A 109918-nucleotide genomic window follows, 5' to 3' on the forward strand; every position below is an offset into this window, starting at 1 on the left:
CGTCTCGGCGGCGGGCTCGCTCGCGGTGACCGCCGGCGCGCCCTCGGGCTCGGTGGCCCGGAACGTCTGCGTCTCGTCGGCCCGCTCGAACCACGGGCTGCCCGACGACGCGGTGCCGGCCTCGCGACGCGGCGCCGGCTCGGCGCCCTCGGTGCCGTGACGCGCGTCGAGTGCGTCGAGCTCGGCGGCGAGGGCGGCGTAGTCGGGAGCGGGCCGCGCGGCCGGCTCGGCGTCGGTCGGCTCGGCCGCCGCCGGCTCGGCGGCACCGGCACGCGCGGGCGCGGGCTCGACGGGGTCGGACGGCGCGTCCGGCTCGCCGGCGGAACGGCGCGCGGAGCGCGTGGGCGCCTCGGCGGCCGGCTCCGAGGGCGCCTCGGCCGCCGGCCCCTGCTCGGCGACGGGCTCGGCCTGCGACGCGGCGGGCTCCGCCTGCTCGGCGGCCGCGGGCCGCGCGCCCTCGCCCGTCACGTCGGGGTCCTCGCCGATCGCGTCCGCGAGGGCGGAGGGGCGCTCGTCCACCGGCGCCTCCGCGACCGGCGCCTCGGCGGCCCGGGTCTCGGTGACCGGCGCCTCGGGGGCCTGGGTCTCGGGGGCCTGGGTCTCGGCGGGGGCCTCGGCGGCGCGCTCCTCGATGGGCTCGCCGGTGGCCGGGTCGTTCTTCCCCTGGGCGTCACTCATCCGTTGCACTCCTCACGGCGGGGCGGATCCCCTCCGCGCGAGCGTACCGCGGCACATCCGCGCCGCCGGGGAGCCTCGCCGTCGCCGGCGCACGGCCCGGGCGTGTCGCCGCTCCGCCGGGGTACCGGCGCGGTCGGGGAGGAGCTCGACCGGTGCGCGACTCAGTCGAGGAAGAGACTGCGCAGCCGCCGCGTCGTGAACACGAGCCCGACCGCGATCATCACGAGGTAGTACGCGACGTGCCACAGCATGCCCGCGCTCAGCATGCCCGTCGTGAGCCCGCGCACCAGCTCGACGCCGTGCCACAGGGGGAAGGCCATGATGATGCCCTGGATCGCCTCGGGGTAGATGTCGATCGGGTACAGGGTGGCGCTGAAGAGGAACATCGGCAGCAGCACGAAGTTGATCCAGTCCATGTGCTGGAACGTCTTCATGTAGCTCGTGATCGCCATGCCGAGGCTCGCGAAGCCGAAGGCCACGAGCAGCACGGCGGGCAGGGCCAGGATCGCGGTGGGGGCCAGGTTGAGCCCGAGCAGCTGCATGATCACCATGAAGCCGGTGGCGTAGAGCAGGCCGCGCAGCAGCGCGTACAGGATCTCGCCGAGCGCCACGTCGAGCGGGCCGAGCGAGGTCGCGAGCATGCCCTCGTAGAGGCGGCCGTAGTTGAGCTTGAAGAAGACGTTCCACGTGGAGTCGTAGATCGCGCCGTTCATCGCCGACACGGTCAGCAGCGCGGGCGCGATGAACGCCGCGTACGGCACCTCGCCGCCCTGCGAGGTCTGCACGTCGCCGATCAGCGCGCCCAGCCCGATCCCCATCGACGCGAGGTAGAACACGGGCTCGAAGAAGCCCGACAGCACGATCGCCCAGCTCGACGAGCGGGCCGCGATGAGGCCGCGCTGCACGACCGCGAGCGGGTTGCCCGCCCACAGCGCCCGCACGCCGCCGCCGGTGCGCCGGCGCTCCTCGGTCTGCACCGCCGCGCTCACGAGGCGAGCCTCCGACGGAACATGCGCCACGCCAGCGCGGCGCCGAGCCCGGCGAGCAGCACGAGGAAGCCCGCGTGCAGCGCGACGCCCGCCGCGTCCATCGGCTTGCCGTACGCCACGACCCGCCCCAGCTCGGACGCGTGCCACAGCGGCGAGATCCAGCCGATCCACTGCAGCCACACCGGCAGCGTCGCGAGCGGATAGAACGTGCCGGAGAAGAGGAACATCGGCATGAAGACGAAGCGCTGCACGAGCTGCAGCTGCCCGCGGTCGTCCTCGAGCGAAGCGGCGAAGGCGAGCATCGGGCCGCCGTACGCGAGCCCGGCGAGCACGCCGATCGGCGCCATCAGCCATGCCGTCGCCATGCGCGTGGCATCGGGGTGCAGCCACGCGAAGAAGACGAGCACGAAGAGCAGGTAGAACGCCACCGTCACGGCCATGCGCGCGACGGCCGCTACGATGACGCCGTTCGCGATCTGCCGCGGCGACAGGGGCGCCGCGCTGAAGCCGTAGAAGAACCGGCGCCACTTGAAGCCCGCCAGCACGGGGTAGGTGAACTCCTCGGCCGCCACGTTGAGCGCGGCCGTCATGAGGAGCGCCGGCGCGACGAACAGCAGGTACGGCACGGGCTCGCCGCCGTCGTCGATCGGCACCTGGATGAGCGCCGCGAGCCCCACGGCCAGGCCCAGCAGGTACAGGATCGGCTGGCCGACCGATCCGACGAGGATCGTCCAGCCGTACGCGCGCATCGCGCGGATCATGTGCTCGGCGACGTACCAGGTGCCGCGGGTGCGCGGTGCCCTGCCCCACGCCATCGCCTCGGCGCGGAGCTCGTCGATGTCGGCCGCGGCGGGCGCGGCGGAAGGGGCGGTCATTCGATCAGCGACCTTCCCGTGAGACGCAGGAAGACGTCCTCCAGGCTCGAGCGGCGCACGAGGCTCGTGATCGGCTCCAGTCCGCGCGCCGTCACCTGCTCGAGCGCGGCCTCGCCGTCGGCGGCGTAGACGAGCACGCGGTCGGGCAGCACCTCCACCCGCTCGCCGATGCCCTCGATCCGCTCCGCCGCTGCCGCGTTCTGCGCGGAGCCGAAGCGCACCTCGAGTACCTCGCGGCTGGAGTGCGTGCGGATGAGCGAGGCGGGCGTGCCCTCGGCCATGATCCGTCCCTTGTCGACGACGACGAGCCGGTCGCACAGCTGCTCGGCCTCGTCCATGTAGTGCGTCGTGAGCACGAGGGTGGTGCCGCGCTCCTTGAGCCGGAACAGGCGATCCCACAGCACGTGCCGCGCCTGCGGGTCGAGGCCCGTGGTCGGCTCGTCGAGCAGCAGGATGCGCGGGTCGTTGATGAGGCCGCGCGCGATCGTGAGCCGGCGCTTCATGCCGCCGGAGAGCTGATCGACCTTCGACTTCGCCTTCTCCTCGAGCTGCGCGAACGCCAGCAGCTCGTCGGCCTTCTCGCGGCAGACGCGGCCGGGCAGGCCGAAGTAGCGGCCGTAGATGTAGAGGTTCTCGCGCGCGTTCAGCTCGCCGTCGAGGTTGTCCTGCTGCGGCACCACTCCCAGACGGGAGCGGATCTCCGGGCCGTGGCGATCCGGATCGAGCCCGAGGATCGACAGCTCGCCGCCCGTGCGCGACGAGACGGCGCCGATCATGCGCATCGTGGTGGACTTGCCGGCGCCGTTCGGCCCGAGCAGCCCGAACGACTCCCCCGGCGCGACCTCGAACGACAGCCCGTCCACGGCGACGAAGTCGGGCTTCCCCTTGACGCGGTACGTCTTGCGCAGCCCCTCGGCGGCGATCACGGCTGAACTCACCCGCCTCACAGTAGCGGCAGGCTCCGACACGCGTCCGCCGCCGACCCCGCGCTCGTTCGCCGAACCCGCGCGGGATCCGGCGCGGGCTCGCGGATCGAGCGCGGGTTCGCGGAGCAAGGGAACGCGAAAGCGGCCCCCGGCCGAAGCCGGGGGCCGCTGTCAGGGCCTCACCGATGGGTCAGTTGTGTTCGCGACTACGTCGCTCAACAACTTCAATCGGCTCGGCCGAGCGAGCAAGCTCGCTCGGCTCTCGCCTCAATCAGTTGTAGCTGCCCGGGGTGAAGTCGTCCGACGAGAACGCGTCGAAGTCGACGAAGCCGTAGTCGCCCTCCGCGAACGCGCCGTCCGAGGCGAAGATGCGGTTGGGGTACCGCTCGCTCTTGGCCTCGTCCGTCGCCTCGACCACGACGTTGCGGTACTTCGCAAGGCCGGTGCCGGCGGGGATCAGCTTTCCGATGATCACGTTCTCCTTGAGGCCGACGAGCGGGTCGCGCTTGCCCTGGAGCGCCGCCTCGGTGAGGACGCGCGTGGTCTCCTGGAACGACGCGGCCGACAGCCACGACTCCGTCGCGAGCGACGCCTTCGTGATGCCCATCAGCTCCGGACGACCCGACGCGGGGCGCTTGCCCTCGGCCACGGTCGCGCGGTTGATCTCCTGGTAGCGCTTGATGTCCACCAGCTCGCCGGGCAGCAGGTCGGTCTCGCCGTGGTCGACGACGGTGACCTTGCGCAGCATCTGGCGCACGATGACCTCGATGTGCTTGTCGTGGATCGGCACACCCTGCGAGCGGTACACGCCCTGCACGCCGCCGACGAGGTACTTCTGCACCTCGCGGGCGCCCTGCACGCGCATGATCTCCTTCGGGTCGAGCGTGCCGACCTGGAGGGGCTGACCGACCGTGACGTGCTGGCCGTCCTCGACGAGGAGCGTCGCGCGCTTCAGCACCGGGTAGACCTTGACCTCGTCGCCGTTGTCGGGCGTGAGGAGCACCTTGCGGGACTTCTCGGTCTCCTCGATCGTGATGCGACCGTCCGCCTCCGCGATGGGCGTGGCGCCCTTCGGGGTGCGGGCCTCGAACAGCTCCTGCACGCGGGGCAGACCCTGCGTGATGTCGTCCGCCGAGGCCGATCCACCGGTGTGGAACGTGCGCATCGTCAGCTGCGTGCCGGGCTCACCGATCGACTGGGCCGCGATGATGCCCACGGCCTCGCCGATGTCGACGAGCTTGCCGGTGGCCAGCGAGCGGCCGTAGCACTGCGCGCAGACGCCGACGGCCGAGTCGCAGGTGAGCACCGAGCGCACCTTGATGGACTCGACACCCGCCTCGACGAGCTGGTTGATCAGCACGTCGCCCACGTCCGAGCCGGCGGCGGCCAGGACGGTGCCGTCCTCGGCCACGACGTCGGTCGCGAGCGTGCGGGCGAACACCGAGTTCTCGACGTTCGCGTCCTTGACGAGCGTGCCGCTCGCGTCGAACGCGGCGATCGGGTACTCGAGGCCCTTCGAGGTGCCGCAGTCGTCCTCGCGGATGATGACGTCCTGCGAGACGTCGACGAGACGACGCGTGAGGTAGCCCGAGTCGGCCGTACGGAGGGCCGTGTCGGCCAGACCCTTGCGGGCACCGTGCGTGGCGGTGAAGTACTCCGCCGCCGACAGCCCCTCGCGGTACGAGGAGATGATCGGGCGCGGGATGATCTCGCCCTTCGGGTTGTTCACCAGGCCGCGCATACCCGCGATGTTGCGGATCTGCAGCCAGTTGCCTCGCGCGCCCGAGGTCACCATGCGGTTGATGGTGTTGTCCTCCGGGAAGTTGTCGCGCATGGCCTTCTGGACCTCGTCCGTGGCCTCGGTCCAGACCTGGATGAGCTCCTGGCGACGCTCGGCGTCGGTGATGAGGCCCTTCGCGTACTGCGCGTTGACCTTCTCGGCGAGCTTCTCGTGCTTGGCGACGATCTCGCGCTTGTTCGGCGGGGTGAGCACGTCGCTCAGCGCCACCGTGACACCCGAGCGGGTGGCCCAGTAGAAGCCGGCGTCCTTGATCTTGTCGAGCGTCTCGGCCGTGACGACCTTCGGGTACTCCTCGGCCAGCTTGTTCACGATCTGCGAGAGCTTGCCCTTGTCGGCCTGCTCGCGCACAAAGGGGTAGCCCTTCGGCAGCTGGTCGTTGAAGATCGCCTGACCGAGCGAGGTGTCCACGAGACCGTGGGTCTCGTAGCCCTCGGGCGCCTGGCCCTCGAGGAACGTCAGACCCGGGATGCGGATGCGCACCTTGGCCTGCAGGTCGAGGGTGCCCTCGTCCTTGGCCAGCTGCGCCTCGGCGACCGATCCGAACACGCGGCCCTCGCCCTTCGCGCCCTCCTTGAGGGTGGTCAGGTGGTGCAGGCCGATGATCATGTCCTGCGAGGGCAGGGTGACCGGGCGGCCGTCCGACGGCTTCAGGATGTTGTTCGAGGCGAGCATGAGGATGCGCGCCTCGGCCTGGGCCTCCACCGACAGCGGCAGGTGCACGGCCATCTGGTCGCCGTCGAAGTCGGCGTTGAACGCCGCGCAGACGAGCGGGTGCAGCTGGATGGCCTTGCCCTCCACGAGCTGCGGCTCGAACGCCTGGATGCCCAGGCGGTGCAGCGTGGGGGCGCGGTTCAGCAGCACGGGGCGCTCGCGGATGATCTCCTCGAGCACGTCCCACACCTCGGGGCGCGTGCGCTCCACGGCGCGCTTGGCGGCCTTGATGTTCTGCGAGTGACCGAGGTCGATCAGGCGCTTGATGACGAACGGCTTGAACAGCTCGAGCGCCATCTGCTTGGGCAGACCGCACTGGTGCAGCTTGAGCTGCGGGCCGACGACGATGACCGAACGGCCCGAGTAGTCCACGCGCTTGCCGAGCAGGTTCTGGCGGAACCGGCCCTGCTTGCCCTTGAGCATGTCGCTCAGGGACTTCAGGGCGCGGTTGCCGGTGCCCGTGACGGGACGACCGCGGCGGCCGTTGTCGAACAGCGCGTCGACGGCCTCCTGCAGCATGCGCTTCTCGTTGTTCACGATGATCTCGGGGGCACCGAGGTCGATGAGGCGACGCAGGCGGTTGTTGCGGTTGATGACGCGGCGGTACAGGTCGTTCAGGTCGGAGGTCGCGAAGCGGCCGCCGTCGAGCTGGACCATCGGGCGCAGCTCCGGCGGGATCACCGGCACCACGTCGAGGACCATCGACGCCGGGCTCATGCCCGTCGTCAGGAACGACTGCACGACCTTGAGGCGCTTGATCGCGCGGATCTTGCGCTGGCCCTTGCCCTCGGCGATCTGCGTGCGCAGCGACTCGGCCTCGGCGGCCAGGTCGAACTCCGCCAGGCGGCGCTGGATCGACTCGGCGCCCATGAGTGCCTCGAAGTACTGGCCGAAGCGGTCCTGCAGCTCCTGGAAGACGTCGTCCTCCGCCTTGAGCTGCCCGACCTCGAGACCGCGGAACTCCTCCCACACGCGCTCGAGACGAGCGATGTTCTCGTCCGCGCGCTTGCGGATCGTCGCCATCTCCTTCTCGGCGGCGTCCTTCAGCTTCTTCTTCTGGTCGGCCTTCGCGCCCTCGGCCTCCAGTGCCGCGAGCTCGTCCTCCAGCTTCTGCAGGCGGTCGGCGATCTTCGCGTCGCGACGGTCCCCGAGGTTCTTGATCTCGAGGCGCAGGTTGTTCTCGTGCGTGGGGAGGTCGCGGTGGCGCGCCTCCTCGTCGACCGAGATCACCATGTAGGCGGCGAAGTAGATGACCTTCTCGAGGTCCTTCGGCGCCATGTCGAGCAGGTAGCCCAGGCGCGAGGGCACGCCCTTGAAGTACCAGATGTGCGTGACGGGCGCGGCGAGCTCGATGTGGCCCATGCGCTCGCGGCGGACGGAGCTCTTGGTGACCTCCACGCCGCAGCGCTCGCACACGATGCCCTTGAAGCGCACGCGCTTGTACTTGCCGCACGCGCACTCCCAGTCGCGCGAGGGTCCGAAGATCTGCTCACCGAACAGACCGTCCTTCTCGGGCTTCAGGGTGCGGTAGTTGATGGTCTCGGGCTTCTTGACCTCGCCGAAGGACCAGCGACGGATGTCATCCGCGGTGGCCAGGCCGATGCGAAGCTCATCGAAAGTGGTTGCGTCGAGCAATTGATGTCTCCTGTAGGGAAATCTTTGAATCGGCTGGCTGGATCAGATCTCGTCGATCGAGGCGGACTCGAATCGGCTGGAGATGTTGATGCCGAGCTCCTCGGCGGCGCGGAAGGCCTCGTCGTCGGTGTCGCGCAGGTTGATCGTCGTGCCGTCGGCCGAGAGGACCTCGACGTTCAGGCACAGCGACTGCATCTCCTTCATGAGCACCTTGAAGGACTCGGGGATGCCGGGCTCCGGGATGTTCTCGCCCTTGACGATCGCCTCGTACACCTTGACGCGGCCGAGGATGTCGTCCGACTTGACGGTCAGGAGCTCCTGCAGCGCGTACGCGGCACCGTAGGCCTCGAGGGCCCACACCTCCATCTCGCCGAAGCGCTGGCCGCCGAACTGCGCCTTACCACCGAGCGGCTGCTGCGTGATCATCGAGTACGGACCCGTCGAGCGCGCGTGGATCTTGTCGTCCACGAGGTGGTGCAGCTTCAGGATGTACATGTAGCCGACGGAGATCGGAGCCGGGTAGGGCTCGCCCGTGCGGCCGTCGAACAGCTGCGCCTTGCCCGAGCGGTCGATCAGGCGGTCGCCGTCGCGCGTGGGGAGCGTCGAGTCGAGCAGACCCGCGATCTCGTCCTCCGTCGCGCCGTCGAACACCGGCGTCGCCACCTTCGTGCCGGGCGCGACCTCGCGGGCCTCCTCCGGCAGGCGCATGGCCCACTCGGGCTCGCCCTCGATCTTCCAGCCCTGCTTGGCGATCCAGCCCAGGTGGGTCTCGAGCACCTGACCGAAGTTCATGCGGCCCGGGATGCCCATCGGGTTGAGGATGACGTCGAGCGGCGTGCCGTCGGCGAGGAAGGGCATGTCCTCGACGGGGAGGATCTTCGCGATGACGCCCTTGTTGCCGTGGCGGCCGGCGAGCTTGTCGCCCTCGGTGATCTTGCGCTTCTGGGCGATGTAGACCACGACGCGGCGGTTGACACCCGAGCCGAGCTCGTCGTCGCCCTCCTCGGCGTTGAACTCCTTGACCGCGATGACGGTTCCCTGCTCACCGTGGGGCACCTTCAGCGACGTGTCGCGGACCTCGCGGCTCTTCTCGTTGAAGATCGCACGCAGCAGGCGCTCCTCGGCGCTCAGCTCGGTCTCGCCCTTCGGCGTGACCTTGCCGACGAGGATGTCGCCGGGGCGGACCTCGGCGCCGATGCGGATGATGCCGCGCTCGTCCAGGTCCTTCAGCAGCTCGGGGCTGACGTTGGGGAGGTCACGCGTGATCTCCTCCTTGCCCAGCTTGGTGTCGCGGGCGTCGACCTCGTACTCCTCGATGTGGATCGAGGTGAGGGTGTCGTCCTTCACCAGGTTCTGGCTGAGGATGATCGCGTCCTCGAAGTTGTGACCCTCCCACGACATGAACCCGACGAGCAGGTTCTTGCCGAGCGCCAGCTCGCCGCTCTCGGTCGACGGGCCGTCGGCGATGACCTGGCCGACCTCGACCCGGTCGCCCGCCGCGACGATGACGCGCTGGTTGTAGCTGTTGCCCTGGTTGGAGCGGTCGAACTTGCGCAGGAAGTAGTCCTGCGTGCCGCCCTCGTCGAGCTGGACCGTGATGTAGTCGGCCGAGACCTCGGTGACCACGCCGGCCTTGTCGGCGATGATCGAGTCGCCGGCGTCGACCGCCGCGTACGACTCCATGCCGGTGCCGACCACGGGCGCCTCGGACTCGATCAGCGGCACGGCCTGACGCTGCATGTTCGCGCCCATGAGCGCGCGGTTCGCGTCGTCGTGCTCGAGGAACGGGATCAGCGACGTTCCGACCGACACCATCTGGCGCGGCGAGACGTCGATGTAGCCGATGTCCTCGACGTCGACGAGGTCGACCTCGCCGCCGCGCTGGCGGGCGAGCACGCGCTTCTCGGCGAACGTGCCGTCGGCGTTGATCACCGCGCTCGCGTTCGCGATGTTGAAGCTCTCCTCGTCGGCCGCCGTGAGGTAGTCGATCTGCTCGGTGACCCGGCCGTCGACGACGCGGCGGTACGGCGTCTCGATGAAGCCGAAGGAGTTGATGCGGCCGAAGGTCGCGAGGCGGCCGATCAGGCCGATGTTCGGGCCTTCCGGCGTCTCGATCGGGCACATGCGGCCGTAGTGCGAGGGGTGCACGTCTCGCACCTCGACGCCCGCGCGCTCGCGCGACAGGCCGCCGGGGCCGAGGGCCGACAGCGTGCGCTTGTGCGTGATCGACGACAGCGGGTTGTTCTGGTCGAGGAACTGCGACAGCTGCGAGGTGCCGAAGAACTCCTTGATCGCGGCGACGACGGGGCGCACGTTGATCAGGGTCTGCGGCGTGATCGCCTCGATGTCCTGCGTGGTCATGCGCTCGCGGACGACGCGCTCCATGCGCGACAGACCGGTGCGGACCTGGTTCTGGATCAGCTCGCCGACCGCGCGGATGCGACGGTTGCCGAAGTTGTCGATGTCGTCGACGTCGAGACGGATCTCGGCCTTCTCGCCGCGGCGGATGCCCTCGAAGGTCTCGTCGCCGCGGTGCAGGCGGACGAGGTACTTGATCGTCGCGACGATGTCGTCGACGGTGAGCACCGACTCGCTCAGCGGCAGGTCGAGGCCCAGCTTCTGGTTGATCTTGTAGCGACCCACCTTGGCCAGGTCGTAGCGCTTGGCGTTGAAGTAGAAGTTGTCGAGCAGCGAGCGCGCGGCCTCGGCGGCCACCTGCTCGCCCGGGCGCAGCTTGCGGTAGATGTCGCGCAGCGCCTCTTCCTGCGTGAGGATCGTGTCCTTCGCGAGGGTCTCCTCGATCGAGGCGATGCCGGCGAACTCGCGCTGGATGTCCTCGGTGGTCAGGCCGAGGGCCTTGAGGAAGACGGTGACCGACTGCTTGCGCTTGCGGTCGATGCGCACGCCGACCTGGTCGCGCTTGTCGATCTCGAACTCGAGCCACGCGCCGCGGCTCGGGATGACGCGCGCCGAGACGATCTCCTTGTCGGAGGTCTTGTCGGGCGTCTTGTCGAAGTAGACACCGGGCGAGCGCACGAGCTGCGAGACGACGACGCGCTCGGTGCCGTTGATGATGAACGTGCCCTTGTCGGTCTGGAGCGGGAAGTCGCCCATGAAGACCGTCTGCGTCTTGATCTCACCGGTCTGGTGGTTCATGAACTCGGCCTCGACGTAGAGCGGGGCCGCGTAGGTCTTGCCGCGCTCCTTGCACTCCTCGATGGAGTACTTCTCGGGCTCGAGGTACGGGTTCGTGAACGACAGCTGCATCGTCTCGGAGAGGTCCTCGATGGGCGAGATCTCCTCGAAGATCTCCTCGAGGCCGCTCTGCTCGGCGATGTCGGTGCGGCCGGCGGCGCGAGCGTCTTCGAGGCGCTGGCGCCAGGCGTCGTTTCCGACGAGCCAGTCGAAGGACTCGGTCTGCAGCGCGAGCAGGTCGGGGACCGTGAGCGTGTCGCTGATCTTGGCGAACGAGAGGCGACTTGCGACGCGTCCGTTCTTGGTGATGGTGGTGGATGCGTTCTTGCGCGCAGCAGCCAAGGGGATGACCTCCATGAGCCCGGTGAGGGCTACTAGATTCCTTGTCGACAGGTGAGGTGCGACCCGGATCCTCCGCCTCGATCCACCCGCCATCATCTGCGGGGATCTTGAGGCGCCAGCCGACCACCATTTGAGGGCATGGGGGAATCCAGGGAGCGCAACTTCCAACTATAGCCCCATGCGACGCGCCATGTCCACCCGGATCCTTGACCAACCCGTTTCCGCCCGGTATAAGCCCGCGCCGCGGGGCCGAAACGGGGCTCAGGCGCGGCGAGCCCGCAGCACCACGTGCACCGCGATCCCCGCCAGCAGCGCCCAGAACGCGGCGCCGATCCCCCACGCCGTGAGCCCGCCGGCCGCGACGACGAAGGTGACGACGGCCGGGATCCGCCCGCCTTCGTCGCGCACCGCCGCCGCGAGCGACGACGCCAGGGTGGGCAGCAGCGCCAGCCCCGCGACGGCCGCGAGCACGGCGGGCGCGACGCCGACGAGGGTCGTGAGCGCCGTCGCGAGCGCCGCGAGCACGACGTACACGCCGGCCGACACGCGCACGGCGCGCCAGCGCTGCGCCGCATCCGGGTGGGCGTCGGGCGACGCCGCGAGCGCGGCCGTGATCGCGGCGAGGTTGATGGCGTGGCCGCCGAACGGCGCGCCGGCGATCGTGCCGACGCCCGTGACGACTATCGACTCGCGCCAGGGCACGACGTATCCGTACGACGACAGCACGGCCGCGCCCGGCACGTTCTGCGAGGCCATCGTGACGATGTAGAGCGGCAGGGCGATGCCGACGATCGCCGCCGCGTCGAACGCGGGCAGCACGGGCTCGAGCACCGGCAGGAGGGGGCCGTCGAGGCCCCTGCCCGCCGCGAGCACGCCGAGCACGACGAGCCCCGCGGCGAAGGCGGCGGGGGCGGCCCATCCGGGGGCGAGGCGCATGAGAACGAGCCAGACGAGCACGATCGGCAGCACCGCGAGCGGCTCCTCGGCGAGCCCCCGCACGGGCGCCAGGCACAGCCCGACGAGCACGCCCGCCAGCATGGCCTGGGCGACGGCGGCCGGGATGGCCGCGACCGCGCGCGCGAGCCCCGGCCACAGCCCCGTGAGCACGATGAGCGCGCCGGCGAGCGCGAAGGCGCCCACCGCCGCGGGCCACCCGCCCTCCGGGGCGGTGCCGGAGGCCAGCAGCGCGGCGCCGGGCGTGGACCACGCCAGCACCACGGGCAGGCGCGTGCGCTGCGCGAGCCACAGCATCCCGAGCGCCTGCGTGAGGCACAGCACCACGAGGCCGGACGCGGCCTGCGCCGGCGTCGCCCCGGCGGCCTGCAGCCCCGCGAGCACGACGGCCGACGAGCTGGCGAAGCCCACGAGCGCCGTCGTGACGCCGGCGAGCGCGATCCGCCCCCGGTCCGCGGGGCGCGGCGGGGTCGGGGTGCCGTCGGGTCGTTCCACGGGATCAGGCTAGGGGCGGCTCGTTGCGGGCAGATGTCGCGCCCGGGCGCCCGTTCCCGAGGAGATCCCCGCTCCCGAGGACGAAACCCTCCCGATCCGTCCTCTCGATCCGGGATCCCCGCTCGAACCGGGGCCGCGGATCGGACGAGCCTGGGCGACGTACGCTCGAGCCGTGGGACGACAGCGAGGGACGGATCGGGAGGTGCCGACGGCGCGGCTGTCGGACGGGCGCATCGCGCGGATCCTGCCGAGCGAGTACGCGGCGGGCTACGAGGTCGACGTGGACGGCACCCCGCAGTCGCACGTGGACCCGGACGATCCCACGCACCTGCACTTCGAGTACGTGGCGCGCATGGGCGCCGTCATCGACCTGCTTCCGGGCGGGCCGCTCACGGCGGTGCACCTGGGCGCCGGCGGCCTGACGATCCCGCGGTACATCGAGGCGACGCGGCCGGGATCGCGGCAGCAGGTGATCGAGCTCGAACCGGCGCTCGTGGATCTCGTGCGGGAATCGCTGCCGCTGCCGCGCGGGGCGGCCATCCGCATCCGGATCGGCGACGCGCGCGAGGGGCTGGCGCGGCTGCCGCAGGGGATGCACGGCTCGGTGGATCTGCTCGTCTCGGACGTGTACTCGGGAGCGCAGACGCCGGCGCACCTGACGACCGTGGAGTTCTACCGCGAGGCCGCGCGGCTGCTCGCGCCGACGGGCGTGCTGCTCGTGAACGCGGCCGACGGCGCGGGACTCGCGTTCGCGCGGCGCCAGGCGGCGACCATCCGCCGGGTGCTGCCCGAGCTCGCCGTGCTCGCCGAGGTGCAGGTGCTCAAGGGCCGCCGGTTCGGGAACCTCGTGATGGCCGCCTCCGCGCGCCCGCTGCCGGTGGAGTGGCTGCCGCGCCTGATGGCCGCCGGCCCCCACCCCGCGAAGGTCGCCCACGGCGAGGAGCTGGACCGCTTCATCGCCGACGCGCGCCCGGCCGTCGACGGCGACGCGACGGACTCCCCCCGCCCGTCCTGGTCCCTCTTCGACCGCTGACGGTTTCGCCGAACCCGCCCTCGTTCGCCGAGCCCGCGCCCGATCCGGCGCGGGCTCGCGGATCGGGCGCGGGTTCGCGGAGGCTACGGACCGGGCCGGATTCGCGGCATGCCGCGTGCCCTGCCACGGCGCCGGACCTGCTCCCGCACACTGGGAGGACCGAAGCGCGCGAAGGGAGCGAGGCGTTGAGCTACATCCAGGGATACGACCCCGAGACCCTGCGCGAGATCGTCGACATCGCGGCGTGCCGCGAGCGGCTGCGCGAGATCGGGCACCAGCGCAGCCTGCCCGCGCTGCTCGAGCGCGTGTGGCTGCTCAAGGTGCTGGGCGAGCTGGACGAGTCGCTCGACCTGTCCGAGCAGTCGGTGCGGGTGGCCCGCATGGCCGGAACCCGCAAGGACCTGCTGCGGGCGCGCATCCTGCACGCCTCCGTGCTGACCGAGCGCGGCGCGCACGCCGCCGCCGAGTTCGAGCTGTCGACGTGTGCCGAGGAGGCGGAGGGCCAGGAGTGGCCGGGCATCACGGCCTTCGCGCTGCAGCACCGCGGCCGCACCCGCTTCGACGCGGGCGACTTCGCCGGCGCGCGCTCCGACTTCAAGCGCGTGCTGTTCCTGCGGCAGGATCTCGGCGCGGACGAGACGCAGCTCGAGGTGGCCATGTCGATGGTCGAGGCCGCCGAGCGCCGCCGCGGTCACTCGCTCGCCAGCTGATCCGGCGCGATCCGCCCGTATGTCGGCGGCCCGGCATACGCTGATCTCGTGTCGGAGCTGGATCGCGTGAAGGTGTGGGCGGATGCCCTCATCCGCCTGCATCTGGACGCCTCGTGGACGTTCGCGTTCGACAACGCCAAGCGCCGCGCGGGCCTGTGCGACTACGCGCGCAAGCGGATCTCCGTCTCGCGCTACCTCGCGGCGCGGTACGACGACGACACCAACCACCAGACGCTGCTGCACGAGGTCGCGCACGCGCTCGCGGGTCCGGCGGCGGGGCACGGCAGGGAGTGGAAGCGGATCGCGCGGGGCCTGGGCTACGTCGGCGGCACGACGCACGACGGCGAGACCGCGACCGAGCTGGCGCCGTGGGTGGGCGTGTGCCCCGCCGGCCACACGGCGTACCGGCACCGCAAGCCCACGCGCCCGGCCTCGTGCGTGAAGTGCTCGCCGCGCTTCGACCGCCGCTACCTGTTCCGCTGGGAGCACCGCGAGATCACCGCCGCCGCCCGCCGCGCGGCCCTCACGCCCCGCTGACGGCGAGCGGTCGCGGTGGTCGCTTCATCTCCGGGCGTGCGGCGCTCCGCTCAGCAGTCGATCCAGCGACGCCCCTCGACTGACCCGGGGCGAGCGCGGAGCGCGAGCGTGCGGCCGCCGATGCGGCCGCACCGCGGCGCGAAGCGCCGCCTCGCCGGCGCTGACCGCGCCGGCGCGAGCACGCGAGCGGCGCCCGCACAGCGGGCGCCCGAGCGCGCGCAGACGAAAAAGAGGACGCCCGCGTTTCAGACCGCCCGCAGCTCGCCGTCGGCGTAGCGGAGCACCGTGTCGACGTCGTCGATCCGCGCCGCCGCGAGCACGGCGTCGCGGGCGCCGGCCTCCTCGAGCACGAGGCCCGTGGCGCTCGCCGTGAGCAGGTGCTTCACCGCGCGCCGCAGGCCGCGGAACGACTCGGCCGCCACGGCGACGTCGGGCGCCGAGTGGTCGATCCCGAGCGCCGACAGCGCGTCGGCCACCGCACCGGCGGCCAGCTGATCCTCCACCGTCACGCGCCCGGCGTGCCCCGCCGGCACGAGCGCGACGCTCGTGCGCGCCGCGCGGCGGTTCTGCTCGTCGTACACGGCGCGGGCGGTCGCGGTGGCGTTGCGCAGCCCGGCGAAGAGCACGAGCGGCGCCGGGTCGATCGCGGCGGCCGCCGCCAGCGCCCTGGCACCGTCGTCGCCGGCGAGCGCGAGTCCCTCATCCGGCCCGGTCCCGTCGAACGCCCCGCTCAGCGTGCCGAGCGCGTCCACCACGACGTACACGTCGGCCGGGGCGAGGCGCCCGATGCCCGCGACGCCCCAGTCGAGCCGAACCTGATACCTGCCCTGATCGAACGCACTCACGCTCTCAGCGTAGGAGGCCGCCGCCCCCGGTGCCGACCCGAGGGAAACGGTCCGAAACACGACCGGATCCGCCGATCCGCCCTTGTCTCGGACGATTCCCCTCATCTCGGAGCGAGGACGGATCGCCACGGCGGGCGCGGTGGCACACTGGCGGCATGCGGATCCTGCTCAAGCGCGTGCTCGACTGCGACGCCGACGCCGCCTGGCGGGCGCTGCACTCGCCGCGTGCCCTCGGCGAGATGCACGGGCCGCTGCTGTCGATCGAGCCGCTCGCGGCGCTGCCGACGCAGTGGCGCTCGGGCACCGACGCGCCGATCCGGTACGCCGCCGGGCCCCTGCGCCTCGGCACCCACCTCATCACGATCTCCGAGCGCGCCACCGAGGACTCCCGCGGCCCCGTGCGGATCCTGCGCGACTCGGGCATCCCGCTCACCGGACCGCTCGCGGCGCTGGACGTGTGGGATCACCAGATGGCGGTCTCGCCGGCCCCCGGCGATGCGGTGCGCACGCTGTGGCGCGAGCGGCTCGTCATCGGCGGCGCCGTCGCCCCGCTGTACTGGCCGGCGCTGTGGACGCTGTGGCAGTGGCGCGGCGCCCACCTGCGGCGGCTCGCCCCCACGTGGGCGTACGAGCCGCCGGCATCGGAGGAGTGAGCGACCTCAGTCGGCGGCGAGCGCCTCGACCGGGGCGACGCGCGTGGCCAGGCGGGTGGGACCGACGGAGGCCACGAGGGTGAGCACGGCCGTGGCCGCCACGACGATCGCCATGGGCAGCCACGGCACGGCGGGCGGGACGAGCGCGCCGGCGGGCGCCCCCAGCGATGTGGAGATGGAGCCGAGCAGCGACTGCGCAGCCGCCCACCCGTAGGCGATGCCGAGCGCGAGCCCCAGGGCGAGCGACGCGATCGTGATGTGCGCGGCCTCGAGCAGCACCATCCGGCGCACCTGCGGGTTCGACAGGCCGAGCGCCCGCAGCAGCCCGAGCTCGGTGCGGCGCTGGACGACGCCGATCGTCAGCAGGTTGACGAGCCCCACGGCGGCGATCACGGCCGAGACCGCGACGAGCCCCATCATGACGCCGGAGAACATGTCCATCGCGGCGGAGAAGTCGTCGGCCATGGCGCCGCCGGAGTTGGCGATCATGACGGCCTTGGCCGACTCGGACGCCACGGCGAACATGGTCACGAGCGTGACGCCGACGACGACGCCGATGGCCATGCGGCTCGAGCGCTCCGGGTACCGGAGGGCGTTCTCGGCGGCCAAGCGCGCCGGGGCCGAGCCGCCGAAGGCGCGACCGACGAGCCGCAGCACGGGCGGCATCACGAGCGTGGAGCCGAGCACGAGCCCGGTGAACGACAGGAGCCCGCCGACGAACGAGACGAGGATCGCGAGCGGCGTGACGAGCCCGAGCGCCACGCCGATCGCGAGCAGCGCCCCGCCGGCGATGAGCAGGACGAGCGCGCCGACGTTGCGCCCCACGCCGCCGCGCGCCCGGTCGGCCGTGCGCTCCACCGAGCCGCCCAGCGCCTGCAGCGGCGTGACGGCGAGCACGCGGCGCGATCCGGTCCAGGCCGCCGCCCACGTCGTGAGCGCCACCGCGACGGCGGGCAGCGCGAGCCAGGGCTGCACCACGCCGTACGCGACATCGGGCACGTCGAGTAGCCGCGTGGCGAGCGCCACCCCGGCGGCCGACAGCAGCGTGCCGGCGAGCGCGCCGAGCACGGCGCCGATGATCCCGACCACGAGACCCTGACCGGCCACCTCGGCCCGCTGCGAGCGCGCCGACGCCCCGATCAGCCGCATCAGGGCGATCCGGCGCGTGCGACCCGCCACGATCGTGGCGAAGGTGTTGGACGTCACGATCGCGCCCACGTACATCGCGATGATCATGAAGATGACGCTGAGGATCCCGATCATCACGACGAGCGTGCCGCTGTCGGGGAACGTGTCGGTCAGCAGCGCTGCGAGGTAGCCGGTCGTCGAGAGCAGCACCGCCCCGAACGCCGTCGAGAGCCCGGCGACGAGCACGCTCGCCCCCATGCCGCGCTCGGCGAGGAAGGCGAAGGATCGGCGCCGCGCGGGGGCGAGGGCCGCGCCGGCCGCGACGGCACTCACGCGGCCACCCCCGCACCGGCTCCCGCGCCCGCGGGCGTCTCGGCCGACAGCATGTGGGCGGAGATCTGCTCGGGGCTCTGACGCGGCTTGTCGGCCACGATCCGGCCGTCGCCCAGGAAGAGGACGCGGTCGGCGTGCGCGGCGGCGATCGGATCGTGCGTCACCATCGCGATCGACTGGCCGTGCTCGCGGCTGGCGGTGGCCAGCAGCGCGAGCACCTCGCGGCCGGTGCGCGAGTCGAGCGCGCCGGTGGGCTCGTCGGCGAAGACGAGGTCGGGCGCCGTGGCGAGCGCGCGGGCGATCGCCACGCGCTGCTGCTGACCGCCGCTGAGCTCGTGGGGCCGGTGGGCGAGCCGCGGGCCGAGCCCGAGCGATTCGATGAGCCCGTCGATCCGCGCCTGCTCCGCCCCGGTCGGCCGGCGGCCGTCGAGGTCGAACGGCAGCAGGATGTTGCCGCGCACGTCGAGGGTGGGCACGAGGTTGAACGACTGGAAGACGAAGCCCACGCGGCGCCGGCGCAGGATCGTCAGCTCGGCATCGCGCATGCCGGTGATCTCGGTGTCGCCGATCCAGGCGCGGCCGCCCGTGGGGGCGTCGAGGCCCGCCATGATGTGCATGAGCGTCGACTTGCCCGATCCGCTCGGGCCCATGATGGCCGTGAACTGGCCGCGGCGGATGCCGACGCTCACGTCGTCGAGCGCGCGCACGGCGCCGTCGCCCGATCCGAACGTCTTGGACAGGTGCGTCACCCGGGCCGCGAGGCCCAGCTCGCTGGTGCTGATCTCCATGCCCTCGACGCTACGGACGACGCCCCCTCGCGGTCATCGCCCGCCAGGCTCATCCGCGTACATCGCGAGGATGATCCGCGAACCCGCGCTCGTTCGCCGAACCCGCCCCGGATCGGGCGCGGGCTCGCGGATCGAGCGCGGGTTCGCGGGCAGGAGGGGGGAGTCAGACGAGGCCGTGCTCGAACGCGAACACCACCAGCTGCACGCGGTCGCGCAGGCCGAGCTTGGTGAGGATGCGGCTGACGTGCGTCTTCACGGTCGACTCGCTGAGGTACTCGCGCGCCGCGATCTCGCCGTTGCTGAGGCCGCGGGCGGCGAGCGCGAAGATCTCCTTCTCGCGGTCGGTGAGCTCCTCGTACGCCGGCGGGACCGGGCGGGCGGGCTCGGCGAAGTGCGCGAACAGCGCGCGCGTCGCCGAGGCCGCGATCACCTCCGACCCGGCGTGCACCGAGCGGATCGCGGCGAGCAGGAACTCGGGATCGGCGTCCTTCAGCAGGAAGCCGCTGGCGCCCTGGCGGATCGCGCGCGCGGCGGCCTCGTCGAGGTCGAAGGTCGTGAGCATCACGATCCGCGGCGCCCGTGCGTCCTGCAGCAGCTCGGCCGTGGCGGCCAGGCCGTCCATCACGGGCATGCGGATGTCCATGAGCACGACGTCCGGGCGCGTGCGGCGCACCACCTCGACGCCCTCGCGGCCGTCGCCGGCCTCGCCCACGACCTCCAGGTCGGGCTGCGAGGTGAGCAGCATCCGCACGCCGGCGCGGAACAGTGCCTGGTCGTCGACGAGCACCACCCGGATCGGCCGGTCCTGCCGCGCCCCGGCCTGCTCGCCCGCCGCGGTCTGCTCGCTCATGCGCCCCCTCCGATCGGCAGCTCGCCCGCCACCACGAACGTACTGCCCTGCGCACCCGCGTCCGCGCGCCCACCCACCAGCTGCGCGCGCTCGCGGATGCCGATGAGCCCGTGCCCGGGCGTGCCGTCGCCCCGCTCCGATCCGCCCTCCGAAATGCCGTTCGTCACCCGGAAGGCGACACGATCCGGCCACCACGACAGGCGCACGTCCACGCCCGCGCGGTCGCCGTGCCGCAGCGCGTTCGTGAGCGCCTCCTGCAGGATGCGGTACACGGCCAGCTGCACCGAGGCGGGGATGTCGGCGGGCGGCGCCGGATCGACGTCGACGGCGATCTCGATGCCGGCGGCCCGCACCTGGGCGAACAGCTGCTCGAGGTCGGCGAGGGTCGGCTGCGGCCCCTCGGCCTCGCGATGCCGCAGCTGCGTGAGCAGCATGCGCACGTCCGAAAGCGCGGCCCGCGCGGTCTGGCTGATGGTGCGCAGCGCCTCGGTCGCGGCCGCCGGATCGGCCGCGGCGGCGTAGCGCGCGCCGTCGGCCTGGGCCACGACCACGGCGAGCGAGTGCGCGACGACGTCGTGCATGTCCCGGGCGATGCGGCCCCGCTCCTGCTCCGACGCGGCCTCGAGCTCGGCGCGGCGCTGGGCCTCGCGGTTCTCTCGCGCCCGGATGCTCGCGCGCACGAGCGCGCCCGCCGTCCACGACAGCAGCAGCGAGAACAGCGCGGCGGCCAGGATCGAGGCGCTCACGACCGCGGCGGCCATGGGGCTCACGAACGTGTCGGGGCCGCCGAACATCCCCGGCATGAGCAGCAGATAGCCGGTGATCGTGAGTGCGCCGCCGATCGCCGACGCGAATCCCGTCCACATCACGGCCCGCGATCCGTAGGCCGCCGTCACGTACAGCACACCGAAGATCGCGAGGTTGCTGGGCAGCGGCGTGAGCGCCGACGCCATCTGCACGATCGCGCCGACCCAGGCGATCGCGAGCGCCAGCCCGGGGGACAGCCGTCGCACCGCCAGAGCGCCCGCCATGAACACGCCCGTGATCACCGCGAGGATCCACGACTGCTCCGGCGCGAGGGTGACGAGCCCGAACAGCAGGAAGAACCCGACGGCCAGCACCACGTCGACCACGATCTGGGCGGTGGAGAGGGGGCGGAAGAGCTGACGGATCACGACGGTCCACGCTATGCCAGCCGGGTCGGCCGCACATCATCCCAAGGATGTATCCCGCGTGCCGCGCGGCGCCCCCGGCGGCGTCATCCGGTGATCGCCCGCGGATCTACGCTGGAGCGGTGACCCCGCTGCATGACACCTCCGTCCGCTCGTTCGCCTCCGACAACTACTCCGGGGTCCACCCCGAGGTGCTCGCGGCCATCGCCGCGGCGAACGACGGGCACCAGGTCGCCTACGGCGACGACGCCTACACGGCGCGGCTGCAGGAGGTGCTCGTGGGGCACTTCGGCGAGGGGGTCGAGGGCTTCCCCGTGTTCAACGGCACGGGCGCGAACGTCGTGGGCCTGCAGGCGATGCTGCCGCGCTGGGGCGCGGTCGTCGCGCCCGCCTCGGCGCACATCAACACCGACGAGGGCGGCGCCCCCGAGCGCGTGGGCGGCATCAAGATCCTGAGCGTGCCGACCGACGACGGCAAGCTCACGCCCGAGCTGCTCGACCGCGAGGCGTGGGGCTGGGGCGACGAGCACCGCGCGCAGCCGCTGGTCGTCTCGATCACGCAGTCGACGGAGTTCGGCACGCTCTACACGCCCGACGAGGTCCGCGCGGTGGCCGAGCACGCGCACGCGCTCGGCATGCGCGTGCACATGGATGGATCGCGGATCAGCAACGCGGCGGCCGCGCTGGGCGTGCCGCTGCGCGCCTTCACGACCGACGCGGGCGTGGACGTGCTGAGCCTGGGCGGCACGAAGAACGGCGCGCTCGGCGCCGAGGCCGTCGTCGTCATCGAGCCGAGCGCCGCGGAGGGTGTGACGTACGTGCGCAAGTTCGACATGCAGCTCGCGTCGAAGATGCGCTTCCTCTCGGCCCAGCTCATCGCGCTCTACGAGGGCGACCTCTACCTCCGCAACGCCCGCCACGCGAACGCGATGGCCGCGCGCCTGAGCTCGCTCGTCGAGGCGGGCATCGCCGACGGCTCGATCCGCGGCACCCGCCTGACGCAGCCGACCGTGGTCAACGGGGTCTTCGTGGCGCTGCCGGACGGCGTGGCCGACCGGCTGCGGCAGCACTTCCGCTTCTACGACTGGGACGCCACGAAGAACGAGGTGCGCTGGATGTGCAGCTTCGACACCCAGGAGTCCGACGTCGACGCGCTCGTCGCGGCCCTGAAGTCGGAGACCGCCGCGCTCTGACCCGCTCTCTCCCGCGAGACAGCAAGTACGCGCCGAGACAGCGGCGTCTGCACGCTGTCTCGGCGCGCAGAAGCTGTCTCGGGAAATGGAGGGACGGTCAGCGCAGGGCGCCGACGCTCGCGAGCGCCATGCGCACGAGGGCGCCGCGGCCGCCCTCCATCTCGGCGGCCACCGTCTCGGACGCCGCCTCCTCGGGCGAGAGCCACGTCACCTCGAGCGCGTCCTGCCGCGGCTCGCACGTGCCCGTCACGGGCACGACGAAGGCGAGCGAGACAGCGTGCTGGCGGTCATCGTGGAACTGGCTGACGCCGGGCATCGGGAAGTACTCCGCCACCGTGAACGGCACGGGCGACGGGGGCAGCAGCGGGAAGGCCATGGGCCCGAGGTCGTTCTCGAGGTGGCGGAAGAGGGCGTCGCGCACCGACTCGCCGTAGCGCACGCGCCCCGACACGATCGTGCGCAGGATCTCGCCCACCGGCGACGCGCGCAGCAGGATGCCGACCTGCGTCACCTGCCCCGTGCCGTCCGTGCGCACGGGCACGCCCTCGACGTACAGGATCGGCAGGCGGCGGCGGATCTCGGCGAGCTCGATGTCGCTGAGCCACGCGGGGTTCTTCGCGGGGCCTGGCATGCCCGGCAGCCGGATCGCGCCCGTGTCGAGGTTGATCGGCCCCGAGGGCGTCGGGTCCTCGGGCAGGTCGTCGGGATCGGGGGTGCGTACCGGCATGTGTCCTGTATACCCGCCCGATCCGCTCGGCGCGCTCCCCGCGGCCGGGTGTGGAGGGATCCGATCGATCCGGACTCTGACACTTCGACTCCTCGCTTCGCTCGTCGCTCAGTGTTGCCCCCGCGCCGCATCAACGCGCTGCGCGCATTGATCCGGCGCGCGGCAAGATGGACGCATGCCGCTGATCCCCGCCCTCGACGACGCGGCCGTGCTGTGGCGCGGCGACCGCGACGGCCGGCCGCTGCTCGTGCTGCTGCACGGCTACGGCTCGGACGAGCGCGACCTGTTCGCGCTCGCGCGCCAGCTGCCCGACGCCTTCGTCGTCGCCTCGGTCCGCGCGCCGATGGAGCCGCCGTGGCCCACGCCCGGCCACGCCTGGTACGCGCTGGAGGGCGAGGGGGCGCGGGATCCCGAGGCCGTGACGCAGGCGGCCGTGCGCTTCCTCGAGTGGCTCGACGGCACCGGCCACGACGGACCCGTCGGGCTGCTGGGCTTCTCGCAGGGCGGGGCCGTGGCGCTGCAGGCCCTGCGCCTCACGCCCGCGCGCTTCGCCTTCGCCGTGAACCTCTCCGGCTACGTCGCCCCGGGCGCCCTCGCGGGCGACGCGACCCTCGCCGAGGCCCGGCCGCCCGTGTTCTGGGGCCGCGGCACCGCCGACACGGTCATCCCCGAGGCGCTCGTCGTGCACACCACCGATTGGCTGCCCGCCCACACCGACCTCGTGGGCCGGATCTACCCCGGCCTCGCCCACGCCGTGGCCGAGCAGGAGCTGGGCGACGTGCGCGTCTTCCTCGAGAAGCAGCTGACGGCGCTCGCTGATCAGGACTGAGCCGGGCTCTCCGGTCCGTCCTCGTCCGCGGGGGTGCCGGGCGCGGGGTCGTCGGCCTCGGGGGCCGATCCCTCGCCCGGCTCCGGATCGGAGTCGGGTCCCGCCGCATCCGGGCCGTCGGACTCGTCGTCGGGCCGCGTGCCGGACGCGAACGCCATCGAGACGCCGAACGCGATGCCGATCGAGACGCCGATCGCGAAGTTCTCCAGTGCCAGTCCCAGCGCGAACCCGATCCCGATGCCGAGGGCCACGCCCACGCCCCAGTTGGGCTGGAGCCCGCCACGCTCGTCGCTCATGCACGCCACGGTACGCGCCGCCCGCGACCGGCACCTCCCCCGCGCGACGGATCCGGGTGACGGGCCGGATGTCGGAGATCGGCGGCAGGATGGAGGCATGGCGGACGTGCTCGAGCGGTTCGGGGAGGCGACGCGGGACTGGTTCCGCGGCGCGTTCCCCGCGCCCACCGACGCGCAGCGCGGGGCGTGGGAGGCGATCTCCGGCGGCCGCCACGCCCTCGTCGTCGCACCGACCGGATCGGGCAAGACGCTCTCGGCGTTCCTGTGGGCGATCGATCGCGTCTTCCGCGAGCCGGCGCCCGAGCGGCGCTCGTCGCGGATCCTGTACGTCTCGCCCCTGAAGGCGCTCGGCGTCGACGTGGAGCGCAACCTGCGCTCGCCCCTCGTCGGCATCTCGCAGGCCGCGCGCCGTCTCGGCATCCCGACGCCCGAGGTGTCGGTGGGCGTGCGCTCGGGCGACACCCCGTCGTCCGAGCGGCAGAAGCTCGTGCGCAACCCGCCCGACATCCTCATCACGACGCCCGAGTCGCTGTACCTCATGCTCACGAGTCAGGCACGCGAGACGCTGCGCGGGGTGCACACCGTCATCGTCGACGAGGTGCACGCCGTGGCGGCGACCAAGCGCGGGGCGCACCTGGCGGTCTCGCTCGAGCGGCTCGACGAGCTGCTCGACGCGCCGGCGCAGCGGATCGGACTGTCGGCCACCGTGCGCCCGATCGACGAGGTCGCGCGGTTCCTGGGCGGATCCGCACCCGTCGACATCGTCGCGCCGCGCGCGTCGAAGACCTTCGACCTGCGGGTGACCGTGCCGGTCGACGACATGCAGAACCCGCCGCCCGCCGCCGGCGCCGCGCCCGCGCCCGAGGACGGCGAGGAGGAGTGGTTCCGGCCGCCCGAGTCGACCGAGATGACCGGATCGATCTGGCCGCATGTGGAGGAGGCGATCGTCGACCGCATCCTGCAGCACCGCTCGACGATCGTGTTCGCCAACTCCCGCCGGCTCGCCGAGCGCCTCACGGCGCGGCTGAACGAGATCTACGCCGAGCGGGTGGGGATCGAGGTGCCCGCGCCCACCGTGCCGGCCGCGATGATGGCGCAGGCGGGCGCGACGGCGGGCGTCGCGGCGATCCTGGCGAAGGCGCACCACGGCTCGGTGTCGAAGGAGCAGCGCGCGCAGGTCGAGGAGGAGCTCAAGTCGGGCGCGCTGCGCTGCGTCGTGGCGACGAGCAGCCTCGAGCTCGGCATCGACATGGGCGCGGTCGACCTCGTCATCCAGGTGGAGGCCCCGCCGAGCGCGGCCAGCGGCCTGCAGCGCGTGGGTCGCGCGGGCCACCAGGTCGGCGAGATCAGCCGCGCCGCGCTGTTCCCCAAGCACCGCGCCGACGTGCTGCACACCGCGATCGTCACCGAGCGGATGCTGTCGGGCCGGATCGAGGCGATCTCGATCCCGCAGAACCCGCTCGACATCCTCGCCCAGCAGACGGTGGCGGCCACGGCGCTCGGCCCCGTGGAGGTCGAGGCGTGGTTCGAGACCGTGCGCCGCTCGGCGCCGTTCCGCACGCTGCCGCGCGGCGCCTTCGAGGCGACCCTCGACCTGCTGGCCGGCCGCTACCCGTCCGACGAGTTCGCCGAGCTGCGACCCCGGCTCGTGTGGGACCGCGACGCCGGCACGATCGAGGGGCGCCCGGGATCGCAGCGCCTCGCCGTGACGAGCGGCGGCACGATCCCCGACCGCGGCCTGTTCGGCGTGTTCGTCGCAGGCGAGTCGACGGGCGCGCGCGTCGGCGAGCTCGACGAGGAGATGGTCTACGAGTCGCGGGTGAACGACGTCTTCACGCTCGGCACCACGAGCTGGCGGATCGTCGAGATCACGCACGACCGCGTCAACGTCGTGCCGGCGTTCGGGCAACCGGGCAAGGTGCCGTTCTGGCACGGCGACGGGCTGGGACGCCCGGCCGAGCTGGGCGAGGCGCTCGGCGCCATGTCGCGCGAGCTGGCGGCGTCGCCGCGCGAGAAGGCGGTCGACCGCCTGCGCGAAGCCGGCCTCGACGAGCGGGCGATCGAGAACCTGCTCGCCTACCTCGAGGAGCAGAAGGAGGCCACCGGATCGATCCCCACCGATCGCCTGCTCACGGTGGAGCGCGGCCGCGACGAGGTGGGCGACTGGCGGATCATCCTGCATTCCCCGTACGGCATGCACGTGCACGCGCCGTGGGCGCTCGCGGTCAACGCGCGCATCCGCGAACGCCTGGGCGTGGACGGATCGGCGGTCGCGAGCGACGACGGCATCATCGCGCGCATCCCCGACGCCGAGTCGGATCCGCCGGGGGCCGAGCTGTTCGTCTTCGAGCCCGAGGAGCTGGAGCAGATCGTCACCGACGAGGTGGGCGGCTCGGCGCTGTTCGCCGCGCGCTTCCGCGAGTGCGCGGCCCGCGCGCTGCTCATGCCCCGCATGAACCCGGGCCGCCGCACGCCCCTGTGGCAGCAGCGCCAGCGCTCGGCCCAGCTGCTCGAGGTCGCGCGCCGGCACCCGACCTTCCCGATCATCCTCGAGACGCTGCGCGAGGTGCTGCAGGACGTCTACGACCTGCCCGCGCTGACGCGGCTCGCACGCGGCATCCAGGAGCGGCGGATCCGGATCGTCGAGACCGAGACCGCGCAGCCGTCGCCCTACGCGCGCGACCTGCTGTTCGGCTACGTCGGCGCGTTCATGTACGAGGGCGACTCGCCGCTGGCCGAGCGCCGCGCGGCCGCGCTGTCGGTCGATCCTTCGCTGCTGAGCGAGCTGCTGGGCCGCGTGGAGATGCGCGAGCTGCTCGATCCCGACGTGATCGCGCAGTACGAGGCCGAGCAGCAGCGCCTCGCGCCCGACCGCCGCGCGCGCGGCGCGGAGGGCGTGGCCGATCTGCTGCGCGTGCTCGGCCCCCTCTCGGTCGAGGAGGTCGCCGCGCGGCTCGAGCCGGAGGGGGCACCCGCAGGCCTCGACTCCGGCGCTGACGCGCCTGCGCTCGACCCGTCTCCGCTCCGCGGCTCCGCCGCTCCCGTCGACGACCCCGACATGGGTCGTCGAGCGAGCGAAGCGAGCCGAGACGGGTTGAGCGAGGAGCGAAGCGACGAGTCGAAACCAGGGCCGCACGTCGCCCGCGCCGCCACCCATCTCGCCGCGCTCGTCGACGCGCGCCGGGCGATCCCCGTGACCATCGCCGGGGTGCCGCGCTTCGCGGCGATCGAGGACGCCGGCCGGCTGCGCGATGCGCTCGGGGCCGCGCTGCCCGTCGGCGTGCCGGTGGCGTTCCTCGAGCCCGTGGCCGATCCGCTCGGCGACCTCGTCTCGCGCTACGCCCGCACGCACGGTCCGTTCACCACGGAGGCGGTGGCGGCGCGGCTCGGCATCGGCACCGCGGTGGCGCGCCACACGCTGCAGCGCCTGGAGCAGCAGGGCCGCCTGTCGAGCGGCTTCTTCCTGCCCGAGGGCCGCGGCGCGCTCGACGAGAGCGAGTGGTGCGACGCCGAGGCGCTGCGCCGCATCCGGATGCGCTCCCTCGCCGCGCTGCGCGGCAGCGTGGAGCCCGTCTCGCCCGAGGCGTACGCGCGGTTCCTGCCCGACTGGCAGCACCTCACGCGGCCCCTCGAGGGCATCGACGGCGTGCTCGCCGCGGTCGAGCAGCTGGCGGGGGTGCCGATCCCCGCCAGCGCGTGGGAGTCACTCGTGCTGCCCTCGCGCGTGCGCGACTACGCACCCGCGATGCTCGACGAGCTCACCGCGACGGGCGAGGTGGTGTGGTCGGGGCACGGCGCCCTGCCGGGGCGCGACGGCTGGATCGCGCTGCACCCCGCCGATGCCGCGCCGGTCACGCTGCCCGAGCCCGAGGGCGAGGTCGACCCCGACTCGCTGGAGGGGCGGATCCTCGGCATCCTCTCGTTCGGCGGGGCGTACTTCGCGCCGCAGCTGGCCGAGATGGCCCGCGCCCGCATGCCCGACGCCGATGCGGCCGCCGTATCGAAGACGGCGGTGGTCGACGCGCTGTGGGGCCTCGTGTGGGCGGGGCGCGTCACGAACGACACGTTCTCGCCGATCCGCACGCTGCTGGGCGGCGGCTCGCAGGCGCACCGGGCCCAGCGCCGCGCCCCGCGCAGCCGGATGTACCGCGGCGCGGCCGCGCGCCCGCAGGCCCCGCGGCCCCTCGTCGGCGGCCGATGGTCGGTGCTGCCCGCGCCCGAGGCGGACGCGACCGTGCGGGCCGCCGCGACCGCGTCGATCCTGCTCGACCGGCACGGCGTCGTCACGCGCGGCGCCGTGCAGAACGAGGGCGTACCGGGCGGCTTCGCGCAGGCCTACCGCACGCTCGCGGGGCTGGAGCAGGCCGGCCACTGCCGCCGCGGCTACCTCATCGAACGTCTCGGCGCGGCGCAGTTCGCCACGTCGCCCACGATCGACCGCCTCCGCACGTTCGCCGGCCTGCCCGATCCGGCGCCGATGCGGGCCGTCACGCTCGCCGCGACCGATCCGGCGAACCCGTATGGCGCCGCGCTGCCCTGGCCGGCGCTCGAGGGCGTGCGGCACCGGCCGGGCCGCAAGGCGGGCGGCCTCGTCGTGCTGCTCGACGGCGCGCTCGTGCTGTACCTCGAGCGCGGGGGCCGCACGGCGCTCGTGTTCGACGACGACGAGGAGCGCGTCGCGGCGGCGTGCGCCGACCTCGCGGCCACGGCCCGCGCCCGGCGGCTCGAGACGCTCACGGTCGAGCAGGCCAACGGCGAGTTCGTGTACACGGCGCCGCTGGGGCGGGCGCTGCGCGCCGCCGGCTTCGTCGAGTCGCCGCGCGGCCTCACCCTGCGGCGGGCCCGGCCATGACGCGCGGGCCGGATCGTGCCTGAGGGCGACACCGTGCACCGCGCGGCGCGGCGGATGCACGCCGCGCTCGCGGGCCGGGAGGTGACGCGATTCGACATCCGCGTGCCCGCGTCCGCCACCGCCGACCTGCGCGGCAGCACCGTGCGCGAGGTCGTCGCGCGCGGCAAGCACCTGCTGCACCGGATCGGCGATGCCACCCTGCACTCGCACCTCAAGATGGAGGGCGAGTGGTGGGTGCTGCGCGAGGGCGAGCGCTGGCCGCGCCCCGCGTTCCGGGCGCGCGCGGTCGTCGGGGTGCGCGGCGCCGAGGCGGTCGGCTTCGACCTGGCGATGGTCGAGGTGATGCCGACGCGCGATGAGCACCGCGTCGTCGGCCATCTCGGCCCCGATCCGCTCGGGCCCGATTGGGACCTCGCCCTCGCCGCGGCGAACGTGGCCGCCGATCCTCGCCCGATCCACGTGGCGATGCAGGATCAGCGCCACGTCGCCGGGTTCGGCAACGAGTACGCGAGCGAGCTGCTGTTCCTGCGCGGCGTGCACCCCGAGACGCCCGCGACGGCTGTCGACGCCGTCGCCCTGCTCGAGCTCGGCGCCCGCACCATCCGGCGCAACGTCGACCTGCCGGTGCGCATCTTCACCGGCGTCGCGCGGCGCGGGCAGGAGCGCTGGGTGTACGGCCGCGAGCACCGCCCGTGCCGCCGGTGCGGCACGCCGATCCGGCGCGGCGCCCTCGGCGCGACCCCCGCGAGCGAGCGCGTCGTGTACTGGTGCCCGGTGTGCCAGCCGGCGGCCTGATCCGGTTCAGTGCCCGATGTAGCGGCCGGGGCGGTGATTCAGCGCGAGCACGAGGTTGAGCACGACGGCGCCGGCGGCCGAGAGCAGCACCATGCGCCAGTCCACCGCGAAGAACGCCGCGACGACGATGAGCACGTCGACGATCATCTGCGTCCACCCCGCACGGAAGCCGGTGCGGTCCTGCACGAGGATCGCGACGATGTTCACCCCTCCCACGCTCGCACCGTGGCGGAACAGGATGAGCAGCCCCACCCCGACCAGCAGGTTGCCGCCCAGCACGGCGTAGACCGGCTGCAGGCCAGAGACGGGGACCCAGGCGACGTTCACGGCCGAGAGTGCGGCCACGCCGCCCACGCAGATCGCCGTGAGCACCGTGAAGCGCGCACCCTTCTTCCACAGCGCGAGGGCGACGAAGGGGGCGTTCACGAGGGCGAAGATGAGCCAGAACGGCACGTCCGAGAGCTGGTCGATGAGCAGCGCGAGCCCCGCCGTGCCGCCGGTGACGGCCCCCACCGCCTTCAGCAGGTGCAGCCCGAAGGCCACGACGAACGTGCCCGTGACGATGCCGAGCACGTCCTCCGCGAGCGTGTGGCGCGTCTGCTCCCACTCGAAGACGACCTGCTTCTGATCGGGGGTGGATGATCCGGTCACCCGTCAACGATAGAAGGCCCGCGACCCGACCGCGATCCGGCGTCAGGGGCACCGGGCACAGCGCACGTGGAGCAAGCTCCCCGCTCGGGAATAGCCCGGGGAGGCATGGTGTTGGTGGGGAATGGCGGCCACAACCGCTGGCCGCGGAGGGACATCGTGGGCAAGAACTACGTCGACATCGAGAACGAGCGCGGCGAGACGCTGCGCTACCGCAAGCACGTGAACGGCCGAGGACTCGTCGCGCACGGCGCCAAGGTGCACCCCGAGGCGCGCGTCGAGTCGGGCGCCTACATCGAGCCGGGCGCGCGGATCGCCGCGGGCGCGCGCGTCGCGCGGGGCGCGTGGATCGAGCCCGGCGCGCAGGTGGGCCCCGGCGCCATCATCGACGCCAACGCGCAGATCGGCCCGAACGCCGTGATCGGCTCGCACGCCCACATCGGCGTGCGCTCGCACATCGGCGCCGAGGCGCTCATCCCCGACGGCGCGATCATCCGCGACGACGAGTCCATCGCCGACGGCGCGCGGGTCAAGACCGACCGCCGCGGCTTCCTGCTCGCGGCCTGACGCGCGTCAGGACCGACGGCGGTCAGGAATCGATCGCTCCTGACGCGCGTCAGGAATCGACCGGGGCGAGGCCGACGAACTTCATGCGGTCCTCGCCGTAGAAGCAGGACTGCAGCGCGAGTTCACCGCCGAGGCCGACGAGGTCGGCCGTGCTCGACCAGATCTTGGACGTGTACCGGATGTCGACGACCTCGTAGACCTGGTCGCGGCCCTCGATCCGAATCCGCTGCCCTTGCTCCCAGCCGAGCAGCACGTCGCCGCCGCAGTTGTTGTGCGCGGCCGCCGTCTCTGGCACACCCTCGCGCTCGTACGAGCTCATGACGGTGAACGTGCCATCGCAGAGGTCGAGCTCGTGCCGGCCGCCGACGACCCCGATTCGCACCGTCGGCAGTTCCTCGAAGACCTCTTCCTTGACCTCGTCGACGGTGCTCGTGACCTTGGTCTTGAGCGCGCCGTACACCCGCGCGCTCTCTTCTGGCATGACGGCGTACGTGCCGATCATCACCGCTCCCGCGGCGATGAGCACGATGCCGAACACCGTGAGCAGCTTTGCGCCCCGCCGCTTCTTCTCACCGTGAGTCGCCATGGCACCTCTTCCTCGCACCGCGAGGATACCAAGCCCCCGTGACATCCGGACCCGCCGAGCGAGATCCCACGGTCCGCTCGGACCGGTCGAGGCCGCGGCTCGTCGGCCGGTGACGCGGTCGTTCAGCGCGACGAGCGCGCGGTGCGCCCGCGGGTGATGCCCACGAACGTCTGGACGTCGTCGGAATCGCGGTCCCGCCGCCACGCCAGCGCCACCGTGCTCTCGGGGCCGCCTACGAGCGCGCGGTGGTCCACGTCGCGGCGGTGGTGCAGGCGCGCCAGCGAGAGCGGGACGACCACCACCCCCACCCCCGTCGCGGCGATCGCGATGGCGTCCTCCGTCGTCTCCGGAGCGTCGAAGCGCGGCGCCACGATGGGCAGGGCGAGCGGGCCGAGCACATCGTCGGCGGGCGTCACGAGCACCTCGCCCTCCAGATCGTCCGGGTGCAGCTCGTCGGCGGCCAGGAGCGAGGAGTCCCGCCCGGCGACCACCACGGGCGTCTCGTCGTAGAGCCGGATCGCGTGCACGGCGTCCGCATCCCCGGCCAGCGGCAGGCGCACGAGCGCGGCGTCGACGTGCCCGTCGTCCAGCGCCGCGCGCTGGTCCGCGACGGCGATCGGCACGAGCTCGAGCGCGACGTGCGGCATGCGCTCCCGCCACCGCTCGATCCACTTGCCCGGCATGGCGCCGGGGATGACGCCGAGCCGGAAGACCCGGGGCTCGGGCGCCGCCGGGGTGTCCGCCGCCTGCCGGCGGGGGGCCGGGCTCGGGGCGCGGGGCGCACGCGTGGGCTGGGGCCGTCCCCCGCGGGGCGCCCTGGCGCCGCCGCGGCGACCGCCTCCCGCGCTGCCCTTGGCCATACGGCAAGGCTACCCGCGCCCCGTCCGGCACCCGCCGGGCGGCACGGCTGCGGTCCGGAGGAGAACGGCGCCAGCGGAGGACCGGATCGGCCCATCGCTCCTCCGGTGCGACCGTTCTCCTCCGCGGGGCCGCGCGCCCGCCGCTACGCCTCGGCGCCCGGCGCGCCGTCGCGCCCGGCACGCAGCATCACGACGCGCATCGCGACGCAGACCGCCGTGAGCAGCGCGGCCGCGGCGAGCGCCGCAACGGCGACGGGAACGCTGCGCGGCTCGCCGGTGAGCCGCTCGACGGCGATCCACACCGTGCCCCACGCGATGGCGAGCGGCATCGCGACCGCCCAGCTGTTGCGCGCCGAGACGGCGATGCCCGCGGCGCACACGGCCACGAGCGCCAGCACGCCGCCGCCGTCGCCCGCCCAGCCGCCCAGGTTCAGCGCCGCGATCCACGCCGCCGCGTTCGCGACACCGGCCGCCAGCGCCCAGCCCAGATGCGCGCCCGCGAGCCCGTCGAGCAGCAGACCGCCGAGCAGGCTCTGGCGCCGCCGCGTCGTCGCCGCGCCGCGGAATGCCCGATACGCGGCCCCGACGAGCAGTGCCATCACGACCACGGTGGTCCACAGCGGCAGCAGCTGCGCGGCGAGGATCCACAGCCCCTCCAGCGCGGCGACGGCCGCGAGCCACCACCCCGCTGCGCGGTGCCGCGGATCGTGCCGCTGGGCGGGCAGTGCCTGCCAGACGGCGTACGCGACCAGCCCGGCGTAGAGGGGCGTCCAGATCATGAACGCGGGCGTCGCGGGCGCGAGCAGCGATCCGGCCGGTCCGAGCGCGCCGCCCTGCGTCTCGGCGACCGACCGTCCGCCCGCCGCCCCGGAGCCGAGGAAGCCCGCGGCGATCGCGGCGACGACGCAGATCGCGACGACGACCTGCCGCAGGCCGTCGCGGTGGCGGCTCTCCCCTGCCGGGGACGGCACGGACCGCTCGTGCGGATCGCTCACGTCGGCTCGCCTCGCCTTCTCGAGAGGATGCATGCCTCCACTCTCCGCACCGCCGACATCCGCCGACAGGGGCTTGTCCCGGCCCGCCGGATGTGCGTGCGTGCGGTCACTCTCCCCGCAGCATGGCGACGCGCTCCCGGAGGTATGCGTCCAGCGGCATGAGCGCCCCGCCCGCGGTCCAGCGCACCACGAGGGCGCCGTCTCGCCACGAGAGCGGGCCGGACGCCTCTCCCGCCGCCACCGCCGCCAGGTCGATCCGCGCGTGGTCGACGTTGACCGTCGTCCCCTCCGCGAAGCCCCCGCGCACGCACATCGCGGCCGCCTCGGCGCGCCGCCGCGCCGCCTCCGCGGTGAAGCCGCGCCGTCGCTCCTCGCTCGCGCGCAGCACCTGGCCGACCTCGTGCACGGCGTCGTCGCCGATCAGCAGCACGCCCACGCGCCAGGCCTCGCCATCGGGCACGATCCGGGGCCGGGCGCCCAGCGCCCGCCGCAGCCCGCCGGGCAGCTTCAGGCGGCCGAGGGCCTCCCGCGGCACGGGCGCGAGCCGTCGCCGCGCCTCGTCGAAGAGCTCGGCCGGGTCCACCCGACCAGGCTACGGCGCGAGGGCCCGCTCGATCAGCGCGATGGCGGCCCGTCCGGCGTCGGGCCGCCCCTCGGGCGCGAACGCCGTGTGGAACGCCGCCATGCTCACGGCCGTGGCGACGTCCTCGACCGTGACAGACGGGTCCACCCGACCCGCCTCGCGCTCCCGCCCGAGGATCCCGGCGATGATCCGCTCCAGCCGCTGCGCGAGGGCGGCGACGGCGGGATCGGTCGACGGCGCGAGCGCCTCGAGCAGCGACGCCGACATGCGCGCCTGGGCCACGACGAGCTCGAGCAGCCCGCGCAGGTCGTGCGCCTGCGCCTCGACGGCCGCGAGGTTCTCGTCGAACACCGCGACCGCCAGCGCCGTCTTGTCGGGGAAGTGGCGGTACAGCGAGGCCTGGCCGACGCCCGCCCGCTTGGCGATCTGACTGAACGGCACCCCGAAGCCCTGCTCGGCGAACAGCTCCCGCCCGGCCGCGATGAGGGCGCGTCGGTTCGCGGGACCGGCGGCGGGTCCGCGGTTGCTCTTGGAGGGCTCGGCCACGGGAACTAAACTATCTCGTAGATCCGGACATACATGTCCGGTCGCGCCGCCATCCGACGGCGCACCCCTCGGTCGACGGCGACCACGATCCGCCGGCCGCGTATCGAAAGGACGCATCGCCATGAGCGACGCCGCAGCTGCCCAGGGACCCCAGATGGCCCAGTGGGAGGAGAAGATCACGCCCGGCCGGTTCGACGGCCGCACGATCATCGTCACGGGAGCCGGATCGGGCATCGGCCGCGCGACCGCATCGCGCATCGCGCGCGAGGGCGGCACCGTCGTGGCGGTCGACATGAACGAGGCCGGCCTGGACGAGCTCGTCGGGGAGTTCCCCGCGCTGAACATCGTCAAGGTCGTCGCCGACATCACCGACGACGCGGCGGTCTCCGAGATCGCGGCCGCCGCCGGCGACCGGATCGACGGCCTCGCCAACGTCGCGGGCATCATGGACCGGATGCAGCCGATCCACGAGATCGACCCCGCGCTGTGGGAGAAGGTCTTCGCCGTCAACGTGACGGGCTCGTTCAAGCTCATGAAGGCGGTGCTGCCCGGCATGCTCGAGCGCGGCGCCGGATCGATCGTGAACGTCGCCAGCGAGGCCGGCCTGCGCGGCTCGGCCGCCGGCACGGCGTACACCGCGTCGAAGCACGCGGTCGTCGGCATGACGAAGAGCTCGGCGTACCTCTACGCGCTCACAGGCGTGCGGATCAACGCGGTGGCGCCCGGCGCCGTGGCGACGAACATCGAGGGCACGTTCGCCAGCGAGTTCGCCGCGCCCCGCATCCAGCGCGGCATGGCGGCGATCCCCTCGATCGCCCACGCCTCGCAGCTGGCCGCGTCGATCACGTTCCTGCTGACCGACGACGCCACCAACCTCAACGGCGTCATCCTGCCCTCGGACGGCGGCTGGTCCGCGGCCTGATCGCCGCACACCCGCGAGAATCCAGACCCGCGCCGAGAATCCCGTCACCCGCGGATTCTCGGCGCGGCGATGGATTCTCGCCGATCTCCCGCCTGTGAGGCCGGCGGCTAGAGCTCGTCCTCGTCGCGGTCGTCCTCGGTGCCGCCGTCGGGGTACGACGCCACCTCGGGGCGGCGCACGAGGAAGACGATCGAGGCAGCGAGGCCGCCCCAGACCAGCACCGCGGCGATGACGAAGAACGCGATGGCGATGCCGCTCATCGGGCGCCTCCCTTCAGGTTCAGCTGCGCATCCGTCGGCCAGGCCTCGAACCGGTCGGGATCATGCCGCCAGCGCAGCTGCGGCAGCACGAGCGCGCCGACGATCATGATGAGCACCGATCCCCAGCCGGCCACGCCGAGATACCACGTGGGGTAGCCCCCGTACCCGTTCACGAACAGATCGATGATCTTCGTGATGAGCATGTACGCGAGCACGGCCGGCGCCAGCACCGCCGTGAAGAACGTCCACAGGCGACCCACGTGGAACGTCGACAGCGCGCTGAGGTGCCGGGACAGCTCGCGGCCGCGGCGGCGCACCCACAGCACGATCACCGACATGGCGACGGCCGAGCCGACGATGCCGACGTTGTTGGCCCAGTTGTCCACGGTGTCGAGCGCCGTGAGGCCCGAGGTGGAGCCGAACAGCACCATCGACACGACGGCGAGTGCGCCGCCGAAGCCGAGCACCGCCTGGGCCCGGGTGAGGGCGAACTTGTCGCGCAGCGCGGCGATGATCACCTCGAGGATCGAGATGAGCGACGTCAGGCCCGCGAGCGTGAGCGATCCGAAGAACAGCGCACCGACCCACTCGCCGCCGGGCATCTCGCTCACGATGGCGGGGAAGGTCATGAACGCAAGGCCCACGCCCGTCAGGCCCTCGAGGTCGCCGACGGCGACGCCCTGCTGGAACGCGAAGAACCCGAGCGTCGCGAACACGCCGATGCCCGCGAGGATCTCGAACGACGAGTTGCCGAAGGCCACGACGAGGCCCGCGCCGGTCATGTTGGATCGGCGCTTGCGGTACGAGGCGAACGTGATCATGATGCCGAACGCCACCGACAGCGAGAAGAAGATCTGGCTGTACGCCGCGATCCAGACGTTCGGATCGGCGAGCGCCGCGAAGTCGGGGGTGAAGAACTCGTCGAGGCCGTGCGCGGCGCCGGGCAGCGTGAGGGAGTAGATCACGATCGTCAGGAACGCGAGCACGAGCAGCGGGATGATGATGACGTTCGCGCGCTGCACGCCCTTCACCACGCCCGCGGCGAGGATGCCCAGGGTGACGATCCACATGATCGCGAGCGGGATCGCCACGGCCGGCATGTACTCGAGTGTGAACGGGGCCGTCGTCGAGTCGGCGGCGTGCAGGTAGTCGCCCGTGAAGAAGGCGGTGGGGTCATCGCCCCATCGCAGGTCCCACGAGAACACGAAGTAGCTCGACGACCACGCGAGCACCGCCGTGTAGTAGATCGCGATGAAGACGCTGATGAGCACCTGGAACCAGCCGAGCCCCTCGCCGAGCTTGCCGCCGAGGCGACGCAGCGCGAGCGGGGCGGAGCCGCGGAAGCGGTGCCCGATCGCGTAGTCGAGGAACAGGATCGGGATGCCGGCGGTGACGAGCGCCACGAGGTACGGGATGAGGAACGCCCCGCCACCGGATTCGTAGGCGACGCCCGGGAAGCGCCAGATGTTCCCGAGCCCGACGGCCGAGCCGAGGGCGGACAGGATGAATCCCACCTGCCCGGACCACTGCTCCCGCTCGGGGACGGCGGTGACTTCGCGCTGCGCTCGCGCCATGGTGCTCCTCGCTCGCGACGTTCGGTGACGGCCTTCGCCGGTGACCGAGAATACGCGGCCGGGCGGGCGCGAGGGAACAGCGCGCGGGATGTCGCGTCGGGAGCCGCGGGCTCAGGCGACCTGGTCGTCGCCCCCGTCGAGGGCGCGCAGCGGCCGGATCGGCGGGTGCGCGCCGTGGATCTCGCGGTGGATGCGCTCCATGCGCTCGTCGAGCTCGGCGGCCGTGAGGGCCGCGTCGCGCAGGCTGTCGGTGAGGCGCACCGGCACCTGGCGCTCGTACTTGTAGTAGATCTTGTGCTCGAGGCTCGCCCAGAAGTCCATGGCGATCGTGCGGAACTGCACCTCCACCGGCACATGCACGGTCCCCGTCGAGAGGAACACCGGCACCTCGACGATCGCGTGCAGGCTCTTGTAGCCGTTGGGCTTGGGGTGCGCGATGTAGTCCTTGACCTCGCGCACCGTCACGTCGTCCTGCCCCGCCAGCAGCTCGAACAGCCGGTAGGCGTCGCTCACGAAGCTGCACGTCACGCGCACGCCGGCGATGTCGGTGACCTGCTCGCGGATCGTGTCGAAGTCGGGCTCGATCCCCTTGCGCATCACCTTGGCGAGGATCGAGTCGGGCGTCTTCAGCCGGCACGACACGTTCTCGATCGGGTTGTACGCGTGCGTGTGCTCGAAGTCGTCGCGCAGGATGAGCATCTTCGTCTCGATCTCGCGCATCCCGAATCGGTACTCCGACAGGAACCGGGCCAGGTCGTCGCGGATCTCCCGCGCCTCCGCCAGCGCCTCGTCGTCGAAGGCGAGCGCGTCCGCCGCATCGGTGGTCATGCGACTCACGCTATGCAGGCGGGGTCGGCGTCGGCTGTGAGAAGCCTATGGTTCTGCCCGCGGCGGCCGGCGCCCTCGCGCGACGCGCGGCGCGTGCGCGAAGAGGCATCACGGGATACCGTGGCCCCATGGGCATCCTGTACTACGGCGGATCCGCCGTACCGATCCACATCGAGGACCGCGCGCTGGCTCACCTGAAGGTCGTGATCGTCGCGAAGCTGCGGCGCAACGAGAGCTTCACGGTGTCGTGGAAGCACCACGAGTCCGAGCCGACCGGGCGCAGCACCATCTGGATCAACCCGTCGCTGCCGCTGCGGTTCGTGTTCGACGAGCCCGAGGCGCCCGAGCTGAACCGCGCCTGGATCGAGGAGCTGGCGCACTCGGCGAACGCGCTCGGCGGCGTCATGCTGACCGAGGAGCACGTCGAGTCGCCGCCCGACCAGGAGCCCGCCCGCAACTGAGCGCGCACGAGAAGAGCGCCGACCCCCTCGGGGATCGGCGCTCTTCTCGTCTGAGCTGCGGGCGGCTCAGTCCTCGCCCGCCGGCTGCGAGCTCGGCTCGGGCGGCTCGGGGGTGATCGTGAGCCCGTTGGGACCGCTCGCGGCGAGCATGAGGTCGTCGAGCCACGCGCGGTTCAGGCGCGGCGCGCGCCCGCCCGAGAAGTGGAACTGCATCGGGATCGAGGGGTGCAGCCAGAAGCTGCGTCGCCCCTCGCCCTCGCCGAGCTTGGTGTCGAACATGAAGGGCTCGCCCCGGCGCAGCTTGTTCATGACGACAATGCGCAGGTGGGCCAGCGTGCGGTCATCGATCTCGACGCTTGTGGCCGCCGCGCCATAGAGGAACCGTCCCATGGGGCGACTCTAACCGACCCGCGCCGGGCGATATCGCGGGCGCGGGCAACGGCCCGGGTGGTACCCGGGCCGTTGCGGGGACGCGTCAGATGCCTGCGACGCCGCCCTGGTCGCGCGAGGTCTCCTGCGCGCCGTGGATCTCGCCGCGCCACGCGCCGGTCTCCGAGTCGCGCTCCTCGATGAACTCCTTGAAGCGCCGCAGGTCCATGCGTGCCTGCGCGTCGTCGATGCCGAGCGCCGCGCCGGCCTTCTCGAGGAGCCCCTCGGGCTCCCACTCCATCTCGAGGCGCACGTGCGTTCCCTCGGCGTTCGGCTCGAACTCGACGCTGCCGCGGTGGAAGGTGCCGTCGGCGCTCTGCCACGAGACGTGACGGTCGGGCACCTGATCGACGACGTCGGCGTAGAACGAGTTCTCCTTGCCCGCGATGCTCACCGTCCAGCGCGTGCGCACGTCATCGATCTGCTCGACCGACTTCACGGCCCCCAGGAACTCCGGGAACGATTCGAACTGCGTCCACTGGTCGTACACCTTGCTGATGGGCGCCTCGACGTCCACCTCCGCGCGAAGTGTGGTCGTGGCCATCTCGTGCCTCCTTAGGGATCTCATCTGCGGATGTCGTGCGAGCCACGCTAGGCACCGCGAATCGCGTTGACGACGGGGTTGACGCCGGGCGCGACGGCGCTCAACATGCCGATGCCCGCAAGCTTCGGGCGCCGGCCGTGTCAACCCGTGGCACCGCCGTGCGCCTCGCGTGAGGATCGCGGCATGGAGAAAGACGTGGATCGACGCCCCATGCGGTTCGCCTTCGGCGCCTGGATCACCATCGTCACGGTCGGCCTGGCGCTGATGATCCTGATCCCGGCCCTGGGGAGGTGACATGCGGCACTTCGCACGCGACGCGGGCCTGAGCTTGTTCTTCCTCGCGATCTTCTTCGCCACGATCATCGGACAGGCCTTCGCGGGGCTGGCGCAGAGCAACGAAGAGCTGGTCAGGCACGGCAGGCCCAAGGAGGGACTGTGGCAGTACGTGACGTCGAGCGAGTTCGTCGTCGACGTCGCGGAGAACTGGCAGAGCGAGTTCCTGCAGTTCTTCGTGTTCATCCTCGCCACGGTGTGGCTGGTGCAGCGCGGATCGCCCGAGTCGAAGAAGCCCGGCGACGAGGGGCGCGGGTCCGAGGAGGATCAGCTGCTCGGCCCGCACGCGCTGCCCGAGTCGCCCGCGTGGGCGAAGGTGGAGGGGGCGCGGCGCTGGCTGCTGTCGAACTCGATGCTCATCGTGATGGGCGCCGTCTTCGTGCTGTCGTGGCTCGCGCAGTCGCTGGCGGGCACCACCGTGGCGAACGAGGAGGCGGCACAGCACGGCGAGCCGCCGATGACGTGGCTCGCGTACATCGCGAGCCCGGAGTTCTGGAGCCGCACGCTGCAGAACTGGCAGTCGGAGTTCCTCGCGGTGGGCTGCATGGTGGCGTTCTCGATCTACCTGCGCCAGCGCGGCTCGTCCGAGGCGAAGCCGGTGGGCCTGCCGCACCACGTCGCGGGCGAGGAGTCGCAGTAGACGCGGTGCGGCCCGTGGCGGCCGCATGGGGATCGCCCCGCCGCGGGGTCCGCGATATGCCGGACCCGGCATGCCTGCCGACGCCGGAGAAGCGCTTCTCCGGGAGAGAACCGCTTGTCAAGCACCTTCCGAACGGCTCGCGGCCGGGCGTAGCGTCGCCCCGCCGCGCTTCTCCGCGGCAGGATGACGAGGGAGCGGGACGTGGTGTTCTCAGGCAACGTGACCTCACGCCGCAGACGCCTGGGGGCGCTCGCGGCGATCGCCGCGGTCGGCCTGCTCGGCGGCTGCGCCGTCGGCACCGGCAGCGCGGGCGGCGACGACGACGCGCAGTACGACGCGGACGCGACGCTCGAGGGCGAGCTCTCGGTGATGGGGTTCTCGGGCGTCGACGAGGTCGCGACGAGCCGCATGGACCTGGCCGAGCGGGAGCTCGGCGACGGCGTCGAGCTGCGCCTCATCGAGGGCGAGCTCGATCTGCAGCAGTTCCTGTCGACGGTGGCGACCGGCGACCCGCCCGATCTCGTCTACGCCAACCGCGACCAGATCGGCTCGCTCGCGGCGCGCGACGCGATCCTGCCCCTCGACCGCTGCATCGAGGGCGAGGGCATCGACATGTCGATGTACGTCGAGTCGGCCCTGGCGCAGGTGACGCTCGACGGCACGGTCTACGGCATCCCGGAGTTCAACGTCGTGCAGCTGACGATGGCGAACGCCGACCTGCTCGACGCGGCCGGCCTCTCGATCGACGACGTGAACGGATCGGATCGCGAGGCCATGTCCGCCGCGAACGAGGCGCTCATGCGGCGCGGCGGCACGGGCCTCGAGGTGATCGGGATCGACAGCAAGCTCCCGGAGTTCTTCCCCCTGTGGGCGAAGGCCGCCGGCGTCGACCTGCTGTCGGAGGACGGTCGCGAGGCGAACCTCGACGATCCCGAGGCCGTGCGCGCCCTCGAATGGGCCGTGTCGATCTACGACGCGCAGGGCGGCTTCGCCGACGTGAAGGCGTTCCGCGACTCGGCCGACTTCTTCGGCGAGGGCAACCAGTTCGCCAGCGGCGTGCTGGGCGCCATGCCGATGGAGCAGTGGTACGTCAACGTGCTCAGCGACGTCTCCCCCGACGCGCCGCTCGCGTTCGACACCGTGCGCGACCTGGAGGGCGAGCCGCTCGCGTACGCGTCCGGATCGGCGTGGGCGATCCCCGCGGGCGCCGAGAACCCCGAGGCGGCGTGCCGCTGGGCGCGGGCGATGACCTCGCTCGACGCGTGGCAGGCGGCCGCGCAGGCGCGCCTCGAGCTGCGCGAGGCCGAGGGCAAGCCGTTCACCGGCATCCTCACCGGCAACGCCGAGGCGGACGAGATGGTGCGCGACATGGTGACCTCGGGCGGCGAGCCGTGGGACGCGGGCGTCGAGGCGATGTACGAGGCCAACGAGCACACCTTCGCCCTGCCGGCCAACCCCGCCGACGCCGAGTTCGAGCAGGCCATGAACGACGCCGTCAACGCCGTGCTCACGGGCGAGGCCGAGCCGGCCGACGCGCTCGCCGACGCGCAGCAGCAGGCGCAGGAGGCGCTCGACGAGGCCTGGGAGAGGGTCGAGGGCGAGGGATGAGGCGGCGCGAGTCCCTCGCCGCCCTCGGATTCCTCAGCCCCTGGCTGATCGGCTTCGCGGTCTTCACCGCGTGGCCGATCCTGTACAGCGCCTACCTGTCGCTGACCGACTACGACGTCATCAACGATCCGAACTTCGTCGGCTTCGACAACTACGTCGAGCTGTTCGAGGATCCGAAGGTCTCGCTCGCGCTCGGCAACACGCTGCTGTTCGCCGTGCTGCAGGTGCCGCTGTACGTGGCCGTCTCGCTCGCGCTCGCGACGCTGCTGAACCGGGCCGGGCGGGCGTCCGGGTTCTTCCGGACCGTGTTCTTCCTGCCCAAGATGACGCCGCCCGTCGCGGTGGGCATCCTGTTCCTGCTGCTGTTCAACGGCCAGAACGGGGTCATCAACGGCGCCTTGGGCGCGGTGGGGATCGACGGGCCGTCGTGGACGACCGACCCGGCGTGGGTGAAGCCGGGGCTCGTGATCATGAGCCTGTGGACCGTGGGATCGTCGGTGCTCATCCTGCTCGCCGCGCTGCGGGGCGTGCCCGAGGAGCTGTACGAGTCCGCCACGCTGGACGGCGCGGGCGGCTGGCGGCGCTTCCTCAGCGTGACGCTGCCGATGATCAGCCCCGCGGTGTTCTTCATCGTCGTCGTCAACACGATCGCCGCGCTGCAGACCTTCGACGAGGCGTACACCGCCTTCTTCGGCGCGGGCAACTCCACGTACAGCAACGACGCCGCGCTGTTCTACGTCATCTACCTGTTCCAGCAGGCGTTCGAGTTCCTGCACATGGGGTACGCGTCGGCGATGGCCTGGGTGCTGTTCGTCGTGATCATGGCGATCACCGCCGTCCAGATGGTGCTCTCGCGGCGCCTCGTGCACTACGAGGGGGCCGCGCAGTGAGCGCCGTCACCGAGCGCGTGCCCCTGGCCGTGAGCGCGGACGCGGAGGCGGCCGACGCCGCCACCGACGCGCGGCGCGGCCCGTCGCGCCGGCGCCGCACGCGGATCGGGCGGATCGTCTCGATCGCGCTGCTGTGCCTCGTGGGCGTCGTCTTCGTCTACCCGTTCGTGTGGCTCGTGAGCGCGTCGTTCAAGCCGCGCGGCGAGGTGTTCGACAACCGCCTCATCCCCGAGACGTTCACGTTCGACAACTACATCGCCGTCTGGCAGGAGGCGCCGCTGGCGCTGTGGCTGCTCAACACGGTCATCGTCACGGTGCTGGCGGCCACGGCCGTGACGCTGTCGAGCGCCATGGTGGCGTGGGGCTTCGCGCACTTCCGCTTCCGCGGCCGCGGGTTCCTCTTCTCCCTCGTGCTCGGCTCGATGATGCTCCCGGGCGCCGTCACGATGATCCCGACGTTCCTCATCTGGAACTCGCTCGGCCAGGTGGGCACGCTCACCCCCATGTGGGCGCACAACCTCTTCGGCAGCGCGTTCTACATCTTCCTGATGCGGCAGTTCATGCTGTCGCTGCCGCGCGAGCTGTTCGATGCTGCGCGGGTCGACGGGGCGGGGCCGTGGCAGGTGTTCTGGCGCATCGCGCTGCCGCTGAGCCGGCCCGTCATCGCGGTCACGCTCGTGTTCGAGGTGCAGACGGTGTGGACCGACCTGATGCGCGGCCTCATCTACCTGCGCGACAGCGCCACGTTCACGGTGCCGCGGGGCCTGAAGTCGCTCGTGGACGCCTTCGGGTTCGGCGGCGAGTGGCACTGGGAGATCCTCGTGACCGCGAGCGTGGTGACGACCGTGCCGATGATCGTGCTGTTCTTCCTCGCGCAGCGACACATCATCCAGGGCGTCGCGACGACAGGCCTCAAGGGCTGACGCGGCCGCGCGCCTGCCTCCCCCTCGCGGTTCCCGTAGATTCGGGGGCATGACCCGGGCTCCCGCACCACGGATGCCGTGGGGGCGCGCGCTCCGCTACGCCGCCGCCGCGATCGGTGCGCCGTACGCCGTGGCGCTGCTCATCGTCCTCACGCTCGTCGGGCTCTCTTCCCCGCGCCCCGGCGATCCGTCGGTCGCCGGCATGGCGCTGGTCGGCGCGATCATCGCGGCGGCGTCATTCCTCGCGCTCGCGCTGCTTGCACGCCGCCGCCCGCCGCGGTCGCGGATGATCGCGTTCGGACAGGCGCTGCTGGCGTGCCTTCTCGCGATCCTCGCCGTTCTCGTCGCGACGGGTGCCGCGACGGTCGTCGTCGAGGCCGCCTCGCCCACGCCGGCGCGCGCCCCCTTCGCACTGCCGCTCCTGTCGATCACCGTCGCGTACGCCGTCGCCGTCGTGGCGCTGCTCGGCACCCCGCTCTGGGTGGGCGCCGGCGTCGTGGCGGCGGCGCCCCTGCTCGGCCTGCCGCCCCGGCCGGAGCTTCGCGCGCCCGGCGCGATCGGCGCCGGCCTCGCGCTCGCGCTGCTGGCGGCGGTGACGATGCTCGCGGGCGTCTTCCGCTCCCCCGCGGAGGCGGCCTCCGAGGTGTGCGCCGCGGAGGCCTGGGCGGCGCCACACGGCGCGGTCTTCACGGGCGCGTGGAGCTGGTTCCCGCTCGGGTGGCGGTGCGCGTGGGACGGCGTCGGCACGGTCACGAACTGGTGGCCCACCTTCGCCCTCGGCTGGGGCCTCGGCGGCCTCGCGCTCGGGCTGGCGCTGTGGGCGGCGAACCGTCCGGCGCGCCCGCGCACCGAGGTGCCGCAGCTGCCCGACGAGGAGTCGATCTTCCCCTGATCCCGGCGGTGTCAAGCCCCTGACGACGGCCCCTGCCCGGCGCGATTCTGGACCGGACAGAGGAGGCCACATGAGCGAGAACGACGTGCCGACCGGCAAGCCGAGCCAGGCCGAGGGCGAGGACCCGGACGCCCCCGACACCGGCGACCCCATCGAGGTCGGCGGCCACCCGTCGCAGGCCGAGGGCGAGGACGACGAGGACGCCTGATCCGTCAGGCCCGGCGCGGCGTCAGCCACACGGCGAGCGCCGCGCCGGCCGCGCCGCCCACCAGCTGCGCCGCGACGAACGGCGCCACCGAGGCGGGAGCGATACCCGCGAACGAGTCGCTGAACGCCCGCCCGATCGTGATGGCCGGGTTTGCGAAGCTCGTCGACGCGGTGAACCAGTACGCCGCGCCGATGTACGCGCCTACCGCGGGGGCGGCGAGCGCGCCGCGGCCCGTGCGGGCGAGCAGCAGGATCACGAGCACGAGGCCCGCGGTCGCGACCCCCTCGGCGAGCAGGAGGGGCGCGCCCGCGCGATCCGTCGTCGACCACGACACGGCGGCGGCGCCGAACATGAGGTTCGCGAGGATCGTCCCCGCGATGCAGCCGGCGATCTGCGCGGCGACGTAGGGGGCGACCTCGCGCCACGCCCGCCCGCCCGTGGCGGCGTCGACGAGGGTGACGACGGGGTTGAGGTGCGCGCCCGAGATCGGGGCGAGGATCGCGATGAGCACGGCCAGGCCGAGCGCGGTCGCGAGCGCGTTCTCGAGCAGCTGCAGCCCCGCATCTCCCGGCGACATCCGCTGCGCCATGATCCCCGAGCCCACGACGACTGCCGCCAGCAGCGCCGATCCGAGCGCCTCCGCCGTCGCCCGCCGCGCGATCCCCGGTTCCGAGACGAGGACATTCGCCCGAGACGAGGGCGATTCGGCGGGATGCGAGCCGGTCTCGGGCGATTCCCCTCGGGTGGGAGCGCGGCCGCTCACGGCTTGAGCACCTCGGAGACGCGGTCGAGCGCGCCCGGGACGAGCGCGTAGTAGGCCCACGTGCCGCGCTTGGAGCGGCTGAGGAAGCCCGCGTCCGTGAGGATCTTCAGGTGGTGCGACACGGTCGGCTGGCTGAGGCCGACGGGCTCGGTGAGGTCGCACACGCACGCCTCCTGCCCCTCGCTCGCGGCCACGATCGACAGCAGGCGCAGGCGGGCCGGATCGGCGAGCGCCTTGATGGTGCGGGCGAGCTCCGCCGCCTCGCTCGCCGAGATCGGCTCGCGCGCGAGGGGCGCGCAGCACGCGGCGGCGGGGGCGTCGAGGAGCGGAAGCGAAGTGGCCATGCATCGAAGATAGTCGATATTGACAGATGTCGATAGATGCGAGCAGGATGTGTCCATCGACATCCTTCAATGAACGGAATGGGGATCATGACCCTCCTCGACATCGCACCCGCCCCCACCGCGGGCAACCGGCTCGACGGCCTGCCGATCGCCATCATCGGCGCCGGCCCGGTGGGGCTCGCGGCCGCCGCCCACCTCGCCGAGCGCGGCATCGACTTCGTCGTCTACGAGCGGGGCGACAGCGTCGCCGACGCCGTGCGCGGCTGGGGGCACACGCGCCTGTTCTCGCCCTGGGAGCACCTCGTGGACGACGCGGCCCGGCGCCTGCTCGAGGCCGGAGGGTGGACGATGCCGCCGGCCGGCGTCGCGCCGACGGGCGCCGAGCTCGTGCGCGACTACCTCGCGCCGCTGGCCGCACATCCGGCCATCGCGCCGCACATCCGCACCGGCGTGGAGGTCGCCGCCGTCACCCGGGAGGGCATGGATCGCACCCGCACGCGCGGCCGCGCGCAGGCGCCGTTCGCGCTGCGGCTGAACGGAGCCGACGGCGCGGAGGAACGCAGCGCGCGCGCCGTGCTCGACGCCTCGGGCACGTGGGCGAACCCGGGGCGGCTCGGATCGCACGGCCTCGATCCGCTCGGCGCCGACGCCGTGGCGGAGCGCCTCGTCGCGCCGCTGCCCGACGTGCTGGGCGCCGATCGCGCCCGGTTCGCCGGGCGGCACACCACCGTCGTGGGCGCGGGCCACTCGGCGGCCAACACCCTGGTCGCCCTCGCCACCCTCGCGCAGCTCGAGCCCGGCACCCGCGCGACGTGGCTGATCCGCAACGCGCGCGCCGCGCGGGTCACGACCGCCGACGACGAGCTCGAGGGGCGCGGGCAGCTCGGATCGCGCCTCGAGCGGCTCGTCGCGACCGGCCGGATCGAGGTGGTCGACTCCTTCGAGATCGCGCGCCTCGAGCCCCACGGCGACGGCGTGCGCGTGCACGGCCGGCGCGGCGACGGCATGGACAGCCACGACACCGACCTGATCGTGAACGCCACGGGCTTCCGCCCCGATCTCGACATGCTGCGCGAGCTGCGCCTCGGCCTGGACGAGATCGTCGAGGCGCCCCGGCGCCTGGCGCCCCTGATCGATCCGAACGTGCACTCGTGCGGCACCGTCGAGCCCCACGGGTACCGCGAGCTCGCCCACCCCGAGTCCGGGTTCTTCATCGTGGGGATGAAGAGCTACGGCCGCGCGCCGACGTTCCTGCTCAAGACGGGATACGAGCAGGTGCGCTCGGTCGTGGCGTGGCTCGCGGGCGATGCCGAATCGGCCGACCGCGTGGAGCTCGTCCTGCCCGCCACCGGCGTGTGCAGCACGGCCGACGGGTGCTGCGCGTGAGCGGGCCCGTGCACGTGCGCGCGATGGCGCCCGGCGACTGGCCCGAGGTCGAGCGCATCTACCAGGCGGGGATCGACACGGGGGATGCGACCTTCGAGACGCGCACGCCCGCGTGGGAGGCGTTCGACGCGAGCCGCCTCGCGCATCCCCGGCTCGTCGCGGAGGTGGGCGGCACCGTCGCGGGGTGGGTGGCCGCATCGGCGGTGTCGACCCGCCCGGTGTACCGCGGCGTCGTGGAGCACTCGATCTACGTCGACCCCGCGGCGCGCGGGCGCGGCGTGGGGCGAGCGCTGCTGGAGGCGTTCATCGCGGCGGCCAAGGCGGCCGGGATCTGGACGATCCAGTCGTCGATCTTCCCCGAGAACGTCGCGAGCCTGCGCCTGCACGCCGCCGTCGGGTTCCGCCAGGTGGGCCGGCGCGAGCGGATCGCGCAGGCCGCCGCCGGCCCGCACGCCGGCGAGTGGCGCGACACGATCCTCATCGAGCGCCGCGCGCGGTGACTCGGCGCGGTGACACCGGCGCGGTGACTCGGCGCGGTGACACCAGCGCGAGCCGCGCCGAGCGAGGGCGGAACCCATAGACTGGGGTCTATGAGTACCGCCCTCGCCCCGCTCGCGGCGCTCGCGGATCCGACGCGGGCGCGCATCGCGCGGATCCTCCTCGCCGCGCCCGGCCGGCGCGCGTCGGTGACCGCCCTGGCGGACGAGCTCGGGCTGCGGCAGCCGACCGTGAGCCACCACCTGATCACGCTGCGCGAGGCCGGGGTCGTGACCTCCGCGAAGGAGGGCCGCCGCGTCTGGTACGCGCTCGCCCCGGAGCGCCTCGACCGCGTCGCCGAGATCATCGGCGCGGAACCGTCGGCGCCGCTGCCGTTCGACGCGGACGGCGCCGTCGACCGGATCGCGGAGCGCTTCCGCGGCATCCACTCGCGCGAGACCGTCGCCGCGTGCCTGGCCGAGAGCATGAGGCTGCTCGCGGCGGGCGGCGAGGCGCCTCGCGACCTCGGCTCGCGCGCCGCGGACTTCACGGTGTCTCGGCTCGAGGCGCTGGCGCGCGCGGCGGGCCAGGGGCCGCGCGAGACGCCGGAGGTGCTCTTCGTCTGCGTGCGCAACGCGGGGCGATCGCAGCTCGCGGCGGCGCTGCTGCGCCAGCTGGCCGGCCCGCGCGTGAACGTGCGCTCGGCCGGATCGGCCCCGGCGGCCCGACTCGCCCCCGACGTGGTGGCGAGCCTCGACGAGGTCGGCGTGCCGCTGGGCGGCGAGTTCCCCAAGCCGCTCACGGACGAGGCGGTGCGCGCCGCCGACGTCGTCGTGACGATGGGCTGCGGCGACGCGTGCCCCGTCTACCCCGGCAAGCGCTACGAGGACTGGGACCTGCCCGATCCCGCGATCCTGCCGCCCGACGAGGTGCGCGCCGTCCGCGACGAGATCGAGCGGCGGGTGCGCCGACTGCTGGACGAGCTGCTCCCACGGTGAGCGGCTTCCCAAACACATAGATACTGGTCTATGCTTTGAGCATGACCGAGACGCCCTCGCCCAAGCCCACCGTCCTGTTCGTGTGCGTGCACAACGCCGGCCGCTCGCAGATGGCCGCCGGCTGGCTGCAGCACCTCGCGGGCGACCGCGTGGAGGTGCTGAGCGCCGGCTCCGCCCCGAAGGACAGCATCAACCCCGTCGCCGTCGAGGCCATGAGCGAGGTCGGCATCGACATCGCCGGCAACACGCCCAAGGTGCTCACCGTCGAGGCGGTGAAGGAGTCGGACGTCGTCATCACGATGGGCTGCGGCGACGCCTGCCCGATCTTCCCCGGCAAGCGGTACGAGGACTGGGAGCTGCAGGACCCCGCGGGCCAGGGCATCGAGACCGTCCGCCCCATCCGCGACGAGATCCGCGCGCGCGTCGAGGCGCTCGTCGCCGAGATCGCGCCGGCCTGATCAGCCGCGCGCCTCGGGATTGTCGCGCACGGCGACGCTGGCGCCCCCGGCGGTCGGCCTCGCCGCGGCGCGCACCGACGGACGCAGGCCGCCGATCCGGCGCAGGGGCGCGCCGATGAACAGCCCCAGCGTCGCGCCGGCGGCCAGGGCGATCCCGACCATGCCGGCCGTGATGAGCGACGAGGCGGCGAAGAGCACGTGCTCCGTCTCGCCGCCCGACTCGACGAGGCCCAGCAGGCCGCGGAACACCGCAGCACCCGGCACGAGCGGCACGATCGCGGCGGTCGTGATCGCCACCGACGGCACGTGGAACCGCTGCGCCACGAGCGCGCCGACGAGGCTGGCGAGCAGCGCGCCGGCGAAGCTCGCGGAGGCCTGGTCGAGCCCGGCGGCGCTGACGGCGGCGAAGCCGCCCCACGCCACGGCGCCGAGCAGCGCGCTGAAGCCGATGATGCGCCCGCCCGAGCCGTTGAACGCGGCGACGGCGATCGCGACGATGATCGATCCGACGATCTGGCCGCCGAGCGACCCGAGGGGCAGCGCCTCGGTCGGCGGCTGCATGCCCACGCCGAGGGCGCGGGCCAGCTCGAGCCCCACGACGATGCCCAGCACGACGCCGAGCGTCTGCAGCATGAGCTCGAGCAGGCGGCCGCCGGCCGTGAGGGCGAAGCCGTCGATGGCGTCTTGCGCGGCGCCGACGACGGCGAGGCCGGCGAGCATCAGCACGATGCCCGATGAGACGACGATCGACGCGCGCACGTCGACGAAGGGCTCGATGCCGGCGCGGGCGAGCATCGCGGTGATGACCGTGAGCACGGTGAGCACGAACGCCCCGGCGATCTGGCTGAAGAACAGCGGCACCTGCAGCTTGGCCAGACCGGCCTGCGTGAGCGCGACGCCCAGGGCCGCGAGGAAGGTGACCGCGAGGATCGACCACGAGGCGCCGAACATCACGCCGACCCCGACGGCCAGCATCGCCTGGGCGAGGATGACGACGACCGGCCGGTAGCGGAACGGCACGCGGCGGATCTGGTGGAAGCGGGTGCGCGCCTCCGCCAGGTCGAGCCCGTTCTCGACGTCGGCGACGAGCGCCTGCAGCCGCTGCAGCTTGGCGTGATCGGGCACCGCCGCCCGCACGACGCGCATGATCGTGACGGGCCAGTCCTCGCCGTGCCGGTGATCCGACAGCGTGATCGAGTTGAACGTGATGTCGACGTGCACGCTGCGCAGACCGTAGGCGCTCGCGATGCGCAGGGTCGCCAGCACGACCTCCTTGGCCGAGGCGCCCACCGAGAGCATCGACTCGCCCACCCGCATCGCGAGGTCCATGACGCGCAGCGCGAGGGCGTCGTCGACGATCGGGATCGCCTCGGTGGCGGCCCTGTCGGATTCGTCTCGGTGGATGGCCCGGCGCACGGACTCGAGGACGCGACGACGACGCTCGCTTGCCATGCCTCCATCCTCCCCCAGCCGACGGACGTGCGGAGGCCCCGCCGCGTCGGGCGGGGCCTCCTCGTGCCTCGGATGGGGCGTCAGGCCGGCGAGCCGGCCAGCACCTCCTGCTCCAGGCGGGCGTAGCTCGTCTCCATCCCGTCGACCATGCCGGTGCCGAGCACCATCTCGCGCGTGGCGGCGTCCGGGTAGGTGATGAGCAGCGACAGCAGCGTGCCGCCCTCGACCGGGGTGAGCGTGAGCTCGTTGCGCGAGGGCTCGCCGGGCATGCCGATCATCGCCTCGGTCGTCACCTCGCGGTGCGGCGGCTCGGACTCGAGCAGCTCGCCCTCGAAGCCGAACCCCTCGGATCCGTCCTCGCGCGTCCACTCCTGGCGGTAGCGGTCGCCCACGTTCCGCGGGATGTCGGCCACGGTCATGACCCAGCCGTCCGGTCCCTTCAGCCAGCGCTTCACGAGCTCGGGCTCGTGGTGCGCGCGCCACACCTGCTCGACGGTTCCGCCGATGACGCGGGTGACGCGCACCTGGTTCTCGCCGATCTGCTGGGCCGCCGCGGGAAGGTCGGCGGCGAAGGTCGCGAGGTCGGCCACGACGTCGTCGATCTGGCTCATCGCCTCGCGCGTGCCCTCCTCCATGCCCATCTCGAGCAGCTGCTCGAGCGCCTCGAGCGAGGGGAAGGTCATGACGCACACGAGTCGCGAGCCCTGCTCGGTCTCGGTGAACGAGAAGGTCATGAGCATGGTGGGCATGTCGGTGTTGAGCGAGCCGTCGTCGCGGGCGAATCCGTCACGCACCGTGAACGAGCGTCCCTCGTCCACGGCCTCGAACTGCCAGATGCCCGCCGAGCGCTCACCCTCCGGCCCGGTCATGTAGTAGTGCGAGAAGCCGCCCGGGTAGACGTCGTGGCGAGTGAAGGTGGCGGGCCAGCCGGGAGGGCCCCAGAACCGCTCGATCTGGCGCGGATCGACATACGCGTCCCACAGGCGCCGCACGGGCACCGGGAACTCGGCGGTGACGGTCATGGTGAGGGCGTCGAGGTCCTTCTCGACGGAGGTGAGGGGCATGATGTGCCTTTCGTCGGTGATGGGTTTTCGGTGTCGCGTCGGTCGTCAGTCTTCGGCGAGCAGGGCGTCCAGCTGGGCGACGCGGCCCCGCCAGATCTGCTCGTAGCGCTCCAGCAGCGCCTGGGCGCGGCGGATGCGTTCGGGTTCGCCGCGGACGATGCGCTCGCGGCCCTGCCGGTGCTTGCTCACAAGTCCCGCTCGCTCCAGTACCGCGACGTGCTTCTGCACGGCCGCGAAGGACATGTCGTATGCGGCGGCGAGCTGCGACACCGTCGCCTCACCCGTGAGGGTGCGGCGCAGGATGTCGCGACGCGTCGCATCGGCGAGGGCCCGGAAGATCCGGTCCACCTCGTCGTCGGTCGACTCCGTTTGTACAACCATTTGGTTGTAGGTTACCGCGGCGTGCGTGCCTGTCAAGAGGGGGATCGGCGGCGAACGTTACGCCGCGTTTCGGCTGCGGTGCCGGGTGGGCGCGCGGCGGCCTAACGTGGGCGGAACGCTTTCGTCGAGAGGAACCCGCCGTGTCCACGCCGCTGCAGCACATCGATCCCGCCGAGGTGCGGGAGCGTGCGGCGTGCATGTGCGCGCACGGCGGCGCGTGCTCGTCGTACGCGCCGGGCCACGCGCTGCACCTGATCCAGGCGCGCGTCGCGTCGGCGACGCCGCGCGAGTGGACCGACGGGATCGTCGCGCACGCCGACGCGCTCGAGGGCACCCTGGTCGTGCGCGACTTGGACGGCGACCTGCACGAGCTGTGGAACGGATCGGGCGCGGCGCTCGAGGCGCCGGAGGGCACGCCCGTCGCGCTGCACCGCCGCTACGGCGTGCTCGCGGTGGGCCGGGCCCAGTTCAACGTGGCACAGGGATGAGAAAGGCGGCCGTCAGGCGGCCGCCATCATCGCGTCCTTCATCGCCGTGCAGGCGTCCCTGCACGCCTCGCAGGCCTTGATGCACATCTGGCAGATCTCGCTGTCGGTGTGCGGCCGGCACGCGTCGACGCACGCCTCGCACATGGCGATGCAGGCCTCGAGCATGCGCATCATCGCCGCCGGCGTCATGCCCTGCATGCGCATCATGGAGCGCATCGTCGTGTGACACATGTCGGCGCAGTTCATGCACGTCGGCGCGCAGTCCATCATCTGCGTCGAGCAGATGGTCGTGGCCTGCTCGGCGGCCGAGCAGGCGTCCATACAGGCCTGCATGACCGACATGTCCATCGACGCCATCTCGGGCATCGACTTCATGTCCTTCGCCATCGCGTCCATCATCATCGCGTCCATCTCGCACCTCGTTTCTCGGGGTCTCAGGCGAGCGGGAGCGCCCGTCTCGCGGCCAGGATAGAGCGGCCCCCGCCGGGCGCGGAACCCCTTGCGCGCACCGCTCGGTTGCACCCCGCGGTTGCCGAGCGGTGCGGCCGCAGGCCTCGGAGATGATCCGCTTCTTCCCCTGTGGGCGTGACCGCCGCCTACTCCGCGCGGGCGGCGGAGTACACCGAGCTGCTGGGCAGCATGGGCGCCGTCCACCCCTCGGATCGGCAGCTCATCGACTCCTGGGCCGCCGCGGTCGACGGGCGCGTGCTCGACGCCGGCTGCGGCCCCGGCCACTGGACCGGCCACCTCGCCGGGCGCGGTCTGGACGCCCGCGGCATCGACCTCGTGCCGTCGTTCGTCGAGCACGCCCGCGCGGCCTACCCTGGCGTGCGCTTCGACCTCGAGAGCATCGAGGACATCGCCGAGCCCGGCGGCGCCCTGGGCGGCGTGCTCTCGTGGTTCTCGACCATCCACCACGAGCCGTCGCGCATCGCGGCTCCGCTCGCCGAGTTCGCCCGCGTGCTGCGCCCGGGCGGCCTGCTCGTGCTCGGGTACTTCGACGGCACCGCGGTCGAGCCGTTCGACCACGCCGTCGCGCCCGCCTACCGCTGGCCAGCCGACGCGCTGGAGCACCTCCTGCGCGAGGCCGGCTTCGAGGTGCTGGAGACCCACCGCCGCACGTCGCGCGAGCACCGGCCGGTGGGGGCGATGCTGTGCCGGCGGGTTGCCGGGGTGGGCTGAGGAGCGATGCGGGCCCTGCGCGGGCCCTGCGGAACCCGATATTGTCCGAGCATGACTGCGCCCGCGACCGAGGCCCCGGCCGCACAGCGGCGCGCACTGAAGCGGCGGACGGTTCTGATGCTCGGGGGGCTCCTGATCCCGGCCGCCCTCGCCATTGCGTTCAACAGCTACGGGCCACTGACGGTGGAGAGCGCGCTCCGCATGGCGTTCGCCACGATCGCCGGCCAGACGATCACGATCCTCAGCGCCGCGGCGGTGGTGTGGATGACGTTCCGCCGCACGCGCGATGTCGCCCCGCGGGTCGGGATCGTGCTGATCGCGATGTTCATCGTCGGGCTATCACTCTCGACCATGGCCACCGCCGGACAGCTGCTGCTCACGCGCCTCGACCTGATCAACGGAGGTTAGACATGAAGCGTTCTGTTGGCTGGTTCCTCACCTTCTTCATCATCGTCGTTGCGACGGGAGCCGCACTGATCCTGATCATGCCTGCCGCAGTGGCGCCGGACACGTCGGTGCAGATCTGGATCCCTTCGCTCCTGGGTGCCGCCTTCGCGGCCAGTGCGTTCGTCGCGTGGAAGGTCCGTCCGAACTGGAAGCAGGCGCCTCCAACTCAGCCATAAACGGCGGCATCTGATCGACCCCGACGATGGACGTTCTTCGTCGGGGTCGATCTGCTTCCTTCCGTCAAGAAGGGTGTCAGAAGTGCCCATCGACAACCGATTCACGACCGGCGGCCTGGTACGCGGCGCGACCTGAGGATGACAAGTGAAAGGGCCCCGGCTCTCCAGTGTTTCCAGGAGAGGCGGGGCCTTCGTGATGGCGGTGACGGTGGGATTTGAACCCTTGTCGGCAGCCTTCTCTCACCTCTGTTGAGGTGCGTTCGCCTTGATTTTCCGCGGTTCGCGGACGTTCGACGGGATGCTCGGGCGGGTTCGAAGTCGCTCGGATCTTCTCAAAATTTGCTCACGCGCCGTAGATGTCCCAACTGTGCCCGAGGCCGATCGCGGACGATCACGAGCACGTCGTCGCGGATCTCGGCGATCACCCGAGCAAGTCGCGCCGGGGCTCGCACGTTGTACGTCTCGCCCGTCGAGCGCGCCGCAATCAGAGCCACTTCTTGAACAGTGCGACTGTCATCGGAATGATGCGGCGGTTGTGCTTGTCATACTCGGCCATGAGATCTGTCTTGCTACCGTACGAGCGGGGCGGCTGGGTGTACGCCGAATAGCTCGGCACTCAGCCCGTGCTCGAGAATCAGCAGCTGCACGCCGGTCCATGTGTCGGAGGCGTCATCAACCAAGGTGAGTCGCGACTCCCTGACTTCCCGGCTGGTGCGCATCGAAGCAGTGCGGTCTCGATCCATGCACGGATGCGTCGGCCAAGGGGCGCCGAGAGCGTCGAAATACACTCTCGAGCCGATCTCGTTGCGGTAGAAGAAAATGCCCGCGCCGCACCTGGGGCACTTAGCCGGCCACGTCGCGCGGAGAGGCCGGCTCATGGGCACGCGCTCACAATACTGAAGCCGACACGGTTACGGCGCGAAGTCGTCATGAAGCACCACCCGGCTCAGTTCGATTCGTCCGCCCGGCAGCTGCCAGTAGTGCAGCCGTCGCGCGGATGGCACGTTCGATTTTATGGAAGCGCGCCAGCACTTCGCGCCGTCGGCGCGTTCTACGTATGGGTCGTTGCCGCCTGCCCCGGAGCGCAGACGATGAAGGTCTCTGCTTCCCAGCGCCGGCGCGCGTCCCAACAACACATCGACCGTCGTCCGCATTGCCTTGCCGAACTGCGCCTCGTCGAGCATCTCGAGCGACTGCGCGAACCTGGGGCCGACTTCGAATTCCGGCAGAAGATACTCACGCTTCTCGCCGGCCGTCGTTCGGGCAGCCCAGCCACTGGCCACTTCATGCCGGACCCAGTGCTCGGCCGACGCCCACTGATCGCGGCGCGTGCGCCGCGTGCCGGCATCCCCTGTGGGCCTCCCAGCCCGTGCTTCACGCAACTCCTGATTCAGCCGGGAGATGATGCTGTCTCGTTCGCCGCGCCGTTCTCGTTCGCGGTGAAGTTCCGCAGAGAGACTAGTGACTTCATCACGAAGCCGGTCGAGCGCCTCGAGATCGGTGCCGGTCCGAAGCTCGTGACTTAGCCGTCCGATGGCGCCCCTGAGCGCTGCAACCTCATCGCGCACTTCCTGGAGCTCACGGCTCGGAACAATCCCGACCGGCGCAGCGGAGACGGGCGCGCTTTGTGGCTCGGGTGCCCGATCGGGGAAAGTCGGCGTGAAAGGTGGCTCGACGTTGGGTCCGTGCACCTCAGCGTGGACCCCCTCGCGTAGCCAGGCAGGTCCGCCGCGTAGTAGCGGCTGCGGCTCAATCACCGGGGCGGTGGGGTCGACATCGATGAGCGTGAGCCCGATGCTGTTGTTGGCGCGCACTACTCGGGCGCGGACGGTTTCACCCACGCGGACGACATCCGCGACGCTCATCTCGGCGTTCTCGCCCTTATCTGCGCCAGGCACAACATCGCGACGACGCAAGATGACCTCATCGGCTGCTGGGTGCAACATGAGGTTTGCGCGGCGGTCAGTCACCTTGGCAACGCGGGCGAGCGTTACGTCTCCGTCGTTCAGCGCGTCGAGCGCCGGGTCCGCTGGTTCCGGAACGAGGTCGCGCCCAAGCAGCCAGCCCTCGACAGGTTCACCGACGACGAGGCCTCCTGCGAGCGGGAGACCAGGAGGTGGGCGGTCGCTGGCGATGATGACGCGTTCTCCGCTCTCGAGCCGTCCTACGTTGCCGGCGGCACCAGAAACGAGCTCTACAGTGCAGCGGACCCACCGTTGACGCTCCTGCGGCGCGGGCATCGCGATCGCTGTGACCTGAGCAAGCGCGTCCTCAACGAGTTGATCGACGCTGTTCCGATCCGGAAAGCGGAGGACCGACCGCCACCAGTCCGGCGCCGTGCCGAAATCGGGCGGATATGAACGGGCAGCACCGCCAAACACGTGCGTCTTCTCGGGAAGAGTCCACTCTAGTGCCATTGTCACGTCTCCGCTGACGATAGTGGCGACCTCAGCGTCCCGCCCGAGTTCAAGAGCGACGTGCTCGGGATCGACCGCAAAGTTCCCTGTCGCGTCGATCGTGCTGATCAGCACGAAGGGGCGCTTGCGCGGTCCAAGGATCTCGAGAGCGATCTGCCTTGCCCCCTCGGCGGTGTCAACATGTCGCATCCCCACAGCATGCCGTGGAGCACCGACGTTGATGTTGAGAGGCGCTCCGCACCTCGGCACGGGTCCGGGGCGAGCACGGTAGCTGACCACGACCACAGCCTTCCGAGCAATGATTACGCGTCAGCGGGCGCCGGGCCCTTCGACGCGGCTGTTCAGTCCGGTTCTCACCGATTCGCTCATCCTGCGCCATGATCAGACCATGTTCGAGTTCCCCGCCAACTGGCACGACAACGACACGACTTGGATCGATGCGTCCGGGCGGGAGATCCCGATCGTCGAGCTCGCGCGCCGCGGGATCATGCGAGCCGACGGCCACCACGCACGCGCCGTCGCGCACGAGCCCGCCGTCGAACAGCGGATCGCGCGCCGACGTGCACGTCGCCACGATGTCGGCGCCCGCGACCGCGTCCGCGTCCGAGATCCGTGCGGCGACGCCGGCGGCCGCCAGGCGCGCCCTCAGCGCCTCGGCGGCCGCCGCCCGGCGGGCGACGACCACCACGTCGCGGAGGTCGCGCACGGCGCGCATGGCGTGCACGTGGCCCTCGGCCTGCGGCCCGGCGCCGAACACGACGAGCCGCCCGGCGTCCGGCGGCGCGAGCCTGTCGGCGACGGCGGCCGACAGCGCGGGGGTCCGGAGCGTGGTCAGCGCCGCGCCGTCGATGACCGCGCGCGGGGTGAGCGTCGCGGCGTCCATGAGCGTGTAGGTCGCCTGGATCCGGGGCGCGCCGCGCGCGGCGTTCCCCGGCGCGACCGACAGCACCTTCACGCCGACCGCGTCGCCGTGCGCGGCCGGCATCAGGATCAGCTTGCCCGCCGCCGTCGGCACGAACGTCCGCGGCGGCTGCGCCGCGGGATCGAGGCCGCCCCCCAGCGCATCGCGGACGGCCGACACGGCGCCGCGCCACCCGATCAGCCGCAGGACGCCCGCGGCGTCGATGAGCGCGGGCGCCGTCACGCTGCCCGCTTCGCCGCGCCCCATCCGGCCGCCGCGTCGCTCACGACGTCACCTCGACGCCGTCGAGCACGACGCGTCGCGCTCCGCCCCACAGCAGCTCGGGCCGCTCGAGCGGGTTGCCCTCGAAGACGACGAGGTCGCCGAGCGCGCCCGGGCGGATCCGGCCGAGACGGTCGTCCCCGAGGAGCTCGGCGTTGACGCTCGTGGCCGAGCGGAGCGCGTCGAGCGCGCCCACCACCTCGCACTGCAGCCGCAGCCCGCCGAGCTGCTCGTCCTCCAGCTCGCCCATCAGGTCCGTGCCGAAGCCGACCGGCACGCCGGCGGCCCGCGCCAGCTCGATGGCCTGCCGGCCGCGCTCGAGCACCTCGGCGTTCTTCGCGAGGCCCACCTCGGTGAGCCCGAAGTCGCGACCGCGCCGGCTCATGGCGTCGTACGTGACCAGCGTCGGCACGAGGAACGCGCCCGCCTCGTGCATCGCGGCGGCCGTGTCGGCGTCGATGAGGTTGCCGTGCTCGATCGAGCGCACGCCGCCGTCGAGCGCGTGACGCACGGCCTCGGGCGAGTAGGCGTGCGCGGCCACGTAGCTGCCGCGCCGCGAGGCCTCGTCGCTGACGGCGCGGATCTCCTCGAGCGAGTACTGCGGATTGCGGATGGGGTCCACGGGCGAGATCACGCCGCCGGACGCCATGATCTTGATCGCGTGGGCACCCGACCGCAGCCGCGAGCGCACGGCCTTGCGCAGCTCGTCGACGCCGTCCACGACCTCGAGGCCCGGGCCGTGGTGGAAGCACAGGGTGTCGTCGGCGCTCGTGGGGTCGCCGTGGCCCCCGGTCTGGCTCAGGGCCGCGCCCGAGTAGTAGTACCGCGGGGACGTCATGAGGCCCTGCTCGATGCCGCGGTGCAGCCCCGCGTCCCCGCCGGCGACGTCGCGCACGGTCGTGAACCCGCGGCGCAGCGCACCGCCCAGCCTCCGGCGCGCGACCAGCGCGACGTAGCTGAGCAGCCGCGTCTCGTTGTGGAGGAGGCTGAGGCTCGCGGCGTACGCGTGGAAGTGCGCGTCGATCAGGCCGGGGATCACGACGCCGCCGCGGGCGTCGATCACGGTGGCGTCCCCCGCGCCGTCGAAGCCTGCCTCGTCGACGACGACGCCGTCGCGCACGCGGACATCGCCCTCGACGAGGTCGGGCGAGGCTCCGTCGAACACGAGGGCGTTGCGGACGACGAGCGTGCCGCCGCGCGTCTCGAACCGGGTCACGCCTGCGCCCCCTCGACGAGCTCCGCGAGCGCGCGGGCCACGGCGGGCGTGACGGCGCCCGTGATGGCGAGCGCGTCGTCCACGCGATCCGCCGTCATGACGCCCTCGGCGGCGAGGAAGTTGATCGAGCCGATGGTCCGGCCGTCGCTCACCACCGGGGTGTTGATGATCGATCCGCATCCGAGCGACTCGATCGTCTCCCAGTCGACGAAGAAGTCTCGCACCGCGGGGCGGTCGGGGCCGACGAAGGGCCGCTGGCCCTCCACCACGGTCTCGAGCCACGCGGGCGACGTGCCGGACGGGTCCAGGCGCTTGCGACCGCCCACGGCGTAGACGTCGGGGTGCGTCGTGTGGATGCGGGAGATCTCCTCGTGGCCGGGAAGGATCACGGTCACCGTGAAGAGCACGGCTCCCAGGCGGTCCCGGGCCGCGGCCTCGGCCTCATCGAGGGTCATCTCGGGCTGCGTCATGCGTCGTTCCTTTCATCGGGGTGGGTGCCGGCGGCCGTTGCGGGGCCGGCGGAGCGGAGCCACACGGCGAGCAGCAGGTGCTGCCCCAGCACGGCGTCCGGATCGGACACGTCGAGCCCGAGGCTCGCGGCGTGCCGTAGCCGCGCCTGCACCGTGTTGCGGTGGACGCCGAGGCGCGCCGCCGCGCGCGAGACGGATCCCGCGCAGTCGAGGTAGGCGGCAACGGCCGCCGCGAGCTCGCGCGCGTGGGGATCCGCGACGAGCCGGGGGAAGAGCCCGCGCAGGAGATCCGCGGCGGCCTCGGGCGCGAGCAGCCGGTCGAGCAGCGGCAGCACGATGCCGTCGTAGGCCGCGCCGGAATCGTCGGAGGCGAGCCGCGCCGCCAGCCACGCCTGCCCTGCCGCGGCCGCCGCCCGATCGGGTCCCGTCGTGGCGCGCGACACCCCCGTCGCCACGCCCGCCGACCACAGCAGCCGCAGGTGCGCGCGCGGCATCACGTCACGCGGCACGGGGACGTCCTCGCGTCCGTCGTCGTGCGCGATCGGCACGAGTGCCAGCCAGCCGTCCCGCACGCGCGCGAGCGGGACCCCCGGATGCGCTCGGCGCCAGACCTGGTAGACCGGCGCGCCGAGGCGCTCGACGTCGCCGGCCACGCTGTGCAGGAACACCGCGACGTATCGGCCCCGCGGGGCCACCGTCCCGGGGATCGGCGCCCGCGGCGGCGCGGAGTCGCCGTCGAGGCCCGGCAGGCCGGCGAGCGCGACGAGCGACAGCAGGGGCACGGCGGCGGACGCCGCGCGGAGCTCGTCGCGCAGCAGCAGCGCCCGCACGACCGGCGCCGCGACCCGCAGCGCCTCCTCCGCCGGCTGCCGGTCGCGCTCCGCGACCTCGGCGACGATGCGCCCCGCGGCCGCGTCCGCCTCGGCGCTCACGAGCACGGCGACGGGCGTCGCGCGCGCGGGCGGCTCCCCCGCCGAGGCGACGGCGACGCCGCCCACCTCCGCGTGGACCGCGACGCCGCCGAGCCCGCGCGACAGCGTCGCGACGACGGTCTCGATCGTGTCGGCGCGGAAAAGCTGCTCGCTCAGGCGCGCGACGCGCGCGTGCACCCCCGCCTGGAGCACCCCGATCTGCATGGCGACGTCGAGCGCGACGCGCGTCACCTCGCGGTGCGACGACAGCATCGAGACGTCCAGGCGCCGCGCGAGGTCCACGACGGTGCCCGTGAACGAGCTCGCGGGCACCACGACCGCGGCGGCGCGGCGCTCCCACGCGTAGCGCAGGGCCGCGGAGACCATCCAGCCGCCGAGGGCCACGTCCTCCGTGAGCACGACGACGGTGTCGGGACCGACCGCCGCGATGTCCTCGATGTCGGTGATGAGGGCGAGGTCGCGCACCAGGATCGCGCGCGCGGACAGGTGCAGCACCTCCAGGTCCGTCAGGGGTGCCGCTCCCAGCAGGTCGCGCAGCCCGACCGCGATGTGACGCGCCGCCATCACGCATGCCTCGTCCGAGAGCCGATGGACACCCCGAACGCCTCCGGACCGGTGAGCGCGAGCGCGGCCGGCTCGTACCACTGGGGCGCCGCCGGGAACGACAGCAGGTCGAGCTTGTTGCCGATCCAGAGGTCCTCCAGGCTCGCGACCTGCCCGTCGGACGCGCGCAGCATCGTGATGACGTCGGGCACGACCGCCTCGACCGCGCCGTCCACCATCATGATGAGGATCTCGTTCTGGATCTCCAGCCGGATGACGCGGCTGCGCGCCTCGTCGTACAGGGTGACGCTGGTCGGGAGGTCGGGCTGATCGAGCGCCGCGGGCCGCGCGAGCCCCTCGACGTCGGTGACGCGCGCGCGGATAGCGCGGCGCGCGCCGACGAGCTCGGTCAGGGCCGCGTGCGTCTGGCGGGCGTCCCGCTCGCGCCCGCCGACCGGCGCGGCGAGGATGCGGCCCAGGTCGATGAGCCTGCTCACGGTCCCCGGGATCCCGCCCGCGCGCAGGGCGGCGACCGAGACGGGGTAGGACGCGGTCGCCGCCCAGCCGCCGAACTCGGCCGCCAGTGCCCGCACGATGCGCTCGGCGCGCTGCGGCGTGTCCACGTGCACCACGGCGGACTCGCCCGTCGCCCCGGTCACCGCGATCGGGCCGACCGGCTCGCCGGCCGCCGCGAGCGTGGTGTGGCTGAGCAGGGGGAACACGCGCCCCATGGGGTCGGCGTCCACGACCGGCAGGCCGGTCTGCAGCGACGCCAGCAGCGGCACCATGGCGTTGATGTTGGCGGCCGCGAGGGGGAAGATCCCGGCGAACTGCACGCCCATCGCGGCCTCGAGCTGGCGCAGGCTCCGCACGAACTCGTCCCCGGTCGGCGCGAGCTCGGTGACGGGGAGCCCCCGCATCACGAACCCGAGCGACACGACCGGGGCGGACGGCGGGAGCGCGTCCAGGGGCACGACGCGGGGCCCCCGCCCGGTCGCCGCCATCATCTCGCGCACGCGATCGGCGTACTCGTTGCACTGGTCGTGGTCGACCGCGCACGCGAGGAACAGCGCACCGACCCTCAGGTGCTCGACGTCCTCGAGGCTCAGCTCCATGGCACTTCCCTTTCCGCCGCGCCGGGCGCGGCCGATCCGACGGGACGGGAGGTCGCACCCCCGTCCCCCGCGCCGACGAGCACCGACTCGGACATCGCCGCGATCGCGCGCACCCGCACGCGCACGACCTGCGGGTCGCCGTAGGTGCTGCCGACGACCTGGGACTCGGTCACGGTCACGTCGGGCAGGGCGGCGCCGAACGACACCAGGCGCGCGGTCGCGAGCGCCCTCGCCTCGCTCAGCGCCCTGGCGATCTCGTCGGAGCTGCGCACGCGCACGAGCCGCTGACGCCAGTACGACAGCGGCGAGAGCGCAGCGCCGAGCGAGACGAGGTCGAGGTCCGTCCCCGCCGCCGCGGCGAGGCCGAAGTACGCCAGCGTGCGCGCGGCGTCGCCGCTCGATACGGCGGGCGGAGCACCCTCGTGGCCCCCCAGCAGCGCGTCGCTCAGCGGGGCCGCATTCGCGCAGATGGACGCGATGCTCGCGCCGCGCACCTCGGTCTTGCCGACCACGGTCGGCAGGCCGTCGATCAGCTCGCCGAGCACGGCGCCGTCCTCGCGCGCGACCACGATGCGTCCGTCTCGGACGCCCGCGACCGACGCCGCGCCGATCAGCTCGTTGGCGCGGTGGGAGGCGAGCGAATGCACGGGCATGACGGGCAGGCGGCTGAGCGGCGCGCAGCCTCCCTCGTTCACCGAGCAGAACAGCCGCGCCCGGGGCGCGACGAGCGAGGCGGCGTCCGAGATCTCCTCCGCGAGGGCCTCCGCGCTGGCGAGGAGGCGGCCGTTGAGCACGGCCGTGCGCTCGCGCTCGCGGACCGAGTTGGCGAAGAAGGACGACGACAGCACGATGCTCGCCGGGTCGGCCGCGCGCCGCACGATGTCGGCCGCGGCCCGCTCGTGCTGATCGTCCACCATCGAGCCCACGGCGGTCACGACCACCACGGCTCCGCGCGGAAGCGTGGCGGCGACCGCGTGCAGGCCCGCCGTGTCGAGCGGCGCGAGCTCGTTGCCCAGCGTGCTGTGGCCGCCCGCGATGTGGACGACCGCCGCCTCGCGCGACAGGGCGAGGCCGCGGTCGTGGACCTCGTCGACCGGCGCCCTGGGCGCGATGCGGATCACCACGAGCGCCCGCGGATCGCACGGCGCGAGCGCCGCGCCGACGTCGAAGACCAGGACCGCGCGCTCCTGGCGGAACTCGGCGGGCAGGCCCCGCAGCGCCGTCGCGATCGCATCGGGCACGCTTCCGGCCACCGCGAACGCGGACTCCACGCTTCCGCCGTCGCTGCCGACGGCGACGACCGAGATCGCGTCGGGCGCGACGCGCACGCCGACGCGCCTCACGCTGTGGTCTCCTCCTTGCCGGGCTTCCGGTTCGCTCAGGCCGGGGCGGGAATGCACGGCTATCTGCGCCGCGAACGGAACGTGAGCCAGCTGTCCGCGGCGACCGCGACAAGGATAAGCCCGCCCGTGACCACCTGCTGGTACGTCGTGTCCCACCCGAGAAGGTTGAAGCCGTTGGCGATCACCGTCAGCAGCACCACGCCGACGAGCGTGCGCCAGACGGCCCCGGACCCGCCGAGGATGCTCGTGCCGCCGATGACCACCGCGGCGATCGCCGTCAGCTCCATGCCGGTCGCCATGCCGGGCTGCGCGGATCCCGCGCGCGCGGCGAGCACCATGCCCGCGGCCGCGGCGCACAGACCGCTGATCGCGAACACGGCGATGTGGATCGAGGGCGTGCGGACGCCGCTGAGCCGCGCCGCCTCCTCGTTGCCGCCGACCGCGTACACGCGGCGTCCGAACGTCGTCGCCCACAGCACGACGCCGAAGACCAGCATCGCAAGGAGCATCAGGAGCGCGCCCGCCGTGATCCCGAACAGCACGGGCTGCGTCCAGAACCGGAAGCCCCCGATCGTCTCCTGCGGTGCCGCGACGATCATGCCGCCCGTGAGGACGGTGGCGATGCCGCGGTACATGATCGAGATCGCGAGCGACCCGATGAAGGAGTTCACGCGCGTCAGCACGATCAGCGTGCCGGTCAGGGCACCGAGCGCGGTCCCGACGAGCAGCGCCACGACGAAGCCGAGGCCGGGGCCGAGCGCCTGCGTCGCGTAGACGCCGGCGATGGCCGACAGCGCGAGGGTCGCGGTCGAGCTCAGGTCGAACACCCCGCTGATGATGCACAGCGTCGCGCCGACAGCGAGCAGCCCCACGATCGCCATCTGGTCGAGCACGTTGACGAGGTTCGGACCCGTGAGGAACGTGTCTGTTGCGACGCTCAGGTAGACCACGATGAGTGCGAGCCCGATCAGCACGCCGAAGTCCTTGATCTCGATGCGCCGGCGCCGCCGGTCTGCCGCCGCGACGGCCGCGGTCGTGGTCGTCCCGGCGGTGGGCGTGGGGGTGGTCTGAGTGGTCATGTCGAGTCCTCTTAGTGGAAGGCCGCGGCCAGGATGTCGTGTCGGTCGGCGCCGGCGTCGAACTCGGCGACGATGCGCCCGCCGCGCATGACGTTGAGCCGGTGCGAGAGCGCCATGACCTCCTCCAGCTCGGAGCTCGCCACGATGACGGCGGTGCCCGCGGCGGCGAGGTCGAGGATGAGGTCGTGGATCTTCACCTTCGCGGCGATGTCCACGCCGCGCGTGGGCTCGTCCACGAGGAAGACCCGGGGCGGGTCGATGAGCCACTTGGCGAACAGCGCCTTCTGCTGGTTCCCGCCGGAGAGCAGGCCGACGGGGATCTCCCGCACGGCGCCGCGGACATCCAGCAGCGCCGCGACCCTGTCGACGTCGCGGCGCTCGGCCGCGCGCCGCACGAAGCCGCCCAGCTGGCGCCGCCCCAGCGACGGCAGCGCGATGTTCTCGGCGGCCGCGCGGCCGAGGACGAGGCCCTCCTCCTTGCGGGACTCGGGCACGAGCGCGAGCCCGCGCCGGATCGCGGAGCGCACGGAGGGCCGGCCGACGGGCGTCCCGCCAACCGTGAGCGACCCCGCCGCGAGCCGATCCGCGCCGAACAGCGCGCGCAGCGTCTCGGTCCGGCCGCTGCCGACCAGCCCGACGAGCCCCAGCACCTCCCCGCGCCGCACGTGCAGCGAGACGTCGGCGATGCGGCCCCCGGTCAGTCCGTCGGCCCGCAGCACCACCGGGGCGTCCGGCGGGAGCGGGGCGGGCGACTTCGCGAGCGCCTGCACCTCGCGCCCGACCATCAGCCGCACGAGGGAGGCCGGTGTGTGCTCGGCGGCCGAGTCCGTGGCGATGTGACCGCCGTCGCGCAGGATGGTGACGCGGTCGGCGATGCCGAGCACCTCCTCCAGGAAGTGCGACACGATCACGATGGTCGTGCCGCCGGCCGCGAGCGCGCGCAGCACCCGCAGCAGGTTCTCCGTGTCGGCCTCCCCCAGGGCGGCGGTGGGCTCGTCCAGGCAGAGCACGCGGGATCCCCGCGCGAGCGCCTTGAGGATCTCCACCTGCTGCGCCTGCCCCACCGACAGCGAGGAGACGGGCGCCGAGGGGTCGAGGTCGAAGCCCGTCTGCGCGCTGAGCTCGCGGAAGACCCGCAGGTCGTCCGCGCGCCGCGCGAAGCCCGCCCGTTGCGCCCAGCGCCCGAGGAACACGTTCTCGAGCACGGACCGCGCGCGCACGAGCGAGAGCTCCTGCGAGATGAGGGACACCCCGAGCGCGATCGCGTCGCGCGGGCGCGCGATGCGCACGGGCTCGCCGTCGAACGCGATGCGCCCGTCGTCGGCGGCGATCGCCCCGCCGAGGATCTTCAGCAGCGTGCTCTTCCCCGCGCCGTTCTCGCCCAGGAGCCCGTGGATCTCGCCCGGCGCGATCGTCAGCGACACGTCGCGCAGCACGGAGACGCCCCCGTACCGCTTCCCGACCCCCTCGAGGTCGATCGTCGGGGCCGTCACCCGCGCGGCCTGTTCCCGCTGTGCGGTCATGTCCTCACCTTCCGGTGCGATGGAGGCCTGCGCGCGGTGCGCCGGCTGCGGTGCGATGGGGGCCGGCGCGGTGCGCCGGCCCCGGTGCGCGTGTCAGTCGTCGTACTGCGAGACGAAGTCGGCCTCGTCGAGCGCCGCCTTGGTGCCGATCGCGCCGTTGGGGGCGAGGGTCGTCTCGTCGACGGTCGTCTCGACGTCCTCGCCCTGGAAGTGGGCGACGCCGAGCTCGGCGGCCTTGCGGCCGTTGGCCACGACGTCCAGGACGGCCGCGCCGAACCAGGCGCCGCTGCGGACGGCCTCGACCGCCGTGATCGAGCCGCCGTTCGCGACGAACTTCACCTTCGAGTCCTCGCCGGCCGCGAGCGCCGCGCCGCCGACCGCCTGCGAGGATCCGATGACCACGTCGACGTCCGGGTGGGCCTGGACGATGTCCTGGAACGCGGCGCGCCCCTCGTCCTGCGTGTACCCGCCCTGGACGCTCGGGGCGACCTCCACGCCGTCGGCGGCCTCGAGCGTCTCGATGACCTTCTGCGTGCGCGCGTTGTCGAGCGGCAGCGCGCGGTTTCCCTCCATGTAGGCGACCGTGCAGTCGTCGCCGACCTCGTCGCACGCCTGCAGTGCCAGGTCCGCGAGGACCTCGCCGTTGCGCACGGGAGAGTCGACCACGCTGATGGCGCCGTCCACCTGCGGCTCGATCGTCTCGAAGTCCGGCCCGACGGGCGTGAACTCCACCACGACGCTGATGCCGGCGTCCACCGCTCGCTGCAGCGGCTCCTGCACGGCGAGGTTGTCGTTCGCCTGGATGATGATGACGTCGTACTTCTGCGCGGTGATCGCGTCGTTGATCTGCTGCACCTGCTGCTGCCCGTCGAAGTTGCCGTCCACGAACGTGGCGGTGGCGCCCAGCTCCTCGGCGGCCTCCTCCACGCCCTTGAACGTGCCCTGCGCGAACGAGTTGGAGGCGGCGAAGCCGAGGAACCCGATCGAGATCGCGTCGTCCCCGTTCTCGCTGCCGCCCGCCGCGGCACCGCCGCCGGCGCATCCGGCCAGCGCGAGCGCTCCGATTCCGAGGGCCGCGAGGCCCCCGAGCACCGTCTTCTTCATGAGTGGTCCTTTCCGGCGCGTGCGCCGATCACGGGGTGGGGGTGTAGCCGTAGTGCGTCTGCGCGTGCTCGACCGAGATGAACCCGTTGGCGAGGTCGTACGCCACGGCCTCGGGGTCGCGCTCGGCGGGGTCGCCGTAGCCGCCGCCGCCGCCGACCTCCAGGCGCACGACGTCGCCGCGCTTGACGGGGCGGGCGTTCGCCTTGAGCGCCTGGTACTCGTCCGGCGTGCCGGGGTTCACGCTCACGCGCGGCCCGGTCGCGTCCGATCCACCGAACAGTCCCCACGCCGGCGTCTTCGAGCGCTCGAACCACAGGCCGACGACGCAGTCCGCGAGGAACTCGTAGACGCGCGTGACGCCGTTGCCGCCGCGCCACTTGCCGGGACCGCCCGAGTCGGTGCGGATGCGGTACTCGCTCACGCGGAAGGGGTACTTCGTCTCGAGCATCTCGATCGGAAGGTCCTTGAGCGATCCGTTGACGTTGTTGATGAGAGCGGACTCTCCGTCCGACCCCTCCCACGCGCCCCAGCCGCCGAGCGTGGCCTCCATCGTGACCCAGTTGCGCCCGTAGCGCGGGTCGAAGCCCGCGGTCGTGATGATCATCGAGTCCCCGTGGCTCGCAGCGGCGACGCGGTCCGGCAGCGCGGGCGCCATGGCCTTCGAGACGAGGTCGATCAGCAGCCCGAGGTGCGAGAAGTACCACTGGCAGGGAGCGGGAGCCACGGCGCCGAGCACCGAGCCCTCCCGCACGCGCGTCGTCAGCGGGCGGAACGAGCCGCCGTTGGAGTTGGTGTCGGGGCTGATCAGCAGCTTGTAGCCCACGCGCAGGGCCGAGATGGCCTGCGCGACGCCGCAGTTGACGGGACCGCGGGTCTGGTCGGCGGACTCCGTCACGTCGAACTCGATCGAGTCCCCGCTCACCGTGACCTTCAGCTTGATCGGGATGGGCGTGTCGAGGTCGATGCCGTCGTTGTCGAGCACTCCCTCTGCCTCGTACACGCCGTCCGGGATGCTGCGCACGCGCTCGAGCTCGAGCTCCTCCGTCTGGCGGAAGATCTCGTCGCGCGCCTGGTCGATGACCTCGACGCCGTACTTGCCGACGAGCTCCTTCATGCGCACCTCGCCCATGCGCAGCGCGGCGACCATCGCGTGCATGTCGCCGATCGTCTGGTACGGGAAGCGCACGTTGGTCTTGATGAGCTCGACGACGTCGGTCTCCTGGCCCGCCTGGATGAGCTTGACGGGCCCCATGCGGAAGCCCTCCTGGAAGATGTCGACGGTGTCCATCGAGCCGCCGACGTCCTTGGAGCCCATGTCCATCCAGTGGGCGCGCGTGGCCGAGAAGCCGATCAGCGCGTCGTCCACGAAGACGGGCGCGAAGATCGTGACGTCGTTGAGGTGGGTGCCGCCCAGGTAGGAGTCGTTGAGGATCCAGACGTCGCCCTCCTCCCACACGTCGGCGCCGAAGCGGTCCTCGACGGCCTTGGAGCACGTCTCGAGGTTGCCGAGGAACAGCGGCAGGCCCGCAGACTGGCCGAGCACCTGATGGTGGCGGTCGAGCAGCGCGACGACGCAGTCGCCGCCTTCGTAGAGGATCGGCGAGTACGCCGACCGGATGAGCGTCGCGTTCATGTCGTCCGCGGCGCTGGTGAGCGCGTTGCGGATGATCTCGACGGTGACGGGGTCCACGCGGACCGAGGTGATCGTGGTCATGCGTCAGCCTTCGCTTTCGATCTCAAGATTGCGGATGAGGAGGGTGCCGTAGGAGTCGACCGAGACCTCGAATCCCGGCGGGACGACGGTGGTGGCGGTGGCCTCCACGACGATCGCGGGGCCCTGGAACGTGTGCCCGGCGGCCAGGTCCTCGCGGTCGACGACGAGGGTGTCCCGCTCCTCGCGGTCGAACACGACCCGGCGGATCTCGTGCCGGAAGTCCGGGCTGGTGGCGGCCGCGAGCTCGTGCGTCTCGGCGTTCTCCAGACGCCCCACGACGCGCGTGCGCAGCGTGACGACCTCGATCGGGGCGCCGAGGTTGGAGTGCCCGTAGCGGTCGAAGTACATGTCCGCGAACCGGGTCGCGAGGCGGTCGAGGAAGCCGTCCTCCAGCGGCTCGTCGGCGGAGGTGAGCGGCACCGTCAGGAAGAACTCCTGCGACACGTAGCGCACGTCGACCGAGCTCTCCGCGTGGCGGTTCTCCGCCGGGATGCCCTCGCTGTGCAGCGACTCGAGGGCCTCGCCCTCCATGTGACGGAGCTGGCGCGTCATGTCGGCGGGGTCGAGGTCCTCGTCGAGGAAGAAGTACGGCTCGGAGAAGTCGCGGCGGATGTCGCCGTTGAGCATGCCCCAGGCCGAGAAGGCCCCGGGGAAGCGCGGCACGACGGTCTCCCGGATCCCGAGCTCCTTCGCGAGGAAGACCGCGTGCATGGGGCCCGCCCCGCCGAACGCCACGAGCGAGAAGTCACGCGGCTCGATGCCCCGCGAGATCGTGATGGTGCGGATGGCCTGCGCCATCTGCGAGTTGGCGACGTCGCAGATGCCCTCGGCGATCTCGACGAGCCCGAGCCCGAGCTCGTCTCCGACCGTGCGCAGCGCGGTCTCCGCGGCGGCGCGGTCGAGCGTCATCTGGCCGCCGGCGAAGTTGTTCGCGTCGACGCGGCCGAGCGCCACGTTGGCGTCCGTCACGGTCGGCTCCACGCCGCCGCGGCCGTAGCACGCGGGGCCGGGCATCGCGCCGGCCGAGCGCGGTCCCACGCGCAGTCCGCCGGCCTCGATCCAGGCGACGGATCCGCCGCCGGCGCCGATCGTGTGGATGTTCACGACGCTCATCAGCATCGGCAGGCCCTCGAGCTCCGCCTCCGTGGACACGTCGGGCTCGCCGTCGATCACGAGCGACACATCGAACGAGGTCCCGCCCATGTCGACCCCGATGAGGTTGCGGTTCGAGAGCATCTCGGTGAGCTTCTTGCCGCCGATCGCTCCGCCGACGGGGCCGGACAGGAGCGTCTGCAGCGGCCGCTCGCGCGCCGAGCGCGCCGTGAGGACGCCGCCCGAGGACTGCATGATGTGCAGCGGCACGTCGATGCCGCGGTCGGCGAGCTGCTGCTCGAGGTCGAGCAGGTAGTTGCGCACGACCGGTCCCGTGTAGGCCTCGATCACGGCCGAGGAGGTGCGCTCGTACTCGCGCCACTCCTTCGCCGACTCGTGGGAGAGCGACACGGTGAAGTCCTCGCCCAGCACCTCCTGCAGGATCTGGCGCGTGCGCAGCTCGTGTGCCGGGTTCTTGTAGCTGAACAGGTAGGCGACCGCGATCGCGCCGTACTCCTCGTCCCGCGCCCGCTCGGCGGCGGCCCGGATGGCGGCCTCGTCGAGCGGCACGATCTCCGCGCCGTCGTACTGCAGGCGGCCGGGGATCCCGACGATGTCGCGCCGGTCGATCAGCGGGGCGGGCTTGCGGTACTGCGCGTTGTAGAGCTCGTGCCGGGGTCCGCGGGCGATGTGGTAGACGTCCTCGAGCCCGGCGGGCGCCAGCAGCAGCACGCGTACGCCGCGCCGCTCGAGGAACGCGTTGAGGCCCTGCGTGGTGCCGTGGACGACGAAGTCGATGTCGGCGAGATCGCCGATAAGGGACTCGAGACCGTTGAGCACGCCCGTGCTCAGGTGGCCGGGCGTGGTCGACGCCTTGGTGGCGCGGAACTGCTTGCTCTCGTCGTCGTAGCTGACGATGTCGGTGAAGGTTCCGCCGATGTCCATTGACACCCTGTACGTGCTCAAGACTGTGCCTCCTCGGCGTTGCGTGTCGGTTGAGCGGCGACGTTAGCAACGCGGCGGGGCACCCTCTGTGCGGTGTGCACTCGGATAGGCGGGCGAGATTGGGCACCGTGCACATCACGGGTTCGTGGCGCGCCGGACCGCGCCGAGCGAGCGTCGGGCCCCGCGGATTTCCGCGGCTGGGCGCGCTCCGGACGCCGTTACGCGCAGGTAACGAGCGTGTAAGAAGTGGCGCCTTCGCGGTTGACACCGGGTGAACGGCAGCTCGCGAGCGTCAGCGCCGGGTCGACACCGTGACCGTGAACTTGGCGTTCCGCCCGGCCTGACGGGTGGGTCCGACCGTGCGCTGGAGGACCGGGCGGTACCCCAGATGGGAGTTGTAGACGCACCAGAGCTCGCCGCCCGGGCGGAGCACGCGCGCGGCATCCGCGAACAGTCGCGGCGCGATCGCGTCGGTCACCGCCGCGCCGGAGTGGAACGGCGGATTGAGCAGGATGAGGTCGGCGGAGGCGTCCGGCTGCGAGGCGAGGCCGTCGTCGCGCACGACGTCGATCCGGTCCACGACGCCGTTCGCCGCCGCGGTCGCACGGGCCGACGCGACGGCGGCCGCCGACTGGTCGGTGGCGATGACCCGGATCGCGGGGCGTGCCTTCGCGAGCATCGTCGCGAGCACGCCCGTGCCGCAGGCGAGATCGATCGCGGTGTCGGCGTCGCGCATGTCGGGGAGGAAGCCGAGCAGGAACCGCGTGCCGATGTCGATCGACGTCCCGGCGAATGCGGCGCCGTGCGCGCACACCGTCAGGCCCGGATCCGGATGCTCCTGCGCCCGCGGCCAGCCGCCGCCCGCCGTGCGGATCGGCCCCGCGGCGCGCAGCACGCGCGACTTGCTCACCCCGCGGCTCGCCGCCACCGCCCGGAAGTGCCGTGCGAGCACGTCGTTCATGCCGAGCGTCGTGTGCTTGACGCGGCCGCCCGCCACAACGCGCACCTCGTCGGCGGCGCCCGACGCGATCACGCCCGCGATCTCGTCGAGCGCATCGAGCGATCGCGGCAGCTGCAGCAGCACGGTTTCGACGCCGGCGACGAGACCCGCGTCGAGCGCGTGCCCTGCGACCCGGTCGAGCGCCATCCCGAGCTCCGCGGCGTTCGCCGCCAGGGCGCGCTCCCCAGTGATCGCGTCCTGATGCACGCGGATCCGGACGTCGGGGTCTGCCGCCAGCAGCGACAGCGTGAGTGCGCCATAGCGGTCGCCGATCACGACCACCTCGCCCCCGACGTCGCCCGCCTCCGACAGGATCAGGCGATCGCTCGCGTCGGCGGCGACGAGGTCGTGCGCCTCGACATCGGGCCAGCGCCGCAGCCGCGGCGCGAGCTCGTCGAACCGATCAACCGCCGTCACGACGCGGCGCGCTCCATACGCCGACCTATTCGAGGACGACCTCGACTACGTGGCCGACGCGCTCAGTCGCGCTCGCCTCGCGGCGCCGGTGATCACGGTAACTGAAACCGGCCCAAGGGACTCCGGTATCTGACGCCCTTCCCAAGGTGCGTCGACGCTGTGCCCGACCTTCGCAGCGCTGCGTGCCGATCTACCTCGACCGGGACGGATCGCAGTCGCTGGTGCGCCTCGGACACTTCGTTCAGCTGCGCGGAACCCCGAGCAGCGCCCAGTTCCGGACGTACTTCTACAACCGCGTCGAGGGGACGAGCAGCGTGCGGATCGTCAGCTACCAGTACGGCCCGGAGACCGAGCTGCTGGACGACAGGGAGAGCCGCGGGGTGGAGCTTGGGGGGCTTGCGCGTGGGCGAGTGCCGACCGCTTCAAGGAGACCTTCCAGCGGGCCGCGGGCGAAGAGTTCAAGGGGCTGGGGCTGTCGATGTTCGAAAATGATTCACGGGGGGACGCGTGAAGGACAGCAGTCTGGGCGTTCGACGGGTTTCTTGGTTAGCTGAAGGGGAGCAATCGTGGCAGTTGAAATGGGCCTGTGGCGCGCAGATGGTGGCCGGCTCAGTCGCATCGTGCCGACCTCGATCGGCCTCGAGTCCCGCCTCGAGACCTACATCGAGTCCGACCCGTCGATGCTCGGCGAGACGCTCCTCATCATCGGCCGCCAGGTCCCGACCGCTTTCGGCGGATTCATCGACCTGCTCGCGCTCGACGAGACTGCCGCAGTGCACGTCATCGAGCTCAAGCGCGACAAGACTCCGCGCGATGTCACGGCGCAGGCGCTGGACTACGGCTCCTGGGTCGCGGGGCTGGGCCGCACTCAGATCCAAGCGATCTTCGAGGCGTACAAACCCGGCGTCGCGCTCGAGGAGGCCTTCGCGGAGTGCTTCAACGAGACCCTCCCTGAGGAGGTCAACAGCATGCAGACGTTCACGATCGTCGCGGCGAGCGTCGATGCGGCCACCGAGCGCATCGTGCGGTTCCTCAACGAGGGATTCGCCGTGCCGATCAACGTTGTTTTCTTCCGCCATTTCGAAGACAACGGCGCGAAATACCTGGCCCGCACCTGGCTGGTCGAGAACGATGGCCAGGCGGCTCCCGGCGCTGCTCCCGCCCGGCAGACGAAGACCCGTGAGGCATGGAACGGTAGTGACTGGTACGTCGCGTTCGGCGAGGACAGCGGCACGCGCCAGTGGGCCGACGGGCAGAAGTACGGCTTCGTCTCGGGCGGCGGTGGCGCGTGGTTCTCCCGAACTCTGAAGAACCTGCCGATCGGCGCCCGGGTGTTCGTGCACATCCCCAAGGCGGGCTATGTCGGCGTCGGGACCGTCATCGGCGAGGCCCGACGGTTCAACGAGGCGCTCGTCAACGTCGACGGCGTCGAGACCCCGCTGCAGAGCCTTCCGCTCGTCGGCACCTACCGCCACGAGGGCGACGTCGAGAACGAGAACGCCGAGTGGGTCGTGCCCGTCGAATGGACCAAGACGGTGCCGCGCGAGCACGCGGTGTGGAAGAACGGGATGTTCGCGAACCAGAACACCGCGGCGAAGCTTCGCCAGAAGTTCACCATCGAGCAGGTGACCGACGAGTTCGGTCTCGACGACTGATCTGGACTTTCGAGATCCATCGCTCAATATCGCTGTCGATATCCTTCAGTCATGAGCGAAGAGCCTGCCGAGCGCGAAGACCCGCATGAGCAGGCCGACGAAGTCGAACTGGTTAGGGACGGGGAGAACCTTCTCGTCGTCGGGAACAACAGAGGGGCCGTCGAACGTTTCATGCGCTCGGTCGGCTTGCTCGAGCGTGCAAAGGAGATGTCCTCGTGGCAGCTGGTGCCCATGCTGCGCTCGGCCGCCGAGATTACCCACACGGTCGTGGACGCAGTTGCCGAATCTGGCCTGTGGGTCAAGCTCACCGCGGAGTCGGCCGAGGCGATTAAGGAGTTCGGCCTCACCGATACAGAGGTCCCCGGCGTCGCCTATGCCATGGCGGGTCGCCCCGGCGACATCAAGCAGTGGCTGAAGATCAACACGTCGGCAGGCGCGAAGCTGGCTAATCCCGGCATGCTCTCAGGCGTCGCCGGTGGGCTCGCTCAGGCGGCAAGCCAAGCCGAGGCCGAGCAGTTGCGCGAGCTCCTGTTGTCACTCGACGCAAAGATCGACAAGGTGCTCCGTGGTCAGCGCGACGCCATCATCGGTCCATTGAACGGCCTAGAGCGGCACCTCCGATCCGCGCAGAAGACCCTGGGGGCCCCAGGCGCGTTCGATGCTCTCGAATGGGACAAGATCGCCGGCACTCCGCAGAGGATCCGTGAGATCCAGTCCACGGCCGTAGAGAAGCTCCGCGGCATCGCAGCCGACATGGAGCAGCACAAGCGCGTCGGCGATCTGAGCTCCCATCTGCCTGAGCTCCGGAGCCAGGTCGAGCTCTGGGTCGGGGTGATCGCTCGGTGCTTCACCGCGCTGGACGACTTCGCCGCGCTCGAGCTGGAGCACACGGCTGCGATCTCTCCGGGCGGGCTCGATGCAAAGCGACGGGCGATCCAGGAGGACCGACAAGAGGCGATCACGGAGCTCTCGGCCGGAGTGGCGGAGCTGATGAGTCAGATGACAGCGAGCGCCGAACGCGCGAAAGCGAACAGGCTTCTACACCGGAAGAAGTCGCCGCAGGTGATCGGGATGATCGACAGCTCGCGAGGGTCGATCAAGAAGCTTTACGACGCCCTGGGGCTCGAGATCGATTGGGACTCGATCACTGCGGCACAGTGGCGCGAAGCCCTACTGGAGCTCGAGCAGTGGAGGAACGCCCTTGCCGAGGGTGGTGCAATCACCTGGGAGAAAGGCAAGCCGGTCCTCAAAGGGATCGCCATGGCAGGGGCCTTGGCGCTCGTCACCCGATTGCTGAACGGCAAGGGCTCGAGCACGAGCACGGGTAGTTCCGAGGCCTGACTTTGCGTCGGAGCTTCAGGATGTCTAGCGTCGCCCCGGAACCGTCGCAGACGGTTCATCGGAAGTCACAGCTTGGCTCGGCCCGGCCGGCGCATCCCGCCGAGCGGGTTTGACTGCCCCCTCTGCCAGGCGGGGCAGAACTTCGCCTCTACTCCGCGAAGTCGTCGTGCAGCACGACCCGGGACAGCTCGACCTGTCCGCCGGCCGTGCCGATGCGGAGCACCCAGTAATGAAGCCGCCGCGCCGACGGCGAGTTCTTCTCGATTGCGCATCGCCAGCCTTTCGCCCCGTCGACGTCACGGATCCGTTGCGGGTCATCACCGCCTGTGCCCGAGCGCCATGGGTGCAGATCCCGACCGTTAACTGCGTGCGCGCGTCCCGTCACAACGTCGACGACGGCGCGCATGGCCTTGTCGAGCTGAGCGTCGTCCAGCGACTCGAGCGAGGATGCGAAGCGTTCTCCGATCAAGTAGTCGCCGAGCGGCGTAGACGGCCGCTCATTAGGGTCGATGCGGTCGATCCACGCAAGGTAGATCTCGTGGCGGATCCACTCTTCGTCGGTGATCCAGCGGTTGCGGCGGTACTCACGGGAGGGAGCAGTACCCACACTGCTCTTGCGCGCCACCTGGGCTGCCTTGATGGCGTCCTTGCGTGCCTCACGCTCGGCGGCGAGCTTCGATGCGAGCTCGATGTTCTCTCGCGCCTCGTCACGCAGCTGCTGTTCCAGGTGCTGAATCTGGCTCGCGGCCACGACTCCCGGCGTCAGGCGCGCGATCGCCTTGCGGAGCACGCCCAGCTCCGCCTCGAGCATCTCGACTCGCGGAGCCAGGTCAGAAGCAGCCGCGGGACTGTCCCGAGGCGCATCAGGCGAGGCAGGCGGAGTCGCGCCATCGCTGACTCGGGTCACCGCGGTGTCGGCTGATGGGTCCGCCGTCGGCACGATGCTCGGTGCGAAGCGCTCCGGCTCGAGCCAGCCCGGTGTCCCCGGAACGAGCGGCACCGAAGGCGTGACCTCAGCGTCGGCGGGGATCCCAACCGCGGTGAGCGTGATCTTGCCGTCCAGCCGGCCCACACGCACAGGCAGGAACGTGCCTGTGGCGACAAGCTCGTTGATGGGTGTCTCATCCGTTTCGTCCGTGATGTCGCGCCGTCGCAGTGCGAACACGTGCGAGGGGTGGAGGGCCACGTACGCTCGAGCCGCGGTCGTCTTCTCCACGTATCCGCTCGCGACAGCACCGTCCGGGAATGCGGATTCCAGGTCGATCGGCGCCGGATCGAGCTGCAGCTCCAGGCCATCGGGACTGAGGTCGCCCGTCACCCGGTCTCCTGGTCGTACCGCCAGCCCGACCGACAGCTCCGCCGGGAGGCGGTCGCCACGGATCATCACGTTGCGATCGTCGTCGAGCCGGCCGGTGGCGAGTGACCCGTCGCCGTAGACCTGCAGCACCGTGGCCGTCGCTCTGGTGGAGGCTTTCACAGGCTCGGGGCTTGAGGTGAAGGCGACACCCGTGCCGCCTGCCTCGTCGGCGTCTCGGATGAGGTCCTCGTCATGGGCGACGCCGGCGAAGCGGAGCGTGCTGCGCTGCCAGACGGGGTCGACCCAGAAGTCGGGGGCGTACACGCGCGCGGCGCCGTTGAAGACCTGGCACTTGGGTGGCAAGCGGTCCTGCATGGCCATCGAGACAGGGCCGGTCTCGATCGTGACGACCTCGGCGCGGTCGCCGAGGGCATCTGCGATCCGGGCCGCGTCAAAGCGGATCGTGAGAGTGCCCGGCTCAGTGGAGATGACAACTAGTGGCTTGGTGCGCCGGGCGAGGATCTCCTCCGCCAGCATCCAAGCGGTAGCCGCATTGCTGACATGGCGAACGCCCGGCACGGGAGCCGTGATGAGAGTCGTGGTGGTCATCAGTAGGTGTCCCACCGCCGCGAGAGCCGCGGCCGGATGGTTCCGCGGCGAAGTGCAGGCTCTCCCGCCTCCTGAGCCTCAATCCGCTTGATTCGCTGCATCATCTTCGTGTCGTCGACAGCTTTCGCTTTGGCGCGGTCGACCTGCTCGGGGGTGCGCGCATCTTCGGCTTCAGCGAAGCTCGCGATGAAACGTTCGAACAACTCCTGCACTTCGGGCGACATGCGTGCAAGATCCGCTTCCCGTTGGCGACGCAGAGCGTCGAGCACCTGCTCTTGGTTCGTGTGCAGCAGCGTCTTGATCCGATGGCGATCCGCAGGAGTCAGATCGCGAAGGAGCGTCTTCTTTCCGTCGCTGGCGGTCCAGTACTTCCCGTCGTCCTTCCATCCGAGCGGCAGCTCAGTGTCTGTGACGACGTCCCGCTTCATCCTCGGCATCAAGAACACCGCCCTGTCTGTTGCCCGACGATCGATTCAGCCTCTGCTGATTGCCCCTCATCGTATGGTCGGGCACAGACATAAGCGGATGTTCCCTTGGCCGATCGCAGCAATTGGCGCCTGGCCAGCTGTAGTTCCCTTCGCCGCCCATCGTCAAGCGCCTGTGGACGATCTTGCTCGATTCTTGCTCACGAGCCCTGTTCCGGGCAAAGCGAAAACCCCGCGATCCCAGTGTTTTCAAGGGTTCGCGGGGCTTCGACGATGGCGGTGACGGTGGGATTTGAACCCACGGTAGGGGGTTGCCCTACACAACTTTTCGAGAGTTGCACCTTCGGCCGCTCGGACACGTCACCGGGGTCGAGTTTACGCGACGTTCTCCTGGCGCGCCAATCGGCGGCGCCCCGCCCGCGAGAATCCAGGCCCGCGCCGAGAATCCGCGGGCGCCTGGATTCTCAGCACGGGGATGGATTCTCGCCGCTCATCCGAGCCCCGCGGCGAGCGGGCTCAGTGCTCGTCCTCCATGAGCATGCCGACCGAGGTGGCGCACGCGTCGCCGCGCCAGGCCTCGAGGCCCTCGCGCACGGCGAAGGCGGCGATGACGAGGCCGGCGATCGCGTCGGCCCACCACCAGCCCAGCAGGCTTTTGAGCACGAGGCCCGCGAGCACCGCCGCCGACAGGTAGGTGCAGATGAGGGTCTGCTTCGAGTCGGCCACGGCGGTGGCCGATCCGAGCTCGCGGCCGGCGCGACGCTCAGCGAACGACAGGAACGGCATGATCGCCACGCTGAGCGCCGTGATGACGATGCCGAGCGTCGAATGCTCCACGTCCGCGCCGCCGACGAGGGCCAGGACCGACGTGACGGTGACGTACGCGGCGAGCGCGAAGAAGGCCACGGCGATGACGCGCAGCGTGCCGCGCTCCCAGCGCTCCGGGTCGCGCCGCGTGAACTGCCACGCGACGGCGGCGGCCGAGAGCACCTCGATCGTCGAATCCAGGCCGAACGCGACGAGCGCGGCCGACGAGGCCGCAGCTCCCGCGGCGATGGCGACGACCGCCTCGACGACGTTGTAGCCGATGGTCGCGGCGACGATCCAGCGGATGCGCCGCTGCAGGACGGATCGCCGATCGGCAGACGCGGTGGCGGTCATGCGCAGGTGCAGCTCTCTCCGGCGCAGCAGCCGGGCTCGACGTACAGGACCACGCGCAGCAGCTCGTCGAGCGCGGGCGCGAGGTGGGCATCGGCCAGCCGGTACCAGCTGCGGCGCCCCTCGGGCACGGCCTCGACGAGCCCACAGCCGCGCAGGCACGCGAGGTGGTTGGACATCGACTGCCGCGACACCCCGAGCGCGTCGGCGAGGTCCGCCGGGTAGGCCGGCGCCTCGCGCAGCGCGAGCAGCACGCCGACGCGGGTGGGATCGGAGAGGGCGTGGCCGAAGCGGGCGAGCGCGGCCGTGTGCGTCACGGTGGCGGTGGCGGTGGCGGTCGACATGGATGCGATAGTACACGTTTCGATGTACCGTCAAACCCGCGGCACGCGCCCCGGTGTCTCCGGCCCGGCATAGCCTGGGCGCATGAGCGCTCCCTCGCAGACGCGCGTGCTGTGGATCGCGATCCTCGCCTCGTTCGTCGCCTTCCTCGACGGCACGGTCGTGAACGTCGCCCTTCCCGCGATCGACCGCGAGCTGGGCGGCGGGCTCACGACGCAGCAGTGGGTGGTGGACGGCTACCTCGTCACGCTCGGTGCGCTCATCCTCGTCGCCGGATCGGTGAGCGACGCGTCCGGGCGAGCGCTCGTGCTGCGGATCGGCCTCGTCGGGTTCGGCATCGCCTCGATCGCGATCGCGCTCGCGCCCGATCCGCTCATCCTCGTCATCGCGCGCATGCTGCAGGGCGCGGCCGGCGCGTTCCTCGTGCCGAGCTCGCTCGCGCTCATCACCTCGACGTTTGAGGGGCCGGCGCAGTCGCGCGCCATCGGCACGTGGACCGCGCTCACGACGGGCGCCATGATCGCCGGGCCGCTCATCGGCGGCGCGCTCGTCGATCTCGCCAGCTGGCGCCTCGCGTTCCTCATCAACGTCATCCCGATCGGCATCACGCTCTGGATGCTCCGCGACATGGCCGATCCGCCCCGCCGCGCCGACGCCCGCATCGACGTGCTCGGCGCGGCGCTGTGCGTGCTCGGCTTCGGCGCGCTCGTGTTCGGGCTCATCGAGCAGCCGAACCTCGGCTGGGCGCACCCGGCCATCCCCGGCTCGCTCGCCGGCGGCGCGATCCTCTTCGCCCTCTTCCTGCTGCGCCAGCGCACGGCGCGCTCCCCGATCCTGCCGTTGGACGTGTTCCGCGTGCGCAACTTCTGGACGGGCAACGTCGCCACGGCGCTCATCTACGGTGCACTCTCGCTCAACGGCTTCGTCGTGGCGGTCTACCTGCAGGAGGGCGCCGGGCTCTCGGCGACCCTCGCGGGCCTGGCGAGCCTGCCCACGACGATCCTCATGATCCTGCTCAGCTCGCGGATCGGCGCGCTCTCGGGCCGCTGGGGCGCGCGGATCTTCATGACGGTCGGGCCGCTCGTCATGGCTGCGGGATCGCTGCTGCTGCTCGCCGTCGCGCCGGAGTTCGACTACTGGTGGCAGGTGCTGCCGTCGATGATCGTGTTCGGCCTCGGGCTGTCGATCACCGTCTCGCCGCTGACGGCCGCGATCCTGGGCGCGATCGAGCCCGCGCGCAGCGGCATCGCGAGCGCCGTCAACAACGCAGTCTCGCGCGTGGCCGGCCTCGTCGCCATCGCCGCGATCGGCACCATCGTGGGCGGCACCCTCGACCTCGAGGGCTTCCACCGGGCCGCGATCGTCGTCGCCGCGCTCATGGCGGCGGGCGGCATCGTGTCGTGGCTCGGGATCCGCAACGACGCGCGGCGGGCTGAACCGGCCGACGCGAACTAGAGCACGTCTGGCCCTAGCTCGAGCTCGACGGGCGAGGCAACCTCCTGGAATCACCTTCCCTCGCGGTGTATAAATGTTCCGTCGAGGGAAGGTTTTTACATGGAGTTCGTGACGACGGAGGAGGCCGCGAAACGGCTGGGCGTGTCCACGCGCCGTGTCGTCGACATGCTCACGAGCAAGCAGCTCGCAGGACAGAAAGTGCACCGCAGCTGGCTCGTGTCAGCCGCGGCCGTCGACGAGCGCGAGCGACTGCAGCACAGCCACGGCCGGCCGGTGAAGGCGACCACGGCGCGCGCGGTGATCGGCGCGCTGTCAGCGGGCACCGCGCTTCCGGTGAGGCAGCAGGCCATCGTGCAGCACCGGGGGGCCGGGCAGCTCGCCGCGGCGCTGGCGCGCTCGGTGAGGGTAGAACGGTTCGCGACCCGAAGCCCAGAGCTCGCAGCCGAGCACCTGCACTTCACGGGAGAGAACGCACTCGCGCAGATCGTCGCCCACGCGGGCGACGCTCTTGCCGGGCGGGCCCGGCAGCTGCACGGCTATCCGAAGGACATGAGTTTCGAGGAGCTCGTCGACCACGCCATGCTCGTGCGCGACGACGAGAACCCGCGGGTGGTGCTCTACCGGTTCGAGGACGAGATCTTCCCTTGGCGCAGCACGCCGGCCGCGCTGGTCGCCGTGGATGCGGCGCGCAGCGAGGTCTCCCGGGTGCGCGCGGCAGGCCTCGAGGCGCTGGAGCGGATGAGGAGCCGATGGCTGGCCGAGCTCACGTAGTCGAGGTGCCGGCGGAGATCCCGCCGTGGCCACTGGCGTTCGAGGTCGCCGCCTCGACTCCACCCGGCAGCTGGGCGCTCGTCGGCGGGCTCATGGTGCACGTGCACGCGCTGCGCGCCGGAATCGAGGCCACCCGTCCGACAAACGACATCGATCTGCTGCTGAACATCGGGGCGAACTCCGTCTCCCATGTCGCCGGCCCTCTCACCCGGCTCGGATTCGTCGCCGTGGACCCGTCGCCGGGTAACCCCATCCATCGCTTCACGAGAGGCGAGGAGGACGTCGTCGACGTGATGGTCGCGCGCGACGTGCGCGCGCGCACGCGCTGGTAGCTGCGCCCGCTGCTGCGCTCGCCCGGCGCAGCGCAGGCGCTGCAGCGGCGCGACACCTACACGCTCAGCTCGACCGCCAGGTCGGCGACCGTCGAGGTTCCGGACGAGCTCGGCGCGATCATCGCCAAGGCCGCCGCGTACGCGGTGGACTCTCGCAACCCCGGGCGACACCTCGAGGACCTCGCCGTCCTCGCCGCGGCCGCCGGGAACCCGCGCACCCTCGCCCTGGGCACTCTCACCCGCAAGGATCGCCAGCATCTTCGCCGGGTCATCCCGTACCTGGCCGAGGACCGGCACCCAGCGTGGCGAGTGCTCGGCTCCTACGATCAGACGATCGGTCAGAGAGTGTGGGCGGCGATCACCACGGCGTGCACACCATGAGCACGGGCGATGCCGCAGAGCAGCTGCCACGACCTCGAAGGCGCATGCCGGTGACCCGCCGCCCCGCAGGCATGCCGCGGGTCCGCGCGCGCCTACGGCCCGCAGTCGCACCACGAACCTCGTAGCCACGCGACTGTATGGGCTCGCAATCAGCGGACGCGAGCTAGTCCACCGCTGCCCGGGCGCACCGGGGGAAATCCCGTGTCACCGGGGATTCCGGTGAATCCTCGGCGGCGCGCCGGTGAACACTCCCGCGCGCCGATGCGGCGGCGCGGGCGGGCCTAGCTTCTGCGGTGACGGCTGTGCCCGCGGCCGTCACCCCTGAATCGAAGGAGATCTCCCGTGCGCATCACATCCGTCTCCGCGTTCGCGGCGGCCGCCGCGCTTGCCGCCGTCGCGGCGCCACTGCCGGCCGCCGCCGCCGAGGCCACCGGCGATCTCATCGTCACCCGCTTCGACGACCGCTTCGCCGACGGGCTCTACGACCCGTCCCTCACGGCACCCTCCGGCGACGCGGACCGCCTCAACACCGCGCTGCCCGCGCAGCTCGTCGACGTCAACGGCGAGCGCTGGTACGTGAGCGCCGACGAGGACGGCCTCTACCGCTTCGACGACGTGCCCGTCGGCCCCGCCAAGCTCTACCTGATGTACCCGAACAACCCGCCCGGCGAGGTGCTCTTCGACGCCACGGGCGCCGAGAGCGCCGCCGACATCACCCGGCTCGACACGGCCGAATACTTCGGCGTGCAGGGCGTGCTGGATGTCGTCATCGACGAGGACGGCGAGGAGCGGCTCATCGGCATGTCGGCGCTGCGCCTGGCGGCCAACGTCGAGCTCGCCGACGGCACGCCGGTCTCGGGGGCGAGCGTCGAACTCGGCTCGGGCGGCGACTGGTACCCCGCCACGGAGTACGGCTTCGCCGGCGGCGAGGGCACGTACGAGGCGTTCCGCTCCGAGGGCGGCTACGTGCGGCACCTGCCGGGGCAGCTCGGCGTGCGGATCGACGCGCCGGAGGGCTACGAGGTCGCCGAGGTGACCGCGGCCGACAACAACGAGTTCGCCGTGACCGAGGCCGACGGCGCGTGGTGGTTCAGCTCGACCGAGGTGTGGAACTACTTCTGGAACCCCGCGTTCACGATCACGCTCGAGGAGGCCGCGCCGGCCGACACGACCGCGCCGACCGCCACGGTCAAGCAGGGGGCGGAGTTCACCACGGGCGACGCGAGCGGCTACGGCCGCGTCAGCTTCAAGCTGCACGACGAGGGCAAGATCGACCGCGTCGAGATCAACGGCGTGGAGAAGGACCTCGTCGACAACGCCTGGTCGGACGTCAACTTCGTCGCGCCCGGCGTCTTCGGCGCCACCGCGGGCCGGAACACGATGACCGTCTACGACGTCGCCGGCAACGCCACGACGGTGTCGTTCACGCTCGACGCCACCGCCCCGACCGCGACCCTCAAGTCGGGCGAGACCTACACGGTCGGCAACGAGTCGGGCTACGACAAGGTCAGCTTCAAACTGCACGACGGCGGCAAGGTCGACCGGGTCGAGATCAACGGCGTCGTGAAGGACCTCACGAACAACGCGTGGTCGGACGTCAACTTCATCCGCCCCGGCGTCTTCGGCGGCCGCAGCGGCGAGAACACGATGATCGTCTACGACATCGCGGGCAACTCCCGCGAGGTGACGTTCATCCTGAACTGATCCACCCCGCGCGGCCCCTCTTCCACAGGGAGAGGGGCCGCGCGCTGCGTGTCGGACGCCCCGCCTACCCTGGAGGCATGGCCTCGAAGCGACCCGCACCCGCCCCGTTCCGGTGCACGGAGTGCGGATGGACGACCGCGAAGTGGGTCGGCCGCTGCGGCGAGTGCCAGCAGTGGGGCACCGTCGTCGAGGCGGAGCAGCCGCAGGCCGCCCGGCGCGTGGAGTCGATGATCCCCACGGCCGCGGCGACGCCGATCACACGGGTCGAGACGCGCGAGGCACCGCGCCACTCGAGCGGGATCGAGGAGTTCGACCGGGTGCTGGGCGGCGGCGTCGTGCCGGGCGCGGCGATCCTGCTCTCGGGCGAGCCGGGTGTGGGCAAGTCGACGCTGCTGCTCGAGGTCGCGGCGCGAGCGGCCAGCGAGGGCCGTCGCGTGCTGTACGTGAGCGCCGAGGAGTCGCCGGCGCAGGTGCGGCTGCGCGCGGAGCGCACGGGCGCGCTGCACGACGAGCTGTACCTGGCGAGCGAGACCGATCTGGCCACGATCCTGGGGCACATCGACTCGGTGCAGCCGCAGCTCGTCATCGTCGACTCCGTGCAGACCGTGGCGTCCTCGCTCTCGGACGGCGCGGCTGGCATGCCCGGCCAGGTGCGCGAGGTCGCGGCCACGCTCATCCGCGTGGCGAAGGATCGCGACCTGCCGATCATCCTCGTCGGGCACGTCACGAAGGACGGGCAGGTCGCGGGACCGCGGCTGCTCGAGCACCTCGTCGACGTCGTGTGCCAGTTCGAGGGCGATCGCCAGACCGCGCTGCGCTTCGTGCGCGCGCTGAAGAACCGCTTCGGGCCGACGGACGAGGTGGGCTGCTTCGAGATGACCGGCGACGGCATCTTCGAGGTGCCCGACCCGAGCGGCCTGTTCCTGTCGCAGGGCTCCCCCGAGCCGGGCACATGCGTGGCCATCGCGCTCGAGGGCCGCCGCGCGCTGCCCGTGGAGGTGCAGGCCCTCACCATCCCGACGAGCGCGCCGAACCCGCGGCGCGTGGTGCACGGCGTCGACGCCTCGCGCGTGGCGATGGTGCTCGCGGTGCTCGAGCGGCGGGCCGGCATCAAGACGAGCGATCAGGACGTCTACGTCTCGACCGTGGGAGGGGTGCGGTTCACCGAGCCGGCGGCCGACCTCGCGATCGCGATCGCCGTGGCCGGCTCGGTGCGCAACTTCAAGGTGCCTCGGCAGCTCGCGGCGATCGGCGAGCTCAGCCTTGCGGGCGAGGTGCGGCCCGTCGCCCAGGCGGATCAGCGCCGCACGGAGGCCGCCCGCCTCGGCTACCGGCAGGTGGTCGACAACGGCGCCAAGCGCCTGCGCACCGCGCTCGACCACGTGCAGGCGAGCGGGCCGAGGCCGCTCGACGACGTCCCCGACTTCTGATCCGCGGCGACGCCCCTACGAGAGGCGGCGTTCGAGGCGCACGGTGGCCCTCGCGATCACCGGTTCCGGCCCGGCCGGCGGCGCGGCGTCACGAAGAACAGCGCGAGCGGGACGATCACGCCCGCCACGCACAGACCGAGCGACAGCCACGGGGACATGCCCCCATCCTGTCAGCGATCCGGGCGGCCCGGAACCTCTCCGGCCGTCAGGCCTCGAGGGCGGCCAGCAGGTCGGACGGGGAGGCCTGCATGGGGTGCGGGCCCGCGATGTCGAGGAACACCGTCGTGATCTCGTCGGCGTGCGCGGCGAGGAACGTGCGCAGCCACTGCGGCGAGTAGACGCCGAACGCGGGCGGCAGGTTGGCCGGCTTGTGGCGCGCATCGCTGAACAGCAGCAGCGCCACCTCGCCCGTCGCCGGATCGCGGAAGGTCCAGACCTCCCCGCCCTCGAGCGGGTTGTCGCGCGGGCCGGGCTTGATGAGCGGCACGATCGTGTTGCCGTTGCGCAACGCCAGCGCGACCGCGGCCATGTCCTGCTTCTCGAGCGCCTGCGCGAGCGCCTCCGAGCGCACGTCCTGCTCGGTCAGCTTCGGGGGCTTGCGCTTCTTGGCCATGGTTTCAGCCTAGGCGGGCGTGCGCGGCGGTGCCCGGCGTTGCGGTGGTCGCTTCATCTCCGCGGCCTCCGGCCGCTCCGTTCAGCAACCGATCCGGCCGCTCGGTTCAGCAGCCGAGGGGACGCAACCGATCCGGTGCGTCCCCTCGGTTGCCGGACGATCACTCCATGTTCATGGCGTCCTGCGCGCGCCCCGCGATCTTCTCCACCGCGTCGGGCAGCTCGGTCGTGCCGTAGAACCGGACGTCCGGGTGGGTGGGCGGCGGCATGGTCGCGCGCGTCGTGGGCCCGTCGTGGTACGTTAACTCGCCCTTGCCGTCGGGCGTCGGCCCCGAGGCCCAGGGGCCCTCGCTCGCGGCGGCGCCGTCGCTGAAGTTCAGGTACTGGTACGACACCTCGCGGTGCTCCTTGTCGATCGGGAAGTTGCTCGGCACGGGCAGCTCCTCCACGCCGTTCTCCTTGAGGTCCTCGATCGCGGTGAGCCACTGGTTCTGGTGCATCGTGTCGCGTGCGAGCAGGAAGGCCAGCAGATCCCGCACGCCGGCGTCGTTGGTCATGTGGTACAGCCGCGCCACCTGCAGACGCCCCTGCATCTCGCCGTTGGCGTTGGCCGTGAAGTCGGCCATGAGGTTGCCGCTGGCCGTGATGTAGCTGCCCTGCCACGGATTGCCGTTGCTGTCGACGGGGCGGGCACCCGCTCCGGCGACGATCGCCTGCTGCAGGCTCGACCCCGGGGCGTCTGCGACAATGCCCGGAGCGCGGGCCGAGCTCGGGCGGAACCCCGAGGCAGCGCGGATCAGCCCAGGATGAACTGGCGCGACGAGGTCGAGGCGATGCCGCCGATCTCGACCGCGAGGTGGTACGACGATCCACCGGCCGGGGCCGCCGGGCGGCCCTCGGAATCGCACGTGTCGACGGCCGAGCGGGTGCGATCCCAGACCACGGGCTCGGCGCTCGTGACCTCCTGCCCGGCGGCGAGCGTGACGACCATGTCGATCGGGTCGCGCTGGCAGTCGGTGGAGCGCCACCAGGTGTCTTCGCCGCTCGTGATCGTGAAGCGCTGCTGCGACGTGCCGACGTTGAACGTGCAGTCCACGTCGCCGGTGTTCACGAGCCGGATCGACAGCTGCGGCTGCTCGCCCTCGGCATACACGTCCTTGTCGGTGAGCGCCTCCACCTGGATCGCGTTGGGGTCGCAGGCCTGCGGCTCACCGGCGTCGGTCGGCGTGGAGCTGGGTTCCGGGCTCGCCGAGCCGGACGGCGCGGGTGTCGGCTCACCCGTGGGCAGCGGCGTGCTCGCGGACGGTGTGGGCTCGGCGTCGGCGAACAGCGCCCGCCACGGCTGGGCGTTGACGGCCCAGACGACGCCGGCGGTGATGCCGCCGACGACGAGCAGCGCGAGCAGGAGCACCGCGATCCGCCGACGCCGGTAGACGGCGGGGGAATGACGGCGGGCGCTCACGTCTTCAGGGTAGGCGTCGGCGCGGCTCAGAGCCGCTTGAGCATGCGGGTGTTGCCGAGGGTGTTCGGCTTGACGTGCGCGAGGTCGAGGAACTCGGCCACGCCCTCGTCGGGGCTGCGCACGAGCTGCGAGTACACATCGGGGTCGACGATCTGCTCGCCGATGGGCGTGAAGCCGCGGCGCGAGAAGAAGTCGACCTCGAAGGTCAGGCAGAACAGGCGGTTCACGCCCAGCTCGCGGGCGTTGTCCTCGAGGCGCTCGACGATCGCGCGGCCGACGCCGCGGTGGAGCCAGTCGTCGCGCACGAGCAGCGTGCGCACCTCGCCCAGGTCCTCCCACATCACGTGCAGCGCGCCGCAGCCGACGATCTCGCCCGCCGCCTCGGCCACGACGAACTCGTGTGTCGCCTCGTACAGGACGACGAGGTCCTTGCCCAGCAGGATCCGGCGCTGCACGTACGGCTCGAGCATGTCGCGGATCGGCAGGATGTCGGCCGTGCGCGCGGGCCGCACCAGGAACTCGCTCATCCCTCCAGGGTATGGGCCGGTTGCTCGACGCCGCCTGCGCGCCGGATCGGGACGTCCGGATAGAGTCCTCGGGTACGTCCGCGCCGTCGAAGAGGTCTCATGTCGTCACCGGAACCGCAGCCCGGCCAGCGGGTCGTCATCCGCTACACGGACGGCGGATCGCCGACCGACGCCGTCGGCTCGGTCACGGCCGCCGCCGCGTCGGCCGTGACCGTCGAGACCAAGCGCGGCGCGGTGACGATCCCGCGCGAGACGATCCTGCTCGTGCACGAGCTGCCGCCCGCGCCCACGCGGCCGGCGCGCTGCACCGGATCGTGTCGGCCGAGGATCTGCAGCGGATCGCCGCCGCCACGTGGCTGCCGGAGGACTCGGCGTGGCTGCACGCCGACAACCTCAGGGCCGAGGAGCGCGACGAGCCCCCGAGCGTGCAGGCCGGCTGGCTGCTGCGCGCCAACGGCGGCGTGACGCACCGCGCGAACTCCGCCCTGCCCCTGGGCGATCCGGGCATGCCGCCCGAGCAGGCGCTCGAGCTCGTGACGGCGTGGTTCGCCGAGCGGGATCAGCGGCCGGCATTCCTCATCCACTCGTCCGCGGGCACGACCGAGCTCGCGCCGGCATGCGCGGCGATCGCACCGCGGTTCCGCGACGCCGGGCTCGCGCCGTCGAAGCCGACGCTCGTGCTGACGGCCGCGACGCGCGAGCTCGCCGGCGGCGCCGACCGGCCGGCCGAGGCCGCGCCCGGCGGGCTCGAGATCGTCGAGCACGACGAGCCGCACGCCGTGCACTTCGAGGCGTGGGGGCGCCCGGTCGGCTCCCCCGGCCACGAGGCCTACCGCCGACTGCTGTGCGGCCCCGAGTCGCGCACCTTCTTCTCAGCGATCGAGCGGGGTGCCGATGGCGCCACGACGCTCGTCGGCACCGTGCGGCTGGCGATGGCGCAGAAGTGGGCCGTGGTCTCCGACCTCGTCGTCGCGCCGGCCTACCGGCGCCGCGGCGCGGGCCGGGCCCTCGTGCGCGCGGCCGCCGCGGGAGCCGCCGTGCGCGGTGTGCGCTCCGCCCTCGTGCAGGTGCAGGCGGGCAACGAGGCCTCGCTCGGGCTCATGGCCTCCCTCGGCTTCACCGAGCACCACCGCTACTGGCACGCGCGCGTGCCGGAGTAGGCCGCCGCTCCGGTTGCGGTGGTCGCTTCATCTGCGCGGCCTCCGGCCGCTCCGTTCAGCAACCGAGGGGTCACCGCCCCGGGCGACGCGAAAGGGCGGCCCCCGGAGGGACCGCCCTTTCGTGCGTCAGGTCAGCTGCCGAGCGCCAGATCCGGCGTGCCGGAGATGCCGCCGGCGGTGTTCACGCCCACCGCCACGCGCTCGCCGCGCGGGGCGTTCTCGAACGTGAACCGGCCGTCCTCGACGTCCACCTTGATGTGGTGGCCGGCCTCGAGGGTGCCGGCGAGGATGCGCTCCGAGAGCTGGTCCTCGATCTCGTGCTGCATCGCGCGGCGCAGCGGGCGGGCGCCGAGCGCCGGGTCGAAGCCGATCTCGATGAGGCGCTCCTTGGCGGCGCGCGACAGCTCGATCGTCATGTCGCGGTCGAGCAGACGGTCGTTGAGGCGCTTCGTGAACAGATCCACGATCTGGATCAGCTCCTCCTTCGACAGCTGCGGGAACACGATGATGTCGTCCACGCGGTTGAGGAACTCGGGCTTGAAGTGGCGCTTCAGCTCCTCGTCGACCTTGCCCTTCATCCGCTCGTACGTCGTGGTCGAGTCGCCTTCGACCTGGAAGCCGACCGGGCCACCGGCGATCGCCGACGAGCCGAGGTTCGTCGTCATGATGATCACGGTGTTCTTGAAGTCGATCACGCGGCCCTGACCGTCGGTCAGACGACCCTCCTCGAGGATCTGCAGCAGCGAGTTGAAGATGTCCGGGTGCGCCTTCTCGATCTCGTCGAAGAGCACGACCGAGAACGGCTTGCGGCGCACCTTCTCGGTGAGCTGCCCGCCCTCCTCGAACCCGACGAATCCCGGAGGGGCTCCGAACAGGCGCGAGACGGTGTGCTTCTCGCCGAACTCGCTCATGTCGAGCGAGATGAGCGCGCCCTCGTCGTCGAACAGGAACTCCGCGAGCGCCTTGGCGAGCTCGGTCTTTCCGACGCCCGTGGGGCCGGCGAAGATGAACGAGCCCGAGGGGCGCTTCGGGTCCTTGAGGCCGGCACGCTGGCGACGGATCGTCTTCGAGAGGGCGGCGATCGCCTCCTCCTGGCCGATGACCCGCTCGTGCAGCGCCTTCTCCATGAAGACGAGGCGGCTGGTCTCCTCCTCGGTGAGCTTGAACACCGGGATGCCCGTGGCCTGCGCGAGCACCTCGGCGATCAGGCCCTCGTCGACCACCGCGTGCGACTCGATGCTGCCCGAGCGCCACTGCTTCTCGAGGCGCAGGCGCTCGCCCAGCAGCGACTTCTCCTCGTCGCGCAGAGCGGCGGCCTTCTCGAAGTCCTGCTCCTCGCTGGCGGCCTCCTTCTGCTCGCGCACCTTCGCGATGCGCTCGTCGAACTCGCGCAGCTCGGGCGGGCTCGACAGGATCGACAGGCGCAGGCGGGCGCCGGCCTCGTCGATCAGGTCGATGGCCTTGTCGGGCAGGAATCGGTCGCTGATGTAGCGGTCGCTGAGGTTGGCGGCCGAGACGATGGCGCCGTCCGTGATCTGCACCTTGTGGAAGGCCTCGTAGTGGTCGCGCAGGCCCTTGAGGATGTTGATCGCGTGCGGCAGCGACGGCTCGTTGACCTGGATCGGCTGGAAGCGGCGCTCGAGCGCGGCGTCCTTCTCGAAGTGCTTGCGGTACTCGTCGAGCGTCGTGGCGCCGATCGTCTGCAGCTCGCCGCGGGCGAGCAGCGGCTTCAGGATCGAGGCCGCGTCGATCGCGCCCTCGGCGGCGCCGGCACCCACGAGGGTGTGGATCTCGTCGATGAAGACGATGATGTCGCCGCGGGTGCGGATCTCCTTGGTCACCTTCTTGAGGCGCTCCTCGAAGTCGCCGCGGTAGCGCGATCCGGCGATCAGCGATCCCAGGTCGAGCGAGTACAGCTGCTTGTCCTTCAGCGTCTCGGGCACCTCGCCCTTGACGATCGCCTGCGCGAGGCCCTCGACGACGGCGGTCTTGCCGACGCCGGGCTCGCCGATCAGCACGGGGTTGTTCTTGGAGCGGCGCGAGAGGATCTGCATCACGCGCTCGATCTCCTTCTCGCGCCCGATGACCGGGTCGAGCTTGTTCTCGCGCGCGGCCTGCGTGAGGTTGCGGCCGAACTGGTCGAGCACCTGCGATCCGCCCTGAGCCTGCGCGGTCTGCTCGGCGCCGGCGCCCACGGCGGCCGGCTCCTTGCCCTGGTAGCCCGAGAGCAGCTGGATGACCTGCTGGCGCACCTTGTTCAGGTCGGCGCCGAGCTGCACGAGCACCTGCGCCGCGACGCCCTCGCCCTCGCGGATGAGGCCGAGCAGGATGTGCTCCGTGCCGATGTAGTTGTGGCCGAGCTGCAGCGCCTCGCGCAGCGACAGCTCCAGCACCTTCTTCGCGCGCGGCGTGAAGGGGATGTGGCCGGTCGGCTGCTGCTGACCCTGGCCGATGATGTCCTGCACCCGCTCGCGCACGGCATCGAGCGAGACACCCAGGGACTCGAGAGCCTTCGCGGCGACGCCCTCGCCCTCGTGGATGAGGCCGAGCAGGATGTGCTCGGTGCCGATGTAGTTGTGGTTGAGCATCTTCGCCTCTTCCTGGGCGAGCACAACCACACGACGGGCACGGTCGGTGAATCTCTCGAACATGTCACTCCTCCGGGCACTTGGGCCTTCGGGACGCGGGGTGCAGGAAGCGCACCTCGCGCCATGGATTCCACCGTAACGACGGATCCCTGCCGGGGCGCCCGTGTTCGCCGTGGGCATAGCGCACCGACGCGGTCGTCGCGGCCCTCCGCCGGGAGGCGCGAAACGTTCCGTCACACGGCGCCGGGAACATCCCGAGGGCCTCTAACGTTGACCAGCGTGCCACCGGGCACCCCTCGAAACGGAGAACCATGAGCACCACCACCCCCGCGAGAAAGGCGCGCGCGAAGCGGCCCTTCTACGCGTCGTTCGGATTCCAGGTCATCGCCGCCCTCGTGGTCGGCATCGCGCTGGGCCTGCTCGCCCGCCAGCTGGGGGCCACGCAGGAGAACCCGAACGGCCTGTTCACGACGCTCGACACCATCGGCAGCTCGTACGTCACGATCCTGCGCGCCGCCGTCGTGCCGCTCGTGTTCACGGCGATCGTCGCGAGCATCTCGAACCTGCGCCGCGTGCAGAACGCCGCGCGCCTGGCGGGCCAGACCCTGCTGTGGTTCGCGATCACGGCATTCATCTCCGTCGTGATCGGCATCGCGCTCGGCCTCGTGATCCGCCCGGGCGACCGCGCCGGCGGCGACCTCGAGGCGGCCGAGCCGAGCCACGTGGGCACGTGGTGGGACTTCCTCATCGGCCTCGTGCCGCAGAATTTCCTCGGCCTCGGCGTCTCGGGCGCCGTCGACCCCGAGACCGGCGACTTCAGCGGCGGGGTCTCGTTCAACATCCTGCAGATCATCGTCGTCTCGGTCGTCGTCGGCCTCGCGGCGCTGCGCGCCGGCCGCAAGGCCGAGCCGTTCCTCGCCTTCACCGAGTCGCTGCTGCGCGTGATCCTGCGCGTCGTGTGGTGGATCATCCGGATCGCCCCGCTCGGCACGCTCGGCCTCATCGGCGCCGCCGTGGTGAAGTACGGCTGGGAGCGCCTGACCTCGCTCGCGTGGTTCGCGGGCGCGATCTACATCGGCCTCGCGCTGGTGTTCTTCGTCGTCTACCCGCTGCTGGTGAAGTTCCACGGCCTGTCGATCAAGCAGTACTTCTCGGGCGTGTGGCCCGCGACCCAGTTCGGCTTCGTGAGCCGCTCGTCGCTCGGCACGCTGCCGCTGACCCAGCGCGTGGCGGAGCGCAACTTCGGCGTGCCGCGCGAGTACGCCTCGTTCGCCGTGCCGTTCGGCTCGACGACGAAGATGGACGGCTGCGCCGCGATCTACCCGGCGATCGCCGCGATCTTCGTGGCCCAGTTCTTCAACATCGAGCTCACGCTCATCCAGTACGTGCTCATCGCCCTCGTCTCGGTCGTGGGATCGGCCGCGACGGCCGGCACCACGGGCGCGACCGTGATGCTCACGCTCACGCTGTCGACCCTGGGCCTGCCCCTCGAGGGCGTCGGCCTGCTGCTGGCGATCGACCCGATCCTCGACATGGGCCGCACCGCGGTGAACGTCACCGGCCAGGCGATCATCCCCGCGATCGTCGCCAAGCGCGAGGGCATCCTCGACCTCGACCTCTACAACGCGCCGCGGGAGGGCCTGCCCTTCCAGGACGAGGAGGAGTCCGAGGCGGAGGCCGTCTCGGACGCCGAGGCGACCGGCACCCAGGAGCCCGTCGCGACTCGCTGATCCATCCCACGCCGATGGCCCGTCTCCCCCGGGGAGGCGGGCCATCGGCGTTCCCGGGGCGCTTGACTTATCGATAGTCGTTGTTATCGTTTGTCGTGAAACATTGAGAATGGAGAGCGGGATGACGATGACGACGGGCGGCAGGTCGCTGTCGCGAGCCGATGGGGTCGCGCTGGGTGTGATCGCGACGGGCGCCGCGTCGGTGGGGATCGCCGCGCTGACGGCGATCGTGCTCGCCGCCGTCGGTGCCGCGGAGCGCACGCTCACGGTGACGCGCCTCGCCCTGCTCGACGCGCCCATGCCCACGCCGGCCGGGGCGGCGTCCGCGCAGTACGAGACGGCCGCGGTGACGCTGGCCGACGCGCCGGCAGTCATCCGCTGGATGCTCTTCCTCGAGGGCTCGCTGCCCGCGCTGGCGACGATCGGCACCTGCGTGATCGCCGCGTGGCTCGGCGTCGCGCTCATCCGCGAGCGCCCCTTTGCGCGGCGCGCAGACGCGGCGATCGTCACCGTGGCGTGCCTCGTGATGGTGGGCGGGATCGGCGGGCAGCTGGCCGGCGCGATCGGGCGGGCCGAGACCACGGCGCTGCTCGAGCGCGCCGACCCGGCGATCGAGGGCGTCTTCCCCCTCTTCCTCATGAACCTCGACCTCGCCCCGATCGGCTGGGGCTTCACCCTCGCGCTCGTCGGCGCCGTCTTCGGCATCGGCCGCCGCCTGCAGCGCGACACCGAGGGGCTCGTGTGAGTCCCGCCGCGGACGAGGAGGCCAGCGGGATCCACTGCCGCCTCGACGAGCTGCTCGCCGAGCGCGGCATGACCCTCACGGCGCTGAGCGAGCAGGTCGGCGTGAGCATCGTGAACCTGTCTGTGCTGAAGAACGACCGCGCCCGCGCGATCCGGTACTCCACCCTCTCGGCCATCTGCCGCGCGCTCGACTGCGAGGTGGGGGACCTGCTCGTCCGCGTCGACTGAGCCGCGGGATCCATCCGGGCGACTGAGCGCCGGATCAGTCGGGGCGGAGCGCGCCGCGGGTGTCGAGGGCGAGCTCCTCGGCGTCCATGGCGACGAACAGCTCGCGCATGACCTCCTCGCTGAGGTTGCCCGCGCGGCATTCGTCCAGCAGCACCTGGCGGCGCACCGCGAGCCAGCCCTTCGAGAGCTCGACGACCGCCTCGCGCGGCACCCGGTTCCACCGCTCCTGCGCCTTCTCGAGGTCGCGGTCGGCCCGATCCGTGTCGCGCTCCACGCGCACCATCGCGCGCGCGAAGCCCTTGAAGATGTCGGCGCTCTCCTCGCCGTGCTCCGCGATCCACCGCTGCTGCTGCGCGCGCAGGTACTCGAGCCCCGCCTCGTTCGACAGCCGGCGCATGCGGGCGATCTCGGCCTCGTCGGAGCGGCGCTCGTCGTCGGCCGTGACGCCGAGGGCGCGAATCAGCGGCGTGAGCGTGAGGCCCTGCAGCAGCAGGGTGCCCACGGTGACCACGAACGCCACCGCCACGAGCACCTCGATGTGACCGGTGGGCATGGCGTGCTCCGTGAGATCCGGCAGCGCCGCCGCCATCGCGAGCGTGACGACGCCGCGCATGCCCGCCCACGAGATCACCACCCGCTCGCGGCGCGACAGCGGCGGCTCGAACACGCGGCGCCGGATCGCCTCCTTCGTGGGCGTCGCGGGGCCGAGGCGCGCACGGTGCCGCTCCTTCTTGCGCCGCACGGCGCGGGCGCGGCGGCTGTGCGGATCGGCGCGATAGGCCTCGGCGGCGTGCTTGAAGCGCATGAGGCGCAGCCGCTGCAGCGCCTGGCCCCACGCATATGAGGCGAAGACGAACACCGGGCGCACGGCGATGACGACGAGCAGCACGGCGACCGAGATCAGGATCGTGCGCGTGCCGTCGGTGCTCGACAGCTCCGCGATCACGGTGGGCAGCTGGAGTCCGACGTACGCGAACACGAAGCTCTCGAGCAGGAAGTCCATGGCGTGCCACAGCGGCCGGTCCTGCTGCCGCGTCGTGTAGGCGGTGCGGGGCGCGTGGTAGCCGACGTAGAAGCCCATGGCCACGACCGCGAGCACGCCCGAGCCGTGCAGGTGCTCCGCGATCGCGTAGGCGCCGAACGGCATCAGCAGGCCGAACGTGGCCGTGACGGTCGTGTCGTCGAACCGCATGCGCAGCTGATGGAGGACGACCCCGAAGGCCAGGCCGATCCCCACGCCCAGGACGACCGCGAGGGCGAACTCCCACACCCCCTGCCACACCGTGACGGTGGCGCCGGCGACGACCGCGGCGAAGACCCGCACGAGCGTGAGCGAGGTGGCGTCGTTGATGAGGCTCTCGCCGCTCATCACGTTCATGACGCGCCGCGGCAGGCCGAGCCTGCGCCCGATCGCGGCGGCCGAGACGGCGTCGGGAGGACCGACGATCGCGCCGAGCAGCAGTGCGCCGGCCAGGCCGAGCTCGGGCATGATGAGCCACGCGACGACACCGACCGCGACGGCCGTGACGAGCACGAGCCCGACCCCGAGCCGGCGGATGTGCGGCAGCGAGTACCGGAAGCTGAGGAACGACGACTCGAGCGCCGCCGAATAGAGCAGCGGGGGCAGCGTGAGGTTCAGCAGCAGGTGGCCGTCGATCGCGATCTCGGGCACGAAGGGCAGCAGCGAGACGACGAGGGCCACGGCCGTGACGAGCAGCGGGGCCGGCCAGCCCCGCCACCGCGCGAACGCCGCCACCGCGACCGATCCGACCAGCACGTAGAACAGCTCCACACCCATGGATCGACCCTATTCCCGCCGCCGCCGCGCCCGCGGTCCTCCCTGCACAACGAAGGAGAGCCGCGGCCGAGCAGGGTCGGAATGGTCGGATCCGCGCCCGATGCGCTGCGATCTCCTTCGTTGTGCAGCGGGGAATGCCGGCGGGGCCGGCGCGGTTGGACGACATGATGAGCGAGAACGCGAACCCGGCCCTGTCCGTCCTCGACCTGGTGCCGGTGCGCACCGGGCAGACCAGCGCGCAGGCGGTGACCGCCTCGATGGCCATGGCGCGACGCGCCGACCAGCTGGGCTACCGGCGCTACTGGTTCGCGGAGCATCACAACATGCCGGCCGTCGCCTCCACCGCCCCGCCGGTGCTGATCGCCGCCGCGGCGGGCGTGACCGAGCGGATCCGCGTGGGATCGGGCGGCGTCATGCTGCCGAACCACTCCCCCCTCATCGTGGCCGAGCAGTTCGCCGCGCTCTCCGCGCTCGCGCCCGGCCGGATCGACCTGGGCATCGGGCGCGCGCCCGGCAGCGACCCCGTGATCACGCAGCTGCTGCGCCGCTCGGGCACGACGAGCGACGTCGAGCGCTTCCCCGAGCACGTGACCGACATCGTCTCGCTCGTGAGCCCCGAGGGCGCCACCGTGCGCTTCGTCTCAGGCGGTGAGTACCAGGTGCGCGCCACCCCCGCCGCCACCGATGTGCCCGAGGTGTGGCTGCTCGGATCGAGCGACTACTCCGCGCAGCTGGCCGCCCAGCTCGGCCTGCCGTACGTCTTCGCCAACCACTTCGCCGGCGACGGCCTCGAGCGCGCCATGGCGCTCTACCGCAGCGGATTCCAGGCGAGCGAGGCCCGGCCCGCGCCGAAGTCGTTCCTCACCACCAACGTCGTGGTCGCCCCGACCGCGGAGGAGGCGCGGGAGCGCGCCCTGCCGCAGGCGCGCCAGTTCGCGCGGATGCGCACGAACAAGCCGATGCGCCCCATGGAGACGGTGGACGAGGCGCTCGCCGAGAAGCCCGACGCCCTGGAGCAGTCGCTCATCGAGCAGACGATGAGCCGCTGGATCATCGGCACGCCCGACGACGCCGCCGCGCAGCTGCGCGCGTTCGCCGCGACGCACGAGGTCGACGAGATCATGGTCTCGGCGGTCGCGGGCTCGTACGCGAGCGAGCCGCTCGACGCCCCCGAGGGCCGCGTGCAGACGCTCGAGCTGCTCGCCGCCGCGCTCGGCTGACGCGCGAGGGGCGGATCCTCAGTCGGCGGGCTCGCCCGAGAGGAGGCCGCGCAGCCAGTCGCGCGAGTCGGCGAAGGCCTCGTCGGCGTAGCGATCCGGATACTGCACGATCTTGCGGTCCGCCCGGGGGTACGAGCCGAGGAAGATCACCTTCGGGCTGAACCGCTTGAGCCCCATGAGCGCGTCGGCCATGCGCTCGTCGCGGATGTGGCCGTCGGCGTCGATGACGAAGCGGTACCGGCCCATCCGGTCGCCGATGGGGCGGGACTGGATGAGGCTGAGGTTGATGCCGCGCGTGGCGAACTGCTCGAGCATCTCGAGCAGCGCGCCCGGCTGCTCGGCGGGCAGCTCGGCCACGAGCGAGGTCTTGTCGGCGCCGGTCGGCTCGGGCGGCGCGACCGTGCGGGTCACGAGCACGAAGCGCGTGACGGCGTGCTCGTTGTCGCCGATGTTCTCCGCCAGCACGTCGAGGTCGTAGCGCCCGACCACGCCAGGCGCGGCGATGGCCGCCTGCGCGGGGAGGGATCCGTCCAGCACGCCGATCGCGCTGGCCACGTTGCTGCCGGCGACGACGGATCGGTGGCCCGGCACGTGCGCGCCCAGCCACTCGAGGCACTGCGCGTAGGCCACGGGATGCGCGGCGATGTCGGTCACATCCGTCAGGCGGGTGCCGCGCGGCGCGACGAGCACGAAGGTGACGGGCACGAGGTACTCGCCCACGATCCGCAGGCCCGGGGTGTCGGCGAGGGCGTCCTGCGCGCTCGAGACGCCGCCCTCCACGGTGTTCTCGATGGCGATCATCGCGGCGTCGCTGGCGCCGGAGGCGACGTCGCCGAGCGCCTCGCCCACGTTGTGCACGGGCTTCCACACCTGCCCGCGCGCCTCGGGCACCTGCTCGAGGGCGGTCTCCGTGAAGGTGCCGGCGGGGCCGAGATAGCTGTAGACGCGACGCTCACCGGGCTCGATCGACATGGACGCCAGCGTATCCCGGCCTCCGGATGCCGCGTGCGCACACGACTGTGGCTTCGTTCGCTTGGTGGCGGGGTTTTTGCAGCGCTCCGTGGCGGTCTTGTTGCCGCGATCACGCAGGACTGGCTGCAGGTAGGTGTCGCGGTCTGAACCGAGAGGGGTGCGCCCGGTCGGGGCCGTTTGGATCGCTGCCGCTACGTCAGAGTCCGAAGGCTCCGCCGCTGACGAGGATCACGATGCCGAGGCCGATGAGAACGATGGGGAAGAGGATGTGCTCCCAGCGTTCGAGCACTTCGGCGATCGGGGGGCGGGTGGCGACGAACTTTGCCAGGGCCACCAGGACCGCGACGAGCGCGAGGAAGACGATGCAGTAGGCGACTACTGCGAGAGGTTCCACGCTGAGGAAGACAGGGGTGTAGACGCCGATGTTGTCGCCGCCGTTGGCAAGGGTGACGCCTGCGACTGTCCACACGCCGACCTTCTTGCCGGCAACCTTGGCCTCGTCGTCATCGTCGTCATCGTCTCCGCGCCAGGCCTGCCATGCGGCCCAGAGGCCGAGGCCCAGAGGGATGAGACCGAAGTACGGGATGGCTGCCGAGGGCAGGAATGCTCCGGCACCGATGGTCACCAGGACCGCGGCACCGAGGATGCCGGCGAATCCGAGGTACTGGCCGGCCAGAATGCGGGCGGTAGTGCCGCGCTGGCCTGCCCCTCGCGCGAAGAAGAGGGAGAGCACGATGATGTCGTCGATGTTGGTCGCTGCGAACAGGCCCATCGCCTGCAAGACCGAGGTGAGGATCATGCGCCCTCCCCAGCTGCGTCGCATCCGGGAAGCGAGCAGGCGGGATCGATGCACGGGGCGTCTTCGTCCACTGCCAGGGTGGCATCGACCAGTGCCGTCAGCGCCTGCGCCAGGTGCGAATCGGCGATCTCATATCGTGTCCGACGACCCTCGGGCTCGGAGACGACGATCCCGCAATCGCGCAGGCATGCCAGGTGGTTGGACACGTTCGGGCGTGTCAGGTCCAGATCTCGGGCCAGTTCCGCCGGGTAAGCGGGATGGTCGAGCAGGGTCAAGATGATCCGGGATCGAGTGGGGTCGGCCAGTGCACGACCCAGGCGGTTCATCACGTCGAGACGCGAAGCAATAGTCAGCATGGACTGAACTATACAGCGCGCACTGAACACTCGGTCACAGGCGTCAGCCCAGATCGCATGCCCCGGCGACCGCCGGACAGGGAAACCGATAGGAACGAAACCCAGGCCGGTTCAGTTCGTCCTCGAGCGACACTGGCGATCCCTCGGCAAGACCCTCGACCCCGACGACTTCACCGACGCCCAAGCCATCGCAGCCATCGCACGGATCACCCGCGGCAACTTCCGGCTCCTCGAACGCCTCTTCCCCCAGATCCAGCGGGTCCTGAAGATCAACGAACTCGACACCATCACCAACGACGTCATCGAAGCCGCACAGAGCACCCTGGTCATCGGTGTCACCTGACCCCGCCACGAAGCGACCGAAGAACCCCGCCATTCAGCAGACGAAGTCACAGCACACGACGATCCACACCGGATGCATAACCGTCGGGTAACGACGCCTGGCAGACTGGAGGAATGACGAGCCGTGCAGGACAGCCCGCGGAGCCCTCCGATCTCGCAGACATCGACGAGCTCATAGGCGCGTACTACGACGTGGCGCCCGACCCGGCCGTGCCGGGCCAGCGCGTCGCCTTCGGCACGAGCGGACACCGCGGCTCGAGCCTGAGTGCGAGCTTCAACGAGCAGCACATCCTCGCCACGACCCAGGCGATCGTCGACTACCGCAACCGCGAGGGCATCGCCGGGCCGCTGTTCCTCGGCCGCGACACGCACGCCCTCTCGCTGCCGGCGGAGCGCAGCGCCATCGAGGTGCTCGTCGCCAACGGCGTGGACCTGCGGATCGATGCCCGCGACTCGTGGGTGCCCACCCCGGCGCTCAGCCACGCGATCCTCACGCACAACCGCGGCCGCGATGCCGCCGATCCTGCCCGCGCCGACGGCATCGTCGTGACGCCCAGCCACAACCCGCCCACCGACGGCGGGTTCAAGTACAACCCGCCACACGGCGGCCCGGCCGACGCCGACGCGACGGAGTGGATCGCCGCGCGCGCGAACGAGCTGATCGAGGGCGGTCTCGAGGGCGTGCGCCGCGTGCGCTTCGCCGACCTCGACGCCGATGCGCTGCCCGGCTACGACTTCCGCGACGCCTACGTGCGCGACCTCGCCACGATCATCGACATGGACGCGATCCGCTCCTCCGGCGTGCGGATCGGCGCCGACCCGCTCGGCGGCGCGTCGGTGGAGTACTGGCAGCTCATCGCCGAGGTCTACGGCCTCGAGCTGACGGTGATGAACCCGGACGTCGACCCGACGTGGCGGTTCATGACGCTCGACTGGGACGAGAAGATCCGGATGGATCCCTCCTCCCCCAGCGCCATGGCCTCGCTCGTCGCGCGCCGCGACGAGTTCGACCTCATCACGGGCAACGACGCCGACGCCGACCGGCACGGCATCGTCACGCCCGACGCCGGGCTGATGAACCCGAACCACTACCTGGCCGTCGCGATCGACTACCTCTACGCGCATCGCCCGCAGTGGCGGGGGGATGCGGCGATCGGCAAGACGCTCGTCTCGTCGATGATGATCGACCGCGTCGCCGAGTCGCTCGGGCGGCGGCTCGTCGAGGTGCCCGTCGGCTTCAAGTGGTTCGTTCCCGGGCTTCTGGACGGATCCGTCGCGTTCGGCGGCGAGGAGTCGGCGGGCGCGTCGTTCCTGCGCCGCGACGGATCGGTGTGGACGACCGACAAGGACGGCATCCTGCTGTGCCTGCTGGCCGCCGAGATCCTCGCCGTCACCGGCAAGACGCCGTCGCAGCGCTACGCCGAGCTGGAGGCGCGGTTCGGCGCGTCGTCGTACGCGCGGGTCGACGCCCCCGCCACGCGGGAGCAGAAGGCAGCGCTCAAGGCGCTCTCCCCCGAGTCGGTCGCGGCCACCGAGCTGGCGGGCGAGCCGATCACGGCGAAGCTCTCGCACGCCCCCGGCAACGGCGCGGCGATCGGCGGGCTCAAGGTGCAGACCGAGCACGCGTGGTTTGCCGCGCGCCCGTCGGGCACCGAGGACGTCTACAAGCTCTACGCCGAGTCGCTGCGCGGGCCCGAGCACCTCGCGCAGGTGCAGGAGGAGGCCCGCGCCGTGATCGACGCCGCCTTCAAGGGCTGAGCGCCGCCCTTCCCGCCGAACCCGCACCGGTTCCGCCAGCCCGCGCCCGATCCGGGGCGGGTTCGCGGATCGAGCGCGGGTTCGCCGCTGACGGCGCCCGGCCCCGTCAGCGGCGGGGCTTGCGGCGGGCCCAGCGGGCGGGGAGGTCGGGGCCGTCCCAGACCTGCACGATGCCCCACGCCACCGCGGCGAGCGGCACGGCGAGGACCGCGCCGAGGATGCCCGACAGCACGGTGCCGATCGTCAGTGCGACCAGCACGACGAGGCTGTGCAGCTTCAGCGCGCGACCCATGAGCACCGGCTGCAGGAAGTTGCCCTCGAGCTGGTTGACGACCACGACGATGATCACGATGATCACGGCCGTCCAGAGCCCGCCGTCCACCAGGCCGACGAGCGCGGCGAGGATGCCGGCCGCCGTCGCGCCGACGATCGGCACGAACGCGAGCAGGAACACGACCAGCGTCAGCGGCAGCGCCAGCGGCACCTGCAGGATGAACAGGCCGGTGCCGATGCCGATCGCGTCGACCGCCGCGACCGCCGCGGTGCCGCGCACGTACGCGCCGAGCGTGTCGATCGTCTTGTTGCCGACGCGACGCATGCGCCCGTACCACTCGCCCTCGAAGGGGCGCAGCAGGAAGGCCCAGATCTCCGGGCCGTCCTTGAGGAAGAAGAACAGCACGACCACCATGAGCACGAAGCCGGTGACGAAGTTCGCCACGACGCCGAAGCCGGCGACGGCGCCGCTGCCCACGCTCGAGCCGAACTGGGCGCTCGTGACGAACTCCTGCACGGCCGCGATCCACTCGTTGATCTGATCCTGCGAGGGCGCGAACGGCAGGGTGTTGACCCACTCGATCACCTGCTGCACGCCCTGCTGGGCGCTGGCGTAGAGGTCGGCGGCCTGGTTGCTCACCTGCGCGACGATCGCCCAGCCCAGCCCGCCGATCACGAGCACGATGGTCAGCAGCAGCAGCACGGTGGCGAGCACCGACGGCATGCGCGCGCGCATGCGCCGCATGAGCGGCTCGAACGCGGCCGCGAAGATCAGGGCGAGGATGAGCGGGATCACGACGAGCGTGAGCGACTGCAGGCCCCACACGAGGCCCGCGCCGAGGATGACGACCGTGATGATCTGGATGGCGCGGGTGGCGAAGAGCCCGAGCCCGTCCGACCAGGCGGCGCGCGCGCGGCTCGGCGGCTGCGGCGGCACGACGGCCGGGGCGGGCGGGGCGGAGCGCTTCCTGAACACCATGCGCCCCATCCTGCCCCGTCCCGCGCGTCCTGTCGCAACCCCTTGCGGATCGTCGGCGCGCCGCACCTCTCCGCCTCTCACCGGGGGGATGAGCGCGGTGACCGAGCATGCCCGGAGAGCAAACGGGGAGTCGACACGCGAAGCACGCGCCGTCCAGACCCGGTTCACGATCCGTTCATTCTCATGTTCCCCTTATCTAAGAATCCGCGGCCACGTTGAGGACCCATGAGCCTTCTCCTGGATCCCCCCTCGAACTCCGCCACCGACGACGGCTCCGGCACGCCGACGCCCGAGCGCCGCCCGCTGCTCACCCTGCTCATGAGCGGCCGCACCCACGGCAAGCGCAGCGCCGTGACGTGCCTCTACAAGTGCGACAACGCGTGCTTCCACCCCGCGCCGAACACGAGCGAGAACGGCTACTTCCGCGACATCGCCGACGCCGTGCTCAGCCGCCGCGCGGCCCTCGCCGGCGGCGCCGCCGCCGCGGCGGCGGTGGTCATCGGCGCGAACCTGCTCACCGGCGGCCAGCCCGCCTCGGCCGCCAAGGTCGGCAGCGGCGGCGGCGCGGCGTTCGGCTTCACGCCCATCGCGCCCGTGCCGTACACGGTCGACGCGTTCACGGTGCCGGAGGGCTTCCGCTGGGACCCGATCATCCGCTGGGGCGACCCGCTCTTCGACGCCGCCGACGCCTTCGACCCGCACGCGCAGACGGCGCAGAAGCAGGCCAGGCAGTTCGGCTACAACTGCGACTACCTCGACATCATCGCCCACCCGAACGGCAAGAGCGCCGTGCTCGTGGCGAACAACGAGTACACGAACGCGCCGATCATGTTCCCGCCGGCCGCGAGCGAGGAGGAGCGCCTCGAGCAGCTCCGGGTGACCATGGCCGCCCACGGCATGTCGGTCGTCGAGCTGCAGCGCAAGCACAAGGGCACGCCGTGGTCGTACATCGTGGGGGCGCCGCGCAACCGCCGCATCACGGCGAGCACGCCGTTCGCCGTCGACGGGCCGGCCGCCGGATCCGACCTGCTCAAGACGAAGGACGACCCGGCCGGCCGCACGATCCTCGGCACCTTCGGCAACTGCGCCGGCGGCACCACCCCGTGGGGCACCGTGCTCTCGGGCGAGGAGAACTTCAACGGCTACTTCCGCGCCGACAACGAGGGCGACTCCGTGGCCGCGGCCGGCGCCCGCCGGTACGGCATCACGCCCAGCGCGTCGAGCTACGGCTGGGAGGCCGTGGACGCGCGCTTCGACGCCCGCCAGCCCGGCTACGAGAACGAGCCGCACCGCTTCGGCTGGATCGTCGAGATCGACCCGGAGGACCCGAGCGCGGCGCCGGTGAAGCACACCGCCATGGGCCGCATGAAGCACGAGGGCGCGAACGTCACGATCTCGAGCTCCGGCCACGCCGTGGCGTACATGGGCGACGACGAGCGCTTCGACTACCTCTACAAGTTCGTCTCGCGCGAGAGGTTCCGTCCCGGCAAGAGCGCCAAGGCGCGGGCGCACAACAAGACGCTGCTCTCGAGCGGCAGCCTGTACGTCGCGCGCTTCACGGGCGACTCGCCCGTCGAGGAGATCACGGGAACGGGCGCGCTGCCGTCCGACGGCCAGTTCGACGGCGCCGGCGAGTGGCTGCCGCTCGTGATCGACGACGAGAGCGTCGTGCCCGGCATGACGACCGACGAGGTGCTCGTCTTCACGCGCCTCGCGGCCGACGCCGTGGGTGCCACGAAGATGGACCGCTGCGAGGACGTCGAGCCGAGCCCGCGCAGCGGCCGGGTGTACGTGGCCTGCACGAACAACACCAACCGCGGCACCGGATCGAACGAGGGCGCCACCGAGGTGAACCCGCGCAACGTCAACCGCGACGGGCACGTGGTCGAGATCACCGAGGCGGGCGAGGACGCGACGGCGACGACGTTCGGCTGGAGCATCCTCATCCTCGCCGGCGACCCGGCCACCAACGCGCTGACGTACTTCGCCGGCTTCCCGGCCGACAAGGTCTCGCCGATCTCGTGCCCCGACAACCTCGCGTTCGACTCCGGGGGCAACCTGTGGATCTCGACCGACGGGCAGCCGGGCACGATCGGCTACAACGACGGCCTGTTCCGCGTGCCGCTCGAGGGCGCCGAGCGCGGCAACGTGCAGCAGTTCCTGGCGGTGCCGCGCGACGCCGAGACGTGTGGCCCCGTGATCCACGACGGCGACCAGAGCGTCTTCGTCGCCGTCCAGCACCCGGGCGAGGAGGGATCGTGGGAGGCGCAGAACTCCTACTTCCCCGACTACGTGCCCGCCGGCACCCTCGAGGGCGGCAAGTGGGGCGGCCCCCGCCCCTCGGTCGTGCAGGTGACGCGCGCCTGACGCGCGCTCGACGATGATGGCCCGGGCTCACCGCCCGGGCCATCATCGTGTCACATGTTCGCCCAGGCGATGAGGCCGGCGACGGCGAGCACGGCGGCGAGGCCGCAGAAGACGAGCGGCGCGATGCGCGCCTTGCGCTCCTCGTCGGCGTCGGCCCAGGCGGTCCCGGTGAGGACCACCTCGGGCCGGGTGAACGACAGCACGGGCAGAACGACGAACAACACGACGACGACGTAGGCGCCCAGGCCGCCCAGCATGAGCAGGAGCGGGTTGAGCACGAGCGCCTGAACCCAGGTGCTGGCCCCGCCCTCGACCCACAGCGAGCCCGCGCCCTCCGCCAGGGCGTACACGCCGGGGAACAGCATCGCAACGACGGTGAGCACCCAGACCGCGAGCACGACGACGGCACCACCGAGCAGCGGCACGACGAGCAGGCGCACGAGCGTGATCTCGGTCCTCTCCTGCCGCAGCACCAGTGCGGGCAGGATGACGACGACGATGAAGATCGCCGGCGCGAACGCGAAGACGAAGAACCCGACGTTGCCGAGCGGCTCCGGCTCCAGCGCGAGCGCGAATCCGCCCACGCCCATCAGGACGCCGAGCACGAGCGCCGCGAGGTTCGGGATCGTGCCGAACGTGCGCGCCACGAGCGTCTCGGGCTGGCTCGTCGGATCGTCCGCCGACCACCCCTGGCCCCAGTCGTCTCCCGCCTCGCGTGCGCCGTCGGACATCACCGGCCACCTCCCGCATCCGACATTAGATGCCGTCGGTCTCCGCATCGTGCACCCGCGCGTTGCGACCTGCTCCCGAGTCGGACACCGCCGCCGCACCCGCGGCCGCCTCGCCCTCCACCGGCGCCGCCGCCTCTCCGGCCTCGCCCTCCTTCGGCGCGCTGGCCTCGTACTGCCTCGAGAGCAGGCGGTACTGCGGGGTGAGGAAGGCGAGGAGCGCGAGCACCGTGCACACGAGACCCGCGATCACGAAGATCAGCGCGATGCCGCGCGACTCGCCGGTGCCCAGCAGCCACATCCACTGCCGCTGCCCCTCGCCGGTGCGCATGTAGGGGATGACGAACAGCTCCGCGATCGGCGCGATGAGCAGCGCCGTGATCGGCGCCGAGGCGGCCTCGAAGGTCATGGCGAACCCGAACACGCGGCCCTGCTTCTCGTAGGGCACGACGCGCTGGATCACCGTCTGCTCGGCCGCCTCGATCGCGGGGACGAGCGCCATGTAGAGCCAGATGCCGCCGATGAAGAGCCAGCCCCACTCGCGGATGCCGAACAGGGCCCCGATCACGCCGATGAGCACCGCGACGACGAGCATGGTGCGGATCGGCTTCCTGCCGAGCCCGCGCGAGGCGATGAGCGCGCCGCCCGCGATGAAGCCGGTCGAGGCGACGGCGAACCAGATGCCCCAGCCCTGCACGCCGAACAGGTCGATGCCGTACGGGTCCATGAGCGCCATGTAGACGCCGCCGACGAGGTTGTTGAGCGTCGTGAACAGCACGAGGGCGAACAGGCCGGGCGCCGCGATCACCGCCAGCCATCCGCCGCGGATGTCGACCCACTTCACCTGCTGCTCCGTGCGGACCACCCGGCGCTCCGGGATCTGCAGGGCGAGCAGGTGGAGCATCGTGAGCGCGAGCGCCGAGACGCCGATCACGAGCGTCCACCCCATGCCGAGGAAGCCGACGGAGAGCCCGCTGAAGACGCTCGTCACGAGCATCGCGAGGCCCTGCACCGTGCCGACGAGCCCGTTCGCGTTGGCGTGGCGCTCGTCGGGCACGAGCAGCGTCACGGTGGTCGACAGCGCGATGTTGCGCAGCTGCTCGACGACCGCGCCGGCGAGCATGACGACCGCGAAGATCCAGAACGCCGGCCCCGTGAGATCCGTGATGGCGCCCTCGCCGACGACGAAGAAGAACGCGGAGTCGAGCACGAACACGATCAGCGCGATGAGCGTGGCCCACACCATGACGGGCTTCTTGCGGAAGCGGTCGACGAGCGTGCCGAAGAACATGCTGAACAGCGAGACGAACAGCATGTACGCGCCGCCGATCACGCCGGTCGCGATGACGTTGCGCGTCTCGGCGTAGATCCAGAAGGTCAGCGCGAACCACAGGAAGCTCGTCGTGACGTTCGCCACGGCCGTGTTGACGAGCACGTGGAGGAAGCGCCGGAAGCCGTCGGCGGGGACGACGACGGCCTGACCGGTGGGGTCGTGCGAGACGGGCGGCGCGGCCGCGCCGTCGCCGGGGTGCGTGGGCGGGCGCGACGCGTCGCCCGAGGGCGTGGAGGTCTCCATGGGGCCCAGGGTAGGCGGCGCCTCGGACATCCGATACGTCTCAGGACGACGAACCGGCCGCGCTCAGCGGACGCCGCCGCGGAGAGGGTCGCTCCTCTGCGCGGCGGCGTCCGGCGCGCTCAGGACAGCGCGGGGATCACCTTCTGCTCGAACAGCTCGAGGCCCGAGGTGTCGTAGGCGGCCTCGGGGAAGTACGTGATCGCGTAGTCCATGCCGAGCTCGCCGATCGCGGCGAGCTTCTCGGTGACCTGCTCGACGGTGCCCACGAGGGCGCCGGGGGCGCGGTACTCACCCATGATGCGCTCCAGGGTGTCGCCGAGGTGCGGGGCCAGGCGCGCCTCGATCGCGCGCAGCCGCTCCTCGACCTCGGCCTCGGTCTCGCCGATCACCGTGTTGAAGTTGCTCGATCGGGTGATCTCGGCGAAGTCGCGCCCGATCCGGTCGGTGTGGCCGCGCAGGATCTCGCTCTTGGCGCGGAACACCTCCGGATCGCCGCCGGCGAAGTTCGTGTACGAGGCGTACTGCGCCGCGATCCGCAGCGTCACCTTCTCGCCGCCGCCGGCGATCCAGAACGGGATGCCGCCGTCCTGCAGCGGCAGCGGCTGCACGATCGCGCCGTCCACCTGGTAGAACTCGCCGTCGAGCGTGGCCTTGCCGGTGAGCCATGCCTGCTGCATGATGTCGACGCCCTCGCGCAGCATGCGCAGGCGGGCGGGCGCGTCGGGGAAGCCGTAGCCGTACGCGCGCCACTCGTGCTCGTACCATCCGGCGCCGATGCCCATCTCGGCGCGGCCGCCCGAGACGTGGTCGACGGTCGCCGCGACCTTGGCCAGGTAGGCCGGGTTGCGGTAGCTCATGCACGTGCACATCTGCCCCAGCCGCACGCGGCTCGTCGAGGCGGCGAACGCCGCCATGAGCGTCCAGGCCTCGTGCGTCGCCTCGGCGCTCGGCACGGGCGTGGTGTGGAAATGATCGTAGACCCAGATCGACTCCCACGGGCCGGCGTCGGCACGCTGTGCCAGCCCGTTCATCGTGTTCCACTGCTCGGCGGTGTCGATGCCGACCAGGTCGAAGCGCCAGCCCTGCGGGATGAAGGTTCCGAATCGCATAGCGCTCACGCTACTCCCGCACGGCGGTCGGCAGGGACGCGACCCGCCCCGATGCGGCGCCGACACGCCCGCGCGCTCAGGGCACGCGGTGCAGCCAGGCGTCGGTCGAGAACTTGGTGCGCACGAGCTCCTCGGCGGCCGCGTACTCCGCGGCCGAGACGGATCCGCGCGTCGCGCCCGTGTAGGCGGCGAAGGTCTCCATGAACCGGTCGATGATCGCCCGCCGGGGCATGCCCGTCTGGCTGCGCAGCGGATCCACCCGCTTGGCGGCCGAGACCGTGCCCTTGTCGCTGAGCTTCTCGCGCCCGATGCGCAGCACCTCGGTCAGCACCTGGCCGTCGATGTCGTAGCTGAGCGTGGCGTGGTGCAGCACGCCGCCGTTCGCGAGGCGCTTCTGCGCCGCGCCGCCGATCTTGCCGGTGGGGCTCGCGATGTCGTTGAGGGGCTGGTGCGTCGCGTCGATGCCGACCGAGCGCAGCGCCTGCAGCACCCAGTCGTCGAGGTAGGCGTACGAGTCGGCGAACGTCAGGCCCGCCACGAGCGAGGCCGGCACGTAGAGCGAGTACGTGATGATCTGCTCGGCGCCCATGAGCATGGCGCCGCCGCCGGAGATGCGGCGGACGACCTGGAAGCCGTGCTTCGCCGCGCCATCCGGATCCACCTCGTTGCGGTACGACTGGAAGGATCCGATGACGACGGCCGACTCGTCCCACTCCCAGATGCGCAGCGTGGGCTTGCGCTCGCCGGCGCCGACGCGCTCGGTGAGCACCTCGTCGAGCGCGAGGTTCATCATGGGCGAGACGGCGGGGTCGTCGACGATCTCCCACTCGAAGTCGCGCCAGCCGGCGGCGGTGACGAGCGCGCGGCGCACGGCGGTGCCCACCGACTCCGGCGTGAAGCCCAGCAGCTGCGCGCCCTCCGGCAGCGCGCCGCGCACGGCGGCGGCGATCTGGGGCACGTCGGCGGTGTCGGGCAGGCCGTTCACGGCGGCGTTGATGTCGAGCAGCGCGTCGTCCGGCTCGAGGAAGAAGTCGCCCGCCAGGTGGAAACCGCTGATCCTGCCGTCCACGACGTCGAGGTCGACGACGACGAGCTTGCCCCCTGGCACCTTGAACTCACCGTGCATGCTCCCACCCTACGACCGCGAAACAGCAACCCGGCGCCGAGACAGCGGCGTCTGCACGCTGTCTCGGCGCGCGGATGCTGTCTCGCCGGATGTGGGGGGTGCCCCTATGTCTCTTGTCAAGCGGCGAGGGCCGGTTCGGGAAGGCGTGGCTGGTAGAGGGTGCCGTCGCGGAGCATGGCGTAGAGGACGTCGGAGCGGCGTCTGGCGAGTGCGATG

The 109918-nt window shown here is 71.8% G+C and carries 102 protein-coding genes, 1 tRNA gene and 2 pseudogenes (1 of these 105 running past the window's edge); 41 read left to right on the forward strand and 64 right to left on the reverse strand.

The window, feature by feature from the left end; genetic code table 11:
* The 7 genes from ACYVJ0_RS07490 to ACYVJ0_RS07520 all read right to left on the reverse strand — a co-directional run.
* Positions 1 to 678 carry the 5' portion of a CvpA family protein gene (locus ACYVJ0_RS07490; protein ID WP_460817011.1) on the reverse strand. The gene continues 579 nt to the left of window position 1, outside the view, so only the first 678 of its 1257 coding nucleotides appear in the window; it begins with the start codon at positions 676 to 678; its stop codon lies beyond the left edge, outside the window.
* A gap of 161 nt (positions 679 to 839) precedes the next feature.
* Entirely contained in the window at positions 840 to 1667 is an 828-nt protein-coding gene (locus ACYVJ0_RS07495) for an ABC transporter permease (RefSeq protein ID WP_449854564.1), read from the reverse strand.
* Positions 1664 to 2542, reverse strand: coding sequence for an ABC transporter permease (locus ACYVJ0_RS07500; RefSeq protein WP_460817012.1), 879 nt, complete (start codon positions 2540 to 2542; stop codon positions 1664 to 1666). The genes ACYVJ0_RS07495 and ACYVJ0_RS07500 overlap by 4 nt, the downstream gene beginning before the upstream one ends.
* The gene (locus ACYVJ0_RS07505; protein ID WP_449854562.1) at positions 2539 to 3480 is read right to left on the reverse strand and encodes an ABC transporter ATP-binding protein; all 942 of its coding nucleotides are present in this window, start codon (positions 3478 to 3480) and stop codon (positions 2539 to 2541) included. The genes ACYVJ0_RS07500 and ACYVJ0_RS07505 overlap by 4 nt, the downstream gene beginning before the upstream one ends.
* Before the next feature lie 259 nt (positions 3481 to 3739).
* The gene (gene rpoC, locus ACYVJ0_RS07510) at positions 3740 to 7615 is read right to left on the reverse strand and encodes a DNA-directed RNA polymerase subunit beta' (RefSeq protein ID WP_449854561.1); all 3876 of its coding nucleotides are present in this window, start codon (positions 7613 to 7615) and stop codon (positions 3740 to 3742) included.
* A gap of 42 nt (positions 7616 to 7657) precedes the next feature.
* Positions 7658 to 11167, reverse strand: coding sequence for a DNA-directed RNA polymerase subunit beta (gene rpoB, locus ACYVJ0_RS07515; protein WP_460817014.1), 3510 nt, complete (start codon positions 11165 to 11167; stop codon positions 7658 to 7660).
* Positions 11168 to 11413: 246 nt separating this feature from the next.
* A complete protein-coding gene (locus ACYVJ0_RS07520; RefSeq protein WP_460817016.1) occupies positions 11414 to 12601 on the reverse strand; it encodes a benzoate/H(+) symporter BenE family transporter in 1188 nt (395 codons plus the stop codon).
* A 172-nt stretch (positions 12602 to 12773) separates the two neighbouring features.
* On the opposite strand from ACYVJ0_RS07520, the gene ACYVJ0_RS07525 reads away from it, so the two are divergent.
* The 3 genes from ACYVJ0_RS07525 to ACYVJ0_RS07535 all read left to right on the forward strand — a co-directional run bounded on the left by ACYVJ0_RS07525 (position 12774) and on the right by ACYVJ0_RS07535 (position 14881).
* The gene (locus ACYVJ0_RS07525; protein WP_449854557.1) at positions 12774 to 13634 is read left to right on the forward strand and encodes a spermidine synthase; all 861 of its coding nucleotides are present in this window, start codon (positions 12774 to 12776) and stop codon (positions 13632 to 13634) included.
* Between the two features lie 185 nt (positions 13635 to 13819).
* Positions 13820 to 14344 carry a hypothetical protein gene (locus ACYVJ0_RS07530; protein WP_449855123.1) on the forward strand — a complete coding sequence of 175 codons (525 nt, stop codon included), beginning with the start codon at positions 13820 to 13822 and terminating at the stop codon, positions 14342 to 14344.
* Positions 14345 to 14392: 48 nt separating this feature from the next.
* Positions 14393 to 14881, forward strand: a complete 489-nt coding sequence (locus ACYVJ0_RS07535) for a SprT-like domain-containing protein (protein ID WP_460817018.1) — start codon at positions 14393 to 14395, stop codon at positions 14879 to 14881.
* Positions 14882 to 15126: 245 nt separating this feature from the next.
* Here ACYVJ0_RS07535 and ACYVJ0_RS07540 read toward each other — a convergent pair whose 3' ends face one another.
* A complete protein-coding gene (locus ACYVJ0_RS07540) occupies positions 15127 to 15726 on the reverse strand; it encodes a 2-phosphosulfolactate phosphatase (protein ID WP_460817020.1) in 600 nt (199 codons plus the stop codon).
* Positions 15727 to 15881: 155 nt separating this feature from the next.
* On the opposite strand from ACYVJ0_RS07540, the gene ACYVJ0_RS07545 reads away from it, so the two are divergent.
* Positions 15882 to 16379 (forward strand): hypothetical protein, encoded by a 498-nt coding sequence (locus ACYVJ0_RS07545; protein ID WP_460817021.1) that lies wholly within the window; start codon positions 15882 to 15884, stop codon positions 16377 to 16379.
* Between the two features lie 6 nt (positions 16380 to 16385).
* Here ACYVJ0_RS07545 and ACYVJ0_RS07550 read toward each other — a convergent pair whose 3' ends face one another.
* The 4 genes from ACYVJ0_RS07550 to ACYVJ0_RS07565 form a co-directional block, all read right to left on the reverse strand.
* The gene (locus ACYVJ0_RS07550; RefSeq protein WP_460817023.1) at positions 16386 to 17840 is read right to left on the reverse strand and encodes an ABC transporter permease; all 1455 of its coding nucleotides are present in this window, start codon (positions 17838 to 17840) and stop codon (positions 16386 to 16388) included.
* Complete coding sequence (locus tag ACYVJ0_RS07555; RefSeq protein WP_460817025.1) at positions 17837 to 18628, reverse strand: ABC transporter ATP-binding protein; 792 nt, start codon at positions 18626 to 18628, stop codon at positions 17837 to 17839. Before ACYVJ0_RS07555 ends, ACYVJ0_RS07550 begins: the two co-directional genes overlap by 4 nt.
* Before the next feature lie 163 nt (positions 18629 to 18791).
* Entirely contained in the window at positions 18792 to 19478 is a 687-nt protein-coding gene (locus ACYVJ0_RS07560; RefSeq protein WP_460817027.1) for a response regulator, read from the reverse strand.
* A complete protein-coding gene (locus ACYVJ0_RS07565) occupies positions 19475 to 20653 on the reverse strand; it encodes a sensor histidine kinase (protein ID WP_460817029.1) in 1179 nt (392 codons plus the stop codon). The genes ACYVJ0_RS07560 and ACYVJ0_RS07565 overlap by 4 nt, the downstream gene beginning before the upstream one ends.
* Before the next feature lie 119 nt (positions 20654 to 20772).
* On the opposite strand from ACYVJ0_RS07565, the gene ACYVJ0_RS07570 reads away from it, so the two are divergent.
* Complete coding sequence (locus ACYVJ0_RS07570) at positions 20773 to 21843, forward strand: threonine aldolase family protein (RefSeq protein ID WP_460817031.1); 1071 nt, start codon at positions 20773 to 20775, stop codon at positions 21841 to 21843.
* Between the two features lie 97 nt (positions 21844 to 21940).
* Here ACYVJ0_RS07570 and ACYVJ0_RS07575 read toward each other — a convergent pair whose 3' ends face one another.
* On the reverse strand, positions 21941 to 22570 hold the full coding sequence (locus tag ACYVJ0_RS07575; RefSeq protein ID WP_460817032.1) for an NUDIX hydrolase family protein: 630 nt from the start codon (positions 22568 to 22570) through the stop codon (positions 21941 to 21943).
* Between the two features lie 175 nt (positions 22571 to 22745).
* Between ACYVJ0_RS07575 and ACYVJ0_RS07580 the strand changes: the two genes are divergently transcribed.
* Positions 22746 to 23399: an alpha/beta hydrolase gene (locus ACYVJ0_RS07580; protein ID WP_460817034.1), complete on the forward strand. Its 654-nt coding sequence runs from the start codon at positions 22746 to 22748 to the stop codon at positions 23397 to 23399.
* On the opposite strand, the gene ACYVJ0_RS07585 is transcribed toward ACYVJ0_RS07580, so the two are convergent.
* On the reverse strand, positions 23390 to 23695 hold the full coding sequence (locus ACYVJ0_RS07585) for a hypothetical protein (protein WP_449855112.1): 306 nt from the start codon (positions 23693 to 23695) through the stop codon (positions 23390 to 23392). The two genes, ACYVJ0_RS07580 and ACYVJ0_RS07585, sit on opposite strands and share 10 nt — an antisense overlap.
* Before the next feature lie 97 nt (positions 23696 to 23792).
* Between ACYVJ0_RS07585 and ACYVJ0_RS07590 the strand changes: the two genes are divergently transcribed.
* Together ACYVJ0_RS07590 and ACYVJ0_RS07595 are read left to right on the forward strand one after the other, a co-directional pair.
* The gene (locus ACYVJ0_RS07590; RefSeq protein ID WP_449855111.1) at positions 23793 to 28547 is read left to right on the forward strand and encodes an Lhr family ATP-dependent helicase; all 4755 of its coding nucleotides are present in this window, start codon (positions 23793 to 23795) and stop codon (positions 28545 to 28547) included.
* Positions 28548 to 28562: 15 nt separating this feature from the next.
* The gene (locus ACYVJ0_RS07595) at positions 28563 to 29342 is read left to right on the forward strand and encodes a DNA-formamidopyrimidine glycosylase family protein (RefSeq protein WP_449855110.1); all 780 of its coding nucleotides are present in this window, start codon (positions 28563 to 28565) and stop codon (positions 29340 to 29342) included.
* A 6-nt stretch (positions 29343 to 29348) separates the two neighbouring features.
* Here ACYVJ0_RS07595 and ACYVJ0_RS07600 read toward each other — a convergent pair whose 3' ends face one another.
* A complete protein-coding gene (locus ACYVJ0_RS07600; protein ID WP_449855109.1) occupies positions 29349 to 29993 on the reverse strand; it encodes a YitT family protein in 645 nt (214 codons plus the stop codon).
* A 105-nt stretch (positions 29994 to 30098) separates the two neighbouring features.
* On the opposite strand from ACYVJ0_RS07600, the gene ACYVJ0_RS07605 reads away from it, so the two are divergent.
* Complete coding sequence (locus ACYVJ0_RS07605; protein WP_449855108.1) at positions 30099 to 30557, forward strand: transferase; 459 nt, start codon at positions 30099 to 30101, stop codon at positions 30555 to 30557.
* 49 nt (positions 30558 to 30606) lie between these two features.
* On the opposite strand, the gene ACYVJ0_RS07610 is transcribed toward ACYVJ0_RS07605, so the two are convergent.
* The 5 genes from ACYVJ0_RS07610 to ACYVJ0_RS07630 all read right to left on the reverse strand — a co-directional run bounded on the left by ACYVJ0_RS07610 (position 30607) and on the right by ACYVJ0_RS07630 (position 34127).
* A complete protein-coding gene (locus ACYVJ0_RS07610) occupies positions 30607 to 31143 on the reverse strand; it encodes a hypothetical protein (protein ID WP_449855107.1) in 537 nt (178 codons plus the stop codon).
* A gap of 122 nt (positions 31144 to 31265) precedes the next feature.
* The gene (locus ACYVJ0_RS07615; RefSeq protein ID WP_449855106.1) at positions 31266 to 32003 is read right to left on the reverse strand and encodes a LysR substrate-binding domain-containing protein; all 738 of its coding nucleotides are present in this window, start codon (positions 32001 to 32003) and stop codon (positions 31266 to 31268) included.
* Positions 32004 to 32146: 143 nt separating this feature from the next.
* Positions 32147 to 33031 (reverse strand): tryptophan-rich sensory protein, encoded by an 885-nt coding sequence (locus ACYVJ0_RS07620; protein WP_449855105.1) that lies wholly within the window; start codon positions 33029 to 33031, stop codon positions 32147 to 32149.
* A gap of 73 nt (positions 33032 to 33104) precedes the next feature.
* Complete coding sequence (locus ACYVJ0_RS07625; protein ID WP_449855104.1) at positions 33105 to 33581, reverse strand: glutaminase; 477 nt, start codon at positions 33579 to 33581, stop codon at positions 33105 to 33107.
* Positions 33582 to 33590: 9 nt separating this feature from the next.
* Positions 33591 to 34127: a TetR/AcrR family transcriptional regulator gene (locus ACYVJ0_RS07630; RefSeq protein ID WP_449855103.1), complete on the reverse strand. Its 537-nt coding sequence runs from the start codon at positions 34125 to 34127 to the stop codon at positions 33591 to 33593.
* A 121-nt stretch (positions 34128 to 34248) separates the two neighbouring features.
* On the opposite strand from ACYVJ0_RS07630, the gene ACYVJ0_RS07635 reads away from it, so the two are divergent.
* Entirely contained in the window at positions 34249 to 35049 is an 801-nt protein-coding gene (locus tag ACYVJ0_RS07635) for an SDR family NAD(P)-dependent oxidoreductase (RefSeq protein WP_449855102.1), read from the forward strand.
* Between the two features lie 107 nt (positions 35050 to 35156).
* On the opposite strand, the gene ACYVJ0_RS07640 is transcribed toward ACYVJ0_RS07635, so the two are convergent.
* From ACYVJ0_RS07640 to ACYVJ0_RS07650, 3 genes are all read right to left on the reverse strand, one after another.
* Positions 35157 to 35309, reverse strand: coding sequence for a MetS family NSS transporter small subunit (locus ACYVJ0_RS07640; RefSeq protein ID WP_460817037.1), 153 nt, complete (start codon positions 35307 to 35309; stop codon positions 35157 to 35159).
* Complete coding sequence (locus ACYVJ0_RS07645) at positions 35306 to 36883, reverse strand: sodium-dependent transporter (protein ID WP_460817038.1); 1578 nt, start codon at positions 36881 to 36883, stop codon at positions 35306 to 35308. Before ACYVJ0_RS07645 ends, ACYVJ0_RS07640 begins: the two co-directional genes overlap by 4 nt.
* A 111-nt stretch (positions 36884 to 36994) precedes the next feature.
* Positions 36995 to 37711: a GTP pyrophosphokinase gene (locus ACYVJ0_RS07650; protein WP_449853838.1), complete on the reverse strand. Its 717-nt coding sequence runs from the start codon at positions 37709 to 37711 to the stop codon at positions 36995 to 36997.
* Positions 37712 to 37839: 128 nt separating this feature from the next.
* On the opposite strand from ACYVJ0_RS07650, the gene ACYVJ0_RS07655 reads away from it, so the two are divergent.
* Positions 37840 to 38172, forward strand: coding sequence for a DUF7882 family protein (locus tag ACYVJ0_RS07655; protein WP_449853839.1), 333 nt, complete (start codon positions 37840 to 37842; stop codon positions 38170 to 38172).
* 66 nt (positions 38173 to 38238) lie between these two features.
* Here the strand turns inward: ACYVJ0_RS07655 and ACYVJ0_RS07660 are convergent, their stop codons facing one another.
* Together ACYVJ0_RS07660 and ACYVJ0_RS07665 are read right to left on the reverse strand one after the other, a co-directional pair.
* Positions 38239 to 38562, reverse strand: coding sequence for a DUF7882 family protein (locus ACYVJ0_RS07660; protein WP_449853840.1), 324 nt, complete (start codon positions 38560 to 38562; stop codon positions 38239 to 38241).
* A gap of 85 nt (positions 38563 to 38647) precedes the next feature.
* Complete coding sequence (locus tag ACYVJ0_RS07665) at positions 38648 to 39145, reverse strand: SRPBCC family protein (RefSeq protein WP_449853841.1); 498 nt, start codon at positions 39143 to 39145, stop codon at positions 38648 to 38650.
* 295 nt (positions 39146 to 39440) lie between these two features.
* Between ACYVJ0_RS07665 and ACYVJ0_RS07670 the strand changes: the two genes are divergently transcribed.
* The 6 genes from ACYVJ0_RS07670 (at position 39441) to ACYVJ0_RS07695 (ending at position 44639) form a co-directional block, all read left to right on the forward strand.
* Positions 39441 to 40118: a DUF6766 family protein gene (locus ACYVJ0_RS07670; RefSeq protein WP_449853842.1), complete on the forward strand. Its 678-nt coding sequence runs from the start codon at positions 39441 to 39443 to the stop codon at positions 40116 to 40118.
* Positions 40119 to 40301: 183 nt separating this feature from the next.
* Complete coding sequence (locus tag ACYVJ0_RS07675) at positions 40302 to 41726, forward strand: ABC transporter substrate-binding protein (protein WP_460817040.1); 1425 nt, start codon at positions 40302 to 40304, stop codon at positions 41724 to 41726.
* The gene (locus ACYVJ0_RS07680; protein ID WP_460817042.1) at positions 41723 to 42616 is read left to right on the forward strand and encodes a carbohydrate ABC transporter permease; all 894 of its coding nucleotides are present in this window, start codon (positions 41723 to 41725) and stop codon (positions 42614 to 42616) included. The genes ACYVJ0_RS07675 and ACYVJ0_RS07680 overlap by 4 nt, the downstream gene beginning before the upstream one ends.
* Positions 42613 to 43539: a carbohydrate ABC transporter permease gene (locus ACYVJ0_RS07685; RefSeq protein ID WP_460817043.1), complete on the forward strand. Its 927-nt coding sequence runs from the start codon at positions 42613 to 42615 to the stop codon at positions 43537 to 43539. Before ACYVJ0_RS07680 ends, ACYVJ0_RS07685 begins: the two co-directional genes overlap by 4 nt.
* Positions 43540 to 43588: 49 nt before the next feature.
* Entirely contained in the window at positions 43589 to 44431 is an 843-nt protein-coding gene (locus ACYVJ0_RS07690; RefSeq protein ID WP_460817045.1) for a hypothetical protein, read from the forward strand.
* 70 nt (positions 44432 to 44501) lie between these two features.
* Positions 44502 to 44639: a hypothetical protein gene (locus tag ACYVJ0_RS07695; RefSeq protein ID WP_449853848.1), complete on the forward strand. Its 138-nt coding sequence runs from the start codon at positions 44502 to 44504 to the stop codon at positions 44637 to 44639.
* Between the two features lie 4 nt (positions 44640 to 44643).
* Here the strand turns inward: ACYVJ0_RS07695 and ACYVJ0_RS07700 are convergent, their stop codons facing one another.
* Both ACYVJ0_RS07700 and ACYVJ0_RS07705 read right to left on the reverse strand, forming a co-directional pair.
* On the reverse strand, positions 44644 to 45300 hold the full coding sequence (locus ACYVJ0_RS07700) for an aquaporin (protein WP_460817135.1): 657 nt from the start codon (positions 45298 to 45300) through the stop codon (positions 44644 to 44646).
* A 98-nt stretch (positions 45301 to 45398) separates the two neighbouring features.
* Positions 45399 to 45746, reverse strand: a complete 348-nt coding sequence (locus ACYVJ0_RS07705; protein ID WP_460817047.1) for an ArsR/SmtB family transcription factor — start codon at positions 45744 to 45746, stop codon at positions 45399 to 45401.
* Between the two features lie 87 nt (positions 45747 to 45833).
* Between ACYVJ0_RS07705 and ACYVJ0_RS07710 the strand changes: the two genes are divergently transcribed.
* The 4 genes from ACYVJ0_RS07710 (at position 45834) to ACYVJ0_RS07725 (ending at position 49065) form a co-directional block, all read left to right on the forward strand.
* Positions 45834 to 47132 carry an FAD-dependent oxidoreductase gene (locus ACYVJ0_RS07710; protein WP_460817049.1) on the forward strand — a complete coding sequence of 433 codons (1299 nt, stop codon included), beginning with the start codon at positions 45834 to 45836 and terminating at the stop codon, positions 47130 to 47132.
* A gap of 23 nt (positions 47133 to 47155) precedes the next feature.
* Complete coding sequence (locus ACYVJ0_RS07715; protein ID WP_460817136.1) at positions 47156 to 47632, forward strand: GNAT family N-acetyltransferase; 477 nt, start codon at positions 47156 to 47158, stop codon at positions 47630 to 47632.
* A 90-nt stretch (positions 47633 to 47722) separates the two neighbouring features.
* Complete coding sequence (locus ACYVJ0_RS07720) at positions 47723 to 48607, forward strand: metalloregulator ArsR/SmtB family transcription factor (RefSeq protein WP_460817051.1); 885 nt, start codon at positions 47723 to 47725, stop codon at positions 48605 to 48607.
* Positions 48608 to 48648: 41 nt separating this feature from the next.
* Positions 48649 to 49065, forward strand: a complete 417-nt coding sequence (locus ACYVJ0_RS07725) for an arsenate reductase ArsC (RefSeq protein ID WP_449853852.1) — start codon at positions 48649 to 48651, stop codon at positions 49063 to 49065.
* On the opposite strand, the gene ACYVJ0_RS07730 is transcribed toward ACYVJ0_RS07725, so the two are convergent.
* The 3 genes from ACYVJ0_RS07730 to ACYVJ0_RS07740 form a co-directional block, all read right to left on the reverse strand.
* Positions 49066 to 50517 (reverse strand): threonine/serine exporter family protein, encoded by a 1452-nt coding sequence (locus ACYVJ0_RS07730; RefSeq protein WP_449853854.1) that lies wholly within the window; start codon positions 50515 to 50517, stop codon positions 49066 to 49068.
* A gap of 80 nt (positions 50518 to 50597) precedes the next feature.
* Complete coding sequence (locus tag ACYVJ0_RS07735) at positions 50598 to 51581, reverse strand: SRPBCC family protein (protein ID WP_460817054.1); 984 nt, start codon at positions 51579 to 51581, stop codon at positions 50598 to 50600.
* Between the two features lie 45 nt (positions 51582 to 51626).
* Entirely contained in the window at positions 51627 to 51962 is a 336-nt protein-coding gene (locus ACYVJ0_RS07740) for an ArsR/SmtB family transcription factor (protein WP_460817056.1), read from the reverse strand.
* Positions 51963 to 52102: 140 nt separating this feature from the next.
* On the opposite strand from ACYVJ0_RS07740, the gene ACYVJ0_RS07745 reads away from it, so the two are divergent.
* Positions 52103 to 52450 carry a hypothetical protein gene (locus ACYVJ0_RS07745; protein WP_460817057.1) on the forward strand — a complete coding sequence of 116 codons (348 nt, stop codon included), beginning with the start codon at positions 52103 to 52105 and terminating at the stop codon, positions 52448 to 52450.
* Positions 52451 to 52462: 12 nt separating this feature from the next.
* Here ACYVJ0_RS07745 and ACYVJ0_RS07750 read toward each other — a convergent pair whose 3' ends face one another.
* On the reverse strand, positions 52463 to 52861 hold the full coding sequence (locus ACYVJ0_RS07750) for a hypothetical protein (protein ID WP_460817059.1): 399 nt from the start codon (positions 52859 to 52861) through the stop codon (positions 52463 to 52465).
* 228 nt (positions 52862 to 53089) lie between these two features.
* On the opposite strand from ACYVJ0_RS07750, the gene ACYVJ0_RS07755 reads away from it, so the two are divergent.
* The 3 genes from ACYVJ0_RS07755 to ACYVJ0_RS07765 are packed head-to-tail and all read left to right on the forward strand — an operon-like array spanning position 53090 to position 54255.
* Positions 53090 to 53632, forward strand: coding sequence for a class I SAM-dependent methyltransferase (locus ACYVJ0_RS07755; RefSeq protein WP_460817138.1), 543 nt, complete (start codon positions 53090 to 53092; stop codon positions 53630 to 53632).
* A 51-nt stretch (positions 53633 to 53683) separates the two neighbouring features.
* Positions 53684 to 54040, forward strand: a complete 357-nt coding sequence (locus ACYVJ0_RS07760) for a hypothetical protein (RefSeq protein WP_460817061.1) — start codon at positions 53684 to 53686, stop codon at positions 54038 to 54040.
* 2 nt (positions 54041 to 54042) lie between these two features.
* Positions 54043 to 54255, forward strand: coding sequence for a hypothetical protein (locus ACYVJ0_RS07765; RefSeq protein ID WP_460817063.1), 213 nt, complete (start codon positions 54043 to 54045; stop codon positions 54253 to 54255).
* A gap of 911 nt (positions 54256 to 55166) precedes the next feature.
* On the opposite strand, the gene ACYVJ0_RS07770 is transcribed toward ACYVJ0_RS07765, so the two are convergent.
* The 13 genes from ACYVJ0_RS07770 to ACYVJ0_RS07830 all read right to left on the reverse strand — a co-directional run bounded on the left by ACYVJ0_RS07770 (position 55167) and on the right by ACYVJ0_RS07830 (position 72348).
* A complete protein-coding gene (locus tag ACYVJ0_RS07770) occupies positions 55167 to 56861 on the reverse strand; it encodes a hypothetical protein (protein WP_460817065.1) in 1695 nt (564 codons plus the stop codon).
* A complete protein-coding gene (locus ACYVJ0_RS07775; RefSeq protein ID WP_460817067.1) occupies positions 56848 to 57816 on the reverse strand; it encodes an ornithine cyclodeaminase family protein in 969 nt (322 codons plus the stop codon). The genes ACYVJ0_RS07770 and ACYVJ0_RS07775 overlap by 14 nt, the downstream gene beginning before the upstream one ends.
* Positions 57817 to 57856: 40 nt before the next feature.
* Positions 57857 to 59071 carry a metal-dependent hydrolase family protein gene (locus tag ACYVJ0_RS07780; RefSeq protein WP_460817068.1) on the reverse strand — a complete coding sequence of 405 codons (1215 nt, stop codon included), beginning with the start codon at positions 59069 to 59071 and terminating at the stop codon, positions 57857 to 57859.
* Entirely contained in the window at positions 59068 to 59541 is a 474-nt protein-coding gene (locus ACYVJ0_RS07785) for a GAF domain-containing protein (protein ID WP_460817070.1), read from the reverse strand. The genes ACYVJ0_RS07780 and ACYVJ0_RS07785 overlap by 4 nt, the downstream gene beginning before the upstream one ends.
* Positions 59538 to 61037 (reverse strand): helix-turn-helix domain-containing protein, encoded by a 1500-nt coding sequence (locus ACYVJ0_RS07790; RefSeq protein WP_460817072.1) that lies wholly within the window; start codon positions 61035 to 61037, stop codon positions 59538 to 59540. Before ACYVJ0_RS07790 ends, ACYVJ0_RS07785 begins: the two co-directional genes overlap by 4 nt.
* Positions 61037 to 62131, reverse strand: coding sequence for a DUF917 domain-containing protein (locus ACYVJ0_RS07795; RefSeq protein WP_460817074.1), 1095 nt, complete (start codon positions 62129 to 62131; stop codon positions 61037 to 61039). Before ACYVJ0_RS07795 ends, ACYVJ0_RS07790 begins: the two co-directional genes overlap by 1 nt.
* Positions 62122 to 63474, reverse strand: a complete 1353-nt coding sequence (locus ACYVJ0_RS07800) for a hypothetical protein (protein ID WP_460817075.1) — start codon at positions 63472 to 63474, stop codon at positions 62122 to 62124. The genes ACYVJ0_RS07795 and ACYVJ0_RS07800 overlap by 10 nt, the downstream gene beginning before the upstream one ends.
* Before the next feature lie 59 nt (positions 63475 to 63533).
* Positions 63534 to 64553 (reverse strand): ABC transporter permease, encoded by a 1020-nt coding sequence (locus tag ACYVJ0_RS07805; protein WP_460817077.1) that lies wholly within the window; start codon positions 64551 to 64553, stop codon positions 63534 to 63536.
* A gap of 11 nt (positions 64554 to 64564) precedes the next feature.
* The gene (locus tag ACYVJ0_RS07810; protein ID WP_460817078.1) at positions 64565 to 66076 is read right to left on the reverse strand and encodes a sugar ABC transporter ATP-binding protein; all 1512 of its coding nucleotides are present in this window, start codon (positions 66074 to 66076) and stop codon (positions 64565 to 64567) included.
* 93 nt (positions 66077 to 66169) lie between these two features.
* Positions 66170 to 67180, reverse strand: a complete 1011-nt coding sequence (locus ACYVJ0_RS07815) for a sugar ABC transporter substrate-binding protein (RefSeq protein ID WP_460817080.1) — start codon at positions 67178 to 67180, stop codon at positions 66170 to 66172.
* 28 nt (positions 67181 to 67208) lie between these two features.
* The gene (locus ACYVJ0_RS07820; protein ID WP_460817081.1) at positions 67209 to 68894 is read right to left on the reverse strand and encodes a hydantoinase B/oxoprolinase family protein; all 1686 of its coding nucleotides are present in this window, start codon (positions 68892 to 68894) and stop codon (positions 67209 to 67211) included.
* 3 nt (positions 68895 to 68897) lie between these two features.
* The gene (locus tag ACYVJ0_RS07825; RefSeq protein WP_460817082.1) at positions 68898 to 70952 is read right to left on the reverse strand and encodes a hydantoinase/oxoprolinase family protein; all 2055 of its coding nucleotides are present in this window, start codon (positions 70950 to 70952) and stop codon (positions 68898 to 68900) included.
* A gap of 271 nt (positions 70953 to 71223) precedes the next feature.
* A complete protein-coding gene (locus ACYVJ0_RS07830; RefSeq protein WP_460817084.1) occupies positions 71224 to 72348 on the reverse strand; it encodes a class I SAM-dependent methyltransferase in 1125 nt (374 codons plus the stop codon).
* A 566-nt stretch (positions 72349 to 72914) separates the two neighbouring features.
* Here ACYVJ0_RS07830 and ACYVJ0_RS07835 point away from each other — a divergent pair.
* Positions 72915 to 74003 (forward strand): hypothetical protein, encoded by a 1089-nt coding sequence (locus ACYVJ0_RS07835; protein ID WP_460817085.1) that lies wholly within the window; start codon positions 72915 to 72917, stop codon positions 74001 to 74003.
* Between the two features lie 51 nt (positions 74004 to 74054).
* Positions 74055 to 75344: a hypothetical protein gene (locus ACYVJ0_RS07840; protein ID WP_460817087.1), complete on the forward strand. Its 1290-nt coding sequence runs from the start codon at positions 74055 to 74057 to the stop codon at positions 75342 to 75344.
* A gap of 148 nt (positions 75345 to 75492) precedes the next feature.
* On the opposite strand, the gene ACYVJ0_RS07845 is transcribed toward ACYVJ0_RS07840, so the two are convergent.
* From ACYVJ0_RS07845 to ACYVJ0_RS07865, 5 genes are all read right to left on the reverse strand, one after another.
* Complete coding sequence (locus tag ACYVJ0_RS07845; protein ID WP_460817088.1) at positions 75493 to 77250, reverse strand: hypothetical protein; 1758 nt, start codon at positions 77248 to 77250, stop codon at positions 75493 to 75495.
* Entirely contained in the window at positions 77250 to 77678 is a 429-nt protein-coding gene (locus ACYVJ0_RS07850; RefSeq protein ID WP_460817090.1) for a hypothetical protein, read from the reverse strand. Before ACYVJ0_RS07850 ends, ACYVJ0_RS07845 begins: the two co-directional genes overlap by 1 nt.
* Before the next feature lie 271 nt (positions 77679 to 77949).
* A tRNA-Ser gene (locus tag ACYVJ0_RS07855) sits at positions 77950 to 78040 on the reverse strand.
* Between the two features lie 151 nt (positions 78041 to 78191).
* Positions 78192 to 78836 (reverse strand): cation transporter, encoded by a 645-nt coding sequence (locus ACYVJ0_RS07860; RefSeq protein WP_460817092.1) that lies wholly within the window; start codon positions 78834 to 78836, stop codon positions 78192 to 78194.
* Complete coding sequence (locus tag ACYVJ0_RS07865; protein WP_449853869.1) at positions 78833 to 79177, reverse strand: ArsR/SmtB family transcription factor; 345 nt, start codon at positions 79175 to 79177, stop codon at positions 78833 to 78835. Before ACYVJ0_RS07865 ends, ACYVJ0_RS07860 begins: the two co-directional genes overlap by 4 nt.
* An 82-nt stretch (positions 79178 to 79259) precedes the next feature.
* Here ACYVJ0_RS07865 and ACYVJ0_RS07870 point away from each other — a divergent pair, with 82 nt between their 5' ends.
* The 6 genes from ACYVJ0_RS07870 to radA all read left to right on the forward strand — a co-directional run bounded on the left by ACYVJ0_RS07870 (position 79260) and on the right by radA (position 85248).
* Positions 79260 to 80630: an MFS transporter gene (locus tag ACYVJ0_RS07870; protein ID WP_460817094.1), complete on the forward strand. Its 1371-nt coding sequence runs from the start codon at positions 79260 to 79262 to the stop codon at positions 80628 to 80630.
* 99 nt (positions 80631 to 80729) lie between these two features.
* Positions 80730 to 81401, forward strand: coding sequence for a helix-turn-helix domain-containing protein (locus tag ACYVJ0_RS07875; protein ID WP_460817096.1), 672 nt, complete (start codon positions 80730 to 80732; stop codon positions 81399 to 81401).
* Positions 81380 to 81733 (forward strand): hypothetical protein, encoded by a 354-nt coding sequence (locus ACYVJ0_RS07880; protein WP_460817097.1) that lies wholly within the window; start codon positions 81380 to 81382, stop codon positions 81731 to 81733. Before ACYVJ0_RS07875 ends, ACYVJ0_RS07880 begins: the two co-directional genes overlap by 22 nt.
* Positions 81734 to 81877: 144 nt before the next feature.
* Positions 81878 to 82114 (forward strand): hypothetical protein, encoded by a 237-nt coding sequence (locus tag ACYVJ0_RS07885; protein ID WP_460817099.1) that lies wholly within the window; start codon positions 81878 to 81880, stop codon positions 82112 to 82114.
* 342 nt (positions 82115 to 82456) lie between these two features.
* Positions 82457 to 83818 (forward strand): hypothetical protein, encoded by a 1362-nt coding sequence (locus ACYVJ0_RS07890; RefSeq protein ID WP_460817101.1) that lies wholly within the window; start codon positions 82457 to 82459, stop codon positions 83816 to 83818.
* Positions 83819 to 83895: 77 nt separating this feature from the next.
* Positions 83896 to 85248 (forward strand): DNA repair protein RadA, encoded by a 1353-nt coding sequence (gene radA, locus ACYVJ0_RS07895; RefSeq protein WP_460817102.1) that lies wholly within the window; start codon positions 83896 to 83898, stop codon positions 85246 to 85248.
* A 205-nt stretch (positions 85249 to 85453) separates the two neighbouring features.
* Here the strand turns inward: radA and ACYVJ0_RS07900 are convergent, their stop codons facing one another.
* The 5 genes and pseudogenes from ACYVJ0_RS07900 to ACYVJ0_RS07920 form a co-directional block, all read right to left on the reverse strand.
* Complete coding sequence (locus ACYVJ0_RS07900) at positions 85454 to 85861, reverse strand: dehydrogenase (protein WP_460817104.1); 408 nt, start codon at positions 85859 to 85861, stop codon at positions 85454 to 85456.
* A gap of 160 nt (positions 85862 to 86021) precedes the next feature.
* Positions 86022 to 86585, reverse strand: a pseudogene (locus tag ACYVJ0_RS07905) (manganese catalase family protein); the annotation flags it as partial.
* 71 nt (positions 86586 to 86656) lie between these two features.
* On the reverse strand, positions 86657 to 87322 hold the full coding sequence (locus ACYVJ0_RS07910) for a hypothetical protein (protein WP_460817105.1): 666 nt from the start codon (positions 87320 to 87322) through the stop codon (positions 86657 to 86659).
* A gap of 26 nt (positions 87323 to 87348) precedes the next feature.
* Positions 87349 to 87849: an amino-acid N-acetyltransferase gene (locus ACYVJ0_RS07915; protein WP_449853875.1), complete on the reverse strand. Its 501-nt coding sequence runs from the start codon at positions 87847 to 87849 to the stop codon at positions 87349 to 87351.
* A 143-nt stretch (positions 87850 to 87992) separates the two neighbouring features.
* Positions 87993 to 88157: a hypothetical protein gene (locus tag ACYVJ0_RS07920; protein ID WP_460817107.1), complete on the reverse strand. Its 165-nt coding sequence runs from the start codon at positions 88155 to 88157 to the stop codon at positions 87993 to 87995.
* A gap of 6 nt (positions 88158 to 88163) precedes the next feature.
* Here ACYVJ0_RS07920 and ACYVJ0_RS07925 point away from each other — a divergent pair, with 6 nt between their 5' ends.
* Complete coding sequence (locus tag ACYVJ0_RS07925) at positions 88164 to 89009, forward strand: GNAT family N-acetyltransferase (protein ID WP_460817108.1); 846 nt, start codon at positions 88164 to 88166, stop codon at positions 89007 to 89009.
* Between the two features lie 131 nt (positions 89010 to 89140).
* On the opposite strand, the gene ACYVJ0_RS07930 is transcribed toward ACYVJ0_RS07925, so the two are convergent.
* Positions 89141 to 91660: an ATP-dependent Clp protease ATP-binding subunit gene (locus tag ACYVJ0_RS07930; protein ID WP_460817110.1), complete on the reverse strand. Its 2520-nt coding sequence runs from the start codon at positions 91658 to 91660 to the stop codon at positions 89141 to 89143.
* A 248-nt stretch (positions 91661 to 91908) separates the two neighbouring features.
* Here ACYVJ0_RS07930 and ACYVJ0_RS07935 point away from each other — a divergent pair, with 248 nt between their 5' ends.
* From ACYVJ0_RS07935 to ACYVJ0_RS07945, 3 genes are all read left to right on the forward strand, one after another.
* A complete protein-coding gene (locus tag ACYVJ0_RS07935) occupies positions 91909 to 93327 on the forward strand; it encodes a dicarboxylate/amino acid:cation symporter (protein WP_460817112.1) in 1419 nt (472 codons plus the stop codon).
* Positions 93328 to 93448: 121 nt separating this feature from the next.
* The gene (locus ACYVJ0_RS07940; protein ID WP_460817114.1) at positions 93449 to 94072 is read left to right on the forward strand and encodes a hypothetical protein; all 624 of its coding nucleotides are present in this window, start codon (positions 93449 to 93451) and stop codon (positions 94070 to 94072) included.
* Positions 94069 to 94299: a helix-turn-helix domain-containing protein gene (locus tag ACYVJ0_RS07945; protein WP_449853880.1), complete on the forward strand. Its 231-nt coding sequence runs from the start codon at positions 94069 to 94071 to the stop codon at positions 94297 to 94299. The genes ACYVJ0_RS07940 and ACYVJ0_RS07945 overlap by 4 nt, the downstream gene beginning before the upstream one ends.
* A 34-nt stretch (positions 94300 to 94333) precedes the next feature.
* Here ACYVJ0_RS07945 and ACYVJ0_RS07950 read toward each other — a convergent pair whose 3' ends face one another.
* Positions 94334 to 96097: a cation:proton antiporter gene (locus ACYVJ0_RS07950; protein WP_460817116.1), complete on the reverse strand. Its 1764-nt coding sequence runs from the start codon at positions 96095 to 96097 to the stop codon at positions 94334 to 94336.
* A gap of 167 nt (positions 96098 to 96264) precedes the next feature.
* Here ACYVJ0_RS07950 and ACYVJ0_RS07955 point away from each other — a divergent pair, with 167 nt between their 5' ends.
* On the forward strand, positions 96265 to 97317 hold the full coding sequence (locus ACYVJ0_RS07955) for an LLM class flavin-dependent oxidoreductase (RefSeq protein WP_460817118.1): 1053 nt from the start codon (positions 96265 to 96267) through the stop codon (positions 97315 to 97317).
* An 18-nt stretch (positions 97318 to 97335) separates the two neighbouring features.
* On the opposite strand, the gene pheA is transcribed toward ACYVJ0_RS07955, so the two are convergent.
* The 3 genes from pheA to cmtR all read right to left on the reverse strand — a co-directional run bounded on the left by pheA (position 97336) and on the right by cmtR (position 99444).
* A complete protein-coding gene (gene pheA, locus ACYVJ0_RS07960) occupies positions 97336 to 98289 on the reverse strand; it encodes a prephenate dehydratase (protein ID WP_449853883.1) in 954 nt (317 codons plus the stop codon).
* Between the two features lie 196 nt (positions 98290 to 98485).
* Complete coding sequence (locus ACYVJ0_RS07965; RefSeq protein ID WP_016997609.1) at positions 98486 to 99088, reverse strand: cadmium resistance transporter; 603 nt, start codon at positions 99086 to 99088, stop codon at positions 98486 to 98488.
* Complete coding sequence (gene cmtR, locus ACYVJ0_RS07970) at positions 99085 to 99444, reverse strand: Cd(II)/Pb(II)-sensing metalloregulatory transcriptional regulator CmtR (protein ID WP_006590980.1); 360 nt, start codon at positions 99442 to 99444, stop codon at positions 99085 to 99087. The genes ACYVJ0_RS07965 and cmtR overlap by 4 nt, the downstream gene beginning before the upstream one ends.
* Positions 99445 to 99559: 115 nt before the next feature.
* On the opposite strand from cmtR, the pseudogene ACYVJ0_RS07975 reads away from it, so the two are divergent.
* Both ACYVJ0_RS07975 and pgm read left to right on the forward strand, forming a co-directional pair.
* Positions 99560 to 99787, forward strand: a pseudogene (locus ACYVJ0_RS07975) (AAA family ATPase); the annotation flags it as partial.
* Between the two features lie 113 nt (positions 99788 to 99900).
* Complete coding sequence (pgm, locus tag ACYVJ0_RS07980; RefSeq protein WP_460817120.1) at positions 99901 to 101544, forward strand: phosphoglucomutase (alpha-D-glucose-1,6-bisphosphate-dependent); 1644 nt, start codon at positions 99901 to 99903, stop codon at positions 101542 to 101544.
* A gap of 106 nt (positions 101545 to 101650) precedes the next feature.
* Here pgm and ACYVJ0_RS07985 read toward each other — a convergent pair whose 3' ends face one another.
* Positions 101651 to 102796 carry an AI-2E family transporter gene (locus tag ACYVJ0_RS07985; RefSeq protein WP_460817121.1) on the reverse strand — a complete coding sequence of 382 codons (1146 nt, stop codon included), beginning with the start codon at positions 102794 to 102796 and terminating at the stop codon, positions 101651 to 101653.
* A gap of 225 nt (positions 102797 to 103021) precedes the next feature.
* Between ACYVJ0_RS07985 and ACYVJ0_RS07990 the strand changes: the two genes are divergently transcribed.
* Complete coding sequence (locus ACYVJ0_RS07990) at positions 103022 to 105163, forward strand: PhoX family protein (protein WP_460817122.1); 2142 nt, start codon at positions 103022 to 103024, stop codon at positions 105161 to 105163.
* Positions 105164 to 105213: 50 nt separating this feature from the next.
* Here the strand turns inward: ACYVJ0_RS07990 and ACYVJ0_RS07995 are convergent, their stop codons facing one another.
* The 4 genes from ACYVJ0_RS07995 to ACYVJ0_RS08010 all read right to left on the reverse strand — a co-directional run bounded on the left by ACYVJ0_RS07995 (position 105214) and on the right by ACYVJ0_RS08010 (position 109702).
* On the reverse strand, positions 105214 to 105894 hold the full coding sequence (locus ACYVJ0_RS07995; RefSeq protein ID WP_460817124.1) for a hypothetical protein: 681 nt from the start codon (positions 105892 to 105894) through the stop codon (positions 105214 to 105216).
* Between the two features lie 25 nt (positions 105895 to 105919).
* Complete coding sequence (locus ACYVJ0_RS08000) at positions 105920 to 107467, reverse strand: MFS transporter (protein ID WP_460817125.1); 1548 nt, start codon at positions 107465 to 107467, stop codon at positions 105920 to 105922.
* Between the two features lie 119 nt (positions 107468 to 107586).
* Complete coding sequence (locus ACYVJ0_RS08005; RefSeq protein WP_449853889.1) at positions 107587 to 108576, reverse strand: LLM class F420-dependent oxidoreductase; 990 nt, start codon at positions 108574 to 108576, stop codon at positions 107587 to 107589.
* 76 nt (positions 108577 to 108652) lie between these two features.
* Positions 108653 to 109702: a lipoate--protein ligase family protein gene (locus ACYVJ0_RS08010; protein WP_460817127.1), complete on the reverse strand. Its 1050-nt coding sequence runs from the start codon at positions 109700 to 109702 to the stop codon at positions 108653 to 108655.
* Between the last annotated feature and the right edge of the window lie 216 nt (positions 109703 to 109918).

The organism is Microbacterium petrolearium, from assembly GCF_054782875.1.

Coding starts and splice junctions, on each gene's coding strand:
- ACYVJ0_RS07500 (WP_460817012.1), bottom strand. CDS start 2,542: ATGACCGCCCCTTCCGCCGCGCCCGCCGCGGCCGACATCGACGAGCTC.
- rpoB (WP_460817014.1), bottom strand. CDS start 11,167: ATGGAGGTCATCCCCTTGGCTGCTGCGCGCAAGAACGCATCCACCACC.
- ACYVJ0_RS07545 (WP_460817021.1), top strand. CDS start 15,882: ATGCGGATCCTGCTCAAGCGCGTGCTCGACTGCGACGCCGACGCCGCC.
- ACYVJ0_RS07555 (WP_460817025.1), bottom strand. CDS start 18,628: ATGGAGATCAGCACCAGCGAGCTGGGCCTCGCGGCCCGGGTGACGCAC.
- ACYVJ0_RS07560 (WP_460817027.1), bottom strand. CDS start 19,478: ATGAGCGAGCAGACCGCGGCGGGCGAGCAGGCCGGGGCGCGGCAGGAC.
- ACYVJ0_RS07575 (WP_460817032.1), bottom strand. CDS start 22,570: ATGCCGGTACGCACCCCCGATCCCGACGACCTGCCCGAGGACCCGACG.
- ACYVJ0_RS07580 (WP_460817034.1), top strand. CDS start 22,746: ATGCCGCTGATCCCCGCCCTCGACGACGCGGCCGTGCTGTGGCGCGGC.
- ACYVJ0_RS07585 (WP_449855112.1), bottom strand. CDS start 23,695: ATGAGCGACGAGCGTGGCGGGCTCCAGCCCAACTGGGGCGTGGGCGTG.
- ACYVJ0_RS07590 (WP_449855111.1), top strand. CDS start 23,793: ATGGCGGACGTGCTCGAGCGGTTCGGGGAGGCGACGCGGGACTGGTTC.
- ACYVJ0_RS07605 (WP_449855108.1), top strand. CDS start 30,099: ATGGTGTTGGTGGGGAATGGCGGCCACAACCGCTGGCCGCGGAGGGAC.
- ACYVJ0_RS07610 (WP_449855107.1), bottom strand. CDS start 31,143: ATGGCGACTCACGGTGAGAAGAAGCGGCGGGGCGCAAAGCTGCTCACG.
- ACYVJ0_RS07615 (WP_449855106.1), bottom strand. CDS start 32,003: ATGGCCAAGGGCAGCGCGGGAGGCGGTCGCCGCGGCGGCGCCAGGGCG.
- ACYVJ0_RS07620 (WP_449855105.1), bottom strand. CDS start 33,031: ATGCATCCTCTCGAGAAGGCGAGGCGAGCCGACGTGAGCGATCCGCAC.
- ACYVJ0_RS07635 (WP_449855102.1), top strand. CDS start 34,249: ATGAGCGACGCCGCAGCTGCCCAGGGACCCCAGATGGCCCAGTGGGAG.
- ACYVJ0_RS07640 (WP_460817037.1), bottom strand. CDS start 35,309: ATGAGCGGCATCGCCATCGCGTTCTTCGTCATCGCCGCGGTGCTGGTC.
- ACYVJ0_RS07645 (WP_460817038.1), bottom strand. CDS start 36,883: ATGGCGCGAGCGCAGCGCGAAGTCACCGCCGTCCCCGAGCGGGAGCAG.
- ACYVJ0_RS07650 (WP_449853838.1), bottom strand. CDS start 37,711: ATGACCACCGATGCGGCGGACGCGCTCGCCTTCGACGACGAGGCGCTG.
- ACYVJ0_RS07655 (WP_449853839.1), top strand. CDS start 37,840: ATGGGCATCCTGTACTACGGCGGATCCGCCGTACCGATCCACATCGAG.
- ACYVJ0_RS07660 (WP_449853840.1), bottom strand. CDS start 38,562: ATGGGACGGTTCCTCTATGGCGCGGCGGCCACAAGCGTCGAGATCGAT.
- ACYVJ0_RS07665 (WP_449853841.1), bottom strand. CDS start 39,145: ATGGCCACGACCACACTTCGCGCGGAGGTGGACGTCGAGGCGCCCATC.
- ACYVJ0_RS07670 (WP_449853842.1), top strand. CDS start 39,441: ATGCGGCACTTCGCACGCGACGCGGGCCTGAGCTTGTTCTTCCTCGCG.
- ACYVJ0_RS07675 (WP_460817040.1), top strand. CDS start 40,302: ATGACGAGGGAGCGGGACGTGGTGTTCTCAGGCAACGTGACCTCACGC.
- ACYVJ0_RS07680 (WP_460817042.1), top strand. CDS start 41,723: ATGAGGCGGCGCGAGTCCCTCGCCGCCCTCGGATTCCTCAGCCCCTGG.
- ACYVJ0_RS07690 (WP_460817045.1), top strand. CDS start 43,589: ATGACCCGGGCTCCCGCACCACGGATGCCGTGGGGGCGCGCGCTCCGC.
- ACYVJ0_RS07695 (WP_449853848.1), top strand. CDS start 44,502: ATGAGCGAGAACGACGTGCCGACCGGCAAGCCGAGCCAGGCCGAGGGC.
- ACYVJ0_RS07705 (WP_460817047.1), bottom strand. CDS start 45,746: ATGGCCACTTCGCTTCCGCTCCTCGACGCCCCCGCCGCCGCGTGCTGC.
- ACYVJ0_RS07710 (WP_460817049.1), top strand. CDS start 45,834: ATGACCCTCCTCGACATCGCACCCGCCCCCACCGCGGGCAACCGGCTC.
- ACYVJ0_RS07715 (WP_460817136.1), top strand. CDS start 47,156: ATGGCGCCCGGCGACTGGCCCGAGGTCGAGCGCATCTACCAGGCGGGG.
- ACYVJ0_RS07720 (WP_460817051.1), top strand. CDS start 47,723: ATGAGTACCGCCCTCGCCCCGCTCGCGGCGCTCGCGGATCCGACGCGG.
- ACYVJ0_RS07725 (WP_449853852.1), top strand. CDS start 48,649: ATGACCGAGACGCCCTCGCCCAAGCCCACCGTCCTGTTCGTGTGCGTG.
- ACYVJ0_RS07730 (WP_449853854.1), bottom strand. CDS start 50,517: ATGGCAAGCGAGCGTCGTCGTCGCGTCCTCGAGTCCGTGCGCCGGGCC.
- ACYVJ0_RS07735 (WP_460817054.1), bottom strand. CDS start 51,581: ATGCCCCTCACCTCCGTCGAGAAGGACCTCGACGCCCTCACCATGACC.
- ACYVJ0_RS07740 (WP_460817056.1), bottom strand. CDS start 51,962: ATGGTTGTACAAACGGAGTCGACCGACGACGAGGTGGACCGGATCTTC.
- ACYVJ0_RS07750 (WP_460817059.1), bottom strand. CDS start 52,861: ATGGACGCGATGATGATGGACGCGATGGCGAAGGACATGAAGTCGATG.
- ACYVJ0_RS07755 (WP_460817138.1), top strand. CDS start 53,090: ATGGGCGCCGTCCACCCCTCGGATCGGCAGCTCATCGACTCCTGGGCC.
- ACYVJ0_RS07760 (WP_460817061.1), top strand. CDS start 53,684: ATGACTGCGCCCGCGACCGAGGCCCCGGCCGCACAGCGGCGCGCACTG.
- ACYVJ0_RS07765 (WP_460817063.1), top strand. CDS start 54,043: ATGAAGCGTTCTGTTGGCTGGTTCCTCACCTTCTTCATCATCGTCGTT.
- ACYVJ0_RS07770 (WP_460817065.1), bottom strand. CDS start 56,861: ATGCGACATGTTGACACCGCCGAGGGGGCAAGGCAGATCGCTCTCGAG.
- ACYVJ0_RS07785 (WP_460817070.1), bottom strand. CDS start 59,541: ATGACGCAGCCCGAGATGACCCTCGATGAGGCCGAGGCCGCGGCCCGG.
- ACYVJ0_RS07790 (WP_460817072.1), bottom strand. CDS start 61,037: ATGGCGGCGCGTCACATCGCGGTCGGGCTGCGCGACCTGCTGGGAGCG.
- ACYVJ0_RS07795 (WP_460817074.1), bottom strand. CDS start 62,131: ATGGAGCTGAGCCTCGAGGACGTCGAGCACCTGAGGGTCGGTGCGCTG.
- ACYVJ0_RS07805 (WP_460817077.1), bottom strand. CDS start 64,553: ATGACCACTCAGACCACCCCCACGCCCACCGCCGGGACGACCACGACC.
- ACYVJ0_RS07810 (WP_460817078.1), bottom strand. CDS start 66,076: ATGACCGCACAGCGGGAACAGGCCGCGCGGGTGACGGCCCCGACGATC.
- ACYVJ0_RS07815 (WP_460817080.1), bottom strand. CDS start 67,180: ATGAAGAAGACGGTGCTCGGGGGCCTCGCGGCCCTCGGAATCGGAGCG.
- ACYVJ0_RS07820 (WP_460817081.1), bottom strand. CDS start 68,894: ATGACCACGATCACCTCGGTCCGCGTGGACCCCGTCACCGTCGAGATC.
- ACYVJ0_RS07840 (WP_460817087.1), top strand. CDS start 74,055: ATGAGCGAAGAGCCTGCCGAGCGCGAAGACCCGCATGAGCAGGCCGAC.
- ACYVJ0_RS07845 (WP_460817088.1), bottom strand. CDS start 77,250: ATGACCACCACGACTCTCATCACGGCTCCCGTGCCGGGCGTTCGCCAT.
- ACYVJ0_RS07850 (WP_460817090.1), bottom strand. CDS start 77,678: ATGAAGCGGGACGTCGTCACAGACACTGAGCTGCCGCTCGGATGGAAG.
- ACYVJ0_RS07860 (WP_460817092.1), bottom strand. CDS start 78,836: ATGACCGCCACCGCGTCTGCCGATCGGCGATCCGTCCTGCAGCGGCGC.
- ACYVJ0_RS07865 (WP_449853869.1), bottom strand. CDS start 79,177: ATGTCGACCGCCACCGCCACCGCCACCGTGACGCACACGGCCGCGCTC.
- ACYVJ0_RS07870 (WP_460817094.1), top strand. CDS start 79,260: ATGAGCGCTCCCTCGCAGACGCGCGTGCTGTGGATCGCGATCCTCGCC.
- ACYVJ0_RS07875 (WP_460817096.1), top strand. CDS start 80,730: ATGGAGTTCGTGACGACGGAGGAGGCCGCGAAACGGCTGGGCGTGTCC.
- ACYVJ0_RS07880 (WP_460817097.1), top strand. CDS start 81,380: ATGGCTGGCCGAGCTCACGTAGTCGAGGTGCCGGCGGAGATCCCGCCG.
- radA (WP_460817102.1), top strand. CDS start 83,896: ATGGCCTCGAAGCGACCCGCACCCGCCCCGTTCCGGTGCACGGAGTGC.
- ACYVJ0_RS07900 (WP_460817104.1), bottom strand. CDS start 85,861: ATGGCCAAGAAGCGCAAGCCCCCGAAGCTGACCGAGCAGGACGTGCGC.
- ACYVJ0_RS07915 (WP_449853875.1), bottom strand. CDS start 87,849: ATGAGCGAGTTCCTGGTGCGGCCCGCGCGCACGGCCGACATCCTGCCG.
- ACYVJ0_RS07930 (WP_460817110.1), bottom strand. CDS start 91,660: ATGTTCGAGAGATTCACCGACCGTGCCCGTCGTGTGGTTGTGCTCGCC.
- ACYVJ0_RS07935 (WP_460817112.1), top strand. CDS start 91,909: ATGAGCACCACCACCCCCGCGAGAAAGGCGCGCGCGAAGCGGCCCTTC.
- ACYVJ0_RS07940 (WP_460817114.1), top strand. CDS start 93,449: ATGACGATGACGACGGGCGGCAGGTCGCTGTCGCGAGCCGATGGGGTC.
- ACYVJ0_RS07950 (WP_460817116.1), bottom strand. CDS start 96,097: ATGGGTGTGGAGCTGTTCTACGTGCTGGTCGGATCGGTCGCGGTGGCG.
- ACYVJ0_RS07955 (WP_460817118.1), top strand. CDS start 96,265: ATGAGCGAGAACGCGAACCCGGCCCTGTCCGTCCTCGACCTGGTGCCG.
- pheA (WP_449853883.1), bottom strand. CDS start 98,289: ATGTCGATCGAGCCCGGTGAGCGTCGCGTCTACAGCTATCTCGGCCCC.
- ACYVJ0_RS07965 (WP_016997609.1), bottom strand. CDS start 99,088: ATGATCCTCACCTCGGTCTTGCAGGCGATGGGCCTGTTCGCAGCGACC.
- cmtR (WP_006590980.1), bottom strand. CDS start 99,444: ATGCTGACTATTGCTTCGCGTCTCGACGTGATGAACCGCCTGGGTCGT.
- pgm (WP_460817120.1), top strand. CDS start 99,901: ATGACGAGCCGTGCAGGACAGCCCGCGGAGCCCTCCGATCTCGCAGAC.
- ACYVJ0_RS07985 (WP_460817121.1), bottom strand. CDS start 102,796: ATGGTGTTCAGGAAGCGCTCCGCCCCGCCCGCCCCGGCCGTCGTGCCG.
- ACYVJ0_RS07990 (WP_460817122.1), top strand. CDS start 103,022: ATGAGCCTTCTCCTGGATCCCCCCTCGAACTCCGCCACCGACGACGGC.
- ACYVJ0_RS07995 (WP_460817124.1), bottom strand. CDS start 105,894: ATGTCCGACGGCGCACGCGAGGCGGGAGACGACTGGGGCCAGGGGTGG.
- ACYVJ0_RS08000 (WP_460817125.1), bottom strand. CDS start 107,467: ATGGAGACCTCCACGCCCTCGGGCGACGCGTCGCGCCCGCCCACGCAC.
- ACYVJ0_RS08005 (WP_449853889.1), bottom strand. CDS start 108,576: ATGCGATTCGGAACCTTCATCCCGCAGGGCTGGCGCTTCGACCTGGTC.
- ACYVJ0_RS08010 (WP_460817127.1), bottom strand. CDS start 109,702: ATGCACGGTGAGTTCAAGGTGCCAGGGGGCAAGCTCGTCGTCGTCGAC.